Origin of the sequence: Methylocaldum sp. 14B, from assembly GCF_002005105.1 — a bacterium.
Taxonomy (GTDB): domain Bacteria; phylum Pseudomonadota; class Gammaproteobacteria; order Methylococcales; family Methylococcaceae; genus Methylocaldum.
The window spans coordinates 113,440-212,301 of the sequence record NZ_MSCV01000005.1 but is presented as its reverse complement, the minus strand read 5'-3'; the positions used below and the strand labels follow the sequence as shown (position 1 = coordinate 212,301).

General features: G+C 58.5%; 74 protein-coding genes (1 of these 74 only partly in view). 31 read left to right on the top strand and 43 right to left on the bottom strand.

The window, feature by feature from the left end:
• The 3 genes from B2A78_RS25975 to epsL form a co-directional block, all read left to right on the top strand.
• Positions 1 to 282, top strand: a 282-nt coding sequence (locus B2A78_RS25975) for a hypothetical protein (RefSeq protein ID WP_168175354.1), incomplete at its 5' end; no start/stop codon positions are given.
• A gap of 10 nt (positions 283 to 292) precedes the next feature.
• Positions 293 to 1,498 carry a glycosyltransferase gene (locus B2A78_RS05580; RefSeq protein ID WP_077728916.1) on the top strand — a complete coding sequence of 402 codons (1,206 nt, stop codon included), beginning with the start codon at positions 293 to 295 and terminating at the stop codon, positions 1,496 to 1,498.
• A 148-nt stretch (positions 1,499 to 1,646) separates the two neighbouring features.
• Positions 1,647 to 2,861, top strand: coding sequence for an XrtB/PEP-CTERM-associated polysaccharide biosynthesis outer membrane protein EpsL (gene epsL, locus B2A78_RS05575; protein WP_077728915.1), 1,215 nt, complete (start codon positions 1,647 to 1,649; stop codon positions 2,859 to 2,861).
• Positions 2,862 to 2,993: 132 nt separating this feature from the next.
• Here the strand turns inward: epsL and B2A78_RS26850 are convergent, their stop codons facing one another.
• Complete coding sequence (locus B2A78_RS26850) at positions 2,994 to 3,116, bottom strand: hypothetical protein (RefSeq protein ID WP_276205341.1); 123 nt, start codon at positions 3,114 to 3,116, stop codon at positions 2,994 to 2,996.
• On the opposite strand from B2A78_RS26850, the gene B2A78_RS26845 reads away from it, so the two are divergent.
• Positions 3,116 to 4,072: an isochorismatase family protein gene (locus B2A78_RS26845; RefSeq protein ID WP_077728914.1), complete on the top strand. Its 957-nt coding sequence runs from the start codon at positions 3,116 to 3,118 to the stop codon at positions 4,070 to 4,072. The genes B2A78_RS26850 and B2A78_RS26845 overlap by 1 nt on opposite strands.
• A 371-nt stretch (positions 4,073 to 4,443) precedes the next feature.
• Here the strand turns inward: B2A78_RS26845 and B2A78_RS05565 are convergent, their stop codons facing one another.
• Positions 4,444 to 5,424 carry a hypothetical protein gene (locus B2A78_RS05565; protein ID WP_077728913.1) on the bottom strand — a complete coding sequence of 327 codons (981 nt, stop codon included), beginning with the start codon at positions 5,422 to 5,424 and terminating at the stop codon, positions 4,444 to 4,446.
• Between the two features lie 449 nt (positions 5,425 to 5,873).
• Here B2A78_RS05565 and B2A78_RS05560 point away from each other — a divergent pair, with 449 nt between their 5' ends.
• On the top strand, positions 5,874 to 6,686 hold the full coding sequence (locus tag B2A78_RS05560) for a hypothetical protein (protein WP_077728912.1): 813 nt from the start codon (positions 5,874 to 5,876) through the stop codon (positions 6,684 to 6,686).
• Between the two features lie 908 nt (positions 6,687 to 7,594).
• Here the strand turns inward: B2A78_RS05560 and B2A78_RS05550 are convergent.
• From B2A78_RS05550 to B2A78_RS05530, 5 genes are all read right to left on the bottom strand, one after another.
• A complete protein-coding gene (locus tag B2A78_RS05550; RefSeq protein WP_077728911.1) occupies positions 7,595 to 8,128 on the bottom strand; it encodes a hypothetical protein in 534 nt (177 codons plus the stop codon).
• A gap of 776 nt (positions 8,129 to 8,904) precedes the next feature.
• Entirely contained in the window at positions 8,905 to 10,143 is a 1,239-nt protein-coding gene (locus tag B2A78_RS05545) for a hypothetical protein (RefSeq protein WP_143735078.1), read from the bottom strand.
• 11 nt (positions 10,144 to 10,154) lie between these two features.
• The gene (locus B2A78_RS05540; RefSeq protein ID WP_156880452.1) at positions 10,155 to 10,772 is read right to left on the bottom strand and encodes an ATP-binding cassette domain-containing protein; all 618 of its coding nucleotides are present in this window, start codon (positions 10,770 to 10,772) and stop codon (positions 10,155 to 10,157) included.
• 631 nt (positions 10,773 to 11,403) lie between these two features.
• Complete coding sequence (locus tag B2A78_RS05535) at positions 11,404 to 12,276, bottom strand: EcsC family protein (protein ID WP_077728908.1); 873 nt, start codon at positions 12,274 to 12,276, stop codon at positions 11,404 to 11,406.
• Between the two features lie 11 nt (positions 12,277 to 12,287).
• On the bottom strand, positions 12,288 to 12,485 hold the full coding sequence (locus B2A78_RS05530; protein WP_077728907.1) for a hypothetical protein: 198 nt from the start codon (positions 12,483 to 12,485) through the stop codon (positions 12,288 to 12,290).
• Between the two features lie 1,277 nt (positions 12,486 to 13,762).
• On the opposite strand from B2A78_RS05530, the gene B2A78_RS05520 reads away from it, so the two are divergent.
• The gene (locus B2A78_RS05520; RefSeq protein ID WP_077728905.1) at positions 13,763 to 14,488 is read left to right on the top strand and encodes a serine protease; all 726 of its coding nucleotides are present in this window, start codon (positions 13,763 to 13,765) and stop codon (positions 14,486 to 14,488) included.
• Positions 14,489 to 14,984: 496 nt separating this feature from the next.
• Here B2A78_RS05520 and B2A78_RS05515 read toward each other — a convergent pair whose 3' ends face one another.
• The 9 genes from B2A78_RS05515 to B2A78_RS05475 all read right to left on the bottom strand — a co-directional run bounded on the left by B2A78_RS05515 (position 14,985) and on the right by B2A78_RS05475 (position 25,966).
• Positions 14,985 to 16,163 (bottom strand): YncE family protein, encoded by a 1,179-nt coding sequence (locus B2A78_RS05515; RefSeq protein WP_077728904.1) that lies wholly within the window; start codon positions 16,161 to 16,163, stop codon positions 14,985 to 14,987.
• A gap of 407 nt (positions 16,164 to 16,570) precedes the next feature.
• Positions 16,571 to 17,164 carry a TetR/AcrR family transcriptional regulator gene (locus tag B2A78_RS05510; protein WP_077728903.1) on the bottom strand — a complete coding sequence of 198 codons (594 nt, stop codon included), beginning with the start codon at positions 17,162 to 17,164 and terminating at the stop codon, positions 16,571 to 16,573.
• Between the two features lie 1,174 nt (positions 17,165 to 18,338).
• Positions 18,339 to 19,349 carry a tetratricopeptide repeat protein gene (locus B2A78_RS05505; protein WP_077728902.1) on the bottom strand — a complete coding sequence of 337 codons (1,011 nt, stop codon included), beginning with the start codon at positions 19,347 to 19,349 and terminating at the stop codon, positions 18,339 to 18,341.
• Between the two features lie 6 nt (positions 19,350 to 19,355).
• Positions 19,356 to 20,027: a tail fiber protein gene (locus tag B2A78_RS05500; protein ID WP_240502412.1), complete on the bottom strand. Its 672-nt coding sequence runs from the start codon at positions 20,025 to 20,027 to the stop codon at positions 19,356 to 19,358.
• Between the two features lie 25 nt (positions 20,028 to 20,052).
• A complete protein-coding gene (locus tag B2A78_RS05495) occupies positions 20,053 to 20,934 on the bottom strand; it encodes a PEP-CTERM sorting domain-containing protein (RefSeq protein ID WP_168175353.1) in 882 nt (293 codons plus the stop codon).
• 522 nt (positions 20,935 to 21,456) lie between these two features.
• Entirely contained in the window at positions 21,457 to 22,866 is a 1,410-nt protein-coding gene (locus B2A78_RS05490; protein WP_077728900.1) for an amino acid permease, read from the bottom strand.
• A 30-nt stretch (positions 22,867 to 22,896) separates the two neighbouring features.
• Complete coding sequence (locus B2A78_RS05485) at positions 22,897 to 24,912, bottom strand: hypothetical protein (RefSeq protein ID WP_143735076.1); 2,016 nt, start codon at positions 24,910 to 24,912, stop codon at positions 22,897 to 22,899.
• Between the two features lie 431 nt (positions 24,913 to 25,343).
• Positions 25,344 to 25,634 carry a DUF2442 domain-containing protein gene (locus tag B2A78_RS05480; protein WP_077728899.1) on the bottom strand — a complete coding sequence of 97 codons (291 nt, stop codon included), beginning with the start codon at positions 25,632 to 25,634 and terminating at the stop codon, positions 25,344 to 25,346.
• Positions 25,631 to 25,966 (bottom strand): DUF4160 domain-containing protein, encoded by a 336-nt coding sequence (locus B2A78_RS05475; RefSeq protein WP_240502411.1) that lies wholly within the window; start codon positions 25,964 to 25,966, stop codon positions 25,631 to 25,633. The genes B2A78_RS05480 and B2A78_RS05475 overlap by 4 nt, the downstream gene beginning before the upstream one ends.
• On the opposite strand from B2A78_RS05475, the gene B2A78_RS25970 reads away from it, so the two are divergent.
• Positions 25,959 to 26,273 carry a hypothetical protein gene (locus B2A78_RS25970; RefSeq protein ID WP_168175352.1) on the top strand — a complete coding sequence of 105 codons (315 nt, stop codon included), beginning with the start codon at positions 25,959 to 25,961 and terminating at the stop codon, positions 26,271 to 26,273. The genes B2A78_RS05475 and B2A78_RS25970 overlap by 8 nt on opposite strands.
• Positions 26,274 to 26,450: 177 nt before the next feature.
• Here B2A78_RS25970 and B2A78_RS05465 read toward each other — a convergent pair whose 3' ends face one another.
• From B2A78_RS05465 to B2A78_RS05430, 8 genes are all read right to left on the bottom strand, one after another.
• Positions 26,451 to 26,672, bottom strand: a complete 222-nt coding sequence (locus tag B2A78_RS05465) for an addiction module protein (protein ID WP_077728897.1) — start codon at positions 26,670 to 26,672, stop codon at positions 26,451 to 26,453.
• A 217-nt stretch (positions 26,673 to 26,889) separates the two neighbouring features.
• Positions 26,890 to 27,198 carry a transposase gene (locus B2A78_RS05460; RefSeq protein WP_077728896.1) on the bottom strand — a complete coding sequence of 103 codons (309 nt, stop codon included), beginning with the start codon at positions 27,196 to 27,198 and terminating at the stop codon, positions 26,890 to 26,892.
• Between the two features lie 258 nt (positions 27,199 to 27,456).
• Positions 27,457 to 28,047, bottom strand: a complete 591-nt coding sequence (locus B2A78_RS05455) for a hypothetical protein (protein ID WP_077728895.1) — start codon at positions 28,045 to 28,047, stop codon at positions 27,457 to 27,459.
• Between the two features lie 54 nt (positions 28,048 to 28,101).
• Positions 28,102 to 29,094 (bottom strand): hypothetical protein, encoded by a 993-nt coding sequence (locus B2A78_RS05450; RefSeq protein ID WP_077728894.1) that lies wholly within the window; start codon positions 29,092 to 29,094, stop codon positions 28,102 to 28,104.
• Positions 29,095 to 29,188: 94 nt separating this feature from the next.
• Complete coding sequence (locus B2A78_RS05445) at positions 29,189 to 29,782, bottom strand: super-infection exclusion protein B (protein ID WP_143735075.1); 594 nt, start codon at positions 29,780 to 29,782, stop codon at positions 29,189 to 29,191.
• A 107-nt stretch (positions 29,783 to 29,889) separates the two neighbouring features.
• Entirely contained in the window at positions 29,890 to 30,654 is a 765-nt protein-coding gene (locus B2A78_RS05440; protein WP_077728892.1) for a potassium channel family protein, read from the bottom strand.
• A 396-nt stretch (positions 30,655 to 31,050) separates the two neighbouring features.
• Positions 31,051 to 31,878 carry a hypothetical protein gene (locus B2A78_RS05435; RefSeq protein WP_077728891.1) on the bottom strand — a complete coding sequence of 276 codons (828 nt, stop codon included), beginning with the start codon at positions 31,876 to 31,878 and terminating at the stop codon, positions 31,051 to 31,053.
• A 63-nt stretch (positions 31,879 to 31,941) separates the two neighbouring features.
• Complete coding sequence (locus tag B2A78_RS05430) at positions 31,942 to 32,838, bottom strand: phage exclusion protein Lit family protein (RefSeq protein ID WP_077728890.1); 897 nt, start codon at positions 32,836 to 32,838, stop codon at positions 31,942 to 31,944.
• Between the two features lie 217 nt (positions 32,839 to 33,055).
• Here B2A78_RS05430 and B2A78_RS26975 point away from each other — a divergent pair, with 217 nt between their 5' ends.
• Together B2A78_RS26975 and B2A78_RS26840 are read left to right on the top strand one after the other, a co-directional pair.
• Positions 33,056 to 33,268, top strand: coding sequence for a phage integrase N-terminal SAM-like domain-containing protein (locus B2A78_RS26975; RefSeq protein ID WP_143735081.1), 213 nt, complete (start codon positions 33,056 to 33,058; stop codon positions 33,266 to 33,268).
• A complete protein-coding gene (locus tag B2A78_RS26840) occupies positions 33,244 to 33,375 on the top strand; it encodes a hypothetical protein (protein ID WP_276205336.1) in 132 nt (43 codons plus the stop codon). The genes B2A78_RS26975 and B2A78_RS26840 overlap by 25 nt, the downstream gene beginning before the upstream one ends.
• Positions 33,376 to 33,922: 547 nt before the next feature.
• Here the strand turns inward: B2A78_RS26840 and B2A78_RS05420 are convergent.
• On the bottom strand, positions 33,923 to 34,333 hold the full coding sequence (locus tag B2A78_RS05420) for a SelB C-terminal domain-containing protein (RefSeq protein ID WP_346425834.1): 411 nt from the start codon (positions 34,331 to 34,333) through the stop codon (positions 33,923 to 33,925).
• Positions 34,334 to 34,644: 311 nt separating this feature from the next.
• Here B2A78_RS05420 and B2A78_RS05415 point away from each other — a divergent pair, with 311 nt between their 5' ends.
• On the top strand, positions 34,645 to 35,274 hold the full coding sequence (locus tag B2A78_RS05415) for an RNA polymerase sigma factor (protein WP_077728888.1): 630 nt from the start codon (positions 34,645 to 34,647) through the stop codon (positions 35,272 to 35,274).
• A gap of 71 nt (positions 35,275 to 35,345) precedes the next feature.
• On the opposite strand, the gene B2A78_RS05410 is transcribed toward B2A78_RS05415, so the two are convergent.
• The 7 genes from B2A78_RS05410 to B2A78_RS05380 form a co-directional block, all read right to left on the bottom strand.
• Positions 35,346 to 36,653, bottom strand: a complete 1,308-nt coding sequence (locus B2A78_RS05410) for a S8 family serine peptidase (protein WP_077728887.1) — start codon at positions 36,651 to 36,653, stop codon at positions 35,346 to 35,348.
• On the bottom strand, positions 36,650 to 37,357 hold the full coding sequence (locus B2A78_RS05405) for a zf-HC2 domain-containing protein (RefSeq protein WP_077728886.1): 708 nt from the start codon (positions 37,355 to 37,357) through the stop codon (positions 36,650 to 36,652). The genes B2A78_RS05410 and B2A78_RS05405 overlap by 4 nt, the downstream gene beginning before the upstream one ends.
• 328 nt (positions 37,358 to 37,685) lie before the next feature.
• Positions 37,686 to 38,405, bottom strand: coding sequence for a TorF family putative porin (locus B2A78_RS05400; RefSeq protein WP_168175351.1), 720 nt, complete (start codon positions 38,403 to 38,405; stop codon positions 37,686 to 37,688).
• A 1,005-nt stretch (positions 38,406 to 39,410) separates the two neighbouring features.
• On the bottom strand, positions 39,411 to 39,776 hold the full coding sequence (locus B2A78_RS05395; RefSeq protein ID WP_077728884.1) for a hypothetical protein: 366 nt from the start codon (positions 39,774 to 39,776) through the stop codon (positions 39,411 to 39,413).
• Between the two features lie 112 nt (positions 39,777 to 39,888).
• Positions 39,889 to 40,197, bottom strand: a complete 309-nt coding sequence (locus tag B2A78_RS05390; RefSeq protein WP_077728883.1) for a hypothetical protein — start codon at positions 40,195 to 40,197, stop codon at positions 39,889 to 39,891.
• A 968-nt stretch (positions 40,198 to 41,165) separates the two neighbouring features.
• The gene (locus B2A78_RS05385; protein ID WP_240502410.1) at positions 41,166 to 42,281 is read right to left on the bottom strand and encodes a hypothetical protein; all 1,116 of its coding nucleotides are present in this window, start codon (positions 42,279 to 42,281) and stop codon (positions 41,166 to 41,168) included.
• 606 nt (positions 42,282 to 42,887) lie between these two features.
• Positions 42,888 to 43,427, bottom strand: a complete 540-nt coding sequence (locus B2A78_RS05380) for a copper resistance protein NlpE (RefSeq protein ID WP_077728881.1) — start codon at positions 43,425 to 43,427, stop codon at positions 42,888 to 42,890.
• A gap of 1,140 nt (positions 43,428 to 44,567) precedes the next feature.
• Here B2A78_RS05380 and B2A78_RS05375 point away from each other — a divergent pair.
• Together B2A78_RS05375 and B2A78_RS05370 are read left to right on the top strand one after the other, a co-directional pair.
• Positions 44,568 to 45,257, top strand: a complete 690-nt coding sequence (locus B2A78_RS05375; RefSeq protein WP_077728880.1) for a hypothetical protein — start codon at positions 44,568 to 44,570, stop codon at positions 45,255 to 45,257.
• Between the two features lie 13 nt (positions 45,258 to 45,270).
• Positions 45,271 to 50,415 carry a hypothetical protein gene (locus tag B2A78_RS05370; RefSeq protein ID WP_077728879.1) on the top strand — a complete coding sequence of 1,715 codons (5,145 nt, stop codon included), beginning with the start codon at positions 45,271 to 45,273 and terminating at the stop codon, positions 50,413 to 50,415.
• Positions 50,416 to 51,499: 1,084 nt separating this feature from the next.
• Here the strand turns inward: B2A78_RS05370 and B2A78_RS05365 are convergent.
• Complete coding sequence (locus tag B2A78_RS05365) at positions 51,500 to 53,761, bottom strand: TonB-dependent receptor (RefSeq protein WP_077728878.1); 2,262 nt, start codon at positions 53,759 to 53,761, stop codon at positions 51,500 to 51,502.
• A gap of 971 nt (positions 53,762 to 54,732) precedes the next feature.
• On the opposite strand from B2A78_RS05365, the gene B2A78_RS05360 reads away from it, so the two are divergent.
• The 3 genes from B2A78_RS05360 to B2A78_RS05350 are packed head-to-tail and all read left to right on the top strand — an operon-like array spanning position 54,733 to position 57,703.
• Positions 54,733 to 55,986, top strand: a complete 1,254-nt coding sequence (locus tag B2A78_RS05360; protein WP_205780678.1) for a sugar ABC transporter substrate-binding protein — start codon at positions 54,733 to 54,735, stop codon at positions 55,984 to 55,986.
• Positions 55,983 to 56,867, top strand: coding sequence for a sugar ABC transporter permease (locus B2A78_RS05355; RefSeq protein WP_077728877.1), 885 nt, complete (start codon positions 55,983 to 55,985; stop codon positions 56,865 to 56,867). Before B2A78_RS05360 ends, B2A78_RS05355 begins: the two co-directional genes overlap by 4 nt.
• A 2-nt stretch (positions 56,868 to 56,869) precedes the next feature.
• A complete protein-coding gene (locus B2A78_RS05350) occupies positions 56,870 to 57,703 on the top strand; it encodes a carbohydrate ABC transporter permease (RefSeq protein ID WP_240502409.1) in 834 nt (277 codons plus the stop codon).
• A 36-nt stretch (positions 57,704 to 57,739) separates the two neighbouring features.
• Here B2A78_RS05350 and B2A78_RS05345 read toward each other — a convergent pair whose 3' ends face one another.
• Together B2A78_RS05345 and rocD are read right to left on the bottom strand one after the other, a co-directional pair.
• Complete coding sequence (locus tag B2A78_RS05345) at positions 57,740 to 58,024, bottom strand: hypothetical protein (RefSeq protein ID WP_077728876.1); 285 nt, start codon at positions 58,022 to 58,024, stop codon at positions 57,740 to 57,742.
• 56 nt (positions 58,025 to 58,080) lie between these two features.
• Positions 58,081 to 60,180, bottom strand: a complete 2,100-nt coding sequence (gene rocD / locus B2A78_RS26835) for an ornithine--oxo-acid transaminase (RefSeq protein WP_077728875.1) — start codon at positions 60,178 to 60,180, stop codon at positions 58,081 to 58,083.
• 176 nt (positions 60,181 to 60,356) lie between these two features.
• Between rocD and B2A78_RS05335 the strand changes: the two genes are divergently transcribed.
• The 5 genes from B2A78_RS05335 (at position 60,357) to B2A78_RS25565 (ending at position 67,322) form a co-directional block, all read left to right on the top strand.
• The gene (locus B2A78_RS05335; RefSeq protein WP_077728874.1) at positions 60,357 to 63,251 is read left to right on the top strand and encodes a proline dehydrogenase family protein; all 2,895 of its coding nucleotides are present in this window, start codon (positions 60,357 to 60,359) and stop codon (positions 63,249 to 63,251) included.
• A 330-nt stretch (positions 63,252 to 63,581) separates the two neighbouring features.
• Positions 63,582 to 64,667: an inositol-3-phosphate synthase gene (locus B2A78_RS05330; RefSeq protein WP_077728873.1), complete on the top strand. Its 1,086-nt coding sequence runs from the start codon at positions 63,582 to 63,584 to the stop codon at positions 64,665 to 64,667.
• Positions 64,668 to 64,677: 10 nt separating this feature from the next.
• Positions 64,678 to 65,475, top strand: coding sequence for a TIGR04290 family methyltransferase (locus tag B2A78_RS05325; protein ID WP_077728872.1), 798 nt, complete (start codon positions 64,678 to 64,680; stop codon positions 65,473 to 65,475).
• Between the two features lie 348 nt (positions 65,476 to 65,823).
• Positions 65,824 to 66,711 (top strand): glycosyl hydrolase, encoded by an 888-nt coding sequence (locus B2A78_RS25570; protein ID WP_143735073.1) that lies wholly within the window; start codon positions 65,824 to 65,826, stop codon positions 66,709 to 66,711.
• Positions 66,711 to 67,322: a histidine phosphatase family protein gene (locus tag B2A78_RS25565; RefSeq protein WP_143735072.1), complete on the top strand. Its 612-nt coding sequence runs from the start codon at positions 66,711 to 66,713 to the stop codon at positions 67,320 to 67,322. The genes B2A78_RS25570 and B2A78_RS25565 overlap by 1 nt, the downstream gene beginning before the upstream one ends.
• Here the strand turns inward: B2A78_RS25565 and B2A78_RS05315 are convergent.
• Positions 67,319 to 69,133, bottom strand: a complete 1,815-nt coding sequence (locus B2A78_RS05315) for a hypothetical protein (protein WP_077728871.1) — start codon at positions 69,131 to 69,133, stop codon at positions 67,319 to 67,321. The two genes, B2A78_RS25565 and B2A78_RS05315, sit on opposite strands and share 4 nt — an antisense overlap.
• Before the next feature lie 69 nt (positions 69,134 to 69,202).
• On the opposite strand from B2A78_RS05315, the gene B2A78_RS05310 reads away from it, so the two are divergent.
• Together B2A78_RS05310 and B2A78_RS05305 are read left to right on the top strand one after the other, a co-directional pair.
• The gene (locus tag B2A78_RS05310; RefSeq protein ID WP_077728870.1) at positions 69,203 to 70,273 is read left to right on the top strand and encodes a polysaccharide pyruvyl transferase family protein; all 1,071 of its coding nucleotides are present in this window, start codon (positions 69,203 to 69,205) and stop codon (positions 70,271 to 70,273) included.
• Between the two features lie 3 nt (positions 70,274 to 70,276).
• Entirely contained in the window at positions 70,277 to 71,668 is a 1,392-nt protein-coding gene (locus B2A78_RS05305) for a Coenzyme F420 hydrogenase/dehydrogenase, beta subunit C-terminal domain (RefSeq protein WP_077728869.1), read from the top strand.
• A gap of 338 nt (positions 71,669 to 72,006) precedes the next feature.
• Here B2A78_RS05305 and B2A78_RS05300 read toward each other — a convergent pair whose 3' ends face one another.
• Together B2A78_RS05300 and B2A78_RS05295 are read right to left on the bottom strand one after the other, a co-directional pair.
• The gene (locus B2A78_RS05300; protein ID WP_240502408.1) at positions 72,007 to 74,112 is read right to left on the bottom strand and encodes a bifunctional (p)ppGpp synthetase/guanosine-3',5'-bis(diphosphate) 3'-pyrophosphohydrolase; all 2,106 of its coding nucleotides are present in this window, start codon (positions 74,110 to 74,112) and stop codon (positions 72,007 to 72,009) included.
• A gap of 132 nt (positions 74,113 to 74,244) precedes the next feature.
• Complete coding sequence (locus tag B2A78_RS05295; RefSeq protein WP_077728867.1) at positions 74,245 to 75,588, bottom strand: diguanylate cyclase; 1,344 nt, start codon at positions 75,586 to 75,588, stop codon at positions 74,245 to 74,247.
• Positions 75,589 to 76,154: 566 nt separating this feature from the next.
• On the opposite strand from B2A78_RS05295, the gene B2A78_RS05290 reads away from it, so the two are divergent.
• The gene (locus B2A78_RS05290; RefSeq protein ID WP_077728866.1) at positions 76,155 to 77,477 is read left to right on the top strand and encodes an NAD(P)/FAD-dependent oxidoreductase; all 1,323 of its coding nucleotides are present in this window, start codon (positions 76,155 to 76,157) and stop codon (positions 77,475 to 77,477) included.
• Positions 77,478 to 77,647: 170 nt separating this feature from the next.
• On the opposite strand, the gene B2A78_RS05285 is transcribed toward B2A78_RS05290, so the two are convergent.
• Complete coding sequence (locus tag B2A78_RS05285; RefSeq protein ID WP_143735071.1) at positions 77,648 to 79,570, bottom strand: ATP-binding protein; 1,923 nt, start codon at positions 79,568 to 79,570, stop codon at positions 77,648 to 77,650.
• Between the two features lie 269 nt (positions 79,571 to 79,839).
• Between B2A78_RS05285 and B2A78_RS05280 the strand changes: the two genes are divergently transcribed.
• The 6 genes from B2A78_RS05280 to B2A78_RS05255 all read left to right on the top strand — a co-directional run bounded on the left by B2A78_RS05280 (position 79,840) and on the right by B2A78_RS05255 (position 92,736).
• Complete coding sequence (locus tag B2A78_RS05280) at positions 79,840 to 84,177, top strand: DEAD/DEAH box helicase (protein WP_077728864.1); 4,338 nt, start codon at positions 79,840 to 79,842, stop codon at positions 84,175 to 84,177.
• A 3-nt stretch (positions 84,178 to 84,180) separates the two neighbouring features.
• Positions 84,181 to 87,372 (top strand): error-prone DNA polymerase, encoded by a 3,192-nt coding sequence (locus tag B2A78_RS05275; protein WP_077728863.1) that lies wholly within the window; start codon positions 84,181 to 84,183, stop codon positions 87,370 to 87,372.
• A gap of 65 nt (positions 87,373 to 87,437) precedes the next feature.
• Positions 87,438 to 88,037 (top strand): hypothetical protein, encoded by a 600-nt coding sequence (locus B2A78_RS05270; RefSeq protein WP_077728862.1) that lies wholly within the window; start codon positions 87,438 to 87,440, stop codon positions 88,035 to 88,037.
• Positions 88,038 to 88,149: 112 nt separating this feature from the next.
• Positions 88,150 to 88,866 (top strand): tetratricopeptide repeat protein, encoded by a 717-nt coding sequence (locus tag B2A78_RS05265; RefSeq protein ID WP_168175350.1) that lies wholly within the window; start codon positions 88,150 to 88,152, stop codon positions 88,864 to 88,866.
• Positions 88,867 to 88,917: 51 nt separating this feature from the next.
• Entirely contained in the window at positions 88,918 to 91,776 is a 2,859-nt protein-coding gene (glnE, locus tag B2A78_RS05260) for a bifunctional [glutamate--ammonia ligase]-adenylyl-L-tyrosine phosphorylase/[glutamate--ammonia-ligase] adenylyltransferase (protein ID WP_077728860.1), read from the top strand.
• 36 nt (positions 91,777 to 91,812) lie between these two features.
• On the top strand, positions 91,813 to 92,736 hold the full coding sequence (locus B2A78_RS05255; protein ID WP_077728859.1) for a branched-chain amino acid transaminase: 924 nt from the start codon (positions 91,813 to 91,815) through the stop codon (positions 92,734 to 92,736).
• 206 nt (positions 92,737 to 92,942) lie between these two features.
• Here the strand turns inward: B2A78_RS05255 and B2A78_RS05250 are convergent, their stop codons facing one another.
• Together B2A78_RS05250 and B2A78_RS05245 are read right to left on the bottom strand one after the other, a co-directional pair.
• Positions 92,943 to 93,584: a hypothetical protein gene (locus B2A78_RS05250; protein ID WP_077728858.1), complete on the bottom strand. Its 642-nt coding sequence runs from the start codon at positions 93,582 to 93,584 to the stop codon at positions 92,943 to 92,945.
• Positions 93,585 to 93,645: 61 nt separating this feature from the next.
• Entirely contained in the window at positions 93,646 to 95,001 is a 1,356-nt protein-coding gene (locus B2A78_RS05245) for a DegQ family serine endoprotease (protein WP_077728857.1), read from the bottom strand.
• Positions 95,002 to 95,161: 160 nt separating this feature from the next.
• Between B2A78_RS05245 and B2A78_RS05240 the strand changes: the two genes are divergently transcribed.
• The gene (locus B2A78_RS05240) at positions 95,162 to 97,366 is read left to right on the top strand and encodes a cyclic nucleotide-binding domain-containing protein (protein ID WP_077728856.1); all 2,205 of its coding nucleotides are present in this window, start codon (positions 95,162 to 95,164) and stop codon (positions 97,364 to 97,366) included.
• Here B2A78_RS05240 and B2A78_RS05235 read toward each other — a convergent pair.
• Positions 97,361 to 98,560, bottom strand: a complete 1,200-nt coding sequence (locus B2A78_RS05235; RefSeq protein WP_077728855.1) for a class I SAM-dependent rRNA methyltransferase — start codon at positions 98,558 to 98,560, stop codon at positions 97,361 to 97,363. The two genes, B2A78_RS05240 and B2A78_RS05235, sit on opposite strands and share 6 nt — an antisense overlap.
• Positions 98,523 to 98,723, bottom strand: coding sequence for a hypothetical protein (locus B2A78_RS25560; protein WP_133717771.1), 201 nt, complete (start codon positions 98,721 to 98,723; stop codon positions 98,523 to 98,525). Before B2A78_RS25560 ends, B2A78_RS05235 begins: the two co-directional genes overlap by 38 nt.
• Here B2A78_RS25560 and hslV point away from each other — a divergent pair.
• A protein-coding gene (gene hslV, locus B2A78_RS05230; RefSeq protein WP_077728854.1) for an ATP-dependent protease subunit HslV crosses the window boundary here: on the top strand, positions 98,709 to 98,862 show its 5' end (the start). 410 nt of this gene lie beyond the right edge of the window; only the first 154 of its 564 coding nucleotides appear in the window; the start codon lies at positions 98,709 to 98,711; its stop codon lies off the right edge, out of view. The genes B2A78_RS25560 and hslV overlap by 15 nt on opposite strands.

Below are 98,862 nucleotides of genomic sequence, written 5' to 3'. Positions count from 1 at the left end.
CCGAATGCGACGGCCTTCCGCCACTGGAAGGACTGGACCGCCTATGCGGCGGCGGGCACTTGGAGCGGCACGCTCGACTGCGCCGGCCGCCGGTTTGCCCTGGCGATCGCCGGCGCCGAGCTGCAGCGGGTGTTTGTGGGCACCGTCCCCGATTCCGCCGCGCCGTACACCCGCCGGGGCATCTACCTCGAAGCCATGGCAACGGAGACGAAATTCAAGCTGGTGTTCCACCCGCTAGCTTCGCCACAGGCATCCGTACACAAAGCGCGCAGAGCAAGATAAGGACCAACCGATGCGCATCACGATGATCTGTAACGAGCTGCCTTTCCCTCCCGGACATGGTGGTCTGGTCGACGTGTGGCGCCGGCTCTGCGCCATGAAATCGGCGGGCGTCCGCGTCCAACTCGTCTGCTGGGGCGGCGGAGCCGCCGGCGCGCTGCGACCGGAACATCTCGACAAGGTGCGGGAGGTCGTGGAGGATCTGTACGTCTTTCCGTTTGAACGAACCTGGCGTTCGCGCATCAAGCGAACTGTCCACCTGTGGCGGCTGCCTTGGCGAGTGGCCTCCCGTAGCTTGAGGCCCGCCGAGTTTCGTTCCCTGCTGGAGGCGCAGCGCGCATTCGACAGCCAGGCAATCTGGCTGGACGCCGTCTATGGTGGCGAGGTGGCGCGCGGTCTGGCGCACGAGCTGAAACTGCCGTTGTTCTACCGCTCTCACAACATCGAACATCGGTACACACTACATCAGGCCAGAATCGCCCGAACGGCGCGAGAACGGTTTCAGTGGACACTCAGCCTGTTCAACCTGCGCCGTTACGAGCACGGAATTCTCAGGGAGAGTTCCGCGTTCTTCGATATCTCCGTCGATGACCTTAGATATTGGGAGAAGCTCGGGTTTACGTCCGGATATTGGCTGCCGCCGCTGGTGGACGAATCTTTTGCGGGACGCCTCAGTGCGCCGCGGGAAGGTCCCCCCCGATTCGACGTCGGCTATCTCGGAAACCTGTTCATGCCCAATAACGTCCAGGGCTTGGTTTGGTTTCTGGAGAAGGTGGCGCCGCGGCTTCTCGATGCACGGCCCGGCCTGCGCCTGTTCATCGCCGGCAGCCAGCCTTCGGATCAGATACGAGCGGCGCTCGCTGCGCGCCCCGAAGTCACACTGATCGAAAATCCGCCAGACGCCGTCTCGATATTGCGCGACGCGCAGATCTTGATCAACCCTGTCTTTGCGGGTAGCGGAGTCAATATCAAGTCCGTCGAAATGCTTTTTTCCCCCGCCGAATTGATCAGTACGCCTCAGGGCTTGGCTGGACTTCCGGATGAGGTCAAGAATTGCTTCCGAGTCAGCAAAGATGAATCCGGATTCGCGTCCGCGATCCTCGACGGCCTGAGCTCTGCGGCCGCAGGCCGTATCGCAGACTCGGAGAGCCGCGCGGCGGCGCGGTCTTATTTTCGTGCAAAGCGGATCGATGACATTTTGCCGGTCCTCTTTCGCTAAAGGCGTGCCGTTGTGTATAGCCATAACACGATCGGGCTAGTCGCTATCGGAATTCGGCGGTACGGAAAGTCTCGCCGCATAGGCTGATACAAAAGGTTTGCGCAAGCATTTGAAAGCGCTACGTTCAAGACGCAAGCATCAGCGGTTCATGTATAAGCCCAAAGCGGAAACTATTATTTCCCTCGCGTTTTTGGTGTGGACGGAAGCCTCTTTCGGCGTCGCCGATCCTACTGACACTTTTCAGCCTTATTTATCGGAGACGCTGACCTACGATGACAATCTTTTCCGTCGCCCGAGTCAGATCAATCCGAATGCACCGATAGACGAATCGGAACGCTGGGACTTGATCAACCGGCTTTCCGCGGGGCTCAGAACCTATATTCCGGTGAGCCGGCAGGAGTTTCAGCTCGAGGGAAAGGTCGACGACAATCGTTACGCCAACCACGATGAGCTTAACCATGTATCGTCCCTGGCAAAAGGGACATGGAAATGGCAAGCGGGAACTTCCTTCGGCGGAATACTCGGCTATGGCTACAGGCAGTATTTGGGAGGTTTTACCAACACGGGGTTTTTCGGAAGGGATCTCATCACGGACAATACGGCCTTGGTCGATGTTAATTACAAGTTCAATCCACGATGGAGATTGAACGGACAATACCGGTGGCTGAACAGCGAGCATGAGGCGCCCCAGCGTAGGTTTCTGGATCTGACCAGCGATACCGGCATCATCGGGCTGCACTATAAATCTCCCGACGAGAATGCGATCGGCATTCAGTACACACACACGGATGCCAGCCTGCCGAATCGGGAGCGGGTTTTGTCCGCGCTGATCGATAACCGCTACCAGGAACATGAATTCAGTGCACTCTACAAATGGCAGATTACCGGAAAATCGCTGGTAGAGGGACGCATCGGCTATCGCATCCGCAATCATAAGCAATTTTCACAACGGGATTATCAAGGCGAGGCATGGCGGCTCAATTATCAATGGACACCGACAGGAAAAACCGTGATTACCTTGTCGGGTTGGGGAGATTTGTTGAACAGAACCTCGGATATCGCGGCCAGCTATGTCGTCACTAAAGGCGTGAGCGTCAGCCCCACGTGGTCGGTAACGCCAAAGATCGACTTGCAAGCGAAATTTAGCTGGGAAGAGTGGCAGTACGCCGGCGACCCGAAATTACGCATCGATGCGAAGACTGACGAAGACACGATCCTAACCGGCCGATTATCGGTTTCCTACGACTTTGCCGATCACGGCCAGCTGAATATCGTCTACGAGAAAGGACACCGTAGCTCCAGCCGGGTGTTTGCCGACTACGAATACAACACGGTCTTTGCAAACGCCATTCTGAAGTTTTGATCGTCCGCGCCAAATACCGGCAACGGAGCTGGCCCTGTCCGAACACCACGTCGTCCGGCGATTCGGTCGAGGGTAACGGACGATGTCCCGCGACCCCGACCCGATTGCCATCGAGAAATCGCTCGATGACCGTTATTCGTGCGCCAAAGGCTTATCCGTGAACAAGTAATCGCGGAGCTCCTTGGAAAAGGTGGGGTCCTTGCAGGCATCGACCCGCTGGTTGTACCAGTCGACGGCTTCCAGTTCTTCCTTCAATGATTCGATGGCCCGTGCATATCCAGGGTTTCGTTCGACAAATCCGATGTGGGTATTTCCTGGATTTCTACGATCCCGCACAGCCGCCCATTCAGGAGCTTCTGGACCGCTGCGCCCGCCTGATCGCTGCGGCCCGAAAGGCCGGCATTCCGGTGTTCTACACCGCGCAGCCCGGCGGGCAGGCGCCAGAGGACCGTGCCTTGCTGAACGATTTCTGGGGCGACGGCATTCCCGACCGGCCCGAATCGACGCGCGTTGTGGACGCGGTCGCGCCCCAGCCCGGCGACACCGTGCCGACCAAATGGCGCTACAGCGCGTTCAAGCGCTCCGACCTGGAAGCGCGGCTGCGCGGAACGGGCCGCGACCAGTTGCTGATCTACGGAGTGTACGCCCACATCGGCTGCCTGATGACCGCGGCGGAAGCCTTCATGCTCGACATCCAGCCTTTTCTGATCGGCGACGCACTCGCCGATTTCTCGCGCGAGGATCACGAGCAGGCGCTACGCTACGCCGCTGGCCGTTGCGCGCGGGTTTGCGGAACCAACGACGCCCTTCGAGCCGCCGAGCCGGTTCGGCCCTTGCCGCGCAAACACCCGGACTCTCGCGGCCGGGCCGGTGGAAGACCTGGCGGCGGGCTTCATGGCCCGCGCCGATGCGATCGTCCTCGAGCTCCACGGCCGTCCGGAAAACTACGACGACGTGACCCTTCGGGTCCACTGGCAGCAAATCGCCGCCTTCCTCGCGCGGGCACTGGACCGACCCAGGGCGCCGGTCGTCGACTTGGCAGCTTGAATTCTGGGCTTTACAAAAAAGGCTTGGCGAACATCGTTAGCGCCTTCGGTTCGAGTGAATTGCTTCAGCCATTTGTAGGTCGGCAATCCTTTGCCGACGAAAACGCGCGGCCGGGACATGGCGTCGGGAAAGGATTCCCGACCTACAGGATGCTACGGTCGTAAGTCGGCAACCCGTTGCTCCAGTTGCATCGTCGGGAATGGATTCCCACCCTTAATGGGCTTGGCATCGGCAACATCGACGCCGGCCTACTCCCGCCCAACTCGCTAAACGGCGCTCGACTCCGGATACGGGGGAAGCGGCTGTCTGCAGTCGCGGAAAATCTTGGGCGCGCCTATCTGCCGATAGATGTTGTTAATTGTGAATCAGGCCCGTCGATCCCTTCCTGGCACTTCGGGCCGAGGCCAAGGCCGGTACACGGCCGGCCTTGACTGACGCGGCTTGCCGCCGAGTGGGGCATCCCCACCCCGAATTAACCCGGCTCATGTTTGTTTATAGGCCGGGGTAATAGTACTCATGCGGGCGTGTAGCCCTCTCATTGCAGGACCACTGGTGAAGCCAAGCCGTACACTATTAGCTGGAACAATTCGTTCGATGTCGATACGCCGTCGCGGCGGGTGGTGAGCAAGGTGTGTCCAGCTGAGTCGCGGTAGATTCCCACATTGAACCCGCTCGAGGTTTGAAGCGCATAGGTGCAGTTGCCCTGATCGATGATCCGGAATTTCTCCCAGGCTAGGACTTGTGTCGCATCGGTGTGGAAGATGGTCGATGTGGTACTGATGCATGCGCCTGGAAAGCCCGGGTCGCAGTCGATATATTTTTGCACGAGTCCCCCACCACCGAGGGCGGTAACGAAGGTCACGCCATTGGAAGTCTGCAGAGCATGAGAGCCGTCGCTTTGTCGGATGAATTTAAATCTCGACTCCGGTTCTGCCCGTCCGACTATTATTATGTCCCCTTGCGATGACCGGCCTCCTGGCAACTCGGCGGACAGAAATGTGCCGTCCGCGGTCAGAATGCCATACTCGAATCCCGATCCCACGTCGCCGCACTTGACGATCCGAAATTTTTCCCAATTTTGAATCTGCGTCGCATCGGTATGAAAGGCATCTGCGGATTTGCCGCCAGCTCCGACTGCCGTGACATAAAACCCCTTTATCGTATTGATCGCATAAAAACTGGGCGCGAAGTTGCCGACACTCAGATCCAGCAGTCGAAACCGCTCCCAGTCTAGGGCTTGCGTGGCGTCGGTATGAAAAGCGCCACCCGTCAAGCCCCCTCCGTTCAGCGCAGTCAAATAATAGCCGCGGGACGTCTGAATGCTCTTGTCATGAGGCGTGTCGGGGTAAGTCACGGCAAACGTGAACTTTTCCCAGGGCCCGGCTGTCGTCGCGGTCGTCAGGAGGACAGGTTCGGCTATTCTTCCTCCCCCATCGAGCGCGGTCACATAAAAGCCTTTGTAAGTCCGCAGCGCGAATTCGCCCGGCCACGGCAATAAGGCAGTGAGACTCTGCATTGGGGCAATCCCGCCCTCCTGGACTTCACCAGAGGCCGGCTGGCCTTGACCCTGTTCGACAACGCTAGACGATGTTAGAGGATCGGATGGCGATGCTGACGCATCCGCGGCGTGGCCCGCCAGGCTCATGAGAAAACAAGCGATGGGCCGGAGTGATGGCAATCGATGTGTTCGCATGCTACACCTCTCAGATTGCTCCCCTAAAGAACAGGACATTCAGGAAGCGGCTTCGCCATTGCGAATTTGATGTAAGAATCGGGCTTGCTATAGTGACAGACTAACGCAGGTGCTGCGGACGAATCATTGATATATTTAGATGCCGAGGATGAAGGCCAGCGTAGCCCGGATGGAGCTTTACGGAATCCGGGACGAGTGGTGCATCGAGTCTCCCGGATTCCACTGCGCTCCATCCGGGCTACTTGCTAATGCATCGGAGCGGAATAAACAAATTGCAGGCAAAGCCACAGAAGCCCTGCAACGAATTGCCAAAGGGAGCGAATTTAACGCCCGGAGGGTTGCGAATTTTGGCGTCAAAATCGATAACCCAAAGCCAAAAGACGACGCACGACAATCCCATCAACTCGGACGGTAAAAAGCGCCGCTCCTTCGTCGCGCCACTTTTTGCTGCCGGTTATGAGCGGCGTTATGCATCGCAGTTCACAAGAGGCAACATGAAACGTAACGGCATTCTGTTCAGCTTTTTCGTCGGGCTCATGAGTTCTGGTTGCGCCAGCACGACCATGCAAACCTATCACGCAGGCGGGGACAAAGCAGTTTGCGGTAAACGGGGAGTCTCGCTCGGGCACGTTGCCATTTTGCCGGAAATGGCATGGCGGAATGATCAAAAGGAGCCTGAGAAACGTGAACAAATGGCATTGGAAGAGATTGAGCGGGCGTTCCGGGAAATTCCCTGTGGAAGTATTGCAGCTCCTGGCGGCATCAGGCAGGTTTCAGACTGGTCCGGCAGGCCGGAGTCGGAGTTGGTGTCGAAGTTTTCCGAGGAAGGCGTTGATACCGTCATTTTGGTGCGCATCGAAGAGTTGACCCCGCGGATATTTGTTACGTACTCACTTCCGTTCTTGTGGGCTGGTTCGAGCGAAGCGGACTTTCGCATCAGGACTCTCTCTGTACAATCGGGATCTGTACTTGCGGATATGCGCGTTAAACGATCTACCGGAGGGCCTTTCAATCTCAGGCCCGCTGAGTGGGCCGGAACTGAACTCAATGCCGCACTGAGGGCAATTATCGAGGAGAAAAAATAGAGTGCCGCGACAGATCTTGAAACCATCGCTGATCGTCTGTTTGCTAGCAAGTCCTGCTATCGCATGGGCGATGTTCAAGCCGATACGGGTCTTGGCGCCCGAATGGGCGGGCGATATCTCTTGTGTCAGCTCCAGGATCTGTATCGATAATGCATTGCGGTATCGGGAAGCATCCGAATTGTACGAGGGAGCTCTACGTTTCGTCGCCTCGGCTGTTGGTCCATTTCAACACAATCCACGCGTTGTATTCTGTTCTACGGAGGATTGCTTCCGGTCTTTTGGGTTCATAAAGGCTTCCGCAAGCACCGTCGGGAACTTTGGAATAGTCATCAGTCCGAGAGGTTGGACACCATATTACGTGCGCCATGAGATGGTCCACCACCTTCAGGCAGAGCAGCTTGGTGCTCTCACACTATGGCTTGGCCCGGAATGGTTCATCGAAGGCATGGCGTACTCCCTCAGCAAAGATCCACGCCGGCCGCTTTCGGAACCCTGGCAGCAACATCGGGCCGAGTTTGAGGGTTGGTATCAGAAGGTGGGGAAGGAACGTTTGTGGGAGGAGGCGCGAAAGCTATGAACCCGCATAACACGTCGGTCAACCGGACCCTCCGCCGCGATGCGACTCCGCGCCGGTTACCTCCACGTTAAGCCTTAACCCCATGAAAATCCTGTCGAAGATCTATCGGATCTGACTCAAGCAGCCATTCGAGAACGGCAGACATTCGTTAGGTCGAATGGCCGCTCAGGCCGAAAACCGGCTGCCGTGGCCACCCTGCTCGATTCCGCTTTCTTGCCCTTGTGAATCTCGCCCCTTCCCCCGAGTGCGAGCGGCCCATGCGTAATCGTTATCGATTTTGAGGGTTGCTCGTCGGGCGGCCGTCAATGCAAGACCAGCATACCGAATTCAGCTATCGGCCCTCGCACGATATGGGTTGCAGTTGCGTATCCAGCGGAGCCTGAGAGATAGGCGCATCAATTTGCCCGTTACTGAAGGGGGTGAATATCTGATAACCGGTTATTGGCCCAGCAAGGGTTTTGGGGTCAAGCCTGAGCGCATAATCAAAACTGAACACGCCATTTTTGCTGATATCCTCCCTGTTGCCATAGCTGGTCCCCACCAAGCTGATCTGAAGTTGGTCGCCGCCAGGTAGCTGATCGTTGGGCGGGGCAATCGTGGCCGAGCCCGTCAATTGGTTGGCATACTGAATCGGGGGGTTGGTGGCCTTGAACCCCAGCTCCAGCGCATCGACATGGACAATTTGACCGGGTTTATCACTGAGCGCCTGTTGCATTTTGATTTTCAGCGTTCTATCCCAACCACCGGGTATGACATCGCCGATTTGAAAGCAGCGAGTGTCGGCTGAAACGATAGTTCGCGCTTCAACCTGACTCGACAGTACAGCAAGAATGGATAGTGAAGTTGCGGTGAGTAGGTTTTTCATAAGGAACTCCATGAGTTTCTAAAGGGACTACCATGTACCGAGACCGAGCATTATTAACCCGGCCTATAAATATAGGCCGGGTTAATCCGGGGCAGGAATGCCCCGGCGCGGCGACAAGCCGCGTGAGCCCAGGCCGGGCGTGTACCGGCCTGGGCGGCGGCCCGTAAATACCAGGAGGGTATTTACGGGCCTGATTAATAACTGAACAACTGCGGCTCACTGAGCAGTAGCTGCCCGTATGAATTACTCTCCTTCTGAATCGCTCACTGCGGGCTTTCACACATCACCCGTCTAATTCGACGATAGCGGCACGAATAAATTCAGCCTCCATGTTTTCTTAAATCGTGGAGATCATAGGGTTCGTAGCCCATTGGAGGGTCGGTCACGTAGTCATTTCTCTGCTGGCCCCCTCCGCTCCACTATCGTATGCAGACCTTGGATACACGGTGCCACAGTCCCTATCGGGTACGGAATGGCCTTTCGGCGAAACTGAAAGCCAACATATACCCGAATGCCAGCTGACAGACCGCACCACTGGCAGTAGCCGGCCAATTGGAGCCTGTTAGGCTGATCCCGATATCTGTTCAGTATTCGGCCATACCCACCGTTCGTCGTTATTTAACAATTTCGTTCGAACGGCTGCTTTATGGAGTGTCTTCGAACTGGCGATCGATCCGGTCGACTGCCTTTGCGGTAAGACCGTAGAGGGCCGTGCGGTCTTCGAGAATCTCGATATGAAGGTCTTCCAGCCCGTATCAGGTCCCGAACCGATGCTCCTAATGAAACATGACCACCCGCCATGCCGCCAGCCAAAACGCCGCTGCGGTGACCAACTTGGGCCAGAACCGCGTTGCGTCGATAGTCGAGTAAAGAGCGAGCGTCACGGCGACTGCCGTGCTTCCCAAGGGTAGTATCAGGAAGGCGTAGGAACCTGCGAGCGGGTAAAGCTTGGCGACAGGCAGGAACGCGAGCAGACAGAACGCCGCTACCAATACCAGCAGGTCGGCCACGAACGTGGCGGCTGTTCCTATCCCCAACGATGCCAGCAGGGGGCGCATGGGCGCGCGCTCGGCACGCAGGGTCAACGCCAGTCCAGCCACCTGGAATATCAGCGGAACGAATCCCGCCAGCAGCAGGCCTACCGCCACCTGCGGTTGAAATCCGACAGCCTCCCAGCCGGTCCCGAACCAGCCAAGAATACCCGCATAAGCCAGCAGCGCCACTCGCGCCGGCAACTGGCTCCATTGCATCAATGCCAGCGCGTCCATGGCCGCAAGGTTTACCACAGGGTGTAGATGCTGGCCGATTCTGCTTCCGATCCGCCAAGATCCGGTCTTCATCACTCCCGTCAGGCGCCTGCGCAAGCGGAAGGCCGCGATCGGTCCCCCCGTGAGCAGGACAAAGGCAAATTCGCGTGCCCCGTCGACGCACAAAGCCAGCATGGCGATCAGCGCACTTGCAGCGACCAGCAATGCGGCCCACGATCCACGCAGTACGAGTTGCTGCACGATGGGCCATTGGGTACCGAGGGCCAAGGCCAGCAGTCCATGCTCCAGACCGCCACTGCGGGCGGGTCCGAGCAGAGTGATCCCGTAGGCGGCGAAGGGCAATAGCAGGGGGAGATCGGCAATTAGCAGCAGCGTCAGGTCGAGCCCGGTCTCGAAGCGAGATAGCCCCGGCAGCGTGCGCAGATATCGCCAGGGCGCGCCTCCTCGCAAGGCATCGGCTTGCACGGCCGCCCAGGCGATGGCCAGCAGTGACAGGGTCAGCCAGGCGGTCAGCGCGTAAGCCGGACTGCCGCCTTCCACAATCTTGCGTACCGGCGTCCCGACGGCGTCGATTTGTGCGGCAAGTGGCGTGGCGGCTGGCGAAACGACTAAAAGTGCGAAGAGCACAGATTGCCAGCGGCGGAGCAAAAGCTTCAGGGTCGCGTCGGCGTAATGGCGCAAGCGCCAGCCGAGCAGGCGGAAAAACAGGCGCGATCGGGACACTTCCAACGGTGGATGGCGAGACACGTGACAGCCTCTCAAGTCAATGTCACGGTGTTTTCAGGCCGTATGCCGAAGGCCGCATGCCGCGAGGTCTCGTGGCAAGACATCAGGATCAGCCGCGTCTTGGCCAGGCGCCGGAGCGTCGCCTGCAAGGCCGCAAGCGAGGCGGCGTCGAGCGCGTTGCTGGGCTCGTCCAAGATGAGGACATCCGCCTCCGCGGCGACAGTGCCAAGCAACAGAAACTTCCTTGCCGTACCCAACGACATGTGGCCGAAGTTCGTCTTCAAATACGCGTGTAGCCGAAACGATTCGGTCAGCTGATCCAAGGTCTCAGTATCCCAGCCGCCCCGAACAGAACCGACGAAGGCCAGCCACTCCTCACCAGTCAGAAAGGGGAAGACCGGACAATCCGCCGGGCAATAAGCCAAGCAACGGAGGGCGCGGGCCGGTCGGGCGCTCAGGCTCACGCCGCGGATCCAAACTTCACCGGCATCGGGAACCAGGGCGCCCGCGAGCATGCCGAGGAGAGTCGATTTACCCACGCCGTTCGCACCCGCGATCAGATGAACGCCCGGCTTGGGCCATTCGTACGACCAGCCGTCTATGACCGGCCGACCGGAGTATCGCTTGGAGAGTTCGACTGCTGTCAGCACGTTGTCGTATATCCTGTGAGCAAGTGGCACCACCTATTTCGCAGCGACCGGAGGCGATGTCGCCGGTAGTATGCTGGCGAAAGGATAAAAGATGCGGAATTCAATGCGCAATGAAGCCCAGATAGCACAGACTAAATTGAGGCATGGACAGGTATGTAACAGTGTGGCGGCGGTCGATAACTTGACTTGCTTGCGACAGTCCGCTTCGGTCACGGACTACTCCCCCGCCTCTGAAGAAAGCAGCATTCCTGAACGGCGGATTTTGGTCAGACCGGATGACCGGAACGGCCGAAAACTGGTCCTCGTGAGCACCGAGAGTGAATAACCCAAACGGGCATACAACGGAAGATCGACAGGTTCCGATGATACTCGGCGAAAAAACGGTTGCCGTTACCTTGATCGCCGGATCGGATACCGCAGGCGGGCTTGCGATTTGACCCTGTTCAGGTGCACCTAACGTGGTCCCGGTAGAACGAATTCAGTAGGTCCCAAAACCCTTCGACTCCGCTCAGGACAGGCCCTTCGACAGGCTCAGGGCGAACGGCTTACCGGGATAGGCTCTGCCAAAAGACCGGAAAGTGGGCGCGAGAAGGAATGCTTGACCATTTTCCGAGAATCGTCCTCATTGGCATCATGCGGACCGCGCCATCATGGCCGGCGGGTCTGCCCGGCGCTCATGCCGAACCGATTTCAGCTTCCGATACTCGGCCTCGATGTAATGCCTCCCGTAGCGGCGTTCCAGCCGGCGCATGACGAAATGGCTGCGGGCCATGCTCTGAAAATGCCGGACGAACAAGTCGTTGATGAAGGCGCCGCCGACCGCGCCGGCGAAGGGCAGCATTTCCGCGGCGGCTTTCTCCGACAGTATCAGTCCGAAACGCTCGGATACGATGACTATCATGCGGCTGATGGCCGGCGCTCCGTTCCGGCTCAAGCCCTGTTCGGCGATGTGGCGTGACGCCTGTTTGACGGCGGCTTCGAGAGCCAGGCGCAAACCGTAATAACCGGTATCGGCGGCATCATCGGCCTTCGAGCGTCCCCCCAGAGCGAAAACTTCGAGACAGGCCAGACGGGTTTCCGGCCGGTTCAAATCCTCGCCTTCGCTGCGGGCGATTTCGGCGATGGCCGCGAGCATGATCAACGTGGTGAGCGGCAGTTCCACCAGCAATGCGGAACCGCCGAACAATCCGCCAATCGCGCCCGTGCTCCGCGCCATGCGACGGTAGAAGCGTTCGCTGCGAGGCTGCCCCTGCCCGAGGCGGGTGACCGCGGCTTCCAGAAGCCGGCCGATGCCCGCCTGCAAGTGTCCGGAGAAGCGACGATGCCAGCGCGGCGGTATCAGCTTGAGCCCCTTGTCGACGGGAGTGCCGACGGCGTGGGCCAGATGGGCGGCAAAGCTGGGATATTCGAGCTGGCGGAAAGCGTCTCGCAGTCGGCGACGGTCCTCATCCGCCAGTTCGATGACGCCCGCTCCGGGCGAAGATGAGTCGTGTTCAAGCTTCATTGTCGTGTCACCTAGAAGTTCTTGAAAATACCTACCGGCGGTTTCGGCTGCGGCTCGCCCGGCTTGCGCATCCTTGTTTCGCCGTCGATGAGTTCGAAGCCCGTGTCTCGGATATGGACGGGGTGAGGACGGTCCGGACCAATCGCCGGACTTGTTCGCTGAACGTGGTGTATGACGGCGGCGCCGAAGTCCGTGCCGGTCTGCTGCATTGGCTCGGCTCTCTACCGCCGAACGCCTTCCAGCACGGATGCGTCCGCCCAAGTCGCCCCTACTCCGCTCATCGTTTCGTCCATGGCGCTCCTCTCGCCGCCCTTGCTACTTCGTATTGATTGTTTGCTTGCTCCTCACGGACTACGGTCGATGATCTCGTCTTGATTTGCAGTACGGGACGACAATACCGGACGAACGTGTCGAAATCGGGCGAGTGCTGCGTTCAGCGTAGTGCACAACATTCGGAAAGTGGACGGCCGGAAATGCACCGTGACGGGGCCGACATTGACATGGAACACGGCGCAGCTCCGGCAGTACTCGACCGAGCAGACTTCGCTCCGGGCCAAGGTTTCGGTATTACAAGCTTTTCGTTGCACGGGTCTCTCCTTAAGTTATGGAACGCACGGGCGTTCATGTGTAAAAGCGGGCGCAAATCTCGATCTCTATCGCAATGGCCCCGGCTCTGGCCAAAGTTGGTCGTGTCCCGGACATTTGCGGGCGATCACGCTCGACCATTCCCCCAAGCCCTCACCTTCGCTCGGAACACGTCGGTCGAACGGTTTCCGAGGTCTGCCGGGACCGGCACTCAACTGGGCGAATCGGTCATGGGTGGCGGTCGGCCAACCCGCACGTTTCGATGGGCGTGACATCCATGCAGACAGAACCGCAGGAATAAGCCCTGTATCGTGGTTTTGGATTGGTGATCGAGACAGGAAAAATCGGTCGCACAAAGGCTCCCTGTTTCAATGAGCTCAGAGAGCTTGTCGACGCTGATTCGAAGCATGACGCTGTCTTTCTCGTTCAACGGGGGAGTTATGGAACCCATGATGACGCATCCTCCATGATACGAATGATAATGATTCTCATTATTTGGTCAAGCATTCCTTCGTCACCCCCGCTTCCCGTCTTTTGGTGAAGCCGGCATAGCCCGGATGGAGCTTTGCGGAATCCGGGACGATCGGTGCCTCGAGTCTCCCGGATTCCACTGCGTTTCATCCGGGCTACTTGCTGGTGCGCCTCCGGCGAGGGAGTGGCAGCTTGCCGGCATATGCCGAAGCGCGTAACGATGTCGCAGCCCACATTCAGTGAAACGCAACGCCGGAACAGCGCAGCCACGATCGTCCCCTGTTCGGAGCCAAATCACGCGATTTCCGCGTCGCCGTCACGGGAACCGTTGGCGATATAAAGGCAAAGGAAACCGTATAAACTTCCGGTACGCTCGAACGTTCGAAACAGAAAGGCTCCCTTCGGAGTACTGGGAAACAGGAAGAAACCCATGCGCCAGATCACATTAATCGTTACCGTGCTCGGACCTTGGATGTTAAACATCGCCTGGGCGGCAGAAGTGAATCACACGCTTGCGCTCAGCGTCGTTCAGGTCCAGGCCTATCCAAGGGACGGCAGGGCTTTTGTCGGCTCCGGTGTCGTCGTCGATTACGATCGCGTGGCGACCAACTGCCATGTCACGCGGCACGCCGATTCGATCGTCGTCGGGAAAGGCGCTTTACGCTATCGCGCAGCCAGCCAGCGCGCCGATTTGAAACACGATCTGTGCATTCTTGAAGCGCCGGGAATGTCGCTACCGGTTGCGAGTCTGGGCACCACATCGGTACTTTCCGTCGGCGAAACGATCTATATGTACGGTTATCCCCGAGCTATCGGCATCGCTTTCGCCGAGGGCCGTGTCGAACGCTTGCATCCCTATGACGGCAGCTTGGTCATCGAAACCACCGCGGGTTTCGTCCAGGGCGCGAGCGGCAGCGGGATATTCGACCAGGACGGCCGCCTGGTCGGTCTCGCCACATTCTTCTCCGCGGGCGGCAAGACCGGACACTATGCCATTCCCGCGGACTGGATCCCGGGTCTCATGGCCTCAGACCCCCAGCCGATCAGGCCCTTGTCCGGTTTGCTGTTTTGGGAAGACACCTCCGCGCTCCCGGATTTTCTGAAAAGAAACGGCGACCGGTCCGCTGCGCCGAGCTCGCCTCCGCAATCCCGCTGAAGGCGAATCAGGCGCGCCCATGGTTTGCGGCCTTGACGGTCGATCTCTTCCTCCGCAGGTGAATGGGGGCAGTTCTCGAATTCCGGCATGTGTCGGCGCGCGAGGACTGCTCCCCGATGTCCCTCCTCTCCTCGCCTACCCGTATGGAACGGGGAGAACCCACGGCTCTCCCCGGTTAAACCTCATTCGGATGTCCGCGTCTGCTTAGAGCGTTTTCATCGCGCTCGTATGGCAAAACCGGCTTGGCGGACGTCGTTGGCGCCTTCGGCTCGGATGAATTGAGTCAAGCATTTGTAGGTCGGCAATCCTTTGCCGACGAACCCGTTGGCCCAACTGCACTGTCGGGAAGGGCGGCTTCGGCGCTCCCGGAGACACCGTTTGCGATTGGAAGGGATTCCCGACCTACTCGCGAGTGCCCGTACAGTAGATATGAAAATGCTCTTGCGGTCATATTCCCCGGAATAGGCCATCCGCAAAGGGTTGCGTCGTATTCGTCTCAGTGATCGCTCTTATACCAACTCGGCATCGCGATGATGCAGTTCGGCGTTAGGCCAGCCTTCTTGAGGACATCGACCGTCGCGACCACCTTGTTCTGGTGCAAGTCGATAACGCTCACCGAACCGTCGTCCATCTCCGGCAAATTGATGAAGCTGTTCTGAACGATGGCGTAGCGATGATCGGGCGAGAGCACGAAGTGGTGCGCGCCGCCGGCAGTCGGGATCGTCGACAGCAGTTTTGGCTTATAAGGATCGGCGATGTCGAAAATGTTGAAAGCGCCGGGCTTGGCTGTAGTGATATAGAGGCGGTCGACTTCCTCGTTGAAGCCCATTTCCAGCGGGAGACTTTGGCCGGTTTCCGCGAAGTCAAATACCCTCTGAAATCTGAAGTCCTCGGTCTCCGAACGCCAGGTCGCAGTCCACAAGGCTCCGCCATTCATATTGTTTATGTAGGCTATCTGGGGCTTGCGATGGGGGATGAAGGCAATTTCGACCGGCGCTTCCCCGGAAGGCGAGGGTTTATACGAAAGCTTGTGGGTCGAAAGAATTTTCCGGGTAGACGCTTGTATGACGGAGACCGTCTCGCCGGCACCGTTCAGATCATTGGGGTTGACCGTGCTTGTCACGAAGATGCGGTCGAGCTCGTCATTGAGCATGACGCCGTGGGGATACTTTATGAACTTGTCGCTAGCTCCGTCGTTCCCGATCGTTGCAATCGGCTTATCCGACCGGGCATCGCCAACGATGACGTTGTTGGACCCCATGCAGCTGAGATACCAGTGCTTGCGATCGTCCGAGAACGTTATGTCCTCTCCCACCTTGCAATCCGGGACGGCTACGACGGTCTTTTCTTCGGGGAATTTCGAGAGGTCGTAAACATAGAGCTCGGTATGCCCGAGGGACGTGACATATGCCTTGGTCACGTCTTTGTTGTAATAGATGTGATGCGCCACGAAATCCGGGGGCAAGGGCGTATCTTTGACAATCTGGTTGAATGTGGGCGAGTTCGGGTCCACATCGATGACCGCAATACCCTCTCTGCGATTCGGCTGCCCAACCTTGCTTTCATAGTTGAGCATGGCGAGCAGTTCAGCGCTTGCCGTGGCCGGTACCAAGACGCTCAGGGCGCTCAAACTCAATGCTCGTAAAGAGGCGCGGGTGAAGCGATGGCATTTCATGCTTTTTTCTCCTGTGAATTTTTCATCATGTGTTCGGCTGGGAATTGCTTGCGAATGATGTGTTCGTCTCCGAGCCGATCTTAGTAGGCCGTTCGCCCTGAGCCTGTCGAAGGGCCTGTCCTGAGCCGAGTCGAAGGGTTTTGTGACCTCCTGGGATAGGCTCTAAGGCGATGCAGACGCCATGGACCGTGTCGCCGGTCAATGGCTTCGGGCCCGTCACGGATCGGGGCCGAGATTTCGGATGACGGAGCGGGATTTCTTCGACATCGATCGACTCTCGTCGGGTAAACGTTTTCGGGCTCTGCGCATTTCTCTTTTGATCAGTCAATAAAGCATCTCGGTTCTCCTTTCTCTCAGTCTCGACACGAAAACAAGATGACCGGTCGTTTTTTCAACGGGCAAAAAAATCAGGCTTTGAAGTAATCGTCGAGAAGAAACTCGAAGACCTGCGTTAGAGGCTGAACCGAACGCTCGATTTTCATGCGAAGCAAAGCGCCCTGCCAGAGATTGAGCACCAGGTCGGCCATGAACGTGGCTGTCAGGTCCTTTCGGAAGCTTCCTTCCGCTTGCCCGCGAGCGATACCTTCTTTCAGTTTGTCGCGATAACGGTGGACGGCGTCGCGCAGCGAGGTAGAACAAAGATCGCTCGTTTCGCCTATCTCTCCGATGAGGTTGCCGAGCAGACACCCGCCTTTGAAGTCTCTGCGCTCGGTCTCCTCCATGAGTTCTTTGAAATAGGCTTTCAGCGCCGCCTCCGCACTGACATTCCTGCGATTGAGGTGTCCGTCGAGTTGCTTGATGAACGGCTCGATGTAGTGCTGGACCACCTCTGCACTGAAGGCTTCCTTGCTGGCAAAGTGGTTGTAGAAAGACCCCTTCGGCATGCCGACGCTTTCGACGATTTCCTGGATTCCCGTGCCATGGTAGCCCTGCTCCATAAGAAGCATGACGCCATGGTCGAGCAGCTTTTCTCGGACTTCGGCGGAATCTCGTTTTCTCATGGGGCATGAACAATATGACCGGTCGTCTTATTTGTCAATGGGGCTTCTTGAGGAATTTTGTCGTCTGTCGGCAAGTTTGCAGGCTTGATTTGCTTACGATGATCAGAAGCAAGCGGCAGCATTAGAGCGTTTTCATCGCGCTCGTACGGCAAAACAGGCTTGGCGAAAGTCGTTGGCGCCTTCGGCTCGGGTAAATGGATTCAAGCATTCGTAGGTCAGCAATCCTTTCCCAATCGCAAACGGTCGCTTTAGTCGCGACCCTTCCGACGAAGACGCTCGGCCGGGACGTGGCGTCGGGAAGAGGGGCTTCGGCGCTCCCGAAGACGCCGTTTGCGATTGGGAGGGATTCCCGACCTACAGGGTGCTACAGTCGTAGGTCGGCAATCCTTTGCCGACGAACCCGTTGGCCCAACGGCACCGTCGGGAAGGGCGGCTTCGGAGCTCCAATCGCAAACGGCCTGGCCGGGAGCGCCGGCCACGCCCTTCCCGAAGACGCCGTTTGCGATTGGAAGGGGCCGATTAAAGGCCCGTTTGCGATTGGGAAGGGATTCCCGACCTACGCGCGAGTGCCCGTACAATAGGTATGAAAATGCTCTAAGTACATTCAGGGGAGCCTTGCGGCATAGGCAACCTGCAGGACAACCCCGCCAATCAAGCCAATCAGTCGAGATTCCGCAAATATTTGCGGAATGTACTTAGCCCAAAATTCGCCTGGCAATGGCTGTAACCGGAAAACGACTAGCAACGCGTTATGGTTAACAAAGGCGAGAGCGTGCTCAGGACGTGCACTTGGCGCGCGGAATTCTCGTTGTGGGCGCTTCCCGCTCGGATTGACTGATTCCACCAGCAATGAGCCGCACTTTCCGCCACGCACTTCGTACAGATCAACGGCAGGAATTCGGCGAGGCTGTGTGAAAACTCACGAGCGAACCGACTCGAGATGGAATTCACTCCATTCATCCGTCACTAACAAGCAAATTCTGAATCGATAACTCCACGTCGGCAGGAACGTTAGGCAAAACTCGGCGGAACCTCTCCACCCGATTTTCAATTTTTGCGTTTTCACACAGCCTCCGGCCTGAACGGTCATTCGCCTTCGCCGATACCGGCCATTTCTGAACGACTGCTTTACCCTCGGGCGACTCAAGGAGGATATAGACAAAAAGAGCGATCCTCACGGGGGAGGAAAGGCGGCAAAGTGGCGGGCTAATCTCTCGTCAAGTTCGGGCTTCCATGTCTCCGGCATAACGGCGTTCACTTGCTCCAGCATCTCGGAAGCGCGTCGCACTTCTTCAGGACCAGGCGCCCGCCGGAGGGTGGCGGAAAGCCACGTATACGCCTTGGCGAGAAATTCGGGAGCCAAATTGCCGGTGGCGGGGTCGCGAGGCGCCGTGAAATATAATTCTGCGGTTGGGAAATAAGCCGGGCCGTAACCGTGTGAGGCCGCCGATTCGAACCAGTAGCGGGCTTTCTCCGGACTTTTTGGCTGCTGGCCGCCGGCGAGTTCGATCATTCCGAGCCGATATTGAGCTTCCCCATAGCCCCGTTGCGCCGCCTGCTCAAGCCAGGCCCTTCCCTTGGCGGAATCTTGCACGGCCGGGTCGCTCTCCAGGTAAAGCAAGGCGGTCGCGTACATCGCCTTGACGATACCTCGAGCCGCGACTTGTTCGCACAACGCGACGCCCTTGGCCGGGTCCTTGGGCACACCGGTGCCGCGAAGGTATAGCTCTGCCAACGCGCAGTGGGAAATCCAGTGCCCGCCCTGGGCAGCATCCTCGTAGAGGACGGCCGCGCGGGCCGGGTCGGTCGGACCGTTAACGCCTTTCACCAAGCAGTCGCCCAGGAAATGCTGGGCGGTTGGCAGCCTGGCCTTGGCCGCGCGCTCATACCAGCGGCACGCCTCTGCGGCGTCCTTGGGGCGGCCCCAGCCAAGATCGTAAAACAGCGCTAGGGTGAACTGAGCCAGGGGGTTGTTTTTCTTTTCGGCGTGTCGCCGATATTCCGCATATGCCCTTGAATAATCCTGCCGGGCCAACAATTCCTGGGCCTTTTTCAGTTGGGCCGACCAGTCTTCGGCCGCCGCGAGAGAAACGGATGTCGAAACGGCCAACCACCCGGCCACAAAGCAAAGACCCCGGCGAACCGGGGTTTTTGCAAGCACCTTGAAAACGAATCGCCTGTCCATCGGACGTCAGTTGCGCGAAGGAAAAAGACCTTCAAGGGCAACGATGCAGTTGAGCACCAGATAGGGCGGCATGATCTGGACCGGCTGGCTTCCGCCGCTTGTGCCGATGGTAGTTGTCGCGGATGCCGTACCCCCGACGGAATTCGCCGCCATGTCGACATCCGGCGCGGCCGTGTTGTAGGTGTTATTACGGCCGGTCGACGACAGAGCATTCCCTGCCGGGTTGGGGGTGGCGGCCTGGCCGGTGTTTGCCCGGATTTTCAACCCGGACGTATCAACTGTCGTTGTTGCGGGGTGGCTGTGCGCAGGCATCTGGCCGACGTTTAGAGTCACCGCTTCCGAACCTCCATTTTCACCGAGAATGCGGTTGGATAATCCTGGCCCCTGGCCCATATGCATGGGAACTCGTCCCCGCAAATCGGGAAGGGCGAAAGTGGTCTGGCCATTGCCGCCGTAAGTGGTGCCCAACAGCGCAAACAACGCTGAATTCTGGGCGATGGACAGGAGTTGTCCATCGCAAGTGGCCCAACCCCGTGGCGCGTAGTTGAAACCGACAAAGTCGATGGAGCCGAGATAGTCCTCGGATCCTGCCGCCGAAGCCGAAATGGCGGTCGACAGCATGCCGCCGAACAGGATGACTCTCAATACCGAGCGAATTCTGTTGTGCAGAGTGTTCATCGTTGGTTCTCGCAGGATTGAGTGTCTAATCTGCTTTGATGGATCGGCGTGTCGCCCGCAGTCCCATTAAGCCTGCTCCGATCAGCCAGAACGTGGCGGGTTCGGGAACGGCCGGCGGCGTGGTTTGGTTCACCACGCTGCTGACAAAGAGCCGGCTCTCGACGGTGGCGCTATAAGTGCCATCGAACAGAGCCAGAAACATATTGTTCTCTCCGGTCAGATTTATTATGGCGCCCGGGCTGAGAAGGAAATCGAGCAATACGGTGCCGCTGTCCGACAAGGACGCACCGAAGGTGCCCAATGGCCCGAAAGGTGTATCCACTGTGGTCCCGTCGTTCGAGCCGCCGGCTGAGTCGCCGAAAAAAGTGTCGGAAATCAGATCGCTGAAGAAGATTTCCGTCACGCCATCATTCAGAAAGATGTCCCCTTCGATGCCCACGTCGTCTCCATTGGCATCGACCTGATTGGTAAATTGGAGGCCGAGGGTGATCTGGAAGGTATCGGTCGCCGAGGCATTGCTCAGGGTAACGCCGTAATTTCCGAAAAAGTCTGAGGATCCGGAGCCGCCAGCGGAGTTGCCGGTGCCGGTGAAGCTGATGCCGACGCTGTCATTGATATCGGTCAGGGCGCCGCCCAAGGGCAGGGTTCCGGTGAGATTGAGACCGCTGTCCACGGTCGAGGTCGTCAGGGAGCCTCCGATCACCTGGGAAAAAGTCCCGGTTTGGGTGGATCCCGCCGGCGCGGAAGAACTGAGACCGTCCAAGTCGACCGTGGCCGTGATGGAAATGTTGGGATCGAACGGTACGGCCGACGCCTCCCCGCTCAGGAACAGCGCGACGGAGCAAGCCAGCACGATAAATCTGGGCAAGGTTGCCGCCGGGAATCGCATGACGGAATGCTGGAACATGTCCTTATTCTCCTCTGGATTGGTAAAGAACAACCGGAATGGCCGACCTTCGAGCGCAGCAATATTCGCGCCGATCATCTCAAGAGCACGTCCATCAGGAAGAATTATCTTCACAACCAATTAGTTACGTTCATTCCGTCCTCGCTAATCCTACGCCCGCCCACGCCAACGGGGATGAAACCGTAAAAATTCCTGACACTGTTACTATGACATTCCCCTCCCAGCGCTCCGTTTCGCCTAATCCCTAGGGACCACAGAAGCAGAAAGTTGAGAGAAAACTCGATTATTACCGTTATTGCGTTGGTACCCCCAATCAGGTGTAAGAAAATCTGACACTGACCCGCCCTCGGGCCGCATACCCGAACCTTTCGGCGGCTATTTCCTGGATTAAGGAAATGTCGGCGCTCGAATGGGCCGTCGACTCAAGACGAGATCCAGGCCCCAGCAGATCGGCCGGGTCTTCAATCATCCGTTCATGATGTTCGTTCATCGCATTGGTATGGATGAGCGGGCTCGCCGGCGTCACTCAAGACCCGCGCCCGAACCGGCGTTCATTCTGAACCGCCAATAGGCATAAAAAGGCAATCCGCCAGCCAGGAGCGCCAAGCCCAGCCCGGTCTCCCGCGGATTATGCATCGCCAGGCTGGTGCAGAATGCACCCGCCACCAGAAAGAACGCCAAGGGCACCCAGGGATAGCCCAAGGTCCGATAGGGTCTCGGCAGTGCCGGCTGACGGTGGCGCAGCACGATCACGGCGAGTGCGGTGATGCCGTAAAACGTCCACATGCCGAAGATCGCGTAATTGAACAGGTGCTCGAAGGCCCGCTCGTCTCGACCGAATACCAGGATCAAGCCGCCCGCCGCGAGGCCCTGCACGATCAAGGCCTTGGCCGGCGTCCGATGCACGGGATCTACCTCCCCCATGTGCCGGAAAAACAGCCCGTCGCGGGCCATCGCGTAGGACACACGGGCGCCACTCAGGATGGCGCCGTTCAGGGTAGCCAGGGTCGACACGATCGCCGCCGCCGTGATCGCCCTGCCGCCCCACTCCCCCAGGGCGGAGGACGCCATGTCCTGGGCCAAGCGCCCGGATTGCTGAACCGCAGCTAGCGGCAGGACATAGAAATAGGCCAGGTTGATCAAGAGGTAGACGGCCATCACGCCGATGATGCCGAAGATCAGAACGCGCGGGATCGTGCGCTGAGGATTCCGGATCTCCGCCCCGATCATGGTCACGTTGTTCCATCCATCGTAGGCCCACAATGCGGCCGCCAGCGCGGCGCCATAGAATTCGATGCCGTTCCGGGTCGAAGCCGTGGCAGCACCGGAAAAGTGTTCCCACGAGCCTTCGCCGCTCGCGAGGCCCAGGGCCGCCAAGGCCACGATGGCGCCAACCTTCAGCAGCGTCAGGACGGTCTGTACCTCGCTTCCCAGGACGACGCCGCCGTAATTCAAGAGGGTGAAGACCAGGATACTGGCGAGTGCCGCGAGCTGGACGCCGGTGAGCGTGAAATCCAGGCCGGCGACGGAAGACCCCCAAACCGGTTGATCGAGATCATGGATGAAGAAACCGAGAAAGATGGCGAACGCCGTGGCGACGCTGGCGATCGATCCGGTCTTGCCGATGACCACCTGTTGCCAGCCGAAGAGGAATCCCCATAAGGGGCCATAGGCACGCCGCAGGAAGACATATTCCCCACCGGCTTCCGGGAAGGTGGCGCCGAGCTCCGCATAACTGAGCGCCCCGGCGAGCGAAAGGAGCCCTCCGGCCAGCCAGACCAGGAACACCGCCCAGACCGTGCCCGCCTCGCGGGCTATGGTCGAAGGCACCAGGAATATGCCGGTGCCGATCACGGTGCCCGCCAGGATCGCCCCCGTGCCAAGCCATCCGATCCCCCGCTCCAGTTCGGGGCGCCTAGCGGGGAGGTTCATGGATTTCCGTATCCAACGCCATGTGGAACCTTAACGTGGAGGTCTGCGCATTTCATGGAACCAGCGACGGTACTGTTCCATGCGATTGCGCTGATCGGCCGGCGCACGCCGCACGCAGGTGGCATATTCGGCCGTTCCCGGTTCGGCGCCCCAGCGGAATTCCGGACAGTCGTTGGGATTGTAAGCCGTCTCGAACGCCGGCCGCCGCGCCAGGATATCGGCGACCGTCAATCGCCAGGTCGAACCGTCGCTCCGGGTATAGGCAACCTGCCGCTCTTGTATCAGCTTCCGATGCCGTTGCTCGATCTCTTCCCTGACGATTTCCGGCACCCGTCCGCCGAGCACGAAAAGCTCGGGATAACGGACGATGCGCTCCGGGAAACGTGTCAGCACGTCCATGGCGATCAGGAGGCGCATGTCCCGGGAGGGCGTCGAATAGTCCTCCCAGGGTCCGACGGTCTCGAAGATCGAAGGCCCCGTCGGCATCGGGATGATGGCCCCTGGATGATGCCTCTGAAAATTCTCGCCGTTCTCGACGGCGTGAACTCGTGTCTCCAATTGTTCGACCAAGGCGTCGAGCACGGATTCGTAGGCTTTTTCGGCGTCCAGCCCCTCAGGATCGATGAGCCGCATCATGCGCGCGTAGAAATCCTCCGCCGGAAGCTCGGCCTGCTCCGCCGAATAGGGTGCGATGAAGGGATGCTCCGCCAAATCCGCGTTGCTCTGGAGGCGCAGAGGCCCCTGCCCCTCTCTCCCGAGCGGCCGAAAGGATTTGAAGCCCGGACCCGCGCTCTTCACGTCATCGACAAAAAGAAACGTGCCTTCCCAGAAGCGTTTGCGGCCGACCGAGTTGTCCGGCTGCGCGTCGACGGCGAGGAGCAATCCGGCCTGATCGCCCGTTTGCGGGACCCATTTCACGATGACCAGGATATGCCCAAAGGGATCGGCGTAGACCGTGCCGGGCCACAGGTTTTCGCGTTTGAGCTCGACCGGGTAGAAGTCCGTGCCGTCGTCTTCGAGTGCCGTTCGGGCATTCCCCGAGTGAACCGTATCCATCAGCCGCCGGGACAGATCTCTGAAGACCGAAGCAGGTGCCGATTTCGCCGAAAAGCGCTGGTCGATGATGGCCGTTCCACAGCGCGGCGGCCTGAGCGAAGTTCCTCGATCGCAGGCGCGAAACGCCACCGGCAATCCGATCTTCCAGGCGAAGTAGGCGCGGAGGAAATACGGGAGGTCCGCGCAGTCCGGCGTGGCGGGAAGCCTCTCGTCCTCGCCCTGGCCGAAGTGATCGTGAAGGAAGTTCCGCTCCGGGTTCCTGAGGATCGGTTCGAGAGAGGGCAGTGTGTAGTTTTCCTCGATCGGCGCATCGAAAAGGCGTTCGATCCAGGCGGAATATAGCCCCTCGTGCCGCCGGTCCCATTCGGCTCCGGTGCGCTCCGATCCGGCCTCGGCGTCGTTGCCGACGATCAGGCGGCGGCATGCGACCATCTCGCCCTGTCTCCGCGCTTCGATGCGGTAGGCTCCAGGGACGGCGTGATCGATGAAGGAGGCCGCGCTCCACGGAGGTCCGCCCCGCCAGGTGACGGCCAAGGCTAGTTCAGCGCCATCCGGCGCGAAGGCTCTCAGTTCGCTCACCGGCCCGTCAGTCGCCACGACCATGAGCTTGAGCGGCTCGCCGATCACCGGCTTTTCCGGCGATGTCCAAACGGACGCGGCCCCGCCCTCCGGGCACGGCTCGGCATCTGCTCCGTCCAGTGCCCGGCAGAGTGCCGGCAACATCGTTGCCATGCCGATGGCGAGAAGCAATATACCCCTTAGGAGATTTCCCGGAAAAAATATCCCTGCGGACGCGTAGGCCGGATTAAGCAAAGCGCATCCGGCACTTCCGCCGCCATCGCCGGAGACTGCTGCCGCCTTACTCGGGTCTAGGTATGCTGCACCCATATGCATAAGAACATTGTCTATCGTATCGCCTAACGCCCTGCCCCGCCCCGCCCCGCCCGATCTGCCGTGCACGATGGCCAGGTTTCCCGGGCGATCTGGCATTCCTCGTCGGTGGAGATCCCCGAGGACACGTACCGGACTCGCCGGCTCTTTTCCGATCCTTTACCTCGACGCTTTGCTGTTTCAATGTTGAATGACAGCCAAGAACGAGCTCCGGAAGTTTGTTTTCGAGTGCGTAGTTTTCGGCCAAGGCCGCCACTCCCCCTGATCACTACCGGACGTCCGTGAACGCCCGCTTTTTCGAACTCGCGCGAGTGATTCGTGCCCAATCCGGCCGCTCAGCCTCCAACAACGGCGAGTATTGGAAAGACGCTCCCTGGTTTTCTGCTGATCGGCGAAATATTTAGAGCCTATCTCAGTAGGCCGTTCGCCCTGAGCCGAGTCGAAGGGCCTGTCCTGAGCCTGTCGAAGGACTCAGGACAGGCTTGTCGAACCGTGAACGGAATCCACTTGTTCAGAGGTTCCCTAACGAATTAGCTCAGCGGTGGAGTATCAGCGGAGTCCGCTGGAGCGCTTTGTTGGGCATCCCTCGTTGATGTGGCTTCCCAGCGTGCCTGAATAGTATCCGCAGATAGATCTGCTCCACAGTCCCATTCGACAAAATATCGACCATTGTGAACTCGCTCGAACTCGGCTTTGTCTTTTAACGGTGAGAATGCTTCAGAGCCGAGATATGGCTTTACGTCAAATAAACCGGTTTTTCCATCTTCGGATTTGATGTACAGCACGTAATTATCTTGTGGAATGACTTCCGCAATATTCATTGATCAAGCCCTCGAATCGGGAACGGTTTCTTGCCGTTGACGGCCAATTGCCAGTCAGCAAGCAAATCATCTTGGTGTATTTCAATCCATGCGACGACCAGTTTGTGTTTCCTCGGTGGAAGCTCTCCAACCAAAACGGCTCCGTCGAGAATCGAGTAAACGGCTACTTGGCCTTGATATTCGGCATGGATGTGCGGCACGTTGTGCTTGTCCGTATCATAGAAAAACATTCGAATGAGGATGCGTAAAACATCGAAATTGTTGGCATGATGATGACCTTTCCGGTTATGCCCAACGCAAAGGTAAGGGGCACGCCTCCAACGGATGTTCAACGAAGCCACCGAACCAGATCAAAAAACCAACCTTCAAAGCAGCCAACAGGCGGCACTTTCCTTTGAGCGCTGCGTTTGGCCAGCCCTGAATAGCGGTTTTGTAGGATGCGGTGAGGAACGAACCGCATCGTTCACTGCCGAAGGAGCGGAGCGACCGAGGCAGTCCGAGTTGAGCGCATTGTTCGGCATCAGTTTCGATGAACCCAATAGTACGGTTCGCGATGAAGATGCATTACTGCAAGAATTAGCAATTCGTCATTGCTCTCGTCGTGATGGTACACAATTCCATACGGGAACCGACGAATAAGACAGCGGCGAACGCCTTCTTCAATAAAGGGCTACATTCCGGGATGCGCGGTGGTTCGCTCTATCGCAGCGTAGACTTCCGTCGCGAATTGATACCCAAGCGTCTTTTCTCGTTCCTCGTAGTAATCGATTGCGAGTCGGAACTCCATTTGGGCTTCTGGATGGAAGGAGTACCGCATCACGAGAACCGTTTCCAGACCTCTTCAAAGACCTCTTCTCCCGATACCGGCTTAACAGAACCTGATTTAATCTCTTCCAGCCGCCGTTTGGCCACTTCAGCCCACTTCTTGTCGATTTCAGATTCTGGTGGGTTCAAGCTCTTGAGCACTGAGTCAGCTACCCGCGCGCGCTCCTCCACAGGGAGTGACTCGATTTCTCGCAACAGATCTTCTGTTTTCATGGGCCCTTCTCCCGCAGAGAGTTTCGTGTGATGTCTCAGTTTACTGCCGTATGAGCCTTTGCGCCTGCGGCATGCTCTTCACCGAACTTTGTATTAGATTCAATTTTTGGATAAATGGGGTCAGACACGATTATTCTCCTTCCTCGGACGCCAACTCCTTTGGAAGCTGCGCGTCGCTTGCTGAACAATTCTGTCGTCGCCTGGAACTTTTCGTCACCTAGCGCCCTTCCCATCGCGTGCCGCTGCGCTGGTAGGTGTAGTTGAAATATTGCTCATACTTGCGGGCAACGGATTGAATCACCATGCTGATGCTGTTCTCGAATTGCGGAGTAGCGAGTAGGTGGATATGGCTGGTCATCCAGACGTAGACGTGTATCTGCAAGCCATGTTTGCGGGACGCACCCACAAGGGCATCGCGGAAGAACTGGTAATCCGCATCGGCGGCGAAGATGATCTGCCGATTATTGCCGCGCTGGATGATGTGCTGGGGTTGGCCTGGCATGACGTAGCGGGGAAGGCGGGCCATGATATGCCTCGGAAAGTTAACACTGGTCAGTTTCGCGGAATATTCGTGTCTGACCCCATTTATTTAACGGTGATAGCAGCCCAACCCCAAAAAAGAAACCTGCCAGTATATTTCCAACGCCTGCTAGAACTTTGCTCATTTTTGCCAGTTAACGTTTCGGTTCACCCGACCGCAAAAGCGGCCTGATGATGCCAGACAATGCCAACAAAACAGTGCCGCTTTTGCGGGTCGGAGTGCAACCGATTGTTAGAAGTTTTTTCATTTCAGCAGGCTTTCCGTGCGCAGGAATTCGCGAAGGCCATTTTCCAGCTCGGCCTTGATTTCATCGATTTCGCGAAACACCAGCTCCTTCCTCCTCGGGGCCGGTTCGGCGGGCGTAAAGTCGTGAACGGCTCTCTTAAATTCATTGAATTGTCCGACCGCTCTCTCATGGAGGGCCAACAACGGTGAGGGAAGCAACAGACGTATTCTTCCTTCCTTTTCCGCCCACTCGGAGAGGAACTTTCCAAGAGAAGCTATGAATTCGTCCTTCGTGAATTTCATTTCACCGTTGGGCAGTTCCCGGTGGGCGTCTACGTAGGCTGTTCGCTGGCATAGCCGGTAGTGCCTGTAGAAGGTTGCGTAGTAATCGAGAATCAAGTCGAGATGATGCTCGTAGGAGGATTTCGTTAATCCTAGTTCATGCCGAAGTCCCTCTAGCTGCTTATCTAGCTTGGCCTTTTCGGTTTGAAGGATACGACCAGCCATTACGTTTCCAAGCCACTTGGTGAGGCCAACCACAATTAGGGCCCCACCTCCGAAGGAGGCGAGAACTAGGCTTACAACCTTGAATATGTCTTCAATCGTCATCGCGTTCCGAACTTCTAACGTTGCATTCAGCGGCTTGTCCGCTGCTATGCCTTGTTAATGTTCGCTTGGTTTGTTGTCGAAATTGGCAATTAGCTCATCGCAAGTAGAATAAAAATAGCTCGGCTGGTGCGATTTCATTATCGCTGAATATGGATTTCTTGGTTTATCATTCTTCTTGAAATCGAACTTAAACTTCAATGAATGGTAATACTGTTCGTCCAAGTACAACTGCATAGGAGGATGCACACCTGATTTAATGGCTTTTTTTGCCGCGTTCTCAATTGCCAATAATTCTGCAAACGGGACCCCTAAACTATTTAGGCAAACATGATTTTTCGTTTTAGATATATGAAGCAATGACTCGCCATAGTATTCATTGCTTCCTTGCGTAAGCGCAGCGTAAATTTTTAGGCCTAGAATTTCTTGATAAAGAAAATCAAGCTTTTTGATAACATACAAGATCTTTTCTGGACTATATGAGCACTTAACTCCGTTTTGGAAGTAGCCTACATCCCAGTTGCTCTTGAGAATCAAACTGTCAGCAAACGAAATAAAGGATATGCCTGGTTGATTCTCAGCTAATTCATCTATTTTATCTCTAAGTTTAATTAGCTTATCTTTATTTAGAGCGTTGCCTCTTATCGCATTTTTAACACCTATTGCGTCAACGAGTGCGAATACAGAATATTCTCGTAAGTGGAGATGTTCTAACCATTCATGATCTACGAAAATGTAGGGCTTAATACCGTACTGACAGCAGCCCACACATACCTTGATCATGTCCTTTGGCAGTGTGATTGAGACTTCATGAAATCTAGTGAAGGTGTTCGGGTACCACGAAAGCTCAAGGGAGGTGTCATTGATTTTTCTTACAACGACCAGGCTAACATAGCCTACTTCGTAAGGATTACACTCTTCCCTCCGGAGCATCTTTCCCAGCGCCTCATCAAATTCCTTTATATAGATCTCGCTCATAAGAACGCAATCTCTATCAAGAGGAATCTCTTCATAAAGGTACTTATCAATATCGCTGTCTTCAAATAACACTCATGACCCCAGCAAGAACATTAACGCCGCCGTTAACCCGGAGCGCGGGTTTTCGCGCGCGATCGGGTTGAACGGCTTGTTAGCGTACCGATGCTCATGTACGCCAGTGCAATGACTTTTTAAACTCTTGCAAAGCACGCTCCAGACGAGGATCGGTTCTCTCGCTTTCGGGCAGAAGATCGTCCTTGTGCCGCAGAAGATACAACCAAACGTCATCTGGTATGTGAAACGGCAGATCCAGAATGTGTCCTGACCCTTCCTGCAAAATCCCCTTGTGAACGAGCGATTGAGCGACGGGCCTTGTACGCTCTGCGCTCAAGGTCTGCTGCTCGTAGAAAAGGCAGTACTTGATCCACATGATCTCGGCGTCATTGAGGCTGCTTATTCGGAGCCCAAGCGTTTGCTCAAGTCGCATCAATCGGTCTAGTTCTTTTCGCGCTGCTCGTCGTCTCGCGAAAAAGCCTTCCGCTTTCGTGTCTAGATATCGGAATGCCGACGCGACCCAAAGCAGGCCTGTTACGACGAGACCGATCCAAAGGTATCCGAGATACTTGCTTCGAACCTCAGAAACACCGATTTGATCCGCGGCGTCTTTTGGGACGAAGAGAACAAACGTGATCGCAATGCAGACGACCCAAGCGTACTTGGTTACAAACTCAATAACACGATCTGTTGTCTTCTCTGACATATCCGCGCTAACGCCCTTGTTCAGCGGAACCAAACGCGAAGCGGCGTTTGCGCAACAATGCCGAAGGCATGCGCAAAAAGCCGCGCAGTGTTTGGGGTCCGCTGGAACTACTTGTTATGTTCTTCATCAGAGTTAGCAAGCTCATGAAAAGTTACTGAAATTGCAGTGCCAACCATCACCGCCAGCAGGATCAGCCCGAGTAACACCTGAATAATCACCAATATCTTGGTTGTATCATTGGTTGGATAAATGTCACCATATCCAAGCGTGGTCATAGTGACGACGCTAAAATAAAAAGAATCAAGAGAAGTTTCGAGTGGCTTGCTGAAAGATCCCTCTACCCATACAGATTGATATCTAAATAGCGCAGCAAATATGGCTGCGCTCCCAATATAAACGACAAAAATTGTTAAGACCCGTTGAACTAACTGAGGTATTTCTTTGATGCTTGAGAGAAAGCCTGAGAAATTATTTAGTATGTAATGGCTTAATGGTGAAATGGTTGCGGTGAGTACGAAAAACGCACCATACCCCCACAGAATCACTTCAGTGATGTTTTCGTTGAGTTGGCTCGACAGGTCGAATTTTTGCCGAAGATGCCCGTAGAGAAGGGCCATCACCAGATACCAGAACGGCAACTCAATAAGCTTATGAGTAAGCGTGGGTTCTTTTTTGTTCCGGGTGTGCAATGGAAACGGAACGAACCATTCCATCCGCTTGTAGCATACTAGGAGTATGGAGCTTAACAAGACCAAAGGAATTTCTGGTGCTATTGGCCAGTACAACCATACACTAAAAATAAATAAATGAAACATTCCAAATATTATTGGCAATGCCAGGATGGTTTCCTGTACTGACTTCTTTACACTCATCTGCGGGCTTTCTTTTGAACATAACGTTTATGAGTTGAGCACCGCGTTAAGACGGACATATAAACTCAGGCCGATTATCAAATTTACGCATGCGCTTATTGCGAGCCTGGTAACGCGTGTGCTTTAACGAAAAGTTGGGCGGGAATAGGCTTGCAAGTGGAATAACAGGGCGCCGGGAATAGTAATGAAAACTCCGGCTTAGCGAAGCGCCGTCGCGAGTGTGCATCAACCAGGTTATGCACCTCGCAAAGGTGCTTCGCTTATTATCGTGATTTTCCATTGCTGTCCACCAAGCGGGCTTAATATTCAATTACCAACGCGGATTCTATTCTGGCTCAACGCTACGCGTCAGCCGCGTGCGTCCTCGCACGTCGGCTGCACGCGTTTGTTAGCCGCTTATGCTCTCTTGTGAATTCTTCCGCCAACAGCGGTAGTGGCCTGTGCGTGTGCGACATATCTCCGGGCACCTTGGCTAGGACCATATGAACTGTCCCAGTCACCTTGCCACACCTCCACTTCCAGCAGAGGATCAGAATAGTCGCTTGGGTATTCGAGGAACTCGAACACCGCTACTACGGATTTGGCGGCAAGGGGCTTCAGGGATGGTTCTGCCACAACGCTGTCTATCGACACGCTGCTGACGCGAACCTCGGGAGACACTTCCCTCGCGGCATCATCAAGGGATATCTGCCTACTCCAATCCTTGATTCCGTAAAAGAACTGAGGAGGTAGGGGATTACGCTCTTGCGTTTCCTCGTCGTAGACGGTCAAGGCGCGGTAGAGCTCGCTACGGATTCTGTCTTCGTAGAGCCTGTAGGCCTTGGCGTACTCCGGTGCCTTGATTGCCCGTCCAAGAGCAGTTGCCTCCAAAAGTACGCGGGCTGCTCGGACCCAGATTACTCGGTTGTTGTTCTGGTCCTTAAGAAGCTCGATGACCTCGTCTAGACCCGCCTTAGCCTGCTCTAGAAGTATCTTCGAGCGATTCTCCTCTCGCTCCCGCGCCAGCTTTTCGCGATCTCGGGCGAATGCAAGCAAGGCAACAAGAACGCCGGAACTCGCCACGATCGCGGTGAGTAGCGGCGCTACCCCTACATTGGGTGGCAGTGTCGCACCTGTTAAGAAAGCCTTGGTCGCAAGACCTGCGGCAGCCATTGCGAGGACAAACACGATGGCAACGACACCGATCAGTATCCGAATGGCTAATGAGGTGAAGCAGTCCTTCATGTTCTCCCCGGCTAACGCCTGAATTAAGCCGCGCCGCGAAGCGGCGTCGGCTTGAATGAATTGTTAGCTGCCGCTTTTGGCGCGCGATATGTCGTATAGCAACTCACCAAGAATTTCTGAAAAGGATGCTCCATCGACATCTGCTGAAATTCCCGTGTCATGAAACAGGTACTGGAGAACGACGGTACACATAGCTTCTACTACTTCATCATTTCCAACTTGGTAGATTGCTGTGTTCTTGAATATTCGGTCGTGGGCTGCTGGATGTGTATTTCGTAAGCACGAGACAGTGTCGACCTCTAAGCTCTGTAAGCAGAGTACTGCGACGGTCAGGCCAAGCGCACGTTTCCTTAGCCTGGGGTCGTCTTGGGGCAGGCCATCCAATAGCCAATCAGTTGCATACCTATCTGCTTCTCGCTCCTCTTGCTCTGAGAAAGCAGTGTCGATCATTGGGTGCTGCAGAACAACATGCGCGATTTCGTGATGCAAGATCCAGGCGATTGTGCAAAGGAAAAGCTCAGTCGCAACCCGCGAGTCGTCACAACTGTCAGAATCCTGCTTTGGGCGAGGACCAAACTCAGGCCATTGGGCTGTGCCGGAGTTGACTAGGTTGGCTTTGGCCCATTGGAGAATATGGGTTGACTCCCTAAGCCTTTCGTTTCCAACGCAGTCAAACTGCTTTGCACCAGCGCGTTGTGCTGCTGCGTACTCTTGCGTCAGAACCCAGCAGTAATGAGAAAAGGCCCATAAATACTCCAGCGATGCTATGGGCAGCACAATCTCAGGTGTTTGGCTATCCGCGTCTAGTCTGACCCTGACACCGAACTTGGGCTCATCTACCATGACAAAGTCAATCTTGTGATTGTCACGTTGCTGTGCACAGAGGCTGGCTTTCTCCGGCGCCACATTGAATGGAGCACCTGCAATTTGGGCTTCAAGAAGACAGATGGGTGAGCGCATGTTTTTGGCAGCTAACTTTGTATCAGACACCTACGTCAGGTGTATAACACCGAGCAGTGAGGTGAATAACTCGGAATTTGTTATTCTAAGTATTTGTATTTAATACACTAGCTTCATGTAGACGGGGCTTATGGCCAAAGCAAATACACCGCCTGCCGCCGGTGGCCCGAAACTGCTGGATCAGGTGCGCGCCCGCGGCAGGACGAAGCATTAAGATATTAGTAGGGAAACGCAATCTGTCCAATGGGTCAGGCGCTTTATTCTCTTTAACGGCAGACACTATTCCCGCGACACGGGCATCGTCGAGGTGGAAGTGTTTCTGACGCATCTCGCGGTGGAAGGCAATGTGTCGGCGTCGACGCAGAATCAAGCCTTGGCGGCTCTCTTATTTCTCTATGAGCGACATTGGGCATCGCTTTACCGGGACTGAAGGACGTGAGCGCCATCATGATTTATACCCATGTGCTGAATCGGGGTGGGCAAGGTGTGGTCAGTCCCTTGGACGGATTGAACTGGAACTTTTCCCATCTGGTATAACGGACCAACACTTTCGTCGGCAAAGGTTCGCCGACCTACGCCGGGTGCCCGGCACCGGCACTTTCGGCCGGGATGAATGGTGTTTTGCCCAGGGGACAGGCTTTTCAGATCTTCTTTTCGGAAAGTTCGGGGTCATTCCAAATCGCTTTCAATAGCCGCGGAATCGGTGGGTTACGGCGCGTTCATAGCCCAGTGACCGCCAGAAAACGTTTTCTGGTACGCGCCTAACCCACCCTACGTAATGTTCAATTTAATGCCGAATGGAATAAGGGACTTAGCACTGACATGACATTGGCAAAATCCCTCTTCGGCAAGCTGTGAGGGGTGTTGCCGTTTAAGGAAGCTCTGGTTAAGTCCTTCGACAGGCTCAGGACGAACGGTAACGACTTGATTCCGTTCGTGGTGAGCCCTTCGACGGGCTCAGGACAGGCTTGTCGAACAGTGAACGGAATCCACTTGTTCAGAGCTTCCTTAACGGGTATCCGACCCTTTTGTTTCCCAGTGGAAACAGGAACAGGCTGCTCAGCGTTGGCGCAGGGCCAAGTGGTCAGAATTGCAGACCGTCGTTGCGCAGCAGGTGCGTGTCGCGCAGGCGGCGGGTCAGGCCGACGCGGTCGAAGTATTCCAGAATGTGGATGGCCAGCTTGCGGCCGGTGCCGATGCGGTCGCGGAACGGGGCGGCCGTGACCGTGCCGTCGGGCGCTTCCCGGGCGAGGTCGCGGACGATGTCGGCTAGCGCGGCGACGGCCGTCCGGTCGAAGTAGTGATCGTGGGCGACGCGGTAGACCCGGCCCATACGCGCCGCCTGTATCAGAAGCTTCCGCACCGCCGTTTCGTCCAGGGATTCGGCGCGGGCGATATCGCGCACCCGCGGCGGCTGGAAAGGCTGTTCCAGCAGTAAGGGCGCGGTCCGCCGCCATAGAAGATGCGCGGCCGAGACGTGGCGTCGGGAAAGGATTCCCGACCTACTCGTGAGTGCCCGTACAGTCGGTATGAAAATGCTCTAGCCCGCTAAAGAGTCTGCTGTAGTATCAGCGCCCGAATCTTTTCTATGAGGCGGCTGTCCGCCCAAGGATAGTGAGTTGTCACCCAGAAATCGGGTTCGACCGGCTCCTTATTGGGCAGGGGCCCCCTTTTCAGACCGCCGCGACATCCCGCGGCAAAAAATCCTGACGGCGGTGAACCTTTTCGGAATTTCCCGAAATCTACAGATTAGACTCGGATTATTCCTGCTTCGGAAAAACCAACCATGGTACCGATTCATTGCCTATGACCGTCGATCCCACGCTAATCCTGCCTGATAGACAAACCGCCTCATGCATCGATGATCATCGGGATCGGGAACTGATGACCGGTATCCAGGCGCGCGATGTGAGTGCTTTCGAGATGTTGTATTCGGCCTTCTATCATCGCTTGTCCAGGTTTATTTTTCAGGCGACGCGACAGCCGGATATGGTGGAGGATGTGATCAATGAAACGATGCTAGTCGTGTGGGAAAAGCCCGAGACCTTTGATTACACATGTAAGGTATCAACTTGGATTTTCGGTATTGCTTATCGAAAGGCGCTTAAGGCCTCGGCGAAGCAGGCCAGATCCGCCCATGCCGTGCCTATTGACGAGTTCGGAGAGGAATTGGCGGATAACAGAGCGTCACCGGCACGGCAGGTGGAAGGCGAGGATCTGCTCTCCGTTGCTTTGGACTCGCTCCCGCAGGAGCAACGCGCCGTTATCGAGTTGACCTTTGGCCATGGACTTCGTTATCAGGAGATCGCAGCCATCCTCGACTGTCCGGAAAATACGGTGAAAACACGGATGTTTCATGCACGCAAGAGGCTTCAGACCTTATTTAACGAGCTGACACCGGAGCTCATGGATCCTTCCGAAGAGGATATGTCATGACGCCGGCTGCTCGCGCGATAGAAAGCTCTCCACCTAGTCATGAAGCGGCGGTTCGGGAACGTGAAGATCGGCTACGAAGGCTTTCCGCAATCAGGGATACCGAGCAATCGCGCGAGTGCAAGGCAAGCATCGACGATCCGGTCCAATGGATTCGGAGCTTGCGCGGAGGTCGCCGCCGACGCGTGTAGGAGTTCTATAGCCTCAGGCGAGGTCAAGCTGGGCTTGAGTTGCCGCATCAGGGCCAACAGGCCCGTGACATGGGGAGCGGCGAAGGAACTACCGGACACGAAGTCGTACCTCCCGTGCGGCAGTGTCGTAAGAATATCGGTACCGGGGGCATGGATCCCATCGTTGGCGGCCGCTTCCGGCTTGCGATCCACCTGGGCGGCTCGGACCGCAATGACTCCGGTCTGATTGGCGGGAAAGCCCGCGATCGATCCGTTTTCACGGGCGTCCGCGCCGACCACGAGGATACCCTGATCGATCGCCGCCCGAAGAAGCCGTCCGACCAGCGGATCATCAGGCCCGGTCAGGCTCAGATTGATGATATGGGTGCCAAGACGCACGGCTTCATTGAGCGCCGCCAAGAGCGTAAAGCTGTTGCACACTGCAGCGACGGAACCGAAGCGCTCCGGCCAACACGCCTTAAGCGCGTAGATTTTGGCATCGGGCGCAACTCCCGCAATACCAATTCCATTTCCACGGTGAGCGGCGACTATGCCGGCGACAGCCGTCCCGTGGATATCATCGGTCGGTTTATCGTGATTCGATGATGCCAGATTTTTAGAGACAGCGATTTGGCCCCTGAGGTCGGGATGGGTATCATCCACACCGGTATCGACCAGCGCGATGCGAACGCCCCGTCCGGTCGTCAGACGATGGGCTTCCTCGATGTGCATGCGCTGTAAGTTTTTTTGCAGTCGAAAATAAGGATCACTGCCGAAGGAAGCCGACGCATTATTTACTAAAGCCCGGAAGGTCCGCATGATCTGTACGGATTCGACCCGGCGATCCTGCGCGATGGTCTTGATAGTATCGGCGGGGATTTGACCGACAGGAATTTCGTACACCACGCACACTACTCTCAAAATGGTAACAGGCCATTCCGCCATCAGCTTCAGCCCGTACTGCTCCGCCAAATCTACCGCGACGCGGGTGCTCCAGGCAGAACTCATGTAACGGCCATGTGCGCGATAACGATCCAGAATATTGTCCGGCACCTTGCGTCCGATGCTCGAATCGGTGAAAGTCACCAGGATGCGCCGCTCTTCAATCGATGGATCGGCCGTGGGACCGATGCTTGGAAAATCACGGTCCGTCACGCATCCGGTCAGTTGCAACAGGAGCGCCAAGACTAAAGCGATCAAGCTGAACGTCATGGCGCCGAAGAAGGCCCGGTTGTCGGCTCTGCCAGCAATACACCCGGTTGGCGCCGAAGGTAGGCCAAGGCCGCTTCGATCCTCGCATTCTTGTCTCTGCCGTCGGCCAGTCGGACCGTATAAACGTCCGCCGAACCGGGCATGTCGACTCGGCTCCCGTCGACTGCTTTCAAGAGCGCATCAACATGTTCGGCGCCAAGACTCGGTTCGACCACCAGGCGCAGATCCCCCTGATTCGAGGCTGCGGTCGAAGCGGGGTCGGCCAAAGTTCGAAACCGGGGCTCCGTTAGTTGATCCCACTGGCGCCAGCTCAAGGGGACGATCAGCAGCAAAAGCACCACCGCCAGAGCCACGCGGGTCAGTGGCTTGCTTACGATGACCGGAAAATGCCGGAGCCAGGTTCGAAGTCGGCCAAATCGATCGAAGTGCAACGCCGCCGATTCGGATCGTTCACGCTGCCGAATGGTGGCGAGCAGGCGAGAGTATCCGGCCTGCGGATCCAGATTCGGACAAGGCGTGTGAGAGATTCGCTCCGAAAGCGCGTAAAGCTTCACCCGTTCACGTCGGCAAATCAGGCAACGGCTCAAATGCGCCTCCACCCGCGCCTGCTCTTCGCTCTCTAGGGTTCCGGTTATATGCCAGGGCAAAAGTGAAAACACATCATCGTGCTCACGGTCCGGCGGGCATGGCTTACTCAGATTCATCGCGCTTCTCCAACAATAAGAGCATCCAACTTAGGCATCCCATCATCCAAGAAGAGCTCGAGCTATTTGCAAATGTGAGACATACGTTCAGCGCTTCTCGAACGCTACACCACTGTCGAACAGGTCTAGCCCATAAGCCTGCATTCTAGGGGGCGTCCTTCAAAAGAAACTCGACCTGTCGTCATTACAAAACCATTGGACCCGAACAAGGTCGACCGTGCTCTTTTGACCGTTCGGCTATCCGGCTAGTAAGCGATAAATCGCCTACAAGAGGACCTGTCAATCCGCGGTTCTACTCTATTTATTCCGCGGCCAGGCCAAAAGTTCACTAAAAGCCGACAGAGAGGGAAAATAGAAAGCGGTCATCCAGCGGCTGGAGATATATCGATCCATTCTCAGGCTCGTCCTCGTGATGCTCGTAATAAGGCAACTTGGTATCCACATAGCGCAAATCGACCGAAATATACCGATTCACGTACCAGGTCACTCCGGCATTCCAGAAAAAGTAGTCGTAGTGCGCCAGTTCGCCGGCCTGATGAAAGCCTACGCCCGCGGACAGTTGCAGCCGATCCACCGGGCTATAGCGGCCGACCAGTTCATAGGCCAAGGTCTTGGCGCCACGGTTATAGGTATCGTAGGCAAAAGCCACCCGAGCGCTCAGAAAATCGCGGTAATGGAGCGAACCGTAGAGTTCGTTATAGTCCGAGTCCTGGCCGAACACTTTGCCATCATATAGATACCGGCTAGCCGCGAGATCAAGCTTCCAGTTCTTGGCAAACTTGGTCGCCCAACCCAGATAAGGATTGATTTCCACACGGGCTCGGTCATCATAGTATTCATCGTCGAAACTCACCGGTGCCACCCAGAGGCCGGCATACAAGCCGAGTTCATGCTCGTATTCCAGATTCCCCAGGCCGACGGGATTGTTCCTGCTCTTCGTATAGCCCCGATAAACATAATCCGTTGCGAAGGTCACGGATCCCTTGAAGTCGGCAAGCGCCGGAACACTGAACAAGGCGAGCAGTAGCCACGAAAGCCTACGATTCATGAAAGCTCTTATCGGTTTCGGCAAGGGATATGACCGCATTCTCTCCGGGAACGATCAGGAGAGATCCGATGTCGACAAGCGTGAACTCAGCTCGCCATGAGAGAATTCGTCCGACCGACACATCTTCGGCTGACGACGGACGGCAGGCGTTCACACGTCCGGCCTCGGATAGGGACGGAACTCCGGTGATGCGCATAGCGAAGGCGCACGGCAGAAGGCTCGCACGGGGGCTGAGCAGCGCGGGTTCCGGGAGTTGGGCGTTGGCTTGTCATAGGAAACTCCTCCTGAGTCAGTTGGGCGATCGAGTCGCGCAAATGCCTATCCACTGGCTATGCCAAGTTGTGGAACCAAAAAGATAACGGCGGTCCGCCAGGAATACTACTTGGAGTCGGTCCAAATATTGGAAAGTTCAACCCACCTCCGAGATTCTTGCGGCGGATACCTTTCAACCTGAAGGATACACAGCAAGCCCGAAAGAGTCAGCACGGCACACCTTTCCCGAGCTATAGGCAGTCCGTCGTTTGTAAAACCTCCCGTCCGCTCAAGCATCCTATCGACTTTCGTCGTATTCGGTTCATGCGACTAGGACGGGTGTTCGAGGGCAAAGAAGGTTTTCTACTGACAGTGTCGGGCTGGTATCGAGAAATCTGACCTTGGGTGTCTCTAACCGCCCCACACACGCGGACCGGAACCGGAAGCACAAGGCCGAAAAAGCTGTCTGCCAGGACAGTGCAAAAAAGAGGAAATCGCGAGTTACGACGCCGGCAAGAGGGTGAAGAGCCGCAACCCGGCCTATCGCGGTCGATACCTTTTGAGCAAAGATTGCGAGATACACTCCGCCGCCTCAAAGGGCTTTATTCGGATCACCATGATTTCTCCCATGCTTCGCCGCCCCCTTCCCGCGTTTGAAAACTATTTCCGACTGACGACCGGTGTACGGATTGATGCGCCAATCCATGCTCCTCAATCCATACGCCGGCGGACGTCGATCGCTATGACACAATTTTAAAGATGCGAAGACGTCGTAAGATGCCAACTTTGGGTACAGGGTGGCGAGCTGCAAACCTGAAACAGCGAGGTCGCGCGATCGACCCGCTTTTCAGTCACAGTGCCATCGGCTGCTTGCATTGTGCTCTCAAGCACCACCGCTTGCATCACGGCTTGTTGCGATGCCAGATCGACCGAACCGGACGCAATATCCAGCCCGCCTTCCACTCGATCGAGCGCGCTATCGTCCAGCCGAGACAACGCAGTACCCGTTTCTTGCTGGGACAGATTATCCAAGGCGTGAAACTGGGAATCAGCGGAGGCCGCAGTCATACATAAGAGAGCGAGCGGTAGCAAACCGCCCCATGTGAATGATGTTTTCATCGGCCGCTCCATACTTTTCTGATTGAAGCAAAAAGGCGGGGGATCGTATGACCGTTCCCCCGCCTGGTTCTCCGGCCCTCATCAGCATTCGATATGGGCCATGGGCTTCGCTTTATTTACCGCCAATGCTCTGCTGCGTGACCGCCACAATATTCTGATTGGCGCCGCCCTTGCCCAAGGCTAGGTTGACCGCGGTTATCGTGGTTACGGCTATGTTCTGGTTAACGTTACCAACGTTTAATTTACGATCGTGATCTTTCTTAAACGGGAACAAAATCCCGCCTTCGACAGCAGAGAGTTGCCCTTCGGTCATCGGTTTCAAGCTGGACACCTTGCCCAATGCCCGGAAGTCGTTATCGGCCATTGCAGGCCCGGCCATCATCACCGAAGACAGTACTGCTGCTATTGCATAAGATTTCATAATCGAACTCCTTGTATTACAGGGTTAACGCCTCCCCTATCCTCGCATTCCTTCTTTTACCGTAAATTTCAGGAAATTCGGAAAGGTTCACCGCCGTCAGGATTTTTTGCCGCGGGATGTCGCGGCGGTCTGAAAAGGGGGCCCCTGCCCAATAGCCCAATACGGTCCGGCGGTGAGCGGCCAGCCGCGGATGCTCACGGCGCGCGTCCCAACGGTCTTAAGATCGGCCAAAGTACCAATTCGATCATGGTTCCATGAAGCCGACGTTCCAAGCCCGCTGAAAACTAGAGCATTTTCATACCGACTGTATGGGAACTCGCGAGTAGATCGGGAATCCATTCCCGACGCAACGGGTTCGTCGGCAAAGGATTGCCGACCTACGATTGAGTCGATCTACCCTGGCCGAAGGCGCCAACGACTCCTGCCAGGCCTGTTTCGCCGTACGAGCGAGATGAACACGCTCTAAGTGCGAATGGCAGAAATGGCCGAATTCCGGTCGCCGTGGCCACCCTGAGTGAATGATCGGAACGGGCACGGAGCGACAATCGACAGGCTTAAATGGCGGCCGGCGACAGGCGTGTTGGGTCTGCCCCGGTTACCGACTCGGTAGCCTCGGGCGAATCATGCTCTTCGCTGACGAGCGCCTGCCATTTCTCGTAGGAGGCCGGTTCGAAGCGCTCCAGCGCGAAGCGTCATTCGCCGGTCCTTATAGGTAACGATCACACGCGCCAAGGCATTGATCAGCGCCACATTGGTGCCAGGGCGCAATTTCAAATGGCAATCGGCTTTCACATGCGCCGATTTCACCCAGCCGATAATCCAAGCGGTCGAAACTCAAGGAAAAAACAAACGGAGAGGATTCTCGCAGACCCTCTCCGTTTCATATTCATAGGCAAACCACCGTCCCTTTGTCCTTTTCGAGAATGCGCCGCTGAGACAGTCTGGTTCTTGATATAGGGCTACAGCAATTACCTGATATTCTTCTGCTTTGTCCTGCTGCTGGCGAGCAGGTTGGGCGGCGGACCGATCGGCTTGAAGTTCTTCAGCAGAGGAATGTCATCCTTGTTGACCCACCTGAGGTCAAGATCGTAGGTACCCGGCTGCCCCCAACCTCCAGTGAACTTCTCGCCATCGGGCGTGAAGCTCCAGCACATGTCTTCGCCGGCGGTATTGATGGTATCACCGAGGTTCAATGGTTCCTGCCATTCACCTTTCGGATTCTGGTATGCGATCCACTCATCATGGCCGCCCCGCGAACCGAGGTCAGGCCGCGTGCTGGTAACGATTATGCTCTTGCCGTCCTTTGACAGTCCGGTCCAGTGCAGATGGTCGCGGTACGGCGAATTAATCCTCGGACCGAGGCTCTGCGGCTTCTGCCAGACGCCGTCCTTCTTCTCAACCTTCCAGATGTCGCTATCTTGCGTTACTCCCGGCTGTTGGTAGCTGAAGTAAATCAGGCTGTCGGAAGCGATGATTGGGCAGTGCTCCTCGCCAGTCGGCGTATTGATGTGCGGCAGCTCGGGAACTTCGTTCCAGTTTCTGGCCGGCTGCCAGACGCCATCGACTTTTTGAGTGACGTAGAGATCGCCGGTGGACAGATTACCCGGCTCGTATCTCGTGAAGTAAATGACATTTCCGTCATCGGAGAAACTCGGCTCCAGTTCCCAGGCGGACGTGTTGATGTTCGGCCCTACAGCGGGATCAACCTCCGGTCCCAAATGGACGGGCTCCTGCCAGGCGCCATTCTCATAGTGGGACATCCAAATGTCGAAATTGTAGGGGGTCCCAGACGACTCTACGCTGCCCGGACGGGTGGAGGTAAAGATGGCGGTTTTCCCGTCGGCGCTGTAGCTGATCTCGAAGTCCGCACCAGCCGAGTTGAGCGGTTCGCCCATACTTTTCGATATTGGCGGAATCGCTTTGGCGCTCTCGTTACCCGGCATGTCCATACCCGGCATCGCATCACAAACCCCGTGCGCCAGGATGAGTACCGGCGCCACGGAACAGAGCCTTAGAATAAGGCATTTCTCTTTCATACCCCGCCCCGTCATTTCAGATGGATAATACTTCGTACTGTTTTTCATAAACAAAGCTTATGCTACACCGCATCGCAATTTTTGCGATAAGCCCCTCCTTATCTGTCGTTGCGGCGTCAGATTATGTCTAATGTTTGACGTGGTCAATGAGAAGTTTCTAATGTTTTAATGTTTGACATGGTCAAGTAGAAAGGGACACCCCAGTCAAGCCGCATTGGCCATTCGGCCATTTATCTCAAATTGATCCGAGCTCTGATAGCCCGGGTACGAATGCAGCCGCTTGCTCTTCCAGCGCTTTATGATTTCAGGTCGCCACACCTAGCATCCATGTGTGGGGCGGCCGCTTTCCGCAAAGCTCGCTCGTGCGTGCAGGATCTCGGCGAGAGTCACTGTCGATCATTGCCTCAGCAGCCTGTCGGCTTGTGGACGCGAATGACCACTCCACTCGGTAACCCGCCCTTGAATCCGCAGAGTGGCGACCGGTAGCTTTGGGCACTGACGACTCGCTCGATTTTGGAAAAGCGGCCGCTCAGGAATGGCGGGCCTTGGAAGGACGAATGGCCGTTGAGGCCGAAAACTACCCACCCGAAAACAAACTATCGGAGCTCGTTTGAACTTCAATTCTTCGCCAATTGTCCTTTGGCGCAGTATTCGTCAATGGATGTGCATTTCCCGATTGCCGGCCCTGTCGCTCCGTTGCAGCAGATACCTGTCCTGGTCTCCAGGCAATGGCGCCCCGTCGTCGCTTAGATAGAGCAAAGTGCCTTCATCTTTAATGGCGAGCCGACGCTGAGGGGCCTCTTTGTTGGGGGTCAACAAGACGACACCTTTGGTGTCGTTCCATTCGTATTTTCCTTTTTCGAAGGACTCTCGGTTTTGCGGCTTTGCGGGCTGGATGACCAAAAGATAGTTGTTCTTGGCATTCAAGGACAGGGTCATTTTCAGACCGTTGCAATCTTCTTCATGACACGGCAGGTAGCCGTAAAAGACGCCCCGAAATTTGCCTGCCGCTCCCTCGGGGCTGGCATGAGCCGAATGATCCATGGCACCGTGCTGGCTCTGTTCGCGAGCTTTGAGCGCTTTCTCTTGGATTTCCTTATCGGTTTCTGCCCAAGCGGGGTTAAGCGAGGACAGTAATGCGCCGAAAACAATGACTAACACCTTTTGAGTCATTTTCCTGTTCGATGCTTTCATAAGGGATTTCTCGTGTTCTATGTCCGAAACCAGCGTAGCCCATGAGGCGGATATGCGTGTGATATTGTACGCCACCGAGGGCGTGTTAATTTGACTTCACGTTCTGTCTTGTCGTGTGCCGGCAACTGGAATCGCGTGTTCAATGGCGCCTTTGGGAACGAACCACCGATTCGGTCTCGAAGAGAGCTGACGCTCGGGAAGGCCGGTATCGGCAGAGGTGAACGCCCGTTGAAGCCGATCTTGAGACGATCGAGGCGAATCTTGAGCACGGGCGAAAGGGGGGGCAGTTCTTACATTCCAACACAGTTAACCGCTTCGAAACCAAACAGGGGACAAATTGTACGTGCCAGGGTAATTTTTCACAGACGAATCCTTGTCGGAGCGTGCACGCTCCCGGCACAAGATACCTATCGCCTAATACAAACGGACCCCGGCTTAACGTATATCCAGAAGATTCACTTCGTAGCAAGGCTCATGGTTAGCAAATAATACACATGGCTTGATTTTGCAGGATTGGCTTCCTCCCAAGTAAGAGGCATGAATTTGAGAGTTTGAGTGCCGGACCAGTTCTTTGGTTGAAGACCTAAAAGACTCGCCCGGATATTTCGTCAGACTTTATATTTTGCCGACAAAATCTCATAGCCGTTCTACTTTATTGCTCAAATCGGTTTTGTGATGTGCTGAAAAGGATTTGTTGTGTCGTATGAAATACATTGCGCCTTCAGCACAGAGTGGACGGCAACCTTGGCGAGCAGTGATTGGCAATAACCCGTTGATGAATAATCGCCGTATAACCTTTCGACAGAGGGGATCGAAAGTATAATCGGTTTTATGTAACCCAAATCGAGTCGATTCAAATTCATGCCGATTATCTCGAAACACGGGTTATCGAAAACTTCTTTGAATTGGCCGCCTCTCTATAAATTCTGCCTCAAATGCGGCTGAATATCGGCACCAGAGATTCTGGCGTTGAAGAGTATGAAAAACCGCTTTTTCGATACTATTAAACAGTTTAAGGTTTAACTTGACAGCATAGGCATACCCGAGCGGAGAATAGCGGGAAAACATCCTGGATTGCGGATAAACAGTTTGCTCACGCCCTTAACAAAACCGTAATAACAAAAAAAACGAGGAGGCGCCATGTCCTTTCCAGCCGATAACAACATCTTTCAAAAGGGCACATTCGAAGGTTTCGCCGTCCGCGGGCGAGCGCGAGTGGATCGGGATTTTCGACATGCTTGGGAAAACCGCTCGGTGTCGCCCGGACTTGGTAAGCATTTCGCCATCCTCGACGATCCGAATCTTATCGATCTCTCCAACGGAACCCGCCTGCCGCCCAGCCAAATACTGTCATCCGATCTGACCGCGCCAGCCAGCCGTGATCCACTGGACACCTCGGACCTTGATTTCATCGATCTGCTGTCGCAGAAAACGCGCGGTATCGACGGCGCCAGTCTTGCGGTGGAGGGCATCAGCCTCAAGCCCGGCGAAGGCATCATGACGCGCTGGAATTTTCTGGTTTACGACCAGCGCGACGATATCAACGACTTTGCCTTGGCCGAATTGATCGACGAGCAAACCGGACAGACGATTGAACAAAAACTCCTGGTGCAAAGCCAAGGTTTGAAGAGTCCCGACGGCTCGATCCGCTGGTCGAGCGGCTGGATGCCTTATTCCTGGAAAACGTCGAGCTCCGTGCGCGTGACGTTTCGCATCGTCGTCAGCAACGGCTATACCTTCAATCCCCTGTCCGGTCCCGATCCCTTGCAGAGAGTGCAAGGGCGAGCGTTCCCCAGCGGGTTACTGGTAGACGGAATTTGGTTGATTTAGGGGGGATGCCGTCATGAAAGTCGGACGCGTTATCACAATTTTCGCTCTCATCCTGACCACCCTCGCGGGTGTCGGTTGCCGCCCCGCGAAAGACAACGGCGGGGACGCCCGTCACACCCGAGTCATCCACGCCGATGTCGTCGCAATCGAGCACGATATCCAGTACAACCGCTTCGGTTCCCACAACCCCTACGGCATGATTTACGCCCTTGAGCGCGATGTGGAAAGCAGCGATGGACAGCCCGAACTGCGGCCGGGCAAGGTCAGGCTGAAGTCGGTCAAGCGGGCCCGGCCTTTGGCACTTAGGGCGCACAAGGGAGACATTCTCGAAGTGACCTTCACCAATTTGCTGAGCCCCGAACGGCCCAAGCGACATCCCGACGATATCGAGGAAGAGGCGATCGAGGAAAAAGGCCATGCGGCCAACCAGGTCGTATCGGCGCATCGGACTGATTCCGACCCGTGCGCGCCAGCCGGCACGCCGCCGCCGCACGGGAATACCCCAACCACCCGCTGCGCCTCCATCGCACTTTCGGGTCTGCGGGTCGAAGCCGATGGCCACGATCCTGCCGCAACCGGTTTGCAGGGCATTCCTCCGGGGGCCACAATCACCTACCGTTGGCGCGCCGAGCGCGAGGGCACCTTTTTGTTCGCCAGTCTCGCCGCGCCGTCCGGGGGCGAAGGCGACGGCGGCTCGCTGGTACACGGCCTGTTCGGCACGGTGACGGTGGAACCGGAACGCAGCACCTGGTATCGCAGCGCGGTCCGCGCCGACGAACTCAAGGAAGCGAAACGGCAGGCCAAGGCACCCGCGCTGATCGAGTATGAAGCGCTCGACGAGCACGGCGATCCCGTCCTGAACCTGCTCAAGCCGCTTGGCAACGACCGGTTCGAACTGATCCACAGTCCCTTGGACGCCATCATCGTCGATCACGACAGCGGCAAGAGCGGCCGCGAATTCACGGTCACCTTCCATGATGAACTGAAGACCGTCTATCCCGAGGACTTCCGCATTCTCGCCACCAACCCGCAATTGGCGGGGGTGCGAGACGGATTTGCCATCAACTACGGCGCGAGCGGCATGGGCACCATCTTGTTGGCCAACCGCCTGGGCAAAGGACCGGCCAAGGATTGCGTCGACTGCCTTTACGAAGAATTTTTCCTGCAATCCTGGGCAAACGGCGATCCCGCGCTGCTGCCTCAGTACGAGGACGATCCGTCCAACGTCCATCACAGCTATCTCGGCGATCCCGTGCTGTTCCGCAACTCGCACGCCGGCCCGAAGGAAACCCATGTGTTCCACCTGCATGCACATCAATGGGAATCCAGTCGAAGCGGGTATTCCAATTATCTCGATTCGCAGACCATCGCACCGCAACAAAGCTTTGCCTACGCCATCGCGCACGAGGCCAGCGGCAACCGCAATCTGGCGCCGGGCGATTCGATCTTCCACTGTCATCTCTACCCGCATTTCGCTCAAGGCATGTGGGGGTTGTGGCGCGTCCACGACGTTTTCGAGGACGGCACGCGCCGTCTGCCCGATGGAGAACGGGGACCCGGCACCGATCCGAGAACCGGCGTCGCCACGGGCGGCACCCCTATTCCGGCAGTGATTCCCTTGCCTGAGCTCGCCATCGCGCCCGCTCCGACTTATGCGGAAGATCCCGATCCGAGCAAGCGCATAGCCCAATCCTTTCCAGGCTTCCCTTTTTACATTCCCGGTCAGGCCGGACACCGTGCGCCGCAGCCTCCGCTCGACATCGTCGAAAACGGCGGTCTTGGGCGGCACCTTGTAACCGGCGGCGAGCGGGAATTCAACGGCGGGCGAACCGCCGCGGAACAGTTGGCGAACGCCGACATGACCGCGCATATCACCCGCGCGAATCTAATTCTGTTGCCCGAAGCGGGCACCGCATTGGAAAAAGCGGCGATGGCTTTCCATGAACACGCCGCCGGTTACCCGAGCCGGACGCCGGAGGGCCGGGATGCGGTATTCCGGGTCAACGGCAAAGCGCGGCGGCCCGGCGCGCCTTTCGCCGACCCGTGCGGCGAGGATCCCACGGCGCCGATTCGGCGTTACCGCGCTTCGGTGATCGATCTGGACATTCAAACCAACGAACACGGCTGGCATGACCCGCAGTCACGCATCAATGTTCTGGACCGGGACGTTGCTCGTTACGAAGGCAAAAAAACCGCCGCGGCCGAGCCATTCTTCTTCCGTGTGGAATCGGGCGAGTGCGTGGAGTTCCTGCATACCAACCGTGCCGGTGCCACGGTGAGACGCGACGATTTCCAGGTCGCCACGCCTACCGACACCATCGGTCAACACATCCATCTGGTCAAATTCGATGTCCTCGCTGCGGACGGCTCGGGCAACGGCTTCAATTACGAGGATGGCACACTGGCCTGGGAAGCGATCAAGGAGCTGTCCGAAGCCAGCCGCTTCGGCGTGGTGAAGGATCACCTCGGCCAAATCAAGCCTAAGCCTCGCGCCAAGACCAACAAGCAGGGCCGTCCGGTGTTTCAGACCACCATCCAGCGCTGGTGGGCGGATGCCCACGACCATAAGGACGGCGACGGCACGCTGGGCACGGTATTCACGCACGATCACTTCGCGCCGTCCTCGATTCAGCATCACGGGTTTTACAACGCCATGCTGGTCGAACCCAAGGGCTCGGTTTGGCGTACCCCGGACGGTACCGACATGAAAACGGGCAAGCGGCGATTACCCGGCGGAAATGAGCAGAACGTCGCCGGCGCCAGCCGCGATATTGCCTGCCGCGCCCCCGTCACCGAACCGGAGCGTACATGCCGCGAATCTTTCGCGGTCGGCTCGCGCGGCATGGTGGTCAAGGCGGAAGCCAGGGAAAAGCATCCCGACACGCGCGAATTCGCCCTGGCCATCGCCGATTTCGCGTTGCTCTACGATGCCGGGCAAACGCAAGGTCCGGCTCTGCCGGAAGGCATGGCGGGCAAGGTGAACACCACGGTGGAGGACTATTACGTCGCCTACCGCAAGCTGCACGGCTATCCCGTCGATCCGCCGGCCATGCCCGAGGCGATTTCCACCGACCACCACAATCCCTATCTGGTCAATTACAAACACGAGCCCATCCCGCTGCGTATCGGCGAACGCGACAGCCCCGCAAGCGGCAGTCATTTTTCAAAGCTCAAGCCCGGCGAATGCGCAGGGCATCTGGACGACCCCGAAAGCGCGCGCCCGGCGCTGTGTCGCCCCAGCGATCTGGCTTATGTCTTTAGCTCCTCGGCACCGAATGGCGATCCCTTCCTGAAGCCCTTCAGGGCCTATGAGGGCGACCGGGTTCAATTGCGCGTAATCCAGGGGGCGCAGGAAGTCCAGCACGGTTTCACCGTACACGGGCTGGCCTGGCGAAGGGAAGCGAAGAACCCGACTGCGCCCTGGATCAATGCCCAGGAAATCGGAATTTCCGAACATTTCGAGATGGACACGGTCAATCTGGCTAACATCGGCGCCGGACTCGGTACCGCCGACTACCTCTTCCACTTCGGCACTCAGGACGACTTGTGGAACGGCAGTTGGGGACTGTTGCGCGCTTTCGCCAGCCCTGAAGTTTTCGACCCGGCGGCATGCGAGGACGAGCATGGCGTGCTGAAAGTCGGACAAGTCGATTTGCTCGAAGCCAGCGCGCCGGACAAGGATGCGGCACAGCGCAAGCCCTTCATTGACAAACTCCGGCAGGCCGGCTGCGCCGCCCAGCCGGTCGCGCGGCAGCACCTCGACGGGCCGAACAGTTGCCCGGACGGCGGGCGTAGCGACGATCATTGCGCGCTGGCGGTTCTGGACGACAATACCGACGGCAGGATAAGCGATCCCCGAGCGGGACAATTGGTGGCCGGTGACGGTTGTCCCCGGAATGCACCGCGGTCTGAATACGCTATAGAAGCTTGGCAAGTGAAGGACCTGCTGGGCGAGAGGGGAATGCGCTACGACGATGTCCACGGTCTGGATGACCCGGACGGTCTGGTTTTCGTTCCGGCTGGCGATGTCGAAGCGATTCGCAACGGCAAGCCTTTGACGCCACTCGTGCTTCGGGTCAAGGCAGGGCATTGCGCGGTGGTGAAGCTGACCAATCACCTGGGGACGCGTCTGTCGGACCGCCCGGGCGACGCACTCATGCCGCGCATCACCCAAATCAATGTGGACGAGCACAAGGAGGGCTTGCTGGACGCACCGCCGTCGAACCGTGTCTCGCTCCATCCACAGCTGGTGGCCGTGGACGTCAATGCCGGAAACGGCGCAGTCGCGGGTTTCAACCGCATCGACAAAGCGCTGGCGGTCCCAGGCGAGACGCGAACTTACAACTGGTACGCGGGCCGGGTGAATATCGACCGACAGGGAAGCACAGGCGAAAAACTCGTCATCGAGCCCTTCAATGAACCGCTCGCCGCAGGATTGAGTTCCCACGGCGACGTCATCGGCCATGGCACGCACGGTCTGATCGGCGCGCTCATTATCGAACCGGCCGACGCCAAGTTGTTCGACCCCGAGGATTTTTACGTGGACTCGCGAGGCCGGCCCCACGGTACCGAAATTCCTTTCGAACGAGCCTCCGGTCTCTCGGCCGTGGTCTGGGAGGATGACACCAAGAACTATGCGCGGGAATTCGTCGTGGTCTATCAAGACGGGCTGAATCTGCACAAGAACGGACAGCCCGTTCCCGACTGCCGCATCTGCGACGATTCCTATGATCTCGGCGAGCAAGGCATCAACTACCACAGTGCGCCTTTCTGGGTGCGCATGGGACTGGATCCACACCCGAATGCGCATGGTCAGGAAACCCAGGACCTCAATGACAACGTCTTCGCGAACGACTTCTTCACCGATGATCGGCAACCCTTAGCCTTCGTCGATTTCGAAGCCAAAGCGGATGAGCGCTTGCGTTTCCACGTGGTCCATCCGGCCGGCCGCGCCCGTCAGCACAGATTCCAACTGTACGGGCATTCGTTCAAGGACGACGTCCCGAATTTCGGTTCCCCCTGGTCGCGCTTGGTGACGCCCGGGGTGACGCTCACGGCGGAAGTCGAACGCGCGAAGCCCGGAATTTGGCTCTATCGGGACGGTCCGGCTCATCTGTTCGCCGGGGGTACGTGGGGGCGTCTGGTGGTCAGGGACTAAGTACATTCAGGGAATGTCTTGCGGCATATGCACCACTGCAGGAGAACCCCAGTCAATCGAACTAATTTGTCGAGGTTCCGCAAAACTTTATGGAATGTACTTAGAGCATTTTCATACCGACTGTACGGGCACTCGCGAGTAGGTCGGGAATCCCTCCCAATCGCAAACGGGCCTTTAATCGGCCCCTTCCAATCGCAAACGGCGTCTTCGGGAAGGGCGTGGCCGGCGCTCCCGGCCAGGCCGTTTGCGATTGGAAGGGTCATCCCAGCGCTCCTGGGATGACCGTTTGCGATTGGAGCGCCGAAGCCGCCCTTCCCGACGGTGCCGTTGGGCCAACGGGTTCGTCGGCAAAGGATTGCCGACCTACGACTGTAGCACCCTGTAGGTCGGGAATCCTTTCCCGACGCCACGTCTCGGCCGAGCGTCTTCGTCGGAAGGGTCGCGACTAAAGCGACCGTTTGCGATTGGGAAGGGATTGCCGACCTACGAATGCTTGAATCCATTCACCCGAGCCGAAGGCGCCAACGACATCCGCCAAGCCTGTTTTGCCGTACGAGCGAGATGAAAACGCTCTAAGGAGCGGTCGTGGCAGCGGAAAGGAGTTTGACGAAATGGCGCGGGATAGCGGCAGGATCGTGATGCATTGGCATTACCCCCTGCCGCGGAGCTTGGGAAACGGACCACCTGCGATGGCTCGGACACGGCCTTGGCGTGCTTCGGAGATAAACCTACGACTCCCCCTTCGCTGGACTTTGACTGTAAGCGAACGAGCCGTGGCAATGGAGACCCCGGCGGAGTAATTGCCGCCGGATGCGCGATTCATTGTACTTTTGACGGGAAGCGACGGCGGGGCATTCAAGCCAGTTTGCCGCGATTTCGCGGCAGGCTGCACGGATCCCGTCGTTATGTCCGCTCTGCGTACCCCCTATGGCATCCTTTTGGTCCGAAGACTCCCCCGCGCCACAAACATGAAGGCAGGAATAAGCAGTAGGCCGGCAATCCCTTGCCAATGCGCGGGTCTGTGAAGCTCGGTTTCGTCGGAAAAGGCTTCCCGGCCTGCTAACACACCGAACCGCAAAATGCTCTAAATGTCGAAATCCAGCTCGAAGCCGCCGTAGGCGAATAAAGGCATGCCGGGGCGTGGACCGTGCGGCTGTCGTGACACGATGTATTCCTCGTCCGTCGCATTCTGGACGCCTGCCAACACCTTTACGCCCTTGGTGAGTTGATAGTAGCCGGAGATATCGAGAAGGACAAAGTCGTCGGTCTTGCCGAAGCGGGCATCCGGTTGGCCTGCGCCGTTGACTTGTTCGCTGGTGTTGCTCGCGCTGGTGTATGTTTCGCCGACATAGTTAACTACGACGTCCACCCCCCAATGGTCGAAGTGCAGGCCACTGCCGAAGCTGAGCGTGTACTCGGGAATATAGGGTACGCGGTTGCCTTCCTTGCCGAAGCTGAAAATCGATTCCGGGTTGGTAGAGGCGGCATCGTTCAGCTGCACCGCGTCGGTATAAGTGAATGACAAAAAGTAAGGATTGCGGAAACCCCATGCGAAAGCGTCGCCGGCATCGAAATTCAGAGCCAGTTCGACGCCGCGGCTGTCGACTTTGCCGAAGTTTTGATTCGCATCGCTGCCGGTGCCGCCTATGCTGTCGATAACCAATAAATTCTCGAACTGCGTATAAAATCCGATAACTTCGGCGGAGAACGCACCGTGGGTATAGCGTCCACCGAGTTCATAGGCGTTACTGGTTTCTTCCTTAAGCTTGTCAACCACGGCATCCTGGGGACCTGGCGGCGAAAACCCACGATGAACACTAGTGAACATCATGAAGTCTTCGTTAAAACGATAATCGAGACTCGCGCCTCCGGCATACATATCGAGAGAGCTGCTGCCGTTATTCGCAGGCGACAGGTTGTTCTTATATGTCTGATACAAGTGCTCGTAACGGATACCCGGAGTAAAACCCCATTTCCCCCACTCGATGCGGTCCTTCAGGAAAAAGGCATAAGCATTGGTCAAGCCTTTTCTGTCGTCTTGGCTTCCCGGCGCACCGACGGTCTTGCCGATAATCGTTCCATCCGCCGCCTGGTTATAGAGAGTATCGTGCTGAAACCGGGTTTCCTGGTCCTCGTGATAACGGAATCCCCCACTGAGCTCGTGATGTGTGGCGCCTAAATCAAGACGATAATTCGCAACTGTTTCAACACCGCCCAAATAATAACTGCGGTTGTTGTCACGCACTCTCAAATTACACGCGATGTTCCCTTTCAAACAGTCGAGACCCAGACCGTTCCTGGCGCCCGCCAGGGCGGCGGATAGATCCATATTGCCCGTTACCCCGCCCCTGAGATCGTTCAACTTTTGCCAATTCCTGTTGAATTCGCTGTAGTAAGCCGTCGTGACAATATCCAAATTCTCGGTCGGAGAAATGAAATAACGAGCAAATCCTCTAAAGTGCTCGGTTTCTATATTATCGAAGCGCGAGGCCGAATACCGCCGATAAGGATCTTTCCTGAAATCGTTGTCGCTCAAGCCGAGATAGGTTTCATCGGCATCCATATTCGAATAGCCGAACTTGACCTCGAGCTTTTGGTAGATATCCGTGTTGGGTTCCCAGGACAAACGCACCATCGGCTCGACCTGTTGAAATCCGGTTTCGTCGCCATTGCGGAAATCGGGTGTTTCATCAATAGTCTTGAACCCGTCCGAACCGCGGTAAAAGCCTTCTACCAAGTAACCGAAACGGCCGTTTTCCGTGCTCAAGGTATCGCCAACAAACCCGTGCGTTCTGACTTCGTTATAACTGCCGTAGAGAAATTTCAGATAGGCCTTGCCGCTGTCCGGAATCGGAGTTGACAAATAGTTGAGCACCCCGCCGGTGATATGCGGACCGTATTTGATTTGACTCGAGCCTTTCAAGACTTCAATTCCGCTCATGCGTCCGGCAGCGGGCGAAAAATATGCGGCGGGTGCGGAATAAGGCGCCGGCGCGGTTAAGACACCGTCTTCCATCACGGTAATCTTGGCACTTCGGGTCGTGTCGACGCCGCGGAAACTGATGTTGGGAAATAATCCGAAACCATCCTCCTCCCGGATGTTGACGCCGGGCACGCGACGTAAAATGCGGTTGACGTCGCTGTAACTTTGATCGCGAATTTCCGAAGTGTCGATGTATTGCGCTGAAGCCGGCATGTCCCTGGCTTGCTCCTCGCTGCCTACGACCTGGATCGTGCCGAGGCTTGCCGGTGGCGCAGCTTGATCATCTGCCTGAACCTGTGACGCCAGGTTCACCGAAAGACAGGCCAATGACAATGGCCCAACGATTCGCTTGGATAGCAACATACCTTCCCCAAAGGTTTTAATCAGTGCCTGCGCTAAGAAACTCGCTTAAACGGCATGGCTTCACTGTATATCTAAGATTAATGATAATCAATCTCTTTTTGAGAACTATTACGACGTTGAACAGTAAATCATTTCTGATCGGAGAAGGGGGCTTTCTTCGGCCTCGTTCCTCAATCGGCACACGCGCGGGCTATGCTGAAACTCGGCAAGTTGTCGGGAGCAAACCGTCTCGCCGTGCGGGCCTGGTGCTGTGGTAAATTGACGATCGGCTGCTTTCTAAAAGTAACGATCCACCGGCAAAGCCGGTGGCTTTCGACGGCTGGCCCCTCAAAGGGGCCTGACCGCCATCGGGCAAAAGCCATGTCGTCACCCCGGCAGGGAGGGGGCGACTAAAGGCCCGTTTGCGATTGGAGTGCCGGGGTCCAGTGACCACGGATGGTTTCGACCATTCACAATCCCTGTGAACTGGATTCATGCCGGGCGATCCTGCCCGGCACCCTTCGGGCGCGATGCGTGCAAACCGGCTGTCCTGCCGGTTTGTCCGGCACAAATTTGCCCGGAGCAAATTTGGACGTGCGCAGCACGGTCCGAAGGACGAACCCCAAGGACGGGGTGAGCAATCCCTGCCGGAAGGGGCGTTCTGGCGCTCCCAGAACGCCCGTTTGCGATTGGAATGACGGCCCAGCGAAATTGGGACAATACCTGACTCCCGGAAATGTCAAACTCTGCGAGTCCCCCGACAGAGCCGCACTGCCGTTAAGTTAAGACGAATGACGTCACCCCGGCAGGGAATGCCGGGGTCCAGACGCCAAGGACGGCAAAGGCCTCTCACTTCCTTGTGCACTGGATTTCGGCAATCCCTGCCGGAATGACGGCTTAACTTAATGGCATTGCGGCAGAGCCGGGGGTTTTCCCGCGATAAATAAACAAACAATGAATACCGTGTCTCGACACCTGCCGGAAAACCTTACGTGCGCCTGATCGGTTTTTTGCTGATGCCCGCCCTGCTTGGCGCGTGCGGTGGGGACAGGGAAAAAACCGTTCTCGAATTCTGGGCCATGGGGCAAGAAGGCGAGGTGGTTCAGTCTCTGATGCCCGAATTCGAGCGGCTCCATCCGGAACTTCAAGTCAAGGTTCAGCAAATTCCCTGGAGCGCGGCTCACGAAAAGCTGTTGACCGCCTATGCGGGCGACGCGATGCCCGATGTCTTTCAGTTGGGCAATACTTGGATTCCGGAATTCGTCGTTCTGAAAGCCGTCGACAGTCTTGACAATAGGCTGACGGCCCAACAACGGGAGGATTATTTCGAGGGCATCATCGAAACCAACGAAATCGACGGACGGCTTCACGGTCTGCCTTGGTATGTCGATACCCGCCTGCTCTTCTACCGTACCGATATTCTGGTCAAGGCCGGTTTTTCGGCGCCGCCCAAGACCTGGAACGAATGGCTCGCGGCGATGGCGGCAATCGCGGCGTTGCCCGGTGGAGACCGCTACGCGCTGCTCTTGCCCATGAACGAATGGCAGGTCCCGGTGATCCTCGCGCTGCAAATGGGGTCAGAACTGCTCCGCGACGAGGCCCGGTTCGGCAATTTCCGGAGCGATGCCTTTCGCCAGGCTTTTCGTTTTTATCTCGACATCTTCCGCCGGGGGTATGCACCCGCCGTATCGGAAGCCCAGATCGCCAATCTTTATCAGGAATTCGCCAGCGGCTATTTCGCGATGTATGTCACCGGGCCCTGGAATATCGTCGAGTTCGAACACCGGCTTCCGAAGTCCATGCAAGGCCGGTGGGCCACCGCGCCGATGCCGGCTCCCGATGAGAGTTATCCCGGCGTTTCACTGGCCGGCGGCGCCAGTCTCGCGATCGCCCGAAGTTCCAGCCGTAAAGATCAAGCCTGGAAGCTGATCGAATTTCTCTCCGAACCCGAACAACAGCTTGCCTTTTACCGTCTGACCGGCGACCTCCCCGCCCGCCGCTCCGCCTGGCTGCACCCCGATCTGGCCACAGCGGCTCGCACGCAGGCCTTCAAGACGCAGTTGGAGCGGGTGGTGTCCACGCCGAAAATTCCCGAATGGGAACGCATCGCCAGCAAAATCGCCCATCACACGGAAAAAGCAGTGCGCGGCGAATTGACCGAGGAGCAAGCCTTAGCTGCCCTGGACAAGGACGTAGACCGGATTCTCGAAAAGCGTCGCTGGCTGTTGCGGAAACGGGCGCCATGAAAACCCCGCTGTTACCGGCGAATACCGCCTTCTGGTTCCTTGCGCCGGCCTTGATCCTGATCGTCGTCTTCTTTTTCCTGCCGGTCGCGGCGTCGCTGCTGCTCAGCTTTACCGATTTCGACATCTACGCCCTCGGCGACCACGAACGGCTGCGCTTTGTGGCGCTCGACAACTATCTTCGGTTGCTCGGCGACCCCTTGTTCTGGACCGCGCTCAAGAACACCCTGTATTTCGTGCTTGTAGGCGGCCCGTTGTCGGTGGCCGTGTCGCTGGGCGCGGCGCTCTTGGTCAACCACCGCCTGGTCCGGTTCAAGGGACTGTTCCGCTCGCTGCTGTTCCTGCCGGTCGTCACCACCCTGGTGGCGATAGCCGTGGTCTGGCGCTATCTCTACCATCCCCGCTACGGCTTCTTGAATTATCTGCTCGGACTGCTCGGGCTCGATACCGTCGACTGGCTGGGCGACCCCGACTGGGCCATGCCGGCCATCATCCTGATGGCGATCTGGAAGAATTTCGGCTTCAACATGATCATCTTCATCGCCGGGCTGCAAAGCATTCCGGTCCGTTTGTACGAAGCCGCGGTGATCGACGGCGCGAGCACCTGGCGCCAATTCCGCCACATCACCTTGCCCATGCTGGCGCCGACCTTCGTCTTCGTCACCGTCATCACGATGATCGGCTACTTCCAGCTTTTCGCCGAACCTTACGTGATGACCCAGGGCGGTCCCGCCAACAGCACCCTGAGCGTGGCGCTCCTGATGTTCCAGGAAGGTTTTCGCTGGTGGAATCTCGGCTACGCGGCGGCGGTGGCCTTCACGTTGTTTCTCATCATTCTGACGGGGACAGTGTTGCAGTTGAGATTGAGGCGACGGGAAATCTGACAGTGGCCGTATTTTCCGAAAAACCGATCAAGACACTGCTGCTTCACCTCGCGCTGATCGCGGCGGTGATCGCGACTCTGTTCCCGCTGTTCTGGATGGTTTCCGTGTCCTTGATGTCTTCGGCCGAGGCGAACCGGTTCCCGCCTCCGCTGCTGCCGGCAGCGCCGACGCTGGAACATTACCGGATGCTGTTCTCCCGCTTGAATCTCGCCGCCTATCTCCTGAACAGCACGCTGATCGCCACATCGGTCACCGTGCTCTCCCTGCTGCTCAATTCCATGGCGGGCTACGCCTTCGCCAAGCTGCGGTTCAAGGGACGCGACCGCCTGTTTCGTCTGCTTCTGGCCTCCATGGTGATTCCGGCGCAGGTCGCCATGCTGCCCTTGTTCCTGATGCTTAAAGAGATGGGGCTGGTGAATACTTACAGCGGCGTGATCGTACCCGGCATGGCGAGCATTTTCGGCATTTTTCTGATCCGGCAGTATGCGCTGTCGATTCCGGACAGCCTGCTGGATGCCGCCCGCATCGACGGCGCCGGCGAATTCAGGATTTACCGGACCCTGGTACTGCCTCTGTGCAAGCCGATCCTGGTCACCCTGGCCATCTTCACCTTCATGGGCACCTGGAACGACTTCATGTGGCCGCTCATCATCCTGACCGACAGCGATCTTTACACGCTGCCGGTCGCTCTCGCCAACCTGCTCGGCGAACACGTGCAAGACGCCGAACTGATGATGGCCGGCTCGGTGCTCACCGTGCTGCCGGTGATCATCCTGTTTCTCGTCCTCCAGAAGTACTACATCGAAGGACTGGTACTGGGAAGCGTCAAGGAATGACCTTGCGCCGTACGTCCTTGTGCGGCGTCAAACCGGCTAAGAGCGGTCAGGAAAGGCTCGGAAGTCTAGTTTGAATCCCGCCTGCACCAGTCTCGGCGAGCCCGGCAATATGCCGCGGGTGCGATCCACGATGTAGTTCTGGTCGAAGAGGTTTTTCACGCTGACGAACACGTCGGTATTCAAGGGCTTGATCCGATAGCTGGTGGCGAGCTTGACGATGGCGCAGTCCTCGATCTTGCCGAACTGCCCGCTCGGACTGGGCGTTCCATCGGGATTGACCTGCCCTTCCGCATTGTGGACATCGCTGAACTGATCGGCCATGAACACCGTTTTCCAAGTGGAATTGGAAAAAGCGCAAAGACCGGAGCCGCATGCTTTTACCCCTTGCCGGGACAATTGCGTTCCAGATCTCGAATGACGGTCTCGAGCGTCTCCACCGCCCACTCGACTTCCCTGCGTTCGATGACCAGAGGCGGTGCGAATCGGATGACGGTTTGATGGGTCTCGCGGGTCAGAATCCCGTGCTCCATCAGCCTCATACAGAACTCGCGGCCGGAGAAACCTGAGTTAAGTTCCAGACCAATGAACAAACCTTTGCCGCGGACCTCGCGAATCAGAGGGCTCCTCAAAGCGCGCAGCCCTTCGAGAAAATGGGCGCCGAGCTCGTCCGAGCGCTCGGCCAACCCTTCCTCGACGATCACATTGAGCGCCTCCAGCCCGACCGCCGCAGCCAGAGGATTGCCGCCGAAGGTGCTGCCGTGATGGCCCGGGCCGAAAACGCCCATCACCTCGCGGCTCGCCAGAAATGCCGACACCGGCAGCAAACCGCCTCCCAACGCCTTGCCGAGGATCAGGCCGTCGGGTTTCACGCCTTCATGCTCGGAAGCCAGGAATTTGCCGGTTCGGCCAAGCCCCGTCTGAACCTCGTCGCACAGCAGCAAAACCTTCCGCTCCCGGCAAATCCGGGCGCATTCGGCGAGATAACCCGCCGGCGGGACGACGATGCCGCCCTCTCCCTGGACCGGCTCGACCAGAAACGCCGCCGTGTTCTCGGTAATCGCATCGGCCAAGGCCGCGGAATCGCCGTACGGAATCAGTTTCAAGCCCGGCGGAAACGGCCCGAAGCCTTCGCGGTAGCCGGGCTCGGATGAAAGACCTACGATCGCGATAGTCCGCCCGTGGAAATTGCCTCGACAGGCGATGATTTCGGCGCTGTCGGGAGCCACGCCCTTGACCTGATACGCCCACTTGCGGGCGGCTTTCAGCGCGGTCTCCACGCCTTCGGCGCCGGTGTTCATCGGCAGCGCCATGTCCTGTCCGGTCAGTTCGCAAGCCCTCTTGAGGAAAGGCGCGAGCCGGTCGCTGTGAAAGGCCCGCGAGGTGATGGCCAGCCGCTTCGCCTGCTCGGTCAAGGTTCGGACCAGGCGCGGATGGGCATGACCATGGCTTGCGGCGGAATAGGCGCCCATCATGTCCAGATAGCGTTTCCCTTCGACGTCCCAAAGGTAGACGCCCTCGCCTCGGGTCAAAACCACCGGCAAGGTGTCGTAGTTGTGCGCGCCATAGCGTTCGGTGATGCTCAGAACGTCTTCCGCTCGCGCGGTTCGCTCGGGAACCACGGCAGCCAGCAAGAGATCGCTGGCCAGATAGATCGTGGCACGGTTCCTATCGCGGGGCGCGTCGAATTCCACGATTTCGATGCCGAGAAAGCCCGGATTGCCCTGGAGCATGGCCAAAGCGCCGATCATTTCCTCGCCGGAAATGCCGCCCGCCACCGGCGTCGTGACCCCAGGCGCGTCCTTCGGATCGATGGCGTCGAGATCGAGGGTGACGCCGAAGCCGGCCGTATCGGATTGGACGATGGACAACGCTTCCTCCATGACGTTGTTCAGGCCGCGCCGAAGGACTTCGCCCAAATAGAAGATCCGGACGCCGAGCCTTTCCAGCAAAGCTTGCTCGGCCGGCTCGAAGCTATGGACGCCGATCAGGCAAACATGCCGGGGAAACAGCTTCGGGCCGAATCCGCCCAAATTCACCAGAGACGGTTCGCCGAAACCGAGGAGGCACGCGAGAGGCATGCCGTGCAATGCGCCGCTGGGGCTCGTCTCCGGCACATGGCTGTCCATGTGGGCGTCGATCCAGATCAGCCCCAAAGGGCCTCGTTCGGCCAAAGCCGCCGCCGCACCAGTCCAGGAGCCTACGGCACAAGAATGGTCATCCCCCAATACGGCGAAAAATTCGCCGGCTCTCAGGGCGCTCTCGGTTTCCTGTGCCGCTCGTTCGCAGAGATCCGCCACCTTGGGCACCTTGTCCAGTATTCGGTGCGGATGGAGAATCGTTTGCCAGTTGGCTGGAACGCCCCGGCTCCTCAGCCTCCGATCCAAGCCCAGAAGGCGCAAGGATTCCGGCCCCGTTTCGGCGTCGCGGTCGAAGGCCACGCCGATCAGTCGTATCGGTTTTAAGGTTTTGTCGTCCATGAGAGATGATCCGGAAAGCATTGGAATAGCCTCCAATCTATCACACTCATGCCACTTCCCCTTAGAGACGATTTGCTGCACTCTGTTCCTTGTCGGAGACGCCCGCTGCGGCTTCCGCCATGGAACTATCATCGCGGGTGAGGTCCGAATTCGTTGGGCAACTCTGAGGTAGGGTCATGAACGACACGGCTTTCGAGCGAAGGGTCCGCGACATCGGCGAAAACCTTTACCGTTTGGCCGGAGAGTCGCCGCCGTCCTTATTCGACCCGCGGGGCCTGAGAGGGCGCGTGTTGATGCGGGCCATGCATGACGAAGGCTTACGCGCCGCGCTGTTCCAATTCGTCGACGTGTTGCCGGTACTGGAAACCGATCGGGAACTGGCCCGCCATTTTCAGAACTATCTGGCGCCTCATGCCGATCGGCTTCGGGGACTGTGGGGCCGCATGTTCAAGCTGGGGGGCCATTCCTTCAGCGGTTTTGCACTGCGCCGCGCCGTGTCGCGCCTTGCGCGTCAATTCGTTGTCGAGGAGCAAGAAGATCGCCTGAACCGAGCGCTGGATACCATCTCCCGGATACCCGCGGCCGTTACCGTCGACGCCGTGGGCGAAGCTGCCTTGAGCGAAAGGGAATGCGATATTTATCTGGGCCGATACTTGTCGCTGCTGGACCTTCTGGCGGCGAACCGCTTGCCGCTCGGACATCCGCCGATTCATATCTCCGTCAAGCTCTCGGCTCTGACCGCCCACTTCGATCCGCTCGACTACGCCGGCGTGCGCCGCCGGGTATTCGCCCGGCTGGAGCCCTTGGTGGCCAAGCTTCGCGAACTTGGAGCCGGCATGACGGTGGACATGGAGCATTACGAACTCAAGTCCTTGACGCTCCGCCTGTTCCGCGACCTGGTCGAAAGCGAGGGAGATGACGGCTGGCATCCCGGCATCGCGCTGCAAGCTTATCTTCCGGAGACCGCGGACGATCTCCGAGAACTGATCGACTGGGCGGAGCGGGAAAAACGCCGGATTTCCGTGCGTCTGGTCAAAGGCGCGTACTGGGACACGGAAGTTGCGCTCGCCGAGCAGCGCAACTGGCCGGTGCCGGTGTTTCTCGACAAATCGGCTACCGACGCCCAGTTCGAATCGCTGCTCGATCTCTTGTTCCGGCATGCAGATGCTGTCTATCCCGCCGTGGGCAGCCATAATCTTCGGAGTCTCGCCTACTCCATCGCGTCGGCGTCCCGGCAAGGTCTTTCCACGGCCGACTGGGAGGTCCAGATGCTGTACGGCATGGCCGAGCCCTTGCGCCACGCCGTCGCCGCATCCGACATCGCGCTCCGGGTTTATCTCCCCACGGGAGAGCTGATTCCGGGCATCGCCTATCTGATCCGGCGCTTGATGGAAAATACCGCCAACACGTCCATTCTGCGGCAAACCTATGTCGAAGGCGCCGATTTGGACGACCTTCTGGCGGCGCCCGACCCGCACGAACCCGGAACCGAAACACTTTCTCCCGCCTTTCTCAATGCCCCGTTAAAGGACTTCAGCCACGACCGGGTTCGCCAGGAATTCCGAAGGTCGCTGGCGGCGGTGCGTACGAAACTGGGCGCGACCTACCCGCTGGACATGGCCGGCGTTCCGCCGCAGGGCGCGGAGCTGGAAGTATCGAGAAATCCGGCGCGACCGTCCGAGATTCTGGGACATGTGGCGGTTGCCGATGTCACCCATGCCGAGCGCGCCGTCCGCAATGCGTACCGCGCATTCCCCGGCTGGCGCGACACGCCCGCCGCCGCTCGGGTCGCGCTGTGCCGGCGGGCGGCGGACATCATGGACGCTCGCCGCGGCGAACTGGCCGCCTGGCAGGTTCTGGAAACGGGAAAGAATTGGCGCGAGGCCGACGCGGACGTGGCGGAAGCCGTCGACTACTTGCGCTATTACCCCTACCGGATGGAGCAACTGGCCGGTTGGCGGCCCACCCGCTGCTTTCCCGGCGAGCCGAATCATCTTCGCTACGAGCCGCGCGGCGTCGCCGCCGTGATTCCGCCCTGGAATTTCCCTCTGGCGATTCTCACCGGCATGACCGCGGCGGCGCTGGTCGCCGGCAATACCGCTATCGTGAAGCCGGCGACACCCGCCAATCTCGTCGCCCACGGATTCAAGTCCGTCCTCGACCAGGCCGGTTTTCCGCCCGGCGTGTGCCAGCTCCTGCCGGGGAGCGGCGCAACGGTCGGGCGGTATCTGGTCAAGCATCCGGACGTGCATGTCATTGCATTTACCGGCTCCAAGACGGTGGGCCTGGAGATTCTTCGGGAGGCGCACACGCTCGCGCCGGAGCAACGGTACATCAAGCAGGTGGTCTGCGAAATGGGCGGCAAGAACGCGATCATCGTCGACGAGGACGCCGATCTGGACGAAGCGGTCGCCCAAACCCTGTACTCCGCGTTCGGCTACCAGGGCCAGAAATGCTCGGCCTGCTCCCGTCTCATCGCCGTCGGCCGGGTTCACGACCGGCTGGTGAAACGGCTGACGGAAACCCTCGACAGCTACGACTACGGTCCGCCCGAAGATCCGGCATTTCTTTTCGGACCGATGATCACCCGCGATGCGCAGCAGAAGGCCATGAGCTATATCGAGCTCGGCCGGACCGAGGGTCGCCTTCATTATCTCGGACGCGTTCCCGCGGACGGTTTCTATTGTCCGCCCGCCATAATCACCGGCATCGAGTCCCATCACCGTTTAGCGCGGGAGGAAATCTTCGGCCCCGTGCTGGCCGTGCTGCGCGCGCCCACCTTCGAGGCCGCGCTCACGCTGGCGCTGGAATCGGACTACGCTCTGACCGGCGGCGTTTTTTCGCGCCTTCCGGAACATCTCGATCTCGCGCGGGAACGGTATCGCGTCGGCAATTTGTATCTCAACCGCCGCACCACCGGCGCCCGGGTCGGCGCGCAGCCCTTCGGCGGCACCCGGCTTTCGGGAACCGGCGTACAGGCCGGCGGCCCCGATTATCTCAAGCAGTTTCTGTGGACTCGGGTGGTGAGCGAGAACACGCTGAGGCACGGTTTCGTTCCGAACCTCGAGTAGGTCGGGAATCCGTTCCCGACGAAGGTTGTAGGGCGGGTTAGCGTACTCGCGTAACCCGCCTTTTCGCGGCGTACGGCGGGTTACGGCCTGTCGGCCTAACCCGCCCTACCCAGCTCGTAGGGCGGGTTAACGGAGTGAAACCCGCCGCATACCGCGAAACTTCTTGCAAAAATTAATCTCGAAAAATATATTCGAACCGGGATCTACTTTCCTCCGGCGCTTCCGGCAATGAATGCCGTCCCTGCGCCTATTCCAGGGAGGAAACCGCGGCCATAACCGGACGGTCTCGTAGGCCGCTCCCGATCCGCCAGACATGCTCAAGGAGAGAGTATGCATCGCAAGAAGGTAAGGATCGCCATCGTTGGCGTAGGCAATTGTGCATCCTCGCTGGTCCAGGGCGTCGAGTTCTACCGCAAGGCGAAGAACGGCGATGCCGTCCCTGGCCTGATGCACGTCAACCTCGGCGGCTATCACATTTCCGATATCGAGTTTTCCGCCGCCTTCGACATCAATGTGAGCAAGGTCGGCAAGGACCTGTCCGAAGCCATTTTCGCGGAGCCGAACAACACATACCGGTTCTGCGAAGTTCCCGAAATCGGCGTCGAAGTCCGCCGCGGCATCACGCTCGACGGCCTCGGCAAGTATCTCCGGGAAGTCATCGAGGAATCGCCCGATCCGCCCTCAGATATTGCCCAGGTGCTCCGCGATACCGCCACCGACGTGGTCGTCTCCTATCTTCCCGTCGGCGCCCAAAAGGCTACCGAGTTCTATGCCGAGCAGGCTCTCGAAGCGGACTGCGGCATGGTCAACTGCATTCCCGTGTTCATCGCCTCGAACCTCCGCTGGCGCAAGCGTTTCGAGGAAAAAAACCTTCCTCTCATCGGCGACGACATCAAATCGCAGGTGGGCGCCACCATCGTCCACCGGGTGCTGGCGAATCTCTTCCGCGAGCGCGGCGTCCGGCTGGACCGCACCTATCAGCTCAATTTCGGCGGCAACACGGACTTTTTGAATATGCTCGAACGGGAACGGCTGGAGTCCAAGAAGCTCTCCAAGACCCGCGCCGTGACCAGCCAGCTCGACCATGCCCTGTCCGACGCCGAGGCCCACGTCGGCCCCAGCGACTACGTGCCCTGGCTCACCGACCGCAAGTTCTGCTACATCCGGCTGGAAGGCACGACCTTCGGCAACGTGCCGCTGCACGGCGAACTCAAGCTGGAAGTCTGGGATTCGCCCAACTCCGCCGGCGTGGTCATCGATGCGGTGCGCTGCGTCAAGCTGGCGCTCGATCGGGGCATCGGCGGAGCGCTGATCGGACCGGCCGCCTGGTTCATGAAATCCCCGCCCGAACAGTTCACCGATGCCGAAGCCCGTGCCCGTACGGAGGCATTCATACGCGGCAAGGCGCCGCGTTGACGGAGTCGCCATGATCGAACCCACCGAAACGGACGGGACCACCGTCTGGACCCGCGACCGCATCGAGCGGCGCGTCCGCGAGCTCGGCGAATGGTTCCACAATCTCGACCTCGACGGCGTACATACCGCTCCCGATCATTTCCTCGGAGATTATCCCGCCGTCAAGTGGCGGCAATTCGCCGACGCGCTTCCCGCCGATTTGAGCGGCCGATCGGTGCTCGACATCGGCTGCAACGCGGGTTTCTACGCCATCGAGATGAAAAAGCGCGGTGCCGAGCGGGTCGTCGGCATCGACTCGGACGAGGCTTATCTGGCCCAGGCCCGCTTCGCGGCCGAGGTCAAAGGGCTCGACATCGAATTTCGCCGGCTGTCCGTCTACGACATCGCCGACCTCGGCGAAACCTTCGGTCTGGTGATCTTCATGGGCGTGTTCTATCACCTGCGCCACCCCTTGCTGGCGCTGGACCTGATCCACGAACACGTCGCCCGCGACCTGCTGCTGTTCCAGTCCATGCAGCGCGGCAGCCCGGAGATCGAGGCGGTAGGACGGGACTACGGCTTCGAGGAACGGGATGTCTTCGACCGGCCAGGTTTTCCCAGGATGCATTTCATAGAACACCGCTATTCCGGCGATCCCACCAACTGGTGGATTCCCAACCGCGCCGGCACCGAAGCGATGCTGCGCAGCGCGGGCTTCGATATCCTCGACCGTCCGGAGGAGGAGGTCTACGTCTGCCGCAGGACCGAACTGAACCTGGAAGACTGGGATCATCGGGCGGTCTATCCCTGTCGCGGGAGAAAACCGTAGGCCGGAATAAGCATTGGCGGTTTGCCGGGAACGGTATACCTTTCGAGCCTACGAAAAGTCGCCGGCGAAAAATCGTCGGTCGGCCGTCCCTGGCGGATGAATCCGCTGGATGGGGCATTGCGTCGGGAAGGGGCTGGCCGGCGCTCCCGGCCAGGCCGTTTGCGATTGGAAAGGATTCCCGACCTACACAGTGGCACGGTTGCAGGGCGGCAATCCCTCGCCGACGGCTCCACTTGGCCGACCGATGGCGTCGGGAAGGCTCGCCCTAGCGCTCCCAAGACGACCGTTTGCGACACCCCAAAAGGAACGAGGCTTTTGCGACCCGCTACAGCTTTGCGGAGGGAAATCATGATCGAAGCAGTGATGCTCTGGAACGAACCCAACAATAAATCCCACTGGGATTTCGAGATCGACCAGGACTGGAGTCTTTTCGCCGAAATGGTGAATCTCACGGCCGATGCCCTGCACGAGGAACATCCGAAACTCCCGGTCGTCCTCGGGGGCATCTCTCCCATCGATCCCTTGTTCATGGAACGGATGAAAAACTACGGCGTCATTCCGCGCATGGATGCCGTGGCCGTCCACGGGTTTCCGCTGGACTGGAACCACTGGCAGATTCACGAATGGCCCGACAAGCTGAACGAAATTCACAGCGTCGTCGACGACAAGCCCATCTGGATTTCCGAGGTCGGCGTCTCCAGCTTCGGCGCCGAGGAAGTACAGGAATTCGGGCTCAAGCGAACCGCGGAACTGCTGCTGGAGCAAGCGCCGCGGATTCACTGGTACAGCCTTTACGACCTGCCCAGAGCCTGGCCCGCCACGACCCGTCACCGCGAGGCCGAAGGCTCGTCCTATTACCGCCATTTCTACATGGGCCTGCTGCGGGAAGACGGCATGCCCAAACGCGCTTTTCGGCATTTCTACGAGTATGCGCCGGAAATGGGCCTGTGCCAGTGGTTTCATTTCGAGGACCACCGGCTCGACGATGCGGTGCGAATCATGAAAGATTTGGGCGTCACCTATCTCCGTACCGGCCTGAGCTGGGCCGACCGTTTTCGGCCGAACGCACTCGATTGGTTCGACCGGCAGATGCGGGCGCTCGAACCCTTCCGGGTAACCGTAACCTACTGCTTCACCCCCGAGCACCGCGGCATCAACGCCCACCACACCAGCCCGCCGCAACGCGTGGAGGAATTCGCCGAATTCTGCGTCGAAATGACCCGGCGCTACGCGTGATGACCACGTTTCTGCTGATTCGCCACGGTGCGCATCTCTTGGGCGGCGACACCATCGCCGGCCGAGCGCCGGGCGTGCACCTCAGTGAACTTGGCCGGAATCAGGCCAACGACATGGCAGAACGGGTCGCCCGTCTGCCGGTTGCGGCTCTTTATTCGAGCCCGGCCGACCGAACCCGCGAGACGGCCGAATTCTTGTCCGAACGGCTCGGCCTGCCGGTTCAACCCCTCGAAACCCTCCACGAGATCGATCTCGGCGACTGGACCGGAAGGAAGCTCGAAGATCTCCGCCGTCTGGAAACCTTTGGCCGATGGAATAGTTTTCGCAGCGGGACACGCGTCCCCAACGGCGAAGCGATGGTCGAGACGCAAGCCCGCATCGTCGGCGAAATGCTCCGCCTGCGCGAAAAACACCCGGACGACTGCATCGCCCTGGTGAGCCACGGCGACGTGATCAAAGCCGCTCTCGCCTATTTTCTGGGCGTGCCTTTGGATCTTTTCAGCCGCATCGAGATCGGACTGGCCTCGGTCAGCATCGTCGCCATCTTCGACCATGGCCCGTGGGTGCTTTGCGTCAACAATACGGGCAGCGAATTACCCATGCCTTACTAAGCGAGAATTCGAAACAGTTGCGACTCGTAGAAATCGCCGGCGCGAAGGAGCCGCCGCTGCTCGCTCGGATCGCTCATGCCGGCGCAGATCGCGCACTGTCCCAAGCGAAACGCGGCATAGGCCGCGCAGTAAAAGGCCAGCGTCCCCGGTGTAGGCAACTCGCCGCCCGCATCGGCGAACGCACTCAGCAAAGGCCGGACGGTTTCGCTATCGAGCCGCCATTCGACCGTCGCGCCCGCCAAGTCCCAAATCAGGGGCTGACGTCCGATTACCGTATGATCCGTCGAATGCCCGGCGCAATCGACCTTGATCAGCCTCCCGTCGATCGAGCGTATCCACTCCTCGGGTGCCAGCCGCCCATCGCCGTAGGCTGGCCATGGATGCTCCGGGACCAACCCGTTCCACCGTAGCGTACGCGTTGCCAAGGCCTCTCCCAGACTTTCCCGAGTGTTCCAGTACAACATCTCTTTGAGCCGCTCCAGCGATGTCCTTTGCTCGGAAATCGAAAGCGCGGTACCGGCCGCATCGACGATGTAGCGCCCGATTCGATCCAGAACAGCGGTATTGCATTGATCTATTTGAAGCGGCTTGCCTTCGATCCAGAGCCTCGCCACGAAACCGTGGGCGGAATCCAGAGGAGCCAGGGTCCATCCGCGTTGAGCCAGCCATGCCATGCTATCCCTGACCGCCTCCACCCCGCCGGCCAGTCCTTCGAATTTCCACAGCACCGACGAGCCGTCACGCCGCACCACCCGATATTTGGCCCGCTCGAATGCGACGAACGCCGCCGGCCATTCCTGCTCATGCCGATAGACGGCATGCCGCCACATCCCGCCGCTCAGATCGTCCACCCGAACGGCCGGGCCGCTGCGATATGCCAGCTCTTCCGCTAGCGGCCGGCCCTGCCAAGCCATTTCGCTCGGCCCGACGACATACCTCGGCGTATCGCTCCACCACCTCCGCACGTCTTCGGTTCCGGCGTTTCCGGGGCCGCGGTCATGTCCCGGAAAAAAGCCGATTCCGGATCGATCGAGTCCCGCTTCGACCAGCGCTTGAGCCGCGGCCGCCATCGACGAGCCGGATAGCCCGGGTCCTTCGTCGACGACCAATCCGAAAACCGCTCCTTGAACCGCCTCGCGAGGAATCGCCGCGCGCCGCGCATACGGGTGCCCCGACGGCCTGACCGTCAGCCGTCGCACGTTCCATCCGGCTTGAGCCAGCTCCCGCGCCACCACCGCCGAAAGACTGGTCCCGATGCTGCGAATGCCGACCACCACCGCCCGCCGCGAATCGGAATCCGCATGATTGCGAACCCATAATCTCGCGGCTTGGGCGTATTGCTCCGGATAGAGCGCGTAGAATGCAAATCCTTCCGGCACTTTGACGCGCACCGTCAAGTCCGCCGGCAGTTCGAGTTGGGCGAGCGCTTCTTGGAGTGGCCCGAGATCGGAATCGTGGAGAAACGCGTCGGCGGCGAGATCGGTGACGCTCATGATGCGTTCTACGAGCGTGTCGTTTTCCACCCGGTCGGCCAGGGCTTGCTCCAGTTGTCCCGCGTCGATCAGCAGCCTTCGGCGGGCGTCCCGTCCTTCGCCCGCCGCATACTGTGGCGCCGTATCCGCTTGCCCATCCATTGCGTCGGGAAAGGATTCCCGACCTACTCGGCGGCATCGATCGGTAGGTCGGCAATCCTTTGCCGACGAATCCGTTCGATCCGGCGCATGGCCGCTCGCACGCTCGGCCCATTGCCGAACCCGGCCGAGTGTGGCGGTAACAGGCTCTTCGTAGCTTGGGTCGCCATAAACGATCATATTTTCTTGGACCGTGCCGCACGTCGCTTTTCGCGCGCCATCTAATCGTTAAAGCAGGAACGGAACGCTATGGGGAATCCTAAGCCAAGGATGGGAATCCTGACCTTTCACCGCTGCATCAATTACGGCAGCTACTGGCAAGCGCGTTGCCTGGTGGAGGAACTACGCTCGCGCGGGCACGAGGCCGTGATCCTGGATCACGATGCCTGGCGGATCAAACGCGCCGAATGGACGTGCGCACTCCGCCCTGTCCTGCCGACGTCGGTTCCAAGCATGGACTACCTGCTCTACGGCTTGAAGCTCCTCAAGTTTCTCCGTGCCATTTCCAAGCTGCCGCGTTCGCCGCGCTTCAACCTCGAACATGCGAGCAATCTGGAAAGCTTCGATCGGGTGATCGTCGGCAGCGACGAAGTGTGGAATCTGAGACACCCCTGGTATGGCGGATGTCCACTGTTCTTCGGCGCCGGCATCGGGGCACGGCTGGTTTCCTATGGCGCCAGTTTCGGCAATTACGACGCTTCGCAAGAACTCGAACCGGCTTGGGCGGATCGACTGCGCAGGTTCGAGGCGATTTCGGTTCGCGACGACAACTCCCGCGCCATTATTCAAAACGCGCTCGGCTTCGAACCGGAATTGGTGCTCGACCCCTGTCTTCAGTTCATGCCGAGACCGGAAGGAATCTGGCGCGGGCCGGATCGGCCTTTCGTAGCGGTCTATGGGCACAATTTCTCCGAGGCATTCGGCCGAAATGTTAGGCGCTGGGCCAGATCGCACGGCTATCCGATGGTCAGCCTGGGCTATCGGAACGACTGGGCCGATCAGCAATGGATCACCGCCGGTCCGCAGGATTTCGCCCATGCCATGGCCCGTGCGGAAGCGGTAGCGACCAACTTCTTCCACGGCTGTATTTTTGCCCTCCGCTATGCCAAACCTTTCGTCTCCGAGCGCTCCCCGTACCGGTCCACCAAGATCGAAAACTTGATGGCCATGATCGGCGGAGAAAAGCGTCTACTATCGGAAGATACGACGGCGACCACCTACGACGTCTGCCTGAGCGAACCGTTGGATTCCCGGATACTCGACCGGGTCGATCGGCTCCGTCGACAGTCGAACGACTTTCTCGATCACGCATTGGATTGACCGATGCCGACCCCAGCCGATCGACAGACCTTCAGTCCGCGGGACATCGTGAGTTCTGATCTCTGCATCGGCTGCGGCAGTTGCGTGGCACGGGCGAATGCCTTCGCCTCGCGGATGGAACTGGACCGGTACGGGCAATATAAGCCGACAGGGTCTCCCGAATGGCTGCATCGCAGATCCTCGGAGTTCGCGCGAATCTGCCCGTTTTCGCCTGGTGCAAGGGACGAGAACGAGCTGGCCGAGCAGCTTTTTCCGGATGCCGGCCGGCACGATTCCGCCGTGGGACGTTTTCGAACCGCCCACGTGGGTTACGTGGCCGAAAAGGAGTTCCGCGAGCGTGGAAGCTCGGGCGGCATGGTCAGCTGGGTTTTGGCGGAACTGCTGCGTACCGGCCGGATCGACGGCGCGGCGCATGTCGCGGCCACGGACCCGAAGCGCGACGGGCTGTTCTTCCGTTATCGGATCTCGCGCACCGAGGACGAAATCCTGGCTGGCGCGAAGTCGCGCTATTATCCGGTGGAATTATCGGACGTGCTCGGAATCATCCGAGCGAATCCGGGACGCTATGCCGTGGTCGGAGTCCCCTGTTTCATCAAGGCGGTACAACTCCTCCGCCGCTATGATCCCGTGTTTCGCGAACGCATTCGGTTCACTCTGGGCCTTTTCTGCGGCCACATGAAGAGTGCCCGTTTCGTGGAAAGCTTCGCCTGGCAAATGGGTGTCCCGGTAGACGACGTTCAAGGTGTCGAATTCCGCCGCAAAGATCCCGATCGTCCGGCGAACTGGTACACCGCTCAATTGACGCTCAGGAACGGGCAAGTGGTACAGAAGGACTGGTGGCATCTGGCGGACGGCGACTGGGGCGCCGGTTTTTTTCAGAACTCGGCCTGCAACGCCTGCGACGACGTGGTCGCGGAAACGGCCGACATCGCCTTCGGCGATGCCTGGGTGGAACCTTATTCATCCGACGGGCGCGGCACGAATGTGGTCATCGTCCGCTCGCCGGAAATGGAACGGCTCGTGACGACCGGGTTCGAACAAGGCCGGCTGCACCTGACGCCGGTCGACGCCCGGTTCGTCGAACAAACCCAGGCCGCGGGTTTTCGGCAGCGCCGGGAGGGTCTCGCCTATCGACTGAGTTGGCGGCGTCCCGGCGTGAAGCCGAGCAAGCGTGTACCGCCGGATTCCCGAGGCCTATCCGCCCGAAGAAAACTGATTTACCGGTTTCGCAGCCTGATCACGGCCTGGAGCCATCCGGTATTCCGGTTCGCCCGTTTGATCCGGCGGCCGGGGCTCTACATCCGCTGGGCGCGTCTGGCGTTGGCGATCTATCACGGTTTGGCCTATTCCCGGGGCTGGCTTGGCGCAATGATCGACCGATGGGGGCAACACTAAGGAGACTACGTATTACGTATAGAACATTTCGGTCTTCTGTTTTTTTCCCGTTATGGCGCGCCCGAGCATCGCCGGCTTGAGTCGGAACCGCCCGAAGGGGCACGCGAGGGATCGCGTGCGGCGACAAAGGCACACGGACGTGCCTTTTGTCGCCCCCGGATCAAGGCGGCGAAGCGCAGGATCAGCGCGCCATCCGGGTGCCCTTTCTTTGGGTTACTTTTCTTTGGGCAAGCAAAGAAAAGTAACTCGCCAGCGGGGCGAGACCCGCTCCAAAGCAGTCGCCGCGATCAGCGGCACCTTTTACCAAAGCGACTAATGCGAAAAGAAATCACAACCCCTCACCCGTGCTGCAAGCGCCTGGCGCTGAACACGTTGTGCACCTGGCCGATCTTGTCCAGCACCGAGCTGAGCTGTCCGGGGTCCGATACCTCGGCCGTGATCCTCATGACGACCGACTGATCGTCCCCGTTGGTCTCGCTGTGGGTGCGCACGATATTGATATGTTCGTGCGCCAGAATATGGGTGATGTCCTTGAGCAGCCCCTTTCGATCCAGCGCCTTGACTTCGAGCTCCACCGGGAACGCTTCCGGCTCCGTACCCCAGGCCACGTCGATCAGACGGCTCATCTTGCGGGGCGGCAACTGAATGATGTTGTCGCAATCCTGGCGATGGATGGCGACGCCCTTGCCCACCGTTACATAACCGATGATCCGATCGCCGGGCTTGGGCTCGCAGCAATGGGCGAAATAGGTCAGAAGGTTGCGGACTCCCTGGATGGTCACCTCTTCCGATGCCTTGCCCGTCGCCGGCGGCAAGGGTTTTTTCGCCGGGGGAGCCGCCGGAACCTTCGGCTGCCATTCCGGAAGCTTCAAGGCATTGGCCAGTTGGGCCGGAGCGATGTCGGCGCGGCCGACGGCCAGCAGCAGATCGTCCCCGCGCGGCAAATGGAAATGCCGTGCCAGCTCGTCCAGATCGACTTCCTTGATGCCCAGCTTCTGCCGCTCCCGGTCCAGAATGGATTTCCCGGCGCGAAGATGCTTTTCATGATCCTGCTGCTTGAACCATTGGCGGATCTTGGTACGCGCGTGGCCCGTCCTGACATAACCCAAGTGCGGATCCAGCCACCCGAGGCTCGGACCGCCGTGCTTGGCGGTGAGAATTTCGACCTTTTCGCCGGACTTGAGCGAATAGGTCAACGGCACGATACGTCCGTTGACCTTCGCGCCGCGGCAGCGGTGCCCCACCTCGGTGTGGATGTGATAGGCGAAATCCAGCGGCGTCGCTCCTTTACTTAACCGGACCACCTGCCCTTTCGGCGTCAGCACGAAGATCTGGTCCTCGAACAGTTCGGCGCGGAAATCCTCCAGCATCGACTGATCGTCGTCCCTGCTTTCCAGCAGGCGGCGCAGGGCATTGATGCTGCGATCGAGAACCGCGTCCTGCTTGCCGCCTTCCTTATATCGCCAGTGAGCCGCGACACCGTATTCGGCGAAATCGTGCATGGCCTGGGTGCGAATCTGAACTTCGACCGGCCGGCCTTCGGGTCCGATCACCACCGTGTGCAGCGATTGATAGCCGTTTTCCTTGGGGTTGGCGATGTAATCGTCGAACTCCTTGGGAACGTGGAGCCAGCGGCCGTGCACCAGACCGAGCACCGCATAGCAGGTCGCAACATCGTCGACGATGACCCTTACGGCGTGCAGGTCATACAGCTCCTCCAGGTCCAGCTCCTTGCGCTGCGTCTTCCGATAAATGCTGTAGATGTGCTTGGGACGGCCGTAAACCTTGGCGTGGATATGGTTCGCTTCCAATTCCTGCCGCAGTATCTCGATGAATTGACCGACGAAAGCTTCCCGCGTGGCGCGGTTGGTCGCCAACTGGTTGGCAAGATCGCGGTATTTGTCGGGGTTTAGATAGCGAAAAGCGAGATCCTCCAGCTCCCACTTGAGCTGCCCCACGCCCAGCCGGTTCGCCAGGGGCGCGAACACGTCCAGGGTTTCCATGGCGATCCTTTGGCGCAACTCGCCGTCCTGATTCTTGAGCAGCCGCAAGCGCTGGAGACGATAGGCGAGCTTGACCAGCACCGCACGCACGTCGTTGACCACCGATAAAAGCATGCGGCGCAAGAGTTCCGCCTGGGCGGGCTCCTTGATTTCGGTCGGACGGTATTCGTCGAAGGTGTTGAGCCAATTGACCTTCTGCACCAAATCGGCGACGGTCTCCCCGAATTGGGCCTTGATGTCGGCTTCCTTGAGCGTATCGCGGAGATAAGGATCGCTCAGCAGCGCAACCTGCAGCGTGAGCCCATCGGCCTTGATCCCGAGGAGAATATCCGCGACGTCGATGCCGCGCGGCCTGACGATCGTATCTTGATCCCGCGCCCTGCGGGCGAGGTTCAGGGCCTCGGCGATCTTGCCGCGTTCGGCCCCGCCGGCAGCAGCCATCAGCCGCGCCTCCAAGTCATCGATAGCGTGAGAAGAGATATCAGAGCGAGACAGAGAATGCTTCATGAAAATCCGTATAAACACACAAGGTCGAGCAAGACAAGCAAACGGCGCACCAGCGCCAAAGACTACTCAACCCCAGACCATCACCCGATTGCCTCCCGCACGCTTGGCCATGTACATCGCACTATCGGCCTGGAACAGAAGGTCCTCGCTGGTCGCGCCATGACGAGGATATTCCGCGATCCCCATCGAGAGCGTGCTGGTTAATACTTGGTCTTCATAAACGATGTGTAATTCCTGAAACGCCAAACGCCAGGATTCGGCTCGCTGAGCCGCCGTCAACAACGGAGCGCCCGGCAGAATGGCCACGAATTCCTCGCCGCCGAAGCGGCAGACGATGTCCTCGCTGCGCAGGTGGCGCAGCAACAGTGCTGCCAGTTCCTTCAGGACCAGATCCCCCGCCGGATGACCATAAGTGTCGTTGAGTTGCTTGAAATGGTCGATGTCGATCATGACCAGACTGAGCGGCTGATCTTCCCGGGCCGATCGTGACAACTCGCGCCTCAGGGTCTCTTCCATGTACCGCCGGTTGAACAGCGACGTCAGCGGATCGCGTACCGCCAAATCTCTCAGTTTTTCCTGCAATATCCGGTTCTCGGCCAATTGCGCTTCGAGCCGCTCGTTGCTGGCCTGCAATTTATCTTCCGCCAGCTTGCGATCGGTAATGTCGATCAGAAAAGTTAAAATCACGGATACCGTATCTTTCCCGTCCCGCAGCATGCTCGCGGACAAATCGCCCCAGAATACGCTTCCGTCCTTTCGGACCAAACGCTTCTCTCCCCGGTATTGGTCGACTTCACCGCCCAAAAGCGCCTCGGCTCGTTCGCGCGATACGAAACTGTCTTCCGAGGAAATGAGATCGCTCGGAGATAACGCGCTCATTTCGTCGGCGGTGTATCCGAACAGTTCCAACCAACGCCGATTCACCTCGATAAACCGAAAATTCGTATCCAACAAAGCGATCCCGACGGCCGCCTGGTCGAACACCCCCCGCCACAAAGCGATGTTGGAACGAAACTCGGCTTCTTCCGGCTGGGGTATATAGGCGGGCACATCGATCAAGGACAACACGGCGATAGGCTCGCCGTCCAGTTCGGCCGCGCTTGCGTCGATCGAATACTTATGGTGTTTGTTCGACGCGTTCTTAAGAAGCGCCTCCGAACGGACCGTCTTGTTGTCAGAGCACACCGATTCGAGCAACTGCCGCAGAGCATTAGGGTCGTCGAACAGCACCGACGCATCGAGTCCGGGTTTGACGGTATCGCCGAAAAGTTCGCGAGCCGGGCGATTGAGAAAAAGCAGCTTTTGATCGGCCAGTCGAATAGTAACGAGCGGAACAGGAATTTGGTCGCTCCAATCGGGAATGGGATTTGGAAACTCGGAATTCAGCACAAAATCCTGTGGGGCACACATCTGATTAACGTCCGTAAGACAAACCGACTCATCGCTAGTTCTTCAGCCAACCGATAACCAAATCCTATGCTCGAATATTAGCAAGGGCTAAGACGAACATCCACCGCGTTCCTCGACGCACACCGGATTAAAGACATCGGACCTTCGGCTGTGGCAGAATCCGCAGCGGCCGAACATCTCACGGTAATCCGTCATCGGCGCGACTCAATCCGGACCGCCAGCGGGCCGGGGGAGCCGGCTTCAGCGAATATTCGGGAGGCGCTCGATGTCGCATTTTTCCGCTATCACAGTTTGGACTAGCGGTTTTGGCATACCGATCAATTCGCCATCGATAACAGCGTAGACTCATCGATTGTTTCAGCGGATTTACGCAGCCGTCCCATCAACGCCGCTTCAGACGGATGCTTATACCAAGCAAAGCACCGGAAAAGAATTACGCACGGGATAAGCATCACATTTTCGGCAAGACGCGAAAATGCCGGGAACGGGTACCGCCCTTTCAAGGGGGCAAGACCGGCTTATTCCAGTCTTAGATCAGTCATCTATTAAAAAAGGGGGGAGAGGATATGAGCGAATCTAAAACAAGTGAAAACCGGCCCAGGATCGTGGTGGTCGGCGGCGGCGCCGGCGGTCTGGAACTGGTTACGCAGCTCGGCAAGAGCCTTGGCCGGAAGAAGGCCGATATCACGCTGATCGATTGCAGCCGCACTCACATCTGGAAACCGCTGCTGCACGAAGTGGCCGCCGGCACCCTGGATTCCCACGACGACGAACTGGATTATCTAGCCCAGGCGAGCAGCAACGGTTTCCGGTACGTATTGGGCCGCATGGACGGTCTCGATCGCACCAACAAACAAGTCCATCTGGCGGCGATGGTGAACGAAAAGGGCGAAGAAATCATGCCGCCCCGCACCCATCCCTACGACATGCTGGTCATCGCCGTGGGCAGCATCTGCAACGATTTCGGCATCACCGGCGTGGCCGAACATTGCCTGTTCCTGGATACCACCGACCAGGCGGAACAGTTCCAAAACCGGCTGCTGGAAGCGTATTTCCACGCCCACGCCACCGGAGGCGTCAAGGAAACCGGTCAATTGGACGTCGCCATCGTCGGCGGAGGCGCCACGGGCATCGAGCTGTCCGCCCAGCTTCATCAGGCCACACGGCTATTGAGCGCCTACGGGCTCGATAACGTGAAGCCGTCCGACCTCCAGATTCACATCATCGAGGCCGCCGACCGATTGCTCCCGGAACTGCCCGAGCGCCTCTCCAAATCCACGCTCAAACAGCTGGAAAAACTCGGCATTCAGGTCCATCTCGGCGAGCGTGTGGTGGAAGTTACCAAGAACGGCATGAAGACCCAAAGCGGCCGATTCATCCCGGCGGCGCTGAAAGTCTGGGCTGCCGGCGTCAAAGCACCCGATTTTCTCAAGACCATCGCGGATCTCGAAACCAACCGGATCAACCAGGTCGTGGTCCGCCCCACCCTGCAAACCACCGTCGACGACGACATCTTCGCCATCGGCGACTGCGCCGCCTGCCCTTGGCCGGAAAAAAACTCCACCGTTCCGCCACGCGCCCAATCCGCCCATCAGCAAGCCACCCTCGTCCTGAAGAATCTCCGTCGAAAACTGGAGGGCAAGTCCATGCTCACCTACCGATACAAGGACTACGGCTCGCTGGTATCGCTCGGCAAATACAGCACCGTCGGCAATCTGATGGGCAATCTGATGGGCACGGTGATGATTGAGGGCCTGATAGCCCGGCTGGTTTACCTTTCGCTCTACAAGATGCACCAACTGGCGCTATTCGGACCGATCCGGGTCAGCATGCTGATGGTCTCGGGATTCTTCCGGCGGAGATTGAGGCCGAAGATCAAGCTGCATTGAGCCTCGTCTATAGGATGTGCTGACGAAGGAGGGTCGCGACTAAAGCGACCGTTTGCGATTGGAAGCGCATCGTTCGCAATCGATGCGGTTCACTTCGGTCACCACATCCTACAAACTGACTTGTAATCAAGAAACGAGAACGTAGGATGCGGTGAGGCACAAACCGCATCCTACAATCCGGGAACCACGCACACCTGCTCGCAGAGCGGCAAGCGTATTACGAATTCGCTGCCTTTGCCGAGCCCTTCGCTTTTGACTTCGACGTTTCCCCCGTGCATCTCGATGATTTTCTGAACGATCATCAAACCCAGTCCGAGCCCGCCTTGCGCTCGGTCCAGCGTTCTCGCGGCTTGGGTGAATGCATCGAAAAGATGGGGCAGTAATGCGCTGGAGATTCCTTCGCCGGTATCGCGGATGGAGATGATCGCTTCCCCGTTCTCGGCGACTGCGGCAAGCCAAATTCTGCCGCCTTCCGGCGTGTACTTGGCAGCATTGTCGAGAAGATTCGAAACGACTTGAACCAAGCGCACGTGGTCACCTTCGAGATACACCGGCTCTTCGGGCATCGCGACCGAAAGCGTGTGGTGTCTGGACTCGATCAGCGGCTGACTGGTTTCGACAGCCTGGTTGATGACCGTCACGAGATCGACCAGAGTGATTTGAAGCGTGAGTTTGCCTTGCACGATTCGCGACACATCCAACAGATCGCTCACCAAGCGAGCCAGATGATCGACTTGCCGGTCGACCACATCGCGCGCCCACCGCAGATTGGGATCGGGAGTATCCAGCTTGCGCATCAGATGAACCGCATTCCGGATAGGCGCCAGCGGATTCCGGAGTTCGTGTCCGAGCATGGCGATGAATTCGTTCTTTTGCCGGTCGGCATCGCGAAGCGCTTCCTCCGCCTGTTTACGGTCGGTAATGTCCCGCAACACCCCGATCATGCGCACCGGAGTGCCATGGGCGTCATAGTGGAAATCTCCGATCGACGAAACCCATCGAACCGAACCGTCCGGCCAGACAATGCGGAAATCGCAGTCATAGCGGGTGTGACGTTCCCTCGCCTCGTCGACGGTGGCCGCGACATGCGGCAAATCCTCCGGATGTATCCGATCGGAAATCATTCCTTCGTCCATCACCGTCTCCTTGGGCGGGTAGCCAAAAAGCGCGGCATGACGAGGATTCCCCACGACTTTCCGGCTGCCGAGATCCCAATCCCAGGTACCCATCTGCGCGGCATCGATCGCCAATCGGTACCGCTCCTCACTCTCCCGCAACGCCTGTTCCCGCTTGACGCTTTCGCTGATGTCCATAATCACCACCGCGGCGCCCGCGATGCGACCGGTAGCGTCGCGGATGGGTGCGGCGCTGTTGTGAACAATGGCCCGAGCGCCGTCGAAACGCAGAATTTCCATCAGCTGCCCGACGACCGGCTCTCCTTTTTTCAAGACTTGCGCCGGGGCCCAATCCTCCGGCCGGACGCGCTCGTCGGTATCCACCCACCACGCTTTAAAGACGGCATAATCGCTGACCGACCGTACGGGCGGACACGGCCCGCCCCAAACCTGATCGACGGCTCGGTTGGTGCCGATGATGCCGCCTTGTGCGTCCAGGATGGCCACACCCACGGGCAAGGTTTCCATGATGGCTTCGAGCCGGCTGCGCTCGTTCACGACCTCGGTATGCGCCGCGTTCAGCGCCTGTTCGGCCCGCTGGCGCTCGACGATTTCCCGCTCGAGTCGTTCCTTTTGCCGCAGCACCTCGAGGAGCGCCTTTCGTTCTCCGCTACGCAGAAGCGAAACCATCAGGCTGAGCACAGCGCCCACGCTCAACAGCAGCAAGGTTCTGAGCCACTCCCTTTGTTCCACGATCTGCCATGAATGGAGAGGCTCGATCAAATAGAAGATACTCGCCAAGGTGCTCAACACGGTGGCAAAAAGTCCCGCCCTAAAGCTGCCGTACCAGGCCGCAAGCGCCACTCCGAGCAGGAAGAGAAGCAAAGGAGGCGATCCCATGAAAAGCGGCAGCAGGAAATACTGAACGATCACTATGGTTGCTGTCGCCAATGCCGCTACAACATAGCCGTTACTCAAAATCCGTCTGATTGGAAATCTGTGCAAGGAGGTAGCCCTTATTGATCCGAATCTCTTCGGATGAAATCGAAACCGTAAAATCGACTGCCGCGGAAAATACGATACCTTGACCGAAACCGCTATAACAAAACTGGGACATCGGTCAAAGGGTCCCGGTGCGGCGTCGTTTTCACCCTCTCCCAGAGGGAGAGGGTGAAAACTGCGCGATCGCCCGGCCGCGACGATAAGCCTGATTGAGATTGCCGTCCGCTTTGGGGTAACGTAGTTCCATGATTCTCGATCGATTTCACCCAGCTGTCTCGGCTTGGTTCCGGGACGCCTTCCCCGCGCCGACCGAATGCCAGACCGAAGCCTGGGACGCCATTAAATCCGGCCGGCATACGCTGATTGCCGCGCCCACCGGTTCCGGCAAAACCCTCGCGGCGTTTCTGGCCGCCATAGACGATCTGGTTAGGGAAGGCGAAGTCTTCGGTTTGCCGGAAGAAACCCGCGTGCTCTACATCTCGCCGCTCAAGGCGCTGAGCAACGATATCCACAAGAACCTCGAAGCGCCGCTGGACGGAATCAACACCAGGCTATTCGAACTCGGCTCGACAAACGTGGCGATTCGCTCCCAGGTCCGCACCGGCGACACCCCGGCACTCGCTCGGGCGGCTATGAACAAGCATCCGCCGCATATTCTGGTGACCACTCCCGAGTCGGTTTATATCCTTCTCACCAGCGAAGGTGGGAGGCGAATGCTGAAAACCGTTCGGACGGTGATCGTCGACGAAATCCATGCGGTGGTGGGCAGCAAGCGCGGATCGCACCTGGCCTTGTCGCTGGAACGGCTGGAACGACTGGTCGAGCACCGCCTCGCCCGCATCGGTCTCTCCGCAACCCAGAACCCCATCGAATCGGTCGCAAGCTTTCTGACCGGCGGGACCAATTGCCGCATCATCGATACCGGCCACCGGCGCCGACTCGACCTGGCCATCGAGCTGCCCGATTCGCCGCTGGAGGCGGTGCTCTCCCAGCAAGCGGCCAAGGAAATCTACGACCGCATGACGACCTTGATCGAGGCGCACAAGACCACGCTGATCTTCGTCAACACGCGCCGCATGGCGGAACGGGTGGCTCGCGCCCTGAGCGAACGGCTGGGCGAGGAACACGTCACCTCGCACCACGGCAGCCTGTCGCGGGAGCAGCGGCTTTCCGCCGAGCACCGCCTAAAAGCCGGGAAGCTGAAAGCGCTGGTCGCCACCGCCTCCTTGGAACTCGGCATCGACGTGGGCGACGTGGACCTGGTTTGCCAACTGGGAACCACCGGCTCGATCTCCACCTTTCTGCAGCGAGTGGGCCGTTCCGGGCACTTTGCAGGAGGTCTGCCCAAGGGCCGGCTGTTCCCGGCCAGCCGGGACGATCTCATCGAATGCATCGCTCTGATCGATGCGATACGACGAGGCGATCTGGATCGCTTGATCATGCCGCAAAAGCCCGTGGATGTCCTGGCTCAGCAGATCGTCGCAATGGTGGCCGCGGCGGACTGGTCGGAGGACGAGCTTTACCGCACCGTGTGCCGCGCGTTTCCCTACCGCGAACTGAGCCGGCAAGAGTTCGACGAAATCGTCAAGATGCTGGCGGAGGGCTTCAGTACCCGGCGCGGGCCGCGCGGCGCCTATTTGCACCGGGACGGCATCCACAAGCGCTTGCGGGCCCGGAGAGGCGCGAGACTCACCGCCGTGACCTGCGGCGGGGCGATTCCGGACAACGCCGAATACCGCGTGATCCTGGAACCCTCCGGGGAATTCATCGGCACCGTGGACGAAGATTTCGCCATCGAAAGCCTGGCCGGCGACATTTTCCAGCTCGGCAACGCGAGCTGGCGGGTCTTGCGGCTCGAAGCCGGCACCTTGCGCGTGGAGGATGCCCGACATCAGCCGCCCAATATCCCGTTCTGGTTCGGCGAAGCGCCAGGGCGGACTCATGAGCTGTCTTACGCGGTGGCGCGGCTCCGGCGGGAAATCGAGGAGCGCTTGGAAAGGCCGTTCGATACAGGCTTTGTAGGCCCGGATAAGAACCTGAATCTACCCGCCGCCAATGCCTTTCTCGAAAAGGAGGTCGGCGTGTCGTCGCTGGCCGCAGTGCAGGCCGTCAACTACCTGGCCGCGGCCAAGCTGGCCCTAAGCACACTGCCCACCTTGGACACCCTGGTGTTCGAACGTTTCTTCGACGAATCGGGCGGCATGCAGTTCATCATTCACGCGCCCTACGGCAGCCGGGTCAATCGCGGCTGGGGACTCGCCCTGCGCAAGCGCTTCTGCCGTACCTTCAACTTCGAGCTGCAAGCCGCCGCCACCGAGAACGCCATCATCCTGTCACTGGGCGTCTCGCAAAGCTTTCCGCTGGAGGACGTCACGCGTTTCCTGAACGCCAACACCGTGCGCGATTTGTTGGTGCAGGCGCTGCTCGCGGCCCCGATGTTCAACGTGCGCTGGCGCTGGAACGCCGTCTGCTCGCTCGCGCTCAAGCGCTTTCAGGGCGGCCGTAAGACGCCCCCCTATCTCCTCCGCATGCAGGCGGAAGACCTCGTCACCTGCGTGTTTCCCGACCAGCTCGCGTGCTTCGAGAACATCGTCGGCGACCGGGAGGTGCCCGATCATCCGCTGGTCAACCAGACCGTGCACGATTGCCTGACCGAAGCCATGGACATCGACCGGTTGATCGAGGTGATCGGCGGGATCGAAAGCGGCGCGATCCGCGTGGTGTGCCGCGATCTGACCGAACCCTCGCCGCTCGCCGCCGAAATCGTCAATTCCAAGGTCTACAGCTTTCTGGACGGAGCTCCCCTGGAAGAGCGCCGGACCCGCGCGGTGGCCAGCCGCCGCTGGCTCGATCCTTCCGAAGCCGCGGACCTCGGACGTCTCGACCAGGCGGCCATCGACCGGGTGCGGCAGGAAGCCTGGCCCGAGGCCTCCAACGCCGACGAGCTGCACGACGCCTTGCAGATGCTGGGCTTTCTCCAGCAATCCGAAGCGGAAATCGGCTGGGAAGCATTCTTTCGGGAGTTGAAGCTGCAAGGGCGCGTGGCGGAATTGCATGTAGCGAGCGGCAACATTCTTTGGATTGCGGCCGAGCGCTTGCCGCAATTCCAGGCGGTGTATGCGCAGGCCGATGGCTCCTCGTCGGCTGGCATCGGTTATGCGGCACAACTGCCGCCGGAGTATCTGGAGCAAACCTGGACGCCGGAAGACGCGCTGAAGGAAATCGTCCGCGCGCGCATCGACTGCACCGGGCCGGTCACGGCGGCGGAACTGGCGGAAGCCATGGCTCTTCCCGTCGGCCGCGTCGAGTATGCTCTCCTGGCGCTGCAGAACGAAGGCTTCGTCCTGCGCGGGTCGTATACGCCAGGAGCCGGCACGGAAGAATGGTGCGAAAGGCGCCTTCTGGCGCGCATCCACCGCTACACCATCAACCGTCTGCGCCAGGAAATCGAACCGGTGCCCAGCGCCGATTTCATGCGTTTCCTGTTCCGCTGGCAGCACGTGCATCCCGAAAACCGCATGCAGGGCGCGCAAGCCCTCGCGGCGGTCCTGGCCCAACTGGAAGGCTTCGAGGCGGCCGCGGTTGCCTGGGAAGGCGATGTGCTGCCGGCGCGAATTGCCGATTACGACCCGGCCTGGCTCGACGCCCTGTGTCTTTCGGGCAAGATTGTCTGGACCCGGCTTTCCGCCGCCAAAGGCGGCCAAGGGCCCGTCAAATCCTCGCCCATGGCGCTCATAGCCCGGCGTCATCTATCGTACTGGCGGCAGTTCGCCGTTCAAAGCGAGTCAACCGAGCTGTCGCCCGCCGCACGGCACGTAGCGGATATCCTGAAAACCCGCGGCGCTCTCTTTTTCGAAGAACTGGCGCAGTGGACAGGTCTACTGCCGACCCAGCTGGAAAACACGCTGGCGGAACTGGTGGCGCGCGGGTGGGTCGCCTCGGACAGTTTCATGGGGCTGCGCGCCCTGCTGATCCCCGAGCAAAAAAAGCAGCGCTATCGGGGACTTTCCTTCGGAATGGCGGAAGCCGGGCGCTGGACGCTCGTGCAGCCGCCCTTGCTACTCGACGAGAACGCATCCGAGTCGGCCGATCAGGAAGCCGTCGAGCATATCGCCGGCACACTGCTCAAGCGCTATGGCGTCGTGTTTCGGGCGCTGTTGGCCCGCGAGACCGTCGCGCCGCCCTGGCAGGATCTCCTACGCATTTACCGGCGTCTGGAAGCGCGCGGCGAAATACGCGGAGGACGCTTCGTGGCCGGCCATTTCGGCGAGCAGTTCGCCCTGCCCGAAGCCGTGGAAGCCCTGCGCGCGATGCGCAAGGAGAAAGACACCGAAACCTTGGTCACGCTCAGCGCCGTCGATCCGCTGAATCTCGTCGGCATCGTCACGCCCGGCGCGAAAATCCCCGCGCTCCCAGGCAATCGCGTGCTGTTCCGGGACGGCATCCCGACAGCCCTGCACGCCGGCAAGGAAACACAATTCCTGGTTTCGGTGGAAAAACACCGGGAGTGGGAGTTCAAGAACCGGCTGACGCAAAGGACCGTCCCGCCGCAGCTGCGGGCTTATCTCGGCTCGGCGTCATAGGATATGGCCGAACTCCATTGCCTCAGCAATTACAGCTTCCTGCGCGGCGCCTCGCACCCCGAAGAGCTGGTCGAAACGGCAGCCCGCCTCGGCTATACCGCACTGGCGCTGACCGACGAATGCTCCCTGGCCGGAGTGGTAAAAGCTCATCTGGAGGCGCGCCGTCACGGCTTGAAGCTGATCGTCGGCAGCGAATTCCGATTGGAAGGATCGGTTCGACGCTCCAATCGCAAACGACCTGGCCGGGAGCGCCGGCCAGCCCCTTCCCCGGACGACCGTTTGCGATTGGAAGGGTCGTCCTGGCGCTCCCGGGACGACCGTTTGCGATTGGAAGACGGGCTCAAGCTGGTGCTGCTGGCCACCGATCGGGAAGGCTACGCGCAGCTTTCCGGCCTCATCACCGCAGCCCGGATGAATGCGCCCAAAGGCCATTACCGGCTGGACCGCCTCATACTGGAACGACACCCGCTGGACCATTGCCTGGCGCTATGGCTGCCGGGCGAAACGCCGCAACCGGAACAAGGCGTCTGGCTTAAGGAGCGTTTTTCCGGCCGTCTTTGGATCGGCGTGGAGCTGTTCCTGAGCGGAACGGACCGGGAACGTCTGAATCGCCTTTGCCGGCTCGGCAGCGATCTGGGACTGCCTTTGGTGGCCTGCAACGATGTGCACATGCACAGCCCGGAACGGCAGCCTCTGCAAGACACGCTCACCGCCATTCGCCTGAACCGGCCGCTTTCCGAGCTCGGCTACGCGCTGTTCCCGAACGGCGAGCGCCATCTCCGCCCGCTGTCCCGCCTGGCCCGGCTCTATCCCCCGGAGCTGCTGGCGGAAACCGTGCGCATCGCCGAACGATGCCGGTTTTCGCTCGATGAACTCCGCTACGAATATCCGGCCGAACTGGTACCGGAAGGCCATACACCAAAGAGTTGGCTGCGTCATTTGACCGAGGAAGGTGTCAGGCGCCGCTGGCCTGACGGCGCTCCCGACAAGGTGCGGCGGCAAATCGAACACGAACTCTCTTTGATCGCCGATCTCGCCTATGAGCCCTATTTCCTCACCATTCAAGACATCGTCCGCTTCGCCCGCGAGCGGAGCATCCTGTGCCAGGGTCGCGGTTCGGCCGCCAACTCGGCGGTCTGCTATTGCCTAGGCATCACCGAAGTCGATCCGGGGCGTCTCGATCTTTTGTTCGAGCGCTTCATCTCCCGTGAGCGGAACGAACCGCCCGACATCGACGTGGATTTCGAGCACGAGCGGCGCGAGGAAGTCATCCAATACATCTACCGCAAATACGGCCGGCAGCGCGCCGCCCTGGCCGCCAGCGTCATCACTTACCGGACCCGCAGCGCGGTGCGCGACGTGGCCAAGGCGTTAGGCTTCAGCCGCGAGCAGATCGACCATCTGGCCGGAGCCGCCCATTTTTTGAGCGGCGACGGTGTGGATACCGAACGCCTCCAAGCCGCCGGCTTCGACCCTAAGAATCCGAAACTCCGCCTGCTCGCCGGATTGGTCCGGCAATTGCGCGGCTTTCCGCGCCATCTGTCGCAACACACCGGCGGCTTCGTCATCGCGGCGGACGCCTTGCCGCGCTTGGTGCCGGTGGAAAACGCGGCGATGCCTGAACGCACCGTGATTCAATGGGACAAGGACGATCTGGAAGCGCTCGGCCTGCTCAAGGTGGACGTTCTCGCCTTAGGCATGCTGACCGCCATCCGCAAGGCGCTCGATTATGTGAGCAACTGGCGCGGTGAAGCACTGAGCCTGGACCGCATTCCGGCGGAAGATCCGGCGGTCTACGCCATGCTGCAACGGGCCGACAGCCTTGGGGTGTTTCAGGTGGAATCCCGCGCCCAAATGGCCATGCTGCCCCGCTTGAAACCCGAGAACTACTACGACCTGGTCATTCAGGTGGCGATCGTGCGCCCTGGTCCCATTCAGGGCGACATGGTTCATCCTTATCTCGCGCGCCGCAGCGGGCGGGAACCGGTCACTTATCCCGGCCCGGACGTCGAAAAAGTGCTCAAGCGCACCCTGGGCGTCCCGATTTTCCAGGAACAGGTGATGCAGATCGCCATGGTGGCCGCCGGTTTCAGCGCCGGCGAGGCGGACCAGCTCCGCCGCGCCATGGCGGCCTGGCATCGGCGCGGCGGTCTGGAGAAATTCCAAAGCCGTCTGATCGAAGGCATGCGCGAACGCGGCTACAGCGCCGAGTTCGCGGAGCAGATCTACCGGCAGATTCAGGGTTTCGGCGAATACGGCTTTCCGGAATCGCATTCCGCCAGCTTCGCCTTATTGGTATATGTTTCGGCCTGGCTGAAATGCCATCATCCCGCCGCTTTCACCTGCGCGCTGCTCAACAGCCAGCCCATGGGCTTTTACGCTCCCGCCCAGCTCGTTCAGGATGCGCGCCGTCACGGCGTGGATGTCCGCCCAGTCGACGTGCGGTACAGCGATTACGATTGCACACTCGAAGGGTCGCCCCCCGAACCGTCCGCCCTCCGCCTCGGCCTGCGCCTGATGAAAGGTTTGTCGCGGCAAGGCGCCGAAGGCATCGTCGCCGCCCGGCTGGAGAAGCCCTTTGCCGATGCCGCCGACCTGATCGCCCGCGCAAAACTCGACCGCCGTGATTCCGAAGCATTGGCCGCGGCCGATGCCTTGCACGGACTCGCCGGCCACCGGCATCGCGCGTTTTGGGATATGAGCGCGCACGAACGCCCCACGCCGCTGTTCGGCCAGCCGGCGTTCGACGAGGGCGTGCCCTTGCTGCGTCCGCCCCGCGAGGGCGAAAACATCGTCGCCGATTACGCGTCCACCGGACTCACCCTGCGCCGCCATCCCTTGACTCTGCTGCGTTCCCGGCTCGCCGCACGGCGCCTGCTCAGTGCCGAGGAATTGCGCGCACTGGGCCACGGATGCTTCGCGCGCACCGCCGGCCTTGTCATCTGCCGGCAGCGCCCGATGACCGCTTCCGGCGTCATCTTTCTCACCCTCGAAGACGAAACCGGCCAGACCAATGTCATCGTCTGGCCCAGCCTGGTCCAGCGGCAGCGCCACATCGTTCTGCAAGCGGGACTCCTCGCCGTGCACGGCACGGTGCAGGAAGAAGACGGCGTGTTGCACCTCGTTGCCGGCCGGCTGGAAGACTTGAGCCACTGGCTGGGTAACTTGAGCGTGCCCTGCCGGGATTTTCATTAGCCGGCTGAATCTGCGACTTTCGTGCTATCGTAGACGATCCATTTTCCCGTCTCTTCGAGCACCTCATGAACCCACGAATCGCGACCCTGATCGAAAACATCCAAGCGCTCGAAGAGGAACTCGAAGCCGAACTGGCCAAACATAGGGAAGAATTCCGGATCAAGCTCCGCAACGGAAGGATCGATTATGCCCACGAACTGTTGCGGGAACACCGCAGACTCAAGGCGAGCCTGACCAAGTACATCGTCAGGGCCAACCCGCTCACGCTGCTCACCGCGCCGATCATTTACTCATTGATCGTCCCTTTCGTCCTTCTGGATCTGGCCGTCACGCTATATCAGGCGGTTTGCTTCCCGATTTACGGCATTCCTAAGGCAAAGCGCGGCGACTACCTGGTCTTCGACCGAGGGCGATTGGCTTATCTGAATCTGATCGAAAAACTAAATTGCGCATACTGTTCCTACGGTAACGGCCTTCTCGCTTACGTCCGCGAGATTGCCGCCCGCACCGAACAGCACTGGTGTCCCATCAAACACGCGCGCCGCATCAAATCGCCCCACTCCTCATACGGCCGGTTTCTCGATTACGGCGACGCCGAGACTTATCGGCGAGAGATAGAAAAAACGAGAAGAAATTTCGGCAACGAAAAATCCGATCAGCCGTAGCCAGTCAATCGGACCGGCCGCCACCTCGAGAATCTATAGACATTCCTCATTAACCACCCGATCCTCGATTGTTAGAATGCTTGTTTCATCGCCCACTGCTGAAAATTTGCATTTGAAATCCTTACATCTCGTACTCGCCTTGTTAGCTGTTATTCTCCCCGGTACCAGCCACTCGAAGGCCGAATCGGGCGTTCATGAGGCCGTCCGGCGTCTTGAAGACGAATGGGCGGAGATTTTTTACCGCCTGCCGCCATCCGAACATGCAGAGAAGTTCAAAGGCCTTCTGGCCAGGGTTCATGCCGTGTCCGAGCAGTACCCCAAAGAAGCCGATCCGCTGGTTCTGGAGGCCATCGTCCTCTGCACCTACGCCGCTGCGGACGTCGGTTTGAGCTCGCTGAGCAGGGTCAGCGAGGCCCGGGAACTGCTCATCAAGGCGATAGACATCGATCCCCGCGCCATGGAAGGATCGGCTTATATCACCCTCGGCAATCTTTATTACCGGCTTCCCGGCTGGCCAATCTCCTTCGGAGACGACGATTCGGCCCGTCAATATCTGGAAGCGGCTTTGAAGCTATATCCGAACGCCCTGGATTCGAATTATTTTTACGGCGACTTTTTGTTGCAGCAGGGCGAGTATGACAAGGCCCTGCCTTATTTGGAAAAAGCCGAGAAAGCACCGATTCGGCCTTACATGTTGCTTTCCGATGCCAAATTGAAGGAAGAAGTCCGTGAGGCACTGATAGCCGCACGCGAAAAGCGGGACGAGCACGGGGATTTCTTCCAGGGCTTTTTGACGTCGTTTTTCGGTAACGATGCTAAAAAGCCCTGAAACGATCATGTCCCGAGGCCTGACCCACTCCATCATCGTTAAGACTGTCTTATGTCCGACAACTCCGATTTTCTGCAGCGCTTGCCCGAACCGCTCAAACAGCCGGTAGCCTCGGCTTGGGCCGCGTTTTCCGCAAACTCGGCGCACCTCGGAATCGAACTCGACGAGTTTCCGGACAAGATCAAAGGCTCTTTAGGTCCGGTCTGGGCCGCGAGCCCTTTCGTCGCCGAACAATGCGCCCGCCGGCCGGAGCTCCTGAAAGACTTATTGGAATCGGGCCGGCTGGTGAACTCGACCGACGAGGAAACCTGTCGCGGCGACCTGCGACAGCTCCTGGAAGGCGTAGCTACCGAAACGGAGTTGATGGCCGTTCTGCGCCGCTTCCGTAACCGGGAAATGGTGCGCATCGCCTGGCGCGACATTGCCGGCTGGGCAAGCCTGGAAGAAACCCTCCGGGATTTATCCGCGCTCGCCGACGTGTGTGTACAGGAAAGCCTGGACTTTCTTTTTCGCCAAGCCTGCGCCGCCAAGGGAACGCCGGTCAACAAGCAAGGCCGGCCGCAATCGCTGGTCGTGCTGGGCATGGGCAAGCTCGGCGCCTTCGAGCTGAATTTCTCGTCCGACATCGATCTGATTTTCGCCTATCGGGACGACGGGGTTCTGGCGGACAAGCGCGAAACCAGCTACTGCGAGTTTTACACCAAGCTGGCGCGCAATCTGGTCAAGGTGTTGGACACCCAGACCGAGGACGGCTTCATCTTCCGCGTCGACCTGCGCTTGCGCCCGTTCGGCGACTCGGGCCCCCTGGTTCAGAACTTCTATGCCTTGGAAGCGTACTACCAAAGCCAGGCGCGCGAGTGGGAACGCTACGCCATGGTCAAGGTGCGCCCCATCGCCGGCGATATCGAAGCCGGACGCGAACTTCAGGAATTTCTCAAGCCTTTCGTCTATCGGCGTTATCTCGATTACCGAACGCTCGGCGAATTGCGCGAATTGAAGCAGAAAATCTCGCTGGAACTGCAACGCAAGGACCGCCAGGAAAACATCAAGCTCGGTCCGGGCGGCATTCGGGAAATCGAGTTCATCGGCCAGGCATTTCAACTGATCCGCGGCGGACGCGAGAAACGCCTGCAGGAGCGCCGCATCCAGGTCGTACTGGAAACCCTGGCCGATCTGGGCTTGCTGCCCAAGCCCACGGTCGAAAAACTTCAGGAGGCCTATCGCTTTCTCCGCACGGTCGAAAACCGGCTGCAACAATACGCCGACAGGCAAACCCACGATCTTCCCACCGGCCCTGTACAGCGGCTCAGCCTCGCTTTCGCGATGGGCTTTTCCGCCTGGGAGAGCTTCAAAGCGCGCATCGATGCGGTGCGCCGGGAGGTTCACGAGGTGTTCGAACAGGTCGTCGCGCCGGTCAAGGCCGAGGGCCGAGACTTTTTCGCATTGAGCGGCGATCGCGAACAGATTTACATGGCATTGCGGAATCTCGGCTGGCCTACACCTGAATCCGGGGCAAAACTCATCGAGACGTTTCAGACTTCCCACGCCATCAAGAATCTCACTCCGAGGGGCGCTTCGGAACTCGCTCGCCTGATGCCCATGCTACTCCGAGCCACGGCCTCGACCGAACAGCCCGAAAATGCCCTGGAGCGGATTTTCGCGCTATTGGAGGCCATCGCTAGCCGCAACGTTTATCTGACCCTTCTGGCGGAGAACCCGCAAGCTTTGTCGCAGCTCGTCAAACTGGCAGCGGGCAGCCCCTGGATCACCAACTATATCGCCCAACATCCTCTGCTTCTGGACGAATTGCTGGACCCGCGCGCGCTTTACACGCCGCTGTCGAAGGCGGAACTGGAACGGGAACTGAGCCGGAAGCTCGACTCGATCGATCCCGAGGATCTCGAACAAATCCTGATCGGCCTGCGCCAGTTCAAGCAAAGCAGCATTTTGAGAGTCGCGGCAGCCGATTTCGTCGGCGCCATTCCGATCATGGTGGTCAGCGACTATCTCACCTATATCGCCGAAGTGCTGGTGAACGAAGTCATGCGACAAGCTTGGCGACTGACGGCCGCGCGGCACGGCGTTCCTCCCGGCGCAAGCGTCGACCAAGTCGGCGGTTTCGGCGTAATCGCCTACGGCAAAATGGGCGGGCTGGAACTCGGCTACGGATCGGATCTGGATCTGGTCTTCCTCTATGACGGCGTCGACAGCGCTCTCACCAATGGCGAGCGGCCGGTCAGCACCGCCGAGTTTTTCGCGCGGATGGGCAAGCGCATCATTCATCTTTTGACGGCGAATACCCCCGCGGGCATTCTCTACGAGGTGGATTTGCGGCTTCGGCCGTCCGGAAGTTCCGGTCTTCTGGTCAGCAGTGTCGACGCGTACGACACCTACCAAATGGATAACGCCTGGACTTGGGAGCAGCAGGCGCTGGTAAAGGCCCGGTTCGTCGCCGGAGATCCCGAAATCGGCGAACGGTTCGGCACTATCCGCGAGAAGTCTCTGTGCCGGGAGCGGGATACCGAAACCCTACGGACCGAAATTCGCGAAATGCGCGAAAAAATGCGCGCCAATCTGGCAGCAAAAGACCCCGACGTGTTCGATTTGAAGCAAAGTTTCGGCGGTATCGTCGATATCGAGTTTATAGTACAATTCGGGGTTCTTTCGCGTGCTCACGATTGCAATAAACTGACCGAGTGGACCGACGTGGTACGCCTACTGGACTCTCTCACGAAGGCCGGTTTTTTAAGTTCTGACGATGCCGGACTATTAAGGCAGGCCTATTGCCTTTTCCGTGAACGTACCCACCGGCTTGCGCTGCTTGAAGTGCCCGCGCTGGTTCCGGCCCATGAACATTTCGAACTGCGTTCCCACGTGCAGCAGATTTGGCGGAACGTGATGGAACGCTAAGTTTTTCAATTCACTGGTAATTTCGGAGAACGACTGATGGCGATGGATGACAGAGACGGCGTCATCTGGCTCGACGGCGAGTGGCTGCCCTGGCGAGACGCAAAGGTTCACGTGCTGACCCATACCCTACATTACGGCTGCGGCGTATTCGAGGGTCTTCGGGCTTACAAGACCGACCGGGGCGCGGCGATCTTCCGCCTGCGCGACCACACCGACCGGCTGTTCCGCTCCGCCCACATCATGAACATGAAGATTCCTTTCGACAAGGACATCCTCGACCGGGCGCAATGCGAAGCCGTAAGCCGGAACGGCCTGTCCAGCGCCTACATCCGGCCGATGTGCTTCTACGGTTCCGAAGGCATGGGCCTGCACGCCAAGGGGCTCAATGTACATGTCATGATCGCCGCCTGGGAATGGGGCAGTTACCTCGGCGCCGAAAACATGGCGCGCGGCATCAAGGTCCGCACCTCGTCCTATACCCGCAACTCCGTCAACAGCGTCATGTGCAAGGCCAAGGCGAACGGCAACTATCTGAATTCGATCCTGGCCGTTCAGGAAGCCGTGGAAGCGGGCTGCGACGAAGCCTTGTTGCTCGATCACGAGGGTTACGTAGCCGAAGGCAGCGGCGAGAACATCTTCATCGTGCGCCGCGGCAAGCTCTATACGCCGGACCTGACCTCGGCGCTGGAAGGCATCACCCGCGAAACCGTCTTCACCATCGCCCGGGAGAACGGGCTGGAAGTTGTCGAAAAGCGGATTACCCGCGATGAAGTCTATGTCGCGGACGAGGCTTTCTTCACCGGTACAGCCGCCGAAGTAACCCCCATCCGGGAAGTGGACGGGCGGACCATCGGCGAAGGCGGACGCGGACCGATCACGGAAAAGCTGCAAACCCTGTATTTCGATTACGTGCACGGCCGCCGTAACGACCATCAGGAGTGGCTCAGCTACGTGGGCTGATCAACCCTCAGCCGTACTTCGGGGCGGGATTTTCCCGCCCTACCCCACTTTGCTAACTAGGCAACTGCTCACCCCAATAAAGCCCGTAGGATGTGCTGAACGAAGTGAAGCACCCTTCGACCGGGCTCAGGACAGGCATCGTTCGCGATTGATACGGGTCATGCCGTACATCCGTGTGCGGCACCCTGCGGGCGGCTCCGCCTCGTTCAACCCGGCAACTGCCCACCCAGATAGAGCCCGTATCTGAGCAACACCGCGCCTTGCAGCAGAAAATCGAGCGGCGCTTCGATCAGATTTGCCCACCCTTCCGTTTCAAACACCCCGTCCAATCGGCGCCCTAGACGTTCGCCGAACTCTCGCGCCAAGAAATGCGAACCGATCGACAAGGCGATGAGTCCGAGAAGCATCGAAGCAGGCGGAAAATACTTCATCGACACCTCCGGATACCGCCAGTGCAACAGCACGGCGCCGAGGACAGTGATCTGAAGCGATGTCACCATGCCTCTGTATTTGCCGAGCACCGGCAGCCAGGGCAAAAAGACCGCCAGCACGAAAGCCAGATTGAACAGATCCGAGATCGGCCTGGCTCCGGCATGGAGATTTCGAACGAAATCCGGCTCCCCGGCGCGTCCGAACTGGTGAGGGTATACGAGAAGGACAAATCCGAGGGCGAGTACGGCATGAACGAACGGCGGTCCAACCCGTGCGGTGATTTCGCGGCTTAGCGGAATGCCCTCCAGTCTAAGTTGCAGCCTGTCGAGCAGAATAAACATCGGCACATGCAACAAGGCCGCGGTCAGTAAGGGTAGCCAGTAGTTCGGCTGGGAAATCGCCCACAAAAAATCCATAGACCTCTCTCGCAACAAAAAGGGGCTGTTAAACAGCCCCTTAATCAGCCGGCATTCTTTATTAGCGCAGCAGCAAGAAGAACGAGCCGTTCCCCCGTTGGAGATTGAGCAGCAACTCGCCGCTGCCGTTTGCGGCGGCCTTGAGCTCCTTCAGATTGCCCACCGGCTGGCGATTGGCCATGACGATGACGTCGCCGGGGCGCAAACCGGCCTGGAAAGCATAGGAGGCGGTATGGATCTTTTCCACGCGCACGCCTCGCACCGCTTCGTTCGGCTCGGTATTGGCGAGCAAGGTACCGGAAAGCTTCGGATGGATTTTCTTGCCTTCCTCCCGTGTGATCTTGGGCTCGGCAATCTTCGCTTCACGGACCATGGTTTCACCTTTGTGCAGAACTTCGATCGAGACTTTGTCGCCGATCTGCTGCAAACCGATGGCGTTTCGGACGTCCATGCTGTTCCTCACGTGGTGGTCGTTGATCGCCAGCACGATGTCGCCCGGCTCCAGCTTGGCCCTGGCAGCGGGGGAATCGGGCTGGACGCCGGTAATGACGGCGCCTTGGGTTTGGGTAAGGCCAAAAGCTTGCGCCAATTCAGGGGTCAAGTCCTGAACCGTTACGCCGAGCAAACCGCGCCGAATTTCACCATGCTCGATCAGGGCGGTCATGATACTGGTCGCCATATTGGCGGGAATGGCAAAGCCGATACCCACATTGCCTCCGCTGGGCGCCAGGATGGCGGTATTGATGCCGATCAGCTCTCCGCGCAGATTGACGAGCGCGCCACCCGAGTTGCCGGGGTTGATCGAGGCATCGGTCTGAATGAAGTCCTCATAGCCCTCGATACCGAGCCCGGAACGGCCGAGCGCGCTGATAATGCCGGAAGTTACCGTTTGCCCCAATCCGAACGGATTGCCGATGGCCACGACGAAATCGCCTACCTGCAATCGACTGGAATCGGCGATCGGAAGCTCACTCAAGTTCTGCGGCTCGACCTTGATCACGGCGATGTCCGATTCCGGATCGGCCCCGATCAATTTTGCGTTGAGATGACGACCGTCATTAAGCGTCACCGTGATCTCATCGGCTTTATCGATGACGTGATTGTTGGTGAGGATGTAGCCGCGTCGCGCATCGACGATCACGCCCGAGCCCAAGCTGGAGGTTTCGCGGCGGCGGGGTTGATTCGGGATATCGAAAAAATAGCGGAAAAACGGATCGCGCAACAAGGGATGCTCGGCTTCTTGAATCTGCGTACGCGTCGAAATATTCACCACAGCCGGCGTCGCCTTCTTCAGCATAGGCGAAAGGCTAGGCAGGGGTTGGCCATCCACGCTGGTCGGCCAGGCCGCATACGCAGCGTTCAGAAATAACAGCAGGCCGGCCAAAAAAAGCGGAAGCAATCGACGGTTATCGCTCATTCGTTATACCTCGGTCGTTTCAAGAAGATTGAATGGCCCGGATCCTTGGCCAACGATAATTGATAGACATCACAAAGTGCTTACGGAGGGATGGTCTATTATATGGAAGCGTGGGAAAACCGAACAACAATGCTATCGGCTCGGATGCCGGAAACGATCGATGCTCGAAGTCCACAAACTCGAATACTCTAGTAACACGAACATGCCCTCTGCCTTGAGCGCCTCTGATGCACAGGAATTGCGCCGCCTGATTCCACTGAATACGCTCTCGGATAGCCGATTCGAGCAGCTCTGCTCACAGATCCGAATCGATGAGGCACCGAAAGGCTCTATTCTCTTTCGACAAGGAGAAACGAAGAACGAGTTCGTGTATCTGTTGAGCGGCACGATATCGCTGCAGGCAGGGGGAGTCGAAATGGATTCGATCAGTGGCGGCACGGATACGGCCCGATTTGCCCTGGCCCACCAGATTCCGCGCAAAGTTTCGGCTGTTGCGAACGATACCGTCAGATACGTCAGGATCAAGCCGGAAATCATAAACCAACAGGAGGAACTCAACCGAGACGTGCCTACGTACAAGGTCAGCGACATTCCGGAGGAACCCACGCGCGACTGGATGACAGCGCTGCTCAAGTCGCCGCTCTTTCAGCGCCTGTCTCCGGCGAACATTCAGGCCATTCTTCGCAGTCTCGAAGAAATTGAAGTCAAAGCGGGCGATGTCATTTGCCGTCAAGGCGACCCCGGCGACTTTTATTACATCATCAAGAAAGGACGCTGCGCCCTAACCCGCAAGCCGTCGCGGCTCGCCAAAGAGATCAAGCTGGCCACGCTAAAAATCAGCGATACCTTCGGCGAGGATTCCCTCATTTCCGGAGACCCGCGCAATGTGACGGTCACTATGGTGACCGACGGCATTTTGCTGAGACTGGACAAAGCCAGTTTTATCAAGCTCCTTAAGGAACCGGTGATATCTCATGTCGACTTCGAAACCGCCCAAAGAATGGCCAGTCGCGATGCGGTATGGCTGGATGTCCGAGCGCCGGATGTCTACGAGCAGGGCCGCTTGCCGGGAAGCCTTAATATTCCGTTCTTTTCACTGCGGGTGATGCTTCCCACCCTGAACCGGCAAGGCAAATACCTTTTGGTTTGCGAAGACGGACGGCTCAGCGAGGCTTCCGCTTTCCTGCTAATTCGGTACGGCTTCGAGGCTCACGTGCTGGCCGGCGGTATCGGCAACGTGCCACGGGATCACTTGGTCGTCGAAGCGACAAAATGGTCTCCCTCCCGCTCGTCGACCGCCCCAACGTACTCGGCATCTCAGCCGGGGCAGTCCGATTTGACAACATTCGAAATGGACACTGACATCGCCCAGGATTCAACTCGACAAGAAGGGCTATTGTCCGGTCTGTATGAGACGGCGGACTACGAAGGCGGCCGAACCGAAGATTCGGAAGAAACCCGAACCACTCTCGATACTGCCCCGCTTGCGGAGCCAGCGTCTCGGGAGAGCGAATCGCTCGGTCCAATTTCTTCAATGGACCATGCACCGACATTGGATGCGCTACTCTCCTCTGAGCGGAAGAAAAGCCGGGATTCGGAAGACCAGTCGGCCGCATTGCAGCGCCGGCTGCGGGAACTCGAAGCAACAATACAAGAAAGTCTTTTACGGGAACGGGATCTCGCCGAGCGTTTGGCGGCATCCGAAAACACGGCCGCAGAAGCGGTTTCTCGAACCCATGCGTTGGAAAAGCAGTTGACCAAAGCCGGCGATATTGTTTCGTCTGTCGCATCCGTCACAGAAAAGTATCAGCAGGCTGAAGAGCGATTGCTAAAGGCCAAGGGAGAGATCGACTCTTTGAAGGCAGAACTCGAAAAGGCTCGCGAACTGGCAAGCGATCGAGAAGCCGCGCTACTATCCTTGCGCGAAAATTATGAGCTCCTCTTGGCGGAACATGCCAAAAATGCCGGAGCTCGAAACAATCCCGAGTTGGACACCGTGCGCCGCCAGCATGGCGACGAACTGATGGCGCTGCAAGCCAGACTGCGTGACATGGAGGAGGAAGGCAACCAGCTCAGAGAGGCACTTCAATCGGCCCGGACCCGGCTGGCCGTTATGGAATCCGCCGCGTCCGCAGCGCAAGCGGGCAATGAGGATCAGAAGAAGAAACTACACTTCGAATTCGCCGTCACATTCCCGGTAACCCTCGTGATAACGTTGTTGCTGACGGCGCTTGTCTTTGGCGGGCTATTCGGCACGGCATCCGGCCGAAAATTCCTCAGCCGCTTGCTGACGCAAACCAGTCAGGCATCCCCCGAGCGTATCCCGCCCAACCCGATGTCCTCCGCGCCGATGCAGGGTTCATAAGCTCTCGCCGATATGGCAGAAAAAGGTTTTCAGATATTCGGTCTCTGGAATCGCGGGATGCACGGGATGATCGGGCGCCTGTCCACCGCGTCCGAAGAAGACCAGATGGCGATCCAAACTTCTCGCCGTCGCCCGCAAAAGATCGTGCAGAGTCTCCCGCTGCAAGTGAAATGAACAGGATGCGGATACCAGTATGCCGCCCGGAGCCAATACCTGGATCGCGCCTTGATTCAGCCGCCGGTACGCTTCTACGCCTTGACCGACATCTTTCTTGCGCTTGATCAGAGCCGGAGGGTCGAGCACGATCACGTCGTAGCGCAGCCGTTCCTCCCTTGCCCGCTTCAAAAATTCGAACACATCGTCCTTGACGAACTGCATTTTCTCCATAACACCATTGAGCCGGCTATTCTCGGCCGCCAAGGCCAAAGCGGCCTCCGAGCCGTCCACGCAGTCGACCCTTCCCGCTCCGGCGAGCGCCGCCTGCACGCCCCACGCCCCGCTGTATGAAAAAAGGTCCAGTACGCGCAGACCGCGTGAAAGCTTCGCCAACACGGCCCGGCTCTCGCGATGATCGAAAAACCAGCCGGTTTTTTGGCCGCCGACCGGATCAACCTGAAATCGTGCGCCGTTTTCTTCGATTTCGATTGCCTCCTCCAGAGCACCTTTGACGATGCGCGTGTAAGTCTCGAGTCCTTCCAAGGCTCTGAGGCTGGACGTGTTTTTCAAGACAATGGCGCTCGGGCCGAACAAAGCCTCGATCGCAGCCGCCAGAGGTTCCTGAAGCTTCTCCATGCCGGCCGTATTCGTCTGAATGACGAACACATCGCCGAAACGATCGACCACCGCCCCGGGGATCCCGTCGCTTTCGCCGTATACCAGCCGGTAAAAAGGCTTGGAAAACACCCGTTCTCGTAATTGCAGGGCGCGCTTCAAGCGCTGTTCAAAGAAGGCCTGATCGATCTCCGCGTGCACGTCCCGAGTCAAAAGACGGGCGCATATCAGCGACGCCGGGTTGACGTAGGCGATGCCCAAGACTTGCCCGCGTGAACTCTCCACGATAGCCAAATCACCCGCCCCGAAAATCTTGAGCGGCGTCGCCGAGATATCCACCTCGTTGCTGAAAATCCACGAATGGCCCCCGCGCAGGCGTCGTTCTTCATTTTTCTTGAGGCGTATCGAAGGTAACTGGCTCATAACTGTCGCTGAAAATAAAAAATAGTTCGCCATTATCTCGCACGATTCCATCCTTTGCAGAATCTAAAAAACCGAGCGCCCGCTTCGGCCGGCGGCCGCGGCGAGCCGGATGGTGTACAATGGCGGTTTTCTCTAAGCAGGCAATTTTGTGGAACAGTTTCACGGCACTACCATCGTGTCCGTCCGCCGCGGCGACAAAGTGGTCATCGGCGGCGACGGCCAGGTGACTATGGGCAACACCGTCATGAAAGGTAATGCCCGCAAGGTCCGCCGGCTCTATCACGGCCGCGTGCTCGCGGGTT

Bases quoted from the DNA above. Each gene is read 5' to 3' on its own strand.
- B2A78_RS05580 (WP_077728916.1), top strand. From the start codon at position 293: ATGCGCATCACGATGATCTGTAACGAGCTGCCTTTCCCTCCCGGACAT.
- epsL (WP_077728915.1), top strand. From the start codon at position 1,647: ATGTATAAGCCCAAAGCGGAAACTATTATTTCCCTCGCGTTTTTGGTG.
- B2A78_RS26845 (WP_077728914.1), top strand. From the start codon at position 3,116: ATGATTCGATGGCCCGTGCATATCCAGGGTTTCGTTCGACAAATCCGA.
- B2A78_RS05565 (WP_077728913.1), bottom strand. From the start codon at position 5,424: ATGCAGAGTCTCACTGCCTTATTGCCGTGGCCGGGCGAATTCGCGCTG.
- B2A78_RS05550 (WP_077728911.1), bottom strand. From the start codon at position 8,128: ATGAAAAACCTACTCACCGCAACTTCACTATCCATTCTTGCTGTACTG.
- B2A78_RS05535 (WP_077728908.1), bottom strand. From the start codon at position 12,276: ATGAAGCTTGAACACGACTCATCTTCGCCCGGAGCGGGCGTCATCGAA.
- B2A78_RS05530 (WP_077728907.1), bottom strand. From the start codon at position 12,485: ATGCAGCAGACCGGCACGGACTTCGGCGCCGCCGTCATACACCACGTT.
- B2A78_RS05520 (WP_077728905.1), top strand. From the start codon at position 13,763: ATGCGCCAGATCACATTAATCGTTACCGTGCTCGGACCTTGGATGTTA.
- B2A78_RS05515 (WP_077728904.1), bottom strand. From the start codon at position 16,163: ATGAAATGCCATCGCTTCACCCGCGCCTCTTTACGAGCATTGAGTTTG.
- B2A78_RS05510 (WP_077728903.1), bottom strand. From the start codon at position 17,164: ATGAGAAAACGAGATTCCGCCGAAGTCCGAGAAAAGCTGCTCGACCAT.
- B2A78_RS05505 (WP_077728902.1), bottom strand. From the start codon at position 19,349: ATGGACAGGCGATTCGTTTTCAAGGTGCTTGCAAAAACCCCGGTTCGC.
- B2A78_RS05500 (WP_240502412.1), bottom strand. From the start codon at position 20,027: ATGAACACTCTGCACAACAGAATTCGCTCGGTATTGAGAGTCATCCTG.
- B2A78_RS05495 (WP_168175353.1), bottom strand. From the start codon at position 20,934: ATGTTCCAGCATTCCGTCATGCGATTCCCGGCGGCAACCTTGCCCAGA.
- B2A78_RS05490 (WP_077728900.1), bottom strand. From the start codon at position 22,866: ATGAACCTCCCCGCTAGGCGCCCCGAACTGGAGCGGGGGATCGGATGG.
- B2A78_RS05485 (WP_143735076.1), bottom strand. From the start codon at position 24,912: ATGCCAGATCGCCCGGGAAACCTGGCCATCGTGCACGGCAGATCGGGC.
- B2A78_RS05480 (WP_077728899.1), bottom strand. From the start codon at position 25,634: ATGAATATTGCGGAAGTCATTCCACAAGATAATTACGTGCTGTACATC.
- B2A78_RS25970 (WP_168175352.1), top strand. From the start codon at position 25,959: ATGTTCAACGAAGCCACCGAACCAGATCAAAAAACCAACCTTCAAAGC.
- B2A78_RS05465 (WP_077728897.1), bottom strand. From the start codon at position 26,672: ATGAAAACAGAAGATCTGTTGCGAGAAATCGAGTCACTCCCTGTGGAG.
- B2A78_RS05460 (WP_077728896.1), bottom strand. From the start codon at position 27,198: ATGGCCCGCCTTCCCCGCTACGTCATGCCAGGCCAACCCCAGCACATC.
- B2A78_RS05455 (WP_077728895.1), bottom strand. From the start codon at position 28,047: ATGACGATTGAAGACATATTCAAGGTTGTAAGCCTAGTTCTCGCCTCC.
- B2A78_RS05445 (WP_143735075.1), bottom strand. From the start codon at position 29,782: ATGTCAGAGAAGACAACAGATCGTGTTATTGAGTTTGTAACCAAGTAC.
- B2A78_RS05440 (WP_077728892.1), bottom strand. From the start codon at position 30,654: ATGAGTGTAAAGAAGTCAGTACAGGAAACCATCCTGGCATTGCCAATA.
- B2A78_RS05435 (WP_077728891.1), bottom strand. From the start codon at position 31,878: ATGAAGGACTGCTTCACCTCATTAGCCATTCGGATACTGATCGGTGTC.
- B2A78_RS05430 (WP_077728890.1), bottom strand. From the start codon at position 32,838: ATGCGCTCACCCATCTGTCTTCTTGAAGCCCAAATTGCAGGTGCTCCA.
- B2A78_RS05415 (WP_077728888.1), top strand. From the start codon at position 34,645: ATGACCGTCGATCCCACGCTAATCCTGCCTGATAGACAAACCGCCTCA.
- B2A78_RS05410 (WP_077728887.1), bottom strand. From the start codon at position 36,653: ATGACGTTCAGCTTGATCGCTTTAGTCTTGGCGCTCCTGTTGCAACTG.
- B2A78_RS05405 (WP_077728886.1), bottom strand. From the start codon at position 37,357: ATGAATCTGAGTAAGCCATGCCCGCCGGACCGTGAGCACGATGATGTG.
- B2A78_RS05400 (WP_168175351.1), bottom strand. From the start codon at position 38,405: ATGAATCGTAGGCTTTCGTGGCTACTGCTCGCCTTGTTCAGTGTTCCG.
- B2A78_RS05395 (WP_077728884.1), bottom strand. From the start codon at position 39,776: ATGAAAACATCATTCACATGGGGCGGTTTGCTACCGCTCGCTCTCTTA.
- B2A78_RS05390 (WP_077728883.1), bottom strand. From the start codon at position 40,197: ATGAAATCTTATGCAATAGCAGCAGTACTGTCTTCGGTGATGATGGCC.
- B2A78_RS05385 (WP_240502410.1), bottom strand. From the start codon at position 42,281: ATGAAAAACAGTACGAAGTATTATCCATCTGAAATGACGGGGCGGGGT.
- B2A78_RS05380 (WP_077728881.1), bottom strand. From the start codon at position 43,427: ATGAAAGCATCGAACAGGAAAATGACTCAAAAGGTGTTAGTCATTGTT.
- B2A78_RS05375 (WP_077728880.1), top strand. From the start codon at position 44,568: ATGTCCTTTCCAGCCGATAACAACATCTTTCAAAAGGGCACATTCGAA.
- B2A78_RS05370 (WP_077728879.1), top strand. From the start codon at position 45,271: ATGAAAGTCGGACGCGTTATCACAATTTTCGCTCTCATCCTGACCACC.
- B2A78_RS05365 (WP_077728878.1), bottom strand. From the start codon at position 53,761: ATGTTGCTATCCAAGCGAATCGTTGGGCCATTGTCATTGGCCTGTCTT.
- B2A78_RS05355 (WP_077728877.1), top strand. From the start codon at position 55,983: ATGAAAACCCCGCTGTTACCGGCGAATACCGCCTTCTGGTTCCTTGCG.
- B2A78_RS05345 (WP_077728876.1), bottom strand. From the start codon at position 58,024: ATGGCCGATCAGTTCAGCGATGTCCACAATGCGGAAGGGCAGGTCAAT.
- rocD (WP_077728875.1), bottom strand. From the start codon at position 60,180: ATGGACGACAAAACCTTAAAACCGATACGACTGATCGGCGTGGCCTTC.
- B2A78_RS05335 (WP_077728874.1), top strand. From the start codon at position 60,357: ATGAACGACACGGCTTTCGAGCGAAGGGTCCGCGACATCGGCGAAAAC.
- B2A78_RS05330 (WP_077728873.1), top strand. From the start codon at position 63,582: ATGCATCGCAAGAAGGTAAGGATCGCCATCGTTGGCGTAGGCAATTGT.
- B2A78_RS05325 (WP_077728872.1), top strand. From the start codon at position 64,678: ATGATCGAACCCACCGAAACGGACGGGACCACCGTCTGGACCCGCGAC.
- B2A78_RS25570 (WP_143735073.1), top strand. From the start codon at position 65,824: ATGATCGAAGCAGTGATGCTCTGGAACGAACCCAACAATAAATCCCAC.
- B2A78_RS25565 (WP_143735072.1), top strand. From the start codon at position 66,711: ATGACCACGTTTCTGCTGATTCGCCACGGTGCGCATCTCTTGGGCGGC.
- B2A78_RS05315 (WP_077728871.1), bottom strand. From the start codon at position 69,133: ATGATCGTTTATGGCGACCCAAGCTACGAAGAGCCTGTTACCGCCACA.
- B2A78_RS05310 (WP_077728870.1), top strand. From the start codon at position 69,203: ATGGGGAATCCTAAGCCAAGGATGGGAATCCTGACCTTTCACCGCTGC.
- B2A78_RS05305 (WP_077728869.1), top strand. From the start codon at position 70,277: ATGCCGACCCCAGCCGATCGACAGACCTTCAGTCCGCGGGACATCGTG.
- B2A78_RS05300 (WP_240502408.1), bottom strand. From the start codon at position 74,112: ATGGCTGCTGCCGGCGGGGCCGAACGCGGCAAGATCGCCGAGGCCCTG.
- B2A78_RS05295 (WP_077728867.1), bottom strand. From the start codon at position 75,588: ATGTGTGCCCCACAGGATTTTGTGCTGAATTCCGAGTTTCCAAATCCC.
- B2A78_RS05290 (WP_077728866.1), top strand. From the start codon at position 76,155: ATGAGCGAATCTAAAACAAGTGAAAACCGGCCCAGGATCGTGGTGGTC.
- B2A78_RS05280 (WP_077728864.1), top strand. From the start codon at position 79,840: ATGATTCTCGATCGATTTCACCCAGCTGTCTCGGCTTGGTTCCGGGAC.
- B2A78_RS05275 (WP_077728863.1), top strand. From the start codon at position 84,181: ATGGCCGAACTCCATTGCCTCAGCAATTACAGCTTCCTGCGCGGCGCC.
- B2A78_RS05270 (WP_077728862.1), top strand. From the start codon at position 87,438: ATGAACCCACGAATCGCGACCCTGATCGAAAACATCCAAGCGCTCGAA.
- glnE (WP_077728860.1), top strand. From the start codon at position 88,918: ATGTCCGACAACTCCGATTTTCTGCAGCGCTTGCCCGAACCGCTCAAA.
- B2A78_RS05255 (WP_077728859.1), top strand. From the start codon at position 91,813: ATGGCGATGGATGACAGAGACGGCGTCATCTGGCTCGACGGCGAGTGG.
- B2A78_RS05250 (WP_077728858.1), bottom strand. From the start codon at position 93,584: ATGGATTTTTTGTGGGCGATTTCCCAGCCGAACTACTGGCTACCCTTA.
- B2A78_RS05245 (WP_077728857.1), bottom strand. From the start codon at position 95,001: ATGAGCGATAACCGTCGATTGCTTCCGCTTTTTTTGGCCGGCCTGCTG.
- B2A78_RS05240 (WP_077728856.1), top strand. From the start codon at position 95,162: ATGCTCGAAGTCCACAAACTCGAATACTCTAGTAACACGAACATGCCC.
- B2A78_RS05235 (WP_077728855.1), bottom strand. From the start codon at position 98,560: ATGAGCCAGTTACCTTCGATACGCCTCAAGAAAAATGAAGAACGACGC.